This window comes from Stappia sp. TSB10P1A (genome assembly GCF_900185725.1).
Taxonomy (GTDB): domain Bacteria; phylum Pseudomonadota; class Alphaproteobacteria; order Rhizobiales; family Stappiaceae; genus Stappia.
Genome location: NZ_FYAU01000036.1, coordinates 507998 through 622097, shown reverse-complemented (window position 1 = coordinate 622097; position 114100 = coordinate 507998). Strand labels below are relative to the sequence as shown.

Genomic DNA, 114100 nt, shown 5'->3' with positions numbered 1-114100 from the left:
TTGTGGGGCCTCGGCACGAAGAAGTGCTTGATATGCGCGGGCGTCGTCCAGCATTCCCAAAGGATCGCGCGCGGCGCCTTGAGCGTGCGCGTCAGGATGAGATCGGTTTGCGGATCAAGTTTCATCGTTTCTCTCTTTCACAAGCTGGGTGACATAGGCGTCGAACTGGTCCAGCCGCGAGGTCCACAGGGCCTGCTGCTCCGCCAGCCAGTGCGTCACCGGTGCGATTCCGTCCGCCGATAGCCGGCAATGCCTCACGCGTCCCGTCTTCGTCGTCTCGATCAGGCCCGCTGCTTCCAGCTTGGCCAGATGTCCCATGAACGAAGGCAGGGCCATGGCGTGAGCCGAGGCCAGTTCACTCACCGAAGCCGGCCCCCGTGCGAGGCGCGTGACCACAGCCCTGCGGGTCTCGTCACTCAGGGCGGCAAATTTGAGGTTCAGCTTCGGATCATGCTTAGCCATGTGCCTAACTATCCAGCTATCACAAGGAGGTCAATAGAAACTTAGGTCACCGCCTAACTTTCTGGAAGGCGCAAGTGGGCGGCGTGGTGTCGCAGGCATGCAGGGGAGGACCGAGCAACGAAAAGGGGAGGGACGGGCAACGAAAAAGGCCCCGCAGGGGGCCTTTGCCGGAGACGCCGAAGGGAAGATGCGCTCGCCCCGCCCGTCACGCCGCCTTGCTGGCCGGGCGCATGTCGACCGGCAGGGTGACGGTCACCGTGGTGCCCTTGCCGACGGCGGAGCGGATCTCCATCGTGCCGTCATGCAACTTGACGAGCGACTGGGCGATGGCAAGGCCAAGCCCGGAGCCCTTGTGCGTCTTGGTGAACTGGTTCTCCACCTGCACGAAGGGCTTGGCGAGCCGGACGATGTCGCTCTCGCGAATGCCGATGCCGGTGTCCGAGATGGCGATGACCACCGCATCGGCGCCGTCCATCCGGCCGTGGGTCGCAGCCAGCGTCACCGAGCCGCCGTCGGGGGTGAACTTGACCGCGTTGGCGAGCAGGTTGAGCAGCACCTGCTTGACGGCGCGCCGGTCGGCGGAGAGCGACAGGCCCTCCTCGGTCTCGCAGGTGACGGAAATGGTCTTCTCCGCCGCGGCTGCCGAGATGATGCGCGACACGTCGGTGACGATGGCGCCGAGATTGACCGCCTCGCGCTTCAGCTCCATGCGGCCGGCCTCGATCTTCGACATGTCGAGAATGTCGTTGATCACGTTCAGCAGATAGCGGCCGCTGTCATGGATGTCGGCGCAGTATTCGCGGTACTTGTCGGAGCCGAGCGGGCCGAACATGCCCTGGTCCATGATCTCCGAGAAGCCGATGATGGCGTTGAGCGGCGTGCGCAGCTCATGCGAGATGTTGGCGAGGAATTCGGACTTCGCCTGGTTGGCCTCTTCGGCCTTGGTCTTCTCCTCGGAATATTTTTCGGCAAGCTCGACGAGCTGCTGCGCCTGCACTTCCAGCTTCTGGCGGGACTGGCGCAGGTCGGCGACGGTGGCCATCAGCCGCCGCTCGCTCTCCATCAGCTTTTCCTCGTGCCGCTTCAGCGCGGTGATGTCGGTGCCGACCGAGACGAAGCCGCCGTCCTTGGTGCGCCGCTCGGAGATCTGCAGCCAGCGGCCGTCGGCGAGCTGGGCCTCGTAGGACGAGGACGGATCGGAGGCGTCGCTGCCGATGGTGGGGCTCGCCGAAACCACGGTCTGGCGGGCCGAGGCCATCACCTGGGCATAGGGCGTGCCGGCCTTGATGGCGGAATTCGGCAGATTGTGCAGCGTCTGATAGTTGGAATTGCACATCACCAGACGGTTTTCCGTGTCCCACAGGACGAAGGCCTCGGAAATCGTCTCGATCGCATCGCGCAGGCGCAGGTCGGCAGTGCGGCTCTGCTCGGCAAGCTGCTTCTGCTCGGTGACGTCGATGCAGATGCCGATCAGGTGCGGCTCGGCGATGCCCGGCTCGGTCTGGACCTCGGCGCGGGCGCGCAGCCACACCCATTCGCCATTGGCATGGCGCATGCGGAACATGCGGTCGACGGTGGTCTCGCCGGTTTCCAGCAGCGATTCCGCCAGTTGGTAGAGGTCGATGTCGTCGGGATGGGTCAGCGCGGAGATTTCGGAAAAGCCGAGAATGTCGTCGCGCGGCTGCAGACCGAGCATTTCGTAAAGCGAGGCGGACCAGAAGATGCGCCCGCGCGACAGGTCCCAGTCGAACAGCCCGCAGCGGCCGCGATTGAGCGCAAGGTCGATGCGCGCGCGGGTCGCGGCATAGATCTGGTCGGCCTGCTCGGCCCGGGTCGCCTGCGCGAAGAAGGCGTAGATGAGCACGAGCAGCACCGACGCGGTTCCGACAAAGAGCGTAACATTGGCCGAGACGCTGGCCCGCCATCCGGCAAAGATCGTGTCCTTCGACTGGATCAGCGCGACCATGCCGAGCCGGCCTTCCAGATGATGCACGGTGGCATAGGCCTCGCCGGCCTCCGTCGTGGAGATGGTGAGGACGCCGGCACGGGCTCCGAAGATGGTCAGCGGCTGCCCGGCGCCCAGCAGGTCGGAGAGCATGCGCCCCTCCAGATCGGAGCGGATCGGCGCGGTGGCCATGATGACGCCGTCCGGATCGGCGACCAGGATGCGGCGCCCGTCGCCGGTGGCGCGCGGCGGCAGGCTGTCGGCCAGCGCCGCCTGCAGTGCCGTGCTGAACCCCTGCTCCGGCAGTGCCGCCTCGGCGGTCGACAGGCGCGCCGACAGGGTGGTCGCGATCATGGTGAGGTCGTCGCGCGCCCGCTGGTCGGTTTCCTCGTGATCGTAGGACAGGGTGAGGGCGCGGTAGGTGGCGAGCGTGGCGATGAAGACGATGCAGAGGATCGGGATGGCGCGGCGGAAGAACGGTTCCGCCGTCAACAGTCGCTGATAGGCGGGCTGCGCCAGCAGGCGGATGTGCCCGGTCAGCGACTGCGAGTCACGCTGCCGCTTCAACAAGTCCGCGAATCGACGCGCGGACGCCGCCCCTGCAAAGGCACGCGCCATCGTAATGGCTCCCGATGTGTCGATTTTGCCGCAAACAGAACGCAACCGGCGCTCGAATCATCTTCATTTGAATCGCATTCGCCTGCGTTGTCCAGAGTCCCCCAAGAAAAATATAGTTAATGGAAGCTTAACGTGATTTGCAGAACGCACAACTCTTGCGAGTCCCGTGGGGCGAATATGGAAAGGGCCGCCCGGGCCGCCACGGATGACTGCCCAGGCGGCCCGAAAGCCTGATTCGATGCACTTCACCGGCCGGCTATTGCAGGCAGCGCTCGACGATGTCCCGCATGTCGGCGGACAGGTCCCCCTCCGCCGCAAGGCGCCGCAGGGCGGCCTCGGCATGGGCGCGCCGGCCAGGCTCCAGCGCCCGCCACGAGCGGAAGGCGGACATCATGCGCGCCGCCGCCTGCGGATTGCGCCGGTCGAGATCGCGGGCGAAATCGGCGACGAAGGTGAAGCCGGCCCCGTCCGGACGGTTGAACTGGCTCTGGTTGCCGCTGGCGAAGGCGCCGACCAGCGCGCGGACCCGGTTCGGATTGGCCGGAGAGAAGGCCGGATGGCCGGTGAGGTCGCGGACGCGGTCGAGGGTCGCGCCGCTGGGGGCCGTTGCCTGCGCCATGAACCACTTGTCCATCGCCAGCGGCACCGCGTGGTAGCGCGCCTCATAGGCCGCGAGCGCCTCGGCCCGCCCCGGCAGATCCGCGTGAATGAGCACGGTCAGGGCGGCGAAACGGTCGGTCATGTTGTCCGCCGCCTCGAAATGCGCCTGCACGCGCGCCGCCCCGGCGGGGTCCGACCCGTGCCCGAGATAGTCGAGAAGCGTGTTGCGCAGGGCCCTTCGACCGGCGGAGCGGGCATCGGGCGAAAAGGTCGCGCCGTCGCGCATCGCCTCGTAGGTGGCCAGGATCTCCGGCGCGATGTCGTCGGCGACAATGCGGCGGATGGCGGCGCGCGCCGCATGAATCGCGTCCGGATCGACATTGTGGCCGATCTCGCGGGCGATGTCGGCCTCGCCCGGAAGTTGCAGACACAGGGCGCGGAACGCGGGTTCCAGGGTGTCGTCCGCGACATTGGCGGCGAAGGCTGCGATCAGCGCCGGGCTGATGGCGACCGGATCCTGGCGTGCGGTGCCGGCCGTGGCGGCGATGAGCGTCGTCATCACGACGCTCTGCAGCGCTTCCCAGCGGTTGAAGGGGTCCTTGTCGTTGGCCGCAAGGAACAGCAGGTCGGCCTCGCCGAGATCGGTCTTGAGCGAGATGGGCGCCGAGAAGCCGCGCAGCACCGACGGCACGGCCCGTTCCGTCAGCCCGGAAAAAACCACCGTTTGCTGTGGCGAGCGGATGTGCAGGACGTCACCGGTAACCTCCGCGCCGGCGACACCCGCCGGCACGAGTTCGCGCCCGTCCGCGCCCATCAGACCGACGCGCACGGGAATGTGCATCGGCTTCTTCTCGCTCTGCCCGGGAGAGGGCGGCAGGTGCTGGCGGAAGGTGAGGGTGAGACGGCCGGCTTCGTTCTCGTAGGAACTGTCGACCTTCAGCACCGGCGTGCCGGCCTGCTCGTACCAGAGCGAGAACTGGTCAAGATCGAGGCCGCTTGCCTCCTGGAAACATGCGAGAAACGCCTCGATCGTGGTCGCCTCGCCGTCGTGGCGACGGAAGTAGAGGTCCATGCCCGCCCGAAACGCCGCGTCGCCGATCAGGCTCTTCAGCATCCGCACGACCTCGGCCCCCTTCTCGTAGACCGTCGCCGTGTAGAAGTTGTTGATCTCGTGATAGAGCCGGGGCCGGACGGGATGGGCGAGGGGGCCGGCATCCTCCGGAAACTGGTGCGACTTGAGCAGCCGCACATCGGCGATGCGCTTGACGGCGCGCGAGCGCATGTCGGCGGAAAACTCCTGGTCGCGGAACACCGTCAGCCCTTCCTTCAGGCAGAGCTGGAACCAGTCGCGGCAGGTGATGCGATTTCCCGTCCAGTTGTGGAAGTACTCGTGGGCGATCACGGTCTCGATGCCGGCATAGTCCTGATCGGTCGCCGTCTCGGGCCTGGCCAGCACATATTTGTCGTTGAAGATGTTGAGGCCCTTGTTCTCCATCGCGCCCATGTTGAAGTCGGACACGGCGACGATGTTGAACACGTCGAGGTCATAGGCCCGCCCGAACACTTCCTCGTCCCAGACCATGGAACGCTTCAGACTGTCCATGGCCCAGCCGCAGGCGCCTTCGTTGCCATGCTCGACATAGATGTTGAGCGCCACGTCGCGCCCCTCGCAGGTCCGGAAACTGTCGCGGACGCAGGCGAGATCGCCCGCCACCATGGCGAAGAGATAGGCCGGCTTGGGATGCGGATCGTGCCAGACGGCATAGTGGCGGTCGGTGCCCGGCACCGGCCCGCTTTCCACGGGATTGCCATTGCCCAGCAGCACGGGCGCCTCGCTGACGCGCGCCTCGATGCGGGTGGTGTAGACCGCGAGGCAGTCGGGCCGATCCAGGAAATAGGTGATGCGCCGGAAGCCCTCCGCCTCGCACTGGGTGCAATAGGTGCCGTTCGACCGGTAGAGCCCCATCAGCTTGGTGTTCGCGTCGGGATCGAGCACCGTTTCGATTTCCAGCGTGAAGGGACCCGCCGGCGGCGAGGCGATCTCGAGCCTGTCTGGGGTGATGGTGCAGTCGGTGTCGGCAAGCGCCCGCCCGTCGAGCGACAGGGCGGTGAGCCGCAGTTCGTCGCCATCCAGCACCAGCGGCGTTCCCGGAACGGTCCCCGGCGCCCGCTCCAGGGCCAGCCGGGCACGGACCTTCGCCGCCCGTGGCGCAAGACGGATGTCGAGATCGACCGTCGAGATGCGGTAGGCGGCCGGTCTGTAGTCTTCCAGACGCACGGGGGCGGGAGAATCGGGGCGCATCGAGGCTCCTTCCTGCAGCGCTGCGGCATGTGGGTTCCCAACCTCAACGGAAACCAGTCCGCGCGCATTGAATAGGGTCATCGGGACCGCGCGCGCTGGCGCGGCGCGGTATCCGGCGATCAGCAGATCGACCGGGCCATCGTCACCAGACGGTGGGTCAGGTCGCTGTCGGGATCCGCTAGCGGTCCGATGACGGTGAAATGGTTGTCCTGGCCGCGAATGTCGAGTTCCGTCTCCACGCCGCCGCGTGCCCAGATGTCGGCGATCACTCGCGACTGGCGGATGAACTCGGAGGATTCGCCCCCTCCGACGGCGGCGATCAGATGCGTCCCGGCCGGTGCCGCGAAGGCGATCGGCGAGACGTCGATCGCCTCCTTGCGATCGAGGCGCAGCTTCTCGTTGATCGAGGTGCCGATCAGCGGCTGGAGGTCGAACACGCCGGAAATGGCGAGGCCGGCGGGCACCAGCCGCCGTGGCAGGCCGCGGCTGCCCCAGTCCGTCGCCAGCAGCGACGCGGCAAGGTGTCCGCCCGCCGAATGGCCGTAGGCAACCACCGGACGGCGGTAGCGCTCCCACAGATGACCAGCCAGCCGGCGCATTTCCTCGATGATGTCGCCGACGCGGACCTGCGGGCACAGGGTGTAGCTGGCAACGGCCACCGGCACCCCATGGGCGTTGGCGCCGCGCGCCATATGCGAAAAGAAGCTCCGGTCGAGCGCCTGCCAGTAGCCGCCATGAATGAAGAGGCCGAGAGGGCCGCGAGCCGGCATGCCGCTCTCCGGGAGGAAAAGGTCATAGACCGTGCGCTCGCCCAGTTCGTAAGCCGTTGCCAGCGCGCAGACGGCCTCTTCGCGGTACCGGGCCGCGTCGCGCGCCCAGCCCTCGATGATCGCCGGGTGTTCCGGCACAAGCGCCCGGTTGTTGTATTCGGCCTCGTAGTCGATCACGCGCTCGCTCCCGTTCATTGAGTTTCCTCTTAGCGGCTGCGCCGAGCCGAGTACAGAGAGCGCGCGGCATCGCCGACGGGCGCCGGGATGCCCGCTCCCTGACGGAAGCCAGGCGCCGCGCGATTTGCCGCCGTGGGGTCGCGTTTCGGACGCAATCCGGCTTATTGTTTCGGAAACGGTAACCGCTGATATGCGATGGGAAGACACGACGGATATCGGACGGGGCCGAAATTGCAGGGATGGCGCGGCGACGCATGACCGATGGGAAAATTGAGCGCGTGGACGAGGAACAGCGCGTCTATTCGATTACCTGGGTGGTGGGCCTGGCTTTCGGGCTGCTGATCGGCGTCTCGATGCTGCTGGTGCTGGGCCTGGCGGTGACCGCCAACATGCGCAACACCTATTCCCTGCTGAACGACAAGGCCGTGCTGACCACCAATGCGCTGGAACGGCGGCTGCGAGACCATCTGGATCTCGCCTCGCAGGCCGTCGTGCAGCTCAAGACCGTGTTCGACGAACGGGAGCTCGACGGCCATCTGGAGGACCTGCGCGCCGAACTGACCGCCGCCGTATATGCCAACCCGTCTCTCGATGCCCTCGTCGTCAACGACACGGCGGGCGACGGCTTCGGCATCTATCGTTCGCCGGACGGACAGCTCTGGCCGTTCCGCAGGCAACAGATCCCCGAGGAAGCGAAGCTCTACGCGCTGCCGAACATGACCGCGGCTTCGCCCGCGACCTGGGGCCCGCTGGTGACTTCGGGGGACGTGCTCTATGCCAACGTCACCGTCCCGCTGGTCCGGGGCGGCGCGCTGGTCGGCTTTCTGACGGCCGCCGTGTCGATCGAGGAACTGGGCCGAACCGCCCGACAGCTCGACGAGGGAGCGTATTCCACGGTTTTCATCATCGCCAACGGCAATGAGGTGATCGCCCATTCGGACCTGGAGGACTTCGCCGCTCCGGGAGGGGAGGTTCCGCGCTTGCCGGTGACCGTCGAGGCGCTCGGCGACAAGGCGCTGATGCGCCTGTCGACATCGCGGCCGCTGGAGAATTTCCAGCGGGCCAGCGCCGCCGGCGTCGAGGTGCGGGACCTGGAAAGCGATGACGGCGAGCCGGACTATCTCTCGATGACCAAAGTGATCGCCGGCTATGGTCCGGGCGTGTGGACGGTGGGGCAGTACTATGTGGCCTCGTCGATATCGCGGGAGGTCCGGCGGCTGTTCGGCTCCGCGGTGGTCGGCCTGGTTTCCATCTTCGTGGCGATCGGTCTGTCGGTTCTGCTGGTGCGCAGGGCGACCCGGCCGCTGGCGGAAATCTCCCGCCAGGCCCGCTTCATCGGGGAACTCGACTTCGACCGCGTCGAGCGCCTGCCGCGCAACCGCGTGCGCGAGATCGACCAGGTGTTCCAGGCGTTCAATGCCATGGTGAGCGGCCTGAGGGCGATGAACACCTATGTTCCGCGCTCGCTGTTTCGCAAGCTGATGCGCCTCGGCATGGATCGGGCCGCAGTGGCGAGCGAGCGCGACCTGACATTCATCTTCACCGATATCGTCGGCTTCACCTCCCTGTCGGAGAACCTCACCGCAGCGGAGACGGCGGACGTGCTCAACGAGCATTTCGCGCTTCTCGTTGCGGCCGTCGAACGGGAGGGGGGGACGGTCGACAAGTTCATCGGCGACGGCATGCTGGCCTTCTGGGGCGCGCCGGACGAGCGGGCGGATCATGCGCTGGCCGCCGCGCGCGCCTGTCTCGGCATCGCGGCGGCCCTGCGGCAGGAAAATGCAAGGGCGCGGGAGAACGGCGGAAAGGCCGTGCACGTGCGCATCGGCCTGCACACCGGCCGCGTGGTGGTGGGCAATGTCGGGGCGCTCGACCGCTGGAACTACACCGTGGTGGGCGATGCGGTGAACCTGTGCGAGAGGCTGCAGTCCTTCGGCCGCGAGGTGGCGCCACGGGACGAGGTGGTGATCCTGGCGAGCGACACGGCTGTCTGCCGCATCCAGGCCCAGTCCGGCGGGATGATCGCTCCCGGTGCCGCGCTCAAGGTCGGGACGCACCGTTTCCGCGGCCGCAGCGAGGCGATCGCGGTGTGGCGGCTGGACGACACGGTGGAGCCGGAGAACCTGTGTCCGGCCGGATCGGGCCTCACGCTGGCCGGTTGAGTCCGGTCGCATGGGCCTTTCACACCGGTTTTTCAAGCCTGTGTCATGATTTTGTGATGCCGGTCACACGCGCCTGCGCTAGCACTGGTAAGTAGCGACAGGGGGGAGGGGGTGCCGGGCACTTTCATGCGGGCGATCGCCTCCTATAATGGCGCGACAACGGCACAATGAGGGCGCCTGGAGGACAAGCCGCGTGGATGTTCTGACAATCGACGGTCTCACCGTGGATTTCCTGACGGGAGAGGGGCGTATGCGAGCCGTCGACGACGTCTCGTTCTCGGTTCCCCGCAACCGGACGGTGGCGCTGGTCGGAGAATCCGGCTCGGGCAAGACCGTGATCTCGCAGACGATCATGGGGCTGCTGCCGGAAAAGGCGCAGGTCACGGGCGGCCGCGTCCTGTTCCAGGAGAGCGAGACCGCCGCGCCGGTGGATATCGCCGCCCTCGACCGCAAGGGCGCAAAGATGCGTGCGATCCGCGGCAATCGCATCGCGATCATCTTTCAGGAACCGATGACCTCGCTGTCGCCGCTGCACACCATCGGCGATCAGATCGGCGAGGCGGCGGAACTGCATCGCGATGTCGGTCCCCAGGAGGCGCGCGAACTCACCCGCGAGATGCTGCGCCTGGTCCGCTTTCCCGACCCCGCGCGGGCGCTCGATTCCTATGCGTTCGAACTGTCCGGCGGCCTGCGCCAGCGCGCGATGATCGCCATGGCGATGATCTGCCATCCGGCCCTGCTCATCGCGGATGAACCGACGACGGCGCTCGACGTCACGATCCAGGCGGAAATCCTCAAGTTGATCAAGGATGTGCAGGCCGAGCTGCACATGTCGACCTTGCTCATCACCCATGATTTCGGGGTTGTCGCCAACATGGCGGACGACGTGGTGGTGATCTATCACGGCCGGATCATGGAGCGCGGCAGCGCGCAGGCGCTCTTCGCCGAGCCCCGGCACGACTATCTGAAGGCGCTGCTCAACGCCGTGCCGCGTTTCGGCATGGCGGAAGGCGAGCGGCTGGTGCCGATCCGGCCGATCGAGCCGCATGCGGAAGGGTTCCTGAAGAAGGGGCGCTCGGAACGCGCCTGCGCCGCCGGGGCGCCGCTGGTGAGCCTCACCAATGTCACCAAACGCTTCACCACGCGCAAGGGCGGGTTCTTCCTCGGCAAGGGTGGTCACAGTGTTCTGGCGCTCGACACTGTCAACCTGACGGTGCGGCGCGGGGAATGCGTCGGTCTCGTCGGCGAGAGCGGCTCGGGAAAGACGACCGCGGCCAAGGCGGTCCTGCGTGCCATCGAGGTGGACGAAGGCTCGATCCGATACGATTGCGGCGACGGCCCGGTCGAGGTGGGGAGCCTCAAGGGAGCGGAACTGCTGGACTATCGCCGGCGTGTCCAGTTGATCTTCCAGGATCCGTTCTCCTCGCTCAACCCGCGCATGACCGTGAACGAGTTGCTGATGGAGCCGCTGATCATCCACAATGTCGGGACGGCGGAGGAGCGGGCGGAGCGAGTGCGCGAGCTGATGCGCCTCGTCGGGCTGGACCCGAGGTTCCTGCGCCGCTATCCGCATTCCTTCTCCGGCGGCCAGCGCCAGCGGATCGGCATCGCCCGGGCGCTTGCCCTCAATCCCGAGTTCATCCTGTGCGACGAGCCGACCTCGGCGCTCGACGTGTCGGTCCAGGCGCAGATCCTCAACCTGCTGCGCGACCTGAAGACGGAACTCGGCCTCACCTATCTTTTCGTCAGCCACAATCTCGCGGTGGTCGACTACATCGCCGAGCGGCTCGCCGTCATGTGCCGCGGCCGGGTGGTGGAGATCGGCAGCACGCGGGACGTGGTGGAGAACCCGCTGCACCCCTATACCCGGGCGCTGCTTGCCTCGGTGCCCGAACCGGACCTCAACGCGCCGCTGGACTTCGCCGCGCTGGAGGCGGGACGGGCGTCCGAACCCGACCTGTGGCCGGAGCCCTACCGGCTGGTCGACGGCGTTCGTCCGGCTCTTGTGGAGGTGGAGAGCGGACATTTCGTCTGCGCTCCCGGACTTGCCGGCAACAGCGGGTCGCTGCCGATGGAGGCCGCCCAATGAGACACCGTGCTCGCCTGTCCGCGCTGGTCCTGTCCGCGCTCGTCCCGGTCTGGGCAACGGTCTTTGCCGGGCTTCCGGCGGCCGCGTTGACGCTCAAGGAAACGCCGTCGCTGGTCCCGCGGATCGGCGTCGACCTGCCGCCGGTGGCCGAGCGCCTGCCGGAGGAACCGCTTGTGGTGGATCTGGTGGCGCGCGGCCGCGAGATCGGCACGCCGGGCGGCCGGATCGACACGCTGATCGGCCGCTCCCGCGACGTGCGGCTGATCAACGTCTGGGGCTATGCCCGGCTCGTCGGCTACAACGAGGACCTCGAACTGGTCCCCGACATCCTCAAGGACTTCATCGAGGAGGACGGGCGCCGCTTCACGCTGGTCCTGCGCAAGGGCCACAAATGGTCCGACGGCCATCCCTTCACGTCGGAAGACATTCGCTTCTGGTACGAGGATGTTGCCTCGAACGCCGAGCTGCAGCCCTCCGGCCTGCCGCAATTCATGCTGGCCGGCGGCAAGCCGCCGGTTTTCGAGGTGATCGACGAGACGACGGTTCGCTTCACCTGGGACGCGCCGAACCCGCTGTTCAAGCCGGAATTGGCGAAGTCGCGGCCGCCCTTCATCTATCGCCCCGCGCACTATCTGAAGCAGTTCCATCTTCGCTACGGAGACCTGCAGGCGCTGGAAAAGCAGGCCGAGGCGCGCAAGCTGCGGAGTTGGGCGGCCCTGTTCAACCGGATGGACGACATGTACGACGCCCGCAATCCGGAGCTGCCGAGCCTGCAGCCCTGGGTGCGGCTGACAGACGACGGCGAGCGGCGCTTCGTCCTGCACCGCAATCCCTTCTATCACCGCGTCGACACGGCCGGTCAGCAGCTTCCCTATCTCGACAGCGTCGTCATGACCGTCGCCGACGGCAAGATCATCGCCGCCAAGACCCAGGCCGGCGAGACGGACCTGCAGGCGCGCAATATCGGCTTCTCCGACATCACCATCCTGAAGCAGGGCGAACGGTTCGGCCGTTTCGAGACCTATCTGTGGCCGATCAGCAAGGGATCGCAGATCTCGTTGCAGCCGAACCTGACCGTTGCCGATCCGGTCTGGCGGACACTGATGCTGGACACGCGCTTCCGCCGGGCCCTGTCGCTCGGGATCGACCGGGAGATGATCAACAAGGTCCTGTATCTGGGCCTCGCCACGCCCGGCAACGATACGGTGCTCGAGCAAAGCCCGCTCTACCGCCCGGAATATCGCGAGCTGCACGCGCAATTCGACCCCGATGAGGCCAACCGCCTGCTCGACGAGATCGGGCTGACCAAGCGGCGCGGCGACGGGGTGCGCCTGATGCCGGACGGCCGGCCGCTGGAGATCATCGTCGAGGCCACCGGCGAAAGCCAGGAGGAACTGGACGCGCTGGAACTGGTCGGCGAGACCTGGCGCGAGATCGGCGTGAAGCTGTTTGCCAAACCGAGCCAGCGCGACATCATCCGCGAACGCGCGCTCGCCGGCCTGCTGGTGATGTCCGTCTGGGCCGGGTTCGAAAACGGCATCCCGACCTCGGAAATGTCGCCGGAGGATTTCGCGCCGGTGCGTAGCGACTTCCTGTCCTGGTCGCGCTGGGGCAACTGGTACGAGACCGATGGCCAGACCGGCGAGCAGCCCGACTGGGAACCGGCCATCCGGTTGACGCGCCTTTATGACGACTGGCTGAGCTCCAGCACGCCGGAGGAGCGCACCGAGATCTGGCACGAGATCCTGCAGATCCACGCCGAGGAGACGATCCATATCGGCCTGGTGTCGGAAGTGCGTCAGCCGGTGGTGGTCAAGGGGCTCGGCAACGTTCCGAAGGTCGGGATCTACGGCTGGGATCCCGGGGCCCAGTTCGGCATTCATCGCATGGACGAATTCTACCGGAAGTGACGTGAGGAAGGCGCTGCGGGGCGCTGGGGGAACCGCTTGATGCTCTACTATATCCTGCGCCGGGTGCTGACGATGATCCCGACGCTTTTCGTGATCAGTCTGCTGACATTCGTCATCATCGAGCTTCCGGCTGGTGACTACATCTCCAATCAGATCGCGGCGCTGCGGGCGACCGGCGAGAGCGCGTCGATCGCCAAGCTCGAGTTTCTGCGGGCGGAGTTCGCGCTCGACCGGCCCTTCCTGGAACGCTACCTGATCTGGATCGGCCTGTGGCCCGGCGTGCACGGTTTCGACGGCCTGCTGCAGGGCAACTGGGGCTGGTCCTTCGAGTATGAGAAGCCGGTTGCCGAAGTGGTGGGGCCGACCCTGCCGCTGACCATCGTGCTCAACGCCGCGACCATTCTCTTCGTCTATGTCGTGTCGTTTCCGATCGGCATCTATTCCGCGACCCGGCAATATTCCTGGGGCGACTACGGGTTCACCTTCATCGGCTATATCGGTCTGGCGACCCCGAACTTCCTGCTCGGCCTGATCATGCTCTACTTCGCCAACCTCTGGTTCGGCCTGTCGGTGGGCGGGCTGATGGCGCCCGAATATATCGGGCAGCCCTGGAGCGTGGGGAAGGCGCTGTCGGTCCTGGCGCATCTGATCGTGCCGACGATCGTCATCGGCACGGCGGGAACGGCGGCGATGATCCGGCGGCTGCGGGCGAACCTGCTCGACGAGTTGCACAGGCAGTATGTGACGACGGCTCGGGCCAAGGGGATGAGCGAGCCGCGCCTGCTGGTGAAATACCCGCTGCGCATGGCGCTCAATCCCTTCATCGCCGACATCGGCAACCTGATCCCCTCGCTCGTGTCCGGTTCGGTGATCGTGTCGGTGGTGCTGAACCTTCCGACCGTTGGACCGGTGCTGCTCAACGCGCTGCAATCGCAGGATCAGTTCCTTGCGGGCTTCATCCTGCTCTTCGTCGCGGTGCTGACGCTGATCGGCATGCTCGTCTCCGATCTGCTGCTGGCGGTGCTCGATCCGCGCATCCGGTTCGGGAGGAAGGGGTGATGAGCATGCGCAGCGAGAGCGAACACTACGTCAACCCGGAGGCCTTCAACCCTTCGGAGATGGAGACGCTGTCACCGGCGCAGGAGCGCTATTACCAGGCCTCGCAATGGCAGATCATGTGGTGGAAGTTCCGACGACACCGCCTCGCGGTGTGGTCGGGCGTGATCCTGATCCTGTTCTATCTCTGTGTTCCCTTTGCGGAAATTATCGCCCCCTACGCGCCGAACCAGCGCTCCAACGACCATCTCTACGCGCCGCCGCAGACGCTGCGCCTGTTCCACGAAGGCTCCTTCGTCGGGCCTTTCGTCTATGGGCTGAAGGCGGAGGTCGACCTTGAGACCGTGCGCTGGGTCTACACGGAAGACCGCCAGGACGTGCAGCCGCTGCGCTTCCTCTGTTTCGGCTCGAAATACCGGTTCTGGGGCCTGTTCGATGCAAGCTTCCATCTGGTCTGTCCGGCCGAAGGGGGGACGTTCTATCTGCTCGGCACCGACCGGCTGGGCCGCGATGTGCTGTCGGGACTGATCTATGGGGCCAGGCTGTCGCTGACGGTCGGCCTTGTCGGCGTGACGATTTCCATCGTGCTCGGCCTGTTCTTTGGCGGGATCGCCGGCTTCTTCGGTGGCCTGATCGACAGCGCCATCCAGCGGCTGATCGAGATCCTGCGGTCCTTGCCCGAACTGCCGCTCTGGATGGCACTGTCGGCGGCCCTGCCGGTGACCTGGTCGCCGGTGTGGATCTATCTCGGCATCACGGTGATCCTCGGGCTGCTCGACTGGCCGGGTCTTGCCCGCGCTGTCCGCTCGAAGCTGCTGGCGCTGCGCGAGGAGGAATATGCCAAGGCGGCGCTGCTGATGGGGGCAACGCCCTCGCGGGTCATTCGCAAGCACCTGCTGCCGGGCTTCACCAGCCACATCATCGCCTCCGCATCCCTGTCGATCCCGGCGATGATCCTCGGCGAGACGGCACTCTCCTATCTCAACCTCGGGCTGCGCCGTCCGGCGGTCTCTTGGGGCGTGCTGCTCAACGAGGCTCAGGATATCTCCGTCGTCGTCATCTATCCCTGGCTGATGGCGCCGGTTGTCCCGATCATCATCGTGGTGCTCGCGTTCAATTTCCTTGGCGATGGTTTGCGTGACGCCGCCGACCCGTATAAGTGATGTCCGGCCGTAGGCAGGCCGGCGCTTCGGCGCCGGCTTCCGGGGGGCGTTGACAGACCGGTCGACAGGCCGGCAAACAGGAAGACAAGGCATGTCCAAGAACGCATCGACCGCCGATGGCTGGGACGAGGAGTATCGGCGCGGGCGCTGGTCTTTCCTGCGCGACCTGCCGGAGAGCGGCCGCTACGGCATCATCGGCATGTGGCTGGCGCTGAACGGATCACTCGACAAGGTGCTGGATATCGGTTGCGGCGAGGGGCTGCTGTACGAGCGGCTGCAGCCGATGGGCATCCGCCGCTATGTCGGCGTCGATCTGGCGCCGGCAGCGCTCGGCATCGCCAATGTGGATCCCGAGATCGCTTCGCTGCGCGCGGGCGACCTGCATACGTTCGCGCCGGAGAAGGACGAGGTGTTTTCCGCCATCGTCTTCAACGAGGTGCTGCACTTTTCCGACGATCCGGCCGCCGCCGTGGCGCGCTATGTGCCGTTCCTGGCGCCGGACGGGGTCATCGCCGTGTCGATGTACTCGCCCAAGCGACTGGAGTCGGGCGCCAACCGCCTGATCGCCCGCCTGTGGGAAGCGACCGATGGGCCGGACTGGGAAGTGCTCGACGACTACCGCCTGACCTCGGACAAGAAGAACGTCACCTGGCGGCTCAGGTTGCTCCGGCCGGCCGGCTGACGGCAGCAAGGCCGCGCGCCGCACGCTCTTCGTCGAGCAGGTCCGATATGCGGGTAAGGCGGGCGCCGGGATGCGCCCGCAGGAGGGCGAAGGTCCTCTCCAGAAACTCGAAGCAGGCGTCGGTCTGCGCGAGGTGATGGGAGAGGATGCCGAGCGGCTCCGACGCATTGGTGCGCCGCCGCGCCAGATGGTAGTCGAAGCGCAAGGACGCCGACCGCCAGCCGATGAAACGGCGCTCCTTCTTCCACTTGATCATGTCCACATGCGTCTGCACCTGGACGAGTGCGCGCGGGTGGAATTGGGTGAAGGTCGACAGACCGTGAAGCCCGGCCTCGCCGAGGCGGGCGGAGATGCGCGGCGCGATCCGGTTCCACGGCGGCACCATGATCGGAACGAAGCGCGCGCCGAACAGTTCGTCCAGCCGCTGCCTGCCGCGCCGGATCAGCGCGATCGCCTCATCCGGATCGCGGCGCCGGCCGAACTCCGCCGCCTTCTCGCCTCGCGACTTGTCCTGAAAATTGCGGTGCTCGTAGCCATGCTGCAGGACGGACGCGAAGCGCTCGCCGGCGAGCCGCCCGGCAAGGGCTTCGGTCGCATTCGCCGGAATGACGGCAAGCGCGACCTCGATCTCGCAGGTGTTGGCGATCCGGAGCAACCGCTCCAGCGCCGGCGTCGGCTCCACCGCATCATCGTCGCGCCACCAGACGGGCACCGCCAGGCCGCGCTCCGCGAACCAGTCGAGATGGCGATTGAGGCCGTCGCGATAGGCCAGAAAGTCGGGATCGTCGCCCATGGCAGCCTCGCTCATCCGCGTGCCTCGAGGGCCTGCGCGAGGATGTCGGCTGCCGCCTCGGCGCCCCCGAAGCGAACCGCGATGTCACGGCGGGGCAGGGTGATCGCCTCGTCGGCCGCTTGTGCCAGTGCGGCCGGCGTCAGCGTTTTTTCGGGAATGGCAACGGCGCGGCCATGCTGCACCAGGGCGTCGGCCCGCTGCTGCTGCTCGGTCTCCTTGATCTGCGCGAACGGCACGAGGACGCTGGGCACCCCGGCCCGGAGAATGTCGAGCACGGTGTTGTAGCCGGCCTGGCTGATCGAGAGGCGCGCCCGCGAAAGCAGCGAGGGGAAGTCCCTGCGCGCCCGTTCGACCACTATCCCGTCGCCGGCCTGGGCGGCGAGGGCGGCGAGGGTGGTCGTGTCGATGTCGTGGCCGGCGAGCAGCCGCCAGCGGCAGTCGCCCGCGCTTCGGGAAAGGGCGCGCGCCGCAAGCGCCGCCCTGAGAAGCTCGATCCCCACGGCGCCGCCGCCGCAGGAGACGATGACCTCGTCCAGGCCGTCGTCGCCGGGTGCTTGCGGGCTGTCGGAACCGGTCTCGGCGAAGCCGGTATAGCGCAACAGATGCGCAACGCGATCCGTGAAGGGAAAGCTGTCCTCCAGCCGGATGAAGGCCGGATCGGAATGGACGAGGACGAGATCGTAGGCAGCCAGCGCCCGCTCGGCCATCTCCTCCTCCTTCCAGATCTCCTGCTTGCGCACGAGAATATCGCGGATCGACGCGGCAATCAGCGGAGGGCGCGGCAGCGCCCTGGCGGCATCGACCAGATTTTGCATCTCGAATGCGAAGGGGCGTCGTCCGAAGGGCCAGGTTTCGGTCAGCAGCAGGTCGAACGGCCGGGCCCGAAAGGCGTCCAGCGTCGCCTTTGTGCGGGCCTCCTTCCACTCCTGGTCAATTTCCTGCCCATCCGGCGTCAGGAAGGTCTTGAAGCGGGCATCGAGCGCCCGGACAGGGGGCAGTTGGACGATCTTCAGACCGGACGTGTCCAGCAGCGGCGGCAGGTGATTGCCGGTGGCCAGCGTCACCGATATGTCGCGCGCGGCAAGGGCGCGGCCGATGGCTGCGGCACGCAGCGCATGGCCGGTGCCGAGCAGGTGCTGGACATGGATGAAGGCGGATCGTGTCATTGCGGCGAAGCGGTAGCGCGGCCGGCGAAGTTGCGCAAGGCTCGGCTCAGGAGGGCGTCGAGACGTCCGGCGCCGCTTGCCAGGTCGTGATCGGCGCGGATGTGGCCTCGCGCCGCCGCCCCCATTGCCGCCGCGCGTTCTGGGTGGGAGAGCAGAGCGGCGAGGTTGGCGGCAAAGGCGACAGCGTCTCCCTCGGCAGACAGCAGACCCGTGCGGCCATGGGTGACGATGTCGGGCACCCCGAACGTATCACCGCCGACGATGGCAAGGCCGGCCGCCTGCGCCTCCAGGAAGACGAGGCCGAAAGCCTCGCGGATCGCCGGCCAGACGAAGATGTCATGCGCGGCGCAAAGAGCGGGAATGTCCTCCGGTGCAAGGGTGCCCGTGAAGGTGACCGGATGGCGGGAGAGAAGCGCCTCGACCTCGGCACGGCCCGGGCCGTCGCCGGCAATGGTGAGGGTGAAGCGGAGGCTGGCCGGGAGCCGGTCCAGCGCTTCGGCGAGCACACGATAGGAGGCGAGCTTTGCCCCCTCGCGCATCATGCCGATGGCGAGCAGTCGCAGCGGCTCGCCGGTGTACCGGGGCTTGCGCTCGGCTCGCAGGAAGGGGGCGGCATCGATGAAGGGGGCAAGCACGGCAAGCCGGTGCGGAGGAACGACGTCGGCGAGGCACTGGCGATCCGCCCGGTGCAGCGCCGCCACCATGTCGGCGCGGGCGAGCGCCGCGTCGGCGGCGGCAAAGCCGTGGGCCCACTCGCCGGTCCTGCGCTTCGGCGCGCGGCTTGCCTCGATGACGACATAGGGAATGCCGGACTCTGCCGCGATGGCCGGCCCGATCCAGTCGGGGGCCTTGTGGTAAAGGTGATAGGTCAGGAACAGGTCGGGCCGGTAACCGCGCGATCGCCAGGCGCCCGCCACGTGCTCGGCTTCGGCAAGGGCGGCCCGCTCCACCTCCTTTTGTGCGCCGACGTCGCCTGTCGCCCGCCAGGCGCGGAATCGGGTGGCGGTCTCGACCTCGTGCCCGGCCGCCTCGAGTGCCTTCACGATCAACCGCCCCATAGTCCGGTCGCCGGAGGGCACCGGATCGTCGAGAGGCTTCATCGGGGCGGTGAAGGCGATGCGCATGGCGGTCTTCCTTCCACCTTACGAGGCGCGGGCCCGATCCTGGAGCAGGGGAGCAAAGCGAGCCGCCAGCCGGTCGATGCCCGGATCTGTGGAAAAACGCCGACGGACGTCGCTCGACGCCGCCCGTCCGAGACGCTCCCGTCTCGCGGGATCTCCGATCAGCTCCGCCAGCGCCGCGCTGAGGGCCGCGACATCTCCCGGCGGCACCAGGGCCCCCGTCTCGCCATCGCGGATGAGTTCGGGGATCGCCGAGACGTCGGTGGCGAGGCAGCACAGGCCCATCGCCTGTGCTTCCATCAGGACGTTGGGCAGGCCGTCCCGGTCGCCGGATTTCGCCACTTTCGAGGCGAGGACGAAAAGGTCCGCGCGCCCTGCCGCCGCGATCACATCCTCGCGTGGCCGCGCCCCGTGCCAGGTGACACGGTCCGACACGCCGAGGCTCTGCGCCAGTTCGGCCAGGCGCTTTGCCTGTTCGCCGCCGCCGATATGCTCGAAATGCCAATCGAGCCCCGCCGGCAACCGGGCGAGCGCCCTCAGCAGGTCGTCATACCCCTTCTTTTCCACCGCCCGGCCGACGGACAGGAGCCGCACGGGACCGTTCTCCCGGCCATCGCCCGCGCCATAGGCCTTTCTGCTGGGAAAGGGGGAGAAATCAAGCCCGTGATAGACCAGTTCCAGCTTGTCCGGCTGCGCGCACAAGGACCGCAGATGGTCGAGATTGACGCGGGTGCAGGTGACACCCCAGGCGGCATCGTCCAGCTTCACCCTGAGATCCCACTCCTCGCTGGTCCAGATGTCCTTGGCATGGGCGGAGAACGACCAGCCGCGTCCCGAAAGATGAGCCGCATAGCGCGAGACCGAACAGGGCGTATGCAGATAGTGGGTATGGATCCAGACGACGTCCTGGGGGAGTTCATGCGCAAAGACGCAGGCCTGGGCCCAACGGCGCTGGCGGTTGGCGTTCGGCTCGCGGGCGAAGTCCGCCATGAACAGGGCATGGGCCGCCTGGTAGGTCGGCTGCCGCGCCGCCCAGCGTTTCGCCCTGGCGACACGGGCGGGGTCGTCCTTCACATATTCGGGAAGATACAGGACTTCCGCGGAAATCTGCCGGTGCACCTCATGAATGAAGGGGTCGTAGGGCTGGCGCAGCGCCACGATCAACTGGCCGATGCCCCGGCGCTCGAGGCCGAGGATCTCCTGCGCGATGAAGGTCTCCGACAGACGTGGATAGCCTTTGACGACGACGGCGATACGAGACATGCGTGGCAAGAGTCCTGAAAGCAGGGCGCGACTGATAGGCGTGCCGTAGCGGGTTGCTGGCCGGGGCGTCAGGCGCGGACGGCCGCCAGTTCCCTGAGGGGGGCGGCGCGTTCCGCGAGGATCCGCTCGACCCGGTCGCCGATCACGTCGAGCCCGCCGAGCAGATTGTCTATTCCGGCGGTCGAGGGAGGCGCAAGCCAGGGCAGTTCGACCAGGGCATCGATCATCTTGTCGACATCCGGATAGTCGTCGATCGGCAGAACCCGCAGCAGGCCGATGGTTTCGGCTCGGGTGGCACGGATCGACTGCTCGCGGCGGGGGACCACGCGAGGTACGAGCAGCGTCGGCTTGTCGAAGGACAGGATCTCACAGAACGTGTTGTAGCCGCCCATCCCGACAATTGCCTTGGCTCCGGCCATATAGGGTTCGATCGTCGGCAGGAAGCGCAGGATGTGAACGTCGCGCAGGTTCTCGGCGCGGGCCTGGAATTCCGCTGCCGCCTGGGCGGGCATGAAGGGGCCGAGCACGATCAGCGCCGGGAACAGGGGTTGAGCACGCGACTCGTAGGCCCGCATGACCCAGTCGACCAGTTCGACACCGTCGCCGCCGCCACCTGGCGTGACCAGAATATAGGGCTCGTCGTCGAAGGGGAGGGGCTCGGTGATGCGGGCATCGGCAGGCACATCGCGCCGCAGGTAGCCGGTGTTCACTGCCTTGGCATGGACATTGGGAGACAGGCCCATGCCGGCCAGCGGATCGTGCAGGTCCGGCGGGCCATAGATCCAGATCTCGTCGTAAAGGCGCTCCAGCGCCGGATCGACATTCTTGCGCGTCCACTCCTCGCGCAGCACCGTCGGATCGTCCATCACGTCGCGCAGGCCGAGGATCAGGCGGGTGTTGCCGCGCTCCTTCAGCATTTCGAGCGTGCCGAGGATCTCGCCGCGCAGCCCCAAGGGCTCCTTGTCGACGATCAGGATGTCTGGATCGAAGACGTTCGCCGTATGCTCGATGATGGAGGTCCGGATCGCCAGGATATGCTCGATATTGAGCGACAGCGACAGCGGCGTGTATTCCCCGTTGCGCAACTTGATGACGCCGGGAATCCGGACGAAGTCGACGCGGGAGCGGAATTCGAAGCTGCCGATGATCGGAGAGCCGGACAGAATCAGCACCGACATGTCGGTAAACCGGCGGGTGAGGGCGTGTGCTATTGTCCGGCACCGTCGCAGGTGACCGAGCCCGAAGGAGTCATGGCTGTAGATCAGCACTTTCGGGGCGCTATTGGTCATGCCTACCCATTCGGTCAGCGCGTCGGTACTGCGGCACGACCACGCTCCCCCATCGTCCGTCCTTCTCTAGCTTCCGATTGGTGAGGATGCAAGGGCGGGGGCTCTTGTTACTTGTGGCGGTTTTGGCGCTCCACGTTATGATGCGCGGGAAACGCGCCGGATGTTGAAACAGGCCCGCGACACGATACCGCGATTGATCATGGAAAAAAGCCTTTTCAAATTCATCTGGCGATACAGTGCCCCTCAGCAGATGACGATCCTGCTGATCACGGTGATAGCTTATCCGGTCACCTATGTGCTGCTGGAACTGCCCAAGCTCATCGTCAACGACGCCATCCAGGGAGAGAATTTTCCCCGAGATCTGTGGGGCTTGGAATTCGACCAGTTGTCCTATCTGGTCATTCTCTGCCTCGCGTTTCTTGGACTGGTGGTGCTGTCGAACGGCATCAAGCTCGCCCTGAATGTCTACAAGGGGCGACTGGGCGAGCGCATGCTGCGCCGACTGCGCTTCGAACTGTTCCAGCGCGTCCTTCGGTTTCGTCTGCCGCACTTCAAGAAGGTCAGTTCCGGCGAGATCATTCCGATGATCACCTCGGAAGTGGAGGATGTCGGCGGTTTCATCGGCGAAGCCGTGGCCCTGCCCGCCTATCAGGGCGGCATGCTGGCGGTCCAGATCGGCTTCATCTTCATGCAGGACCCGCTGCTCGGATTGGCCGCAGTCTCCTCCTATCCCATGCAGGCCTATGTGATCCCGAAGCTGCAGCGCAAGGTCATCGTGCTGTCGCGCAAGCGCGTGCGCAATGTTCGGGTGATCGCCGACAAGATCGGTGAGAGCATTGGCGGTGTTTCCGAAATCCATGCCAATGATGCATCCGCCTGGCACTCGGCGGATCTGTCAGACAGGCTCTACGCAAACTACAAGATCAGATTCCAGATCTTCAATTGGAAGTATTTTATCAAGTTTTTGAACAACTTCATGAACCAGTTGACCCCGTTCCTATTTTACCTGATCGGCGGCTGGCTGGTGATCGAGGGAGATCTGTCCATCGGTGCGCTGCTGGCGGTGATCGCCGCATACAAGGATCTTGCCGGACCCTGGAAGGAACTGCTGGCCTATTACCAGATGGTCGCCGATGTGGACGTGAAGTACCAGACCGTCGTGGAGAATTTCGATCCCGCGGACATCTATCCGGTGACCCGGCTGACCGGCGAGGCGGAGGGGATGCGTCTGTCCGGCGATCTCGTGATGCGCGGCGTCAGTTTCTCCGGCGGGGCGGCGGGGCAGGAGGTCTTCGACGTGTCGCTGACGGTGCCGGAGGGCGCCCATGCCGCCGTGGTCGGCCCGGACGGATCCGGGCGCTCCGAGGTTCTGCAACTGGCCGCGGGGCTGCTCGGCGCCACGAGCGGGCGCGTGGAGATCGGCGGTCAGAACCTCGACAACTTGAGCGAGGCCGTGCTTGGGCGACAGATCGCCTTCGTCGGACCGTCGGTGCATGTATGGACCGGCACGGTGCGCGACAACATCGTCTACGGTCTGCGTCATCGCCCCTTGCGCCCGCCCGAGCGGACAGGAAGCGAGAAGGCACAACACGCCCGCAGGCTGGTGGAGGCGCAAGCCACCCAGAACCCGGACTATGACGTGGAGGCCGAGTGGGAGGACCTGGAGGCGGCGGGCGTCGAATCGGTCGATGCGCTCGACGCGCGCGCTCTCGAACTGATCGAAATGACGGGCCTTGCCGCGGATGTGTTCCGGATGGGCCTGCAGTCTCCGATCGATCCGGCACGGTATCCGGAGTTCGCCGAGCGGGTGCTGATGGTCCGCCGGGCGCTCGCCGATCGGGTGGCCGGCGACGGTCGGCTGGCTGCCATGGTCGAGCTTTGGGATGTCGGCAAGTTCAACAATTCGGCCACGGTGGCCGAGAACCTGCTTTTTGCGATGCCGGTCGATCCGGCTTTGGGGATCGACACCCTGGCTGCCGATCCCGACGTCGCCGCGGCGCTTCGGGAGACCGGATTGCGGGATCGGCTGGTCGAGATCGGTCTGAAGATCGCCGGCACCATGGTCGAACTCTTCGCCAATGTCAGCGACGATTCGGGCCTGCTCGGGGACTACTCGTTCATCACACCCGACGAGTTGCCGGAGTTCGATCGCATCGTGCGTGCCGCCCGCTCGGAAACGGGCAAGGGCCAGTTGCGCGATCCGGACAAGGAGCGACTGATCGGCCTGGCATTCAAGCTGATCCCGGCGCGGCATCGCCTCGGTGTGGTCGACGATGATATTCGAGCGGAGATCGTTGCCGCACGCGCCGCCTTCCACACGCGTCTCAATGGCGACCAGAGTCGCTTCGTGGTGTTCGACAGGGACAAGTTCATCGCTCCCATGTCGATCGAGGACAATCTGCTGTTCGGTCGCCCGCGTGTCGACCGGCGCGATGCCCGAGAGAAGATCGACGGCCTGATCCGCACCATTGTCGATGAGATGGATCTGCGCCGGCCGATCGTGCGCGCGGGCCTCGATTTCCATGTCGGCGTCGCCGGGTCGCGCCTCTCCACCGGGCAGCGGCGCCGCGTCGCGCTGGTGCGGGCGCTGATGAAGAACGCTGCCATCACCATTCTCGACGATACCGTGAGCAGCGGCAGCGAAGATGACCGGGCCCTGCGCGCATCCCTTCGCAAGGCGCTCGATGGGCGAATGCTGCTGTTCGGGGCGCCGAATTTGAACGTGGCGGCGGAATTCCCCCATAGTATCGTCATGCAACAGGGACGTATCGTCGACGAGGAAGGTGCGTCATGAAGCATCGATATCCTTGCGCGAAATTCCCGAACCTGAATGCGGAGGCGCCCGGCGCACAGCCGGTCGAACTCCCGAAGGAGGACACGTGACCCTTGACGCGGAAGTCGATGCGTTGCGGCGCGTGCCGCTGTTTCGCGGCATCGATGCAACCAAGCTGAGGCTCCTGGCCTTCATCTCCGATCGCTCCCGCTTCGCGCCCGGCGAGCATCTGTGCGACCAGGGGGATGACGGCGATTCTGCCTTCATCATCCTGGAAGGAGAGGTGGAAGTACGGGTAAACACGCCTGACGGCGAGCGCACGGTCGCCAGGCTCGGCGAGAATTCCATAGTTGGCGAGATCGCGATCCTGTGCGACGTTCCCCGCACGGCCACGGTCGTCGCCATCAGGGAGATGGACGTCCTGACCGTCTCGAAGGACGATTTCCTCCGTCTCCTCAAGGAGTTCCCGGATATGTCGCTTGAAGTGATGCGAACGCTTGCGAAACGCCTGGACCGCACCACGCAGGATCTTGTCGCATTGCAGTCCTCGGGTGCTGCGGCGTGAAGACGGGGATGGCCTTTCTGTGACCCTTTCGCTGAAGCTGTGGGGCGTGCGCGGTTCGACGCCGACGCCGGGCCCCTCGACGCTCCGCTACGGCGGCGAGACGACCTGTTTCGAGATCCATGCCGGCGATGACACCTTCCTGATCGACTGCGGCTCCGGTGCGCGCAATCTGGGTCTGGAAATGCATGCCCGTCCGCCTGCCGAGTATGATCTTTTCTTCACGCATACCCATCTCGATCATATCTGCGGACTGCCCTTCTTTACCCCTGCCTATGACGACCGGTTCTCCATCAATGCCTGGGCCGGGCACTTCGCCGACAGTTCCGGACTGATGGACATCATCTGCCGGATCATGTCGCCACCGATCTTTCCCGTTGCCGCCAATACGTTGCGCGCCGTGACGTTTCGCAATTTCCGGGCCGGCGGCGAGGTCGAGCGCAAGGGGGCGGCCCGCCTGACGACGATTGCCCTCAACCATCCGGGCGGAGCGACAGGTTATCGGATCGCCTACGGCGGCAAGACGATCTGCGTGATCACCGACCACGAGCATGGCGATGCGGAGATCGATCGCGCCGTGCGCCGTTTTGTCGAGGGCGCGGACGTCATGATCTACGACGCCATGTATACGGATGAGGAATATCCCCGTTACGTCGGCTGGGGACACTCCACCTGGCAGAAGGGAGTGGAACTGGCCCTGGAGGCCGGGGTCTCGCAGCTTGTTCTGCATCACCACGACCCGCGACGGTCGGACGATGCTCTGGATGCGATCGGCGAGCAGGCCGCGCACCGGCATCCGGGCGTCGTGGTCGGGCGGGAAGGCATGGTGATCACTCCCTGACGGGCAGACGATCCTCCGGGGTCGACGTGACGTTAGGTCATGGTTTTCAGGCGCTTGACCGCCCGTCTGCTTCCTGCCACCTGTTGCTCACCAAAACGGTCAGGGAGTGCGCGGCGCTCCGATGCAATCAGGGAGTGAACATGAAGCTTGGGCAGGGAATTGCCGCCGTCGTAACGGGTGGTGCGTCGGGGCTCGGGGCTGCAACCGCTCGCCGTCTGGCGGCTGCCGGTGTCAAGGTCACGCTGTTCGACATGAATGTGGAGCAGGGCGAGGCGATCGCCAAGGAGATCGGCGGCGCCTTCGTCGCGGTGGACGTGACCAGCAATGACAGCGTCAAGGCCGGCTTTGCCGCCGCTCGCGGGCATTTCGGTGTCGAGCGTATTCTCGTCAACTGCGCGGGCATCGCACCGGTGGCCAAGACCACGTCGCGCGGCGAACCGCACCCGCTCGACATGTTCGAGAAGGTGATCGCCGTCAATCTCGTCGGCACGTTCCGCTGCATCGCCCATTCGTCGACGGCAATGGTGGAACTCGATCCGATCACGGCCGATGGCGAGCGCGGCGTCATCGTCTCCACGGCCTCGGTGGCAGCGTTCGACGGCCAGATCGGCCAAGTCGCTTACGCCGCCTCCAAGGGCGGTGTCGCAGCCTCTACGCTGCCGATTGCCCGTGACCTGTCGAAGTCCGGTATTCGCGTCATGACCATCGCACCGGGCATCTTCGAGACGCCGATGCTGCTCGGCCTTTCTCAGGACGTGCAGGATTCGCTCGGCCAGCAGGTACCGTTCCCCTCGCGCCTCGGTCGCCCGTCGGAATATGCCGACCTCGTTGCGGCGATCTGCGAGAACCCGATGCTGAACGGCGAGACGATCCGTCTCGATGGTGCGATCCGCATGGCACCGCGCTGATGCGCAGGTGCCAGCAAGGAGCCGCACCGCGCTGATGCGCAAGTGCCAGCAAGATGCACCGCGCTGATGCGCAAGTGCCTTAGATGGTTGGCACCGTATTCATGCGCACAAAATGAAACCGGCCGCCCAATGGGCGGCCGGTTTTTTTGGTATTCAGCAACTGGCGGCTCAGTCGATCCGGCGCACAGCGCCCTCTGCGGCGGAGGTCGCAAGCAGTGCATAGGCCTTCAGCGCCGTCGAGATCTTGCGCGTACGCTTCTCTCTCGGCTTCCAGGCATCCGCTCCCCTGGCTTCCATCTCCGCCCGTCGACGCGCCATCTCCTCGTCCGAGATGGCGAGGTGGATCGTCCGGTTCGGGATGTCGATCTCGAGCGTGTCGCCTTCCTGCGCCAGGCCGATTTCGCCGCCCTCCGCCGCTTCCGGCGAAACGTGGCCGATCGACAGGCCGGACGTGCCGCCGGAGAAGCGTCCGTCGGTAACGAGGGCGCATTTCTTGCCGAGGCCTTTCGACTTCAGGTAGCTGGTCGGGTAGAGCATCTCCTGCATGCCGGGGCCGCCGCGCGGCCCTTCGTAGACGATCAACACCACGTCACCGGCCTCGATCTTGCCCGTCAGGATGGCATTCACGGCGCTGTCCTGGCTCTCGAAAATGCGGATGCGGCCGGTGAACTTGAGGATCGAGTCGTCGACGCCGGCGGTCTTCACGATGCAGCCGTCGCGAGCGATGTTGCCATAGAGAACGGCGAGGCCACCATCCTGGGAATAGGCGTGCTCCTTTGAGCGGATGACGCCCGTCTCCCGGTCGGTGTCGACGCTGTCATAGCGGCAATCCTGCGAGAAGGCGGTCTGGCTCGGGATACCCGCCGGACCGGCGCGGAAGAAGTCGTGGACGCTCTGGCTGCTGGTGCGCTTCACGTCCCAGCGTTCAAGGGCGTCGGTGACGCTCGCCGCATGGACCATCGGCAGCGAGGTATCGATCAGGCCGGCGCGGTCGAGTTCGCCGAGAATTCCCATGATGCCGCCGGCCCGGTGCACGTCCTCCATGTGGACATGCGATACGGACGGGGCGACCTTGCAGAGCACCGGAACCTTGCGCGACAGCTTGTCGATATCGGCCATGGTGAAGTCGATCTCGCCCTCGCGGGCGGCCGCCAGCAGATGCAGCACCGTGTTGGTCGAACCGCCCATGGCAATGTCCAGCGACATGGCGTTGTGGAAGGCCTGACGGTTGGCGATCGAGCGCGGCAACACGCTGGCATCGTCCTGCTCGTAGTGACGGCGGGTGATGTCGACGATCAGGTGGCCGGCTTCGACGAACAGGCGCTTGCGGTCCGCATGGGTGGCGAGCGTCGAGCCGTTGCCGGGCAGCGACAGGCCGAGCGCCTCGGTGAGGCAGTTCATCGAGTTGGCGGTGAACATGCCGGAGCAGGAGCCGCAGGTCGGACAGGCCGAGCGCTCGATGACCTGGACGTCCTCGTCCGAAACATTGTCGTCGGCGGCGGCCACCATGGCATCGATAAGGTCGAGACGGCGTTCCTTGCCGTCGGCAAGCCGCACCTTGCCGGCCTCCATCGGTCCGCCCGAGACGAACACCGCCGGGATGTTGAGCCGCATGGCGGCCATCAGCATGCCGGGGGTGATCTTGTCGCAGTTGGAGATGCAGACCATGGCATCGGCACAATGCGCATTGACCATATATTCGACGCTGTCGGCGATGATCTCGCGCGAGGGCAGCGAGTAGAGCATGCCGTCATGGCCCATGGCGATGCCGTCGTCGACGGCGATCGTATTGAACTCCTTGGCGACACCGCCGGCTGCCTCGATCTCGCGGGCAACGAGCTGGCCGAGGTCCTTCAGATGCACGTGACCGGGAACGAACTGGGTGAAGGAATTGACGACGGCAATGATCGGCTTGCCGAAATCTCCGTCCTTCATGCCGGTGGCGCGCCAAAGGCCGCGCGCGCCCGCCATGTTGCGTCCGTGGGTGGTGGTTCTGGACCGGTAAGTCGGCATGCTCGCCTCGATCAGTTCGTATGACTATTCGTTCGGAAGGATGGGGTACGGGATCGGGACCGCCGACGCAAGGAAATTGCGGGACGGGCTTGCGATGCGGCCATGCATTGCGCGCAAGGGTGCCGGATGGGACGCCCTGATCTCTCGCATTGGCTGAAGTCTGCGATTTTCACACGCTGAGATAGCGCTCCAGGATCGTCGGATCGGCCTTCAGCTCGGCGCTCGTGCCGCTCCAGGCAACCTGGCCCTTCTCGACCACCACATGCCGGTCGGCGAGTGACTCCAGCGCCTCGACATTCTTGTCGACGACGAGGATTGACTGTCCCTCGCTCTTGAGCCGCTCGAGGCAACTCCAGATCTCGGCGCGGATCAGCGGCGCCAGTCCCTCGGTCGCCTCGTCGAGAATGAGGAGCTTCGGGTTTGTCATCAGCGCGCGACCGATGGCCAGCATCTGCTGCTCGCCGCCGGAGAGCTGGTTGCCCATGTTGGCGCGCCGCTCCTTCAATCGGGGAAAGAACTCGTAGACCCGCGACAGGGACCAGCCCGGCGCCGCGCCGAAGCGGTTGGCGGCGGTGGCGACCAGATTCTCCTCGACCGACAGGGTCGGAAACACCTGCCGGCCTTCCGGCACCAGACCCAGCCCGCACTGCGCGATACGGTAGGAAGGGGCGCCGGTCATGTCCTTGCCCTCGAAGCGGATCTTTCCGCTGCTCGCCGCCATCATCCCCATCAGCGTGCGGATGGTGGTCGTCTTGCCCATGCCGTTGCGGCCCATGAGGGTGACGACCTCGCCGGTGCCGACGGTGAAGCTCATGCCGAACAGCACCTTTGCCGCGCCATAGGCGGCCTCGATGCCGTCCAGTTCCAGCAGATCGGTCATCAGGCGGCCTCCTCGCCGAGATAGGCTTCCCGCACCTTGGCGCTGGCGCGGATCTGCTCCGGGGTGCCCGTCTCGATGATCTGTCCATAGACGAGGACCGAGATCCGGTCGGCCAGCGCGAAGACGGCGCTCATGTCATGTTCGACCAGGAGCATGGCGTATCGGCCCTTGAGCTGGCCGAGCACCTCGACCAGGCGGTCGGTTTCCTCGCGTCCCGTGCCGGCCATCGGCTCGTCGAGAAGCAGCAGCTTCGGTTCGCAGGCCATGGCGATGGCGAGCTCCAGCGCTCGCTTCTCGCCATGCGACAGGATGCCGGCGGGCAGGTCCGCGCGTTGGGAAAGGCCGAGCTCGGCAAGGCAGGCGAGGGCACGTTCGTTGAGGTCGCGGTCGCGCGAGACATTGCGCAGGAAGCGGAAGGAGTGACCCTGTTTCGCCTGCAGCGCCAGCGCGACGTTCTCGCGGGCCGTGAAGGCGGGCAGAATTTCGGTGATCTGGAACGAGCGGGCGAGACCAGCGCGCGCCCTCGCATGCATCGGCAGATGGGTGACATCCTCGCCGGCGAAGCGGATGCTGCCGCCGTCGGGGCGCAGCGAACCGGAGATCTGGCCGATCAATGTCGTCTTGCCGGCACCGTTCGGACCGATCACCGCGTGGATCTCGCCGGGCAGCACGTCGAGCGAGACGTGATCGGTGACCTTGAGCGCGCCATAGGCCTTGGTCAGGTCCTGAAGCTGCAGGATCGGGTCAGCCATTCTTGCGTCCTCCCCCGAGCATTGCCGTCAGACCGCCCTTGCCGAACAGCACGACCAGCACGAGCAGCGGCCCGAAGATCAGCCGCCAGTGTTCGGTGAAATGCGCCAGCACCTCCTCCAGCACTAGGAAGGTCGCCGCGCCGACGATGGAGCCTGCAAGTGAGCCGAGGCCGCCCAGCACAACCATGACGATGAGTTCGCCGGAGCGATGCCAGGACATGTAGGCCGGTGACACGAACTCCGCCGCGTTGGCAAGCAGCGCGCCGGCGAGGCCGGCCATCATCCCGGCGATCACATAGGCAACGAGCCGGTACCAGTAGGGATCGATGCCGATGGCGCGCAGGCGCATCTCGCTCTGCTTGGCGCCCTGCAGCACGCGGCCGAAGCGCGATGCGACGATCATCCGGGCAACCACGTAGCTGAGCAAAAGGACGCCGAGCACGACATAATAGAAAGTCGTCCTGTCACCGAGGACGGAGGATCCGAAGATCTCCGTGCGTCCCCACATGGTCAGCCCGTCGTCGCCGCCATAGGCGGAGAGCGATGTCGCCGTGTAATAGGCCATCTGCCCGAAGGCAAGGGTGATCATGATGAAGTAGACGCCGCGGGTCTTCAGGCTGATCGCGCCGGTGACGGCAGCGAAGAGGCCGCAGACAAGCAGCGTCACCGGCAGGGATATCGTCACGTCCCAATAGCCGTGCTCGGCCAGGATCGCCACCGAATAGGCGCCGAGGCCGAGATAGGCCGCATGACCGAAGCTGACCAGGGCGCCGAAGCCGAGGATCAGCGAGAGGCTGACGGCGGCGATCGCGAACACCATCACCCGGATCGCGAAGAAGACGAGGAAGGTGTCGTTCATCGCGCTCGCCACCGGCGGCAGCGCCGCGAAGAGCAGGAAGGCGATGGCGGCGATCAGCGTCTCGCGGGAGCGCCGCGGCGCTGGGGACAGAGCAGCCGTTGCGGCCTCGGCGGAGGAGCTTGCGGTCATCGGGTCAGCCTCCACGCGCCGGGAACAGGCCGGTCGGCCGGAAGAACAGGACGGCGGCCATCAGGACATAGATCAGCATCGATGCAATGGCCGGTCCGACGCCATTGGCGGCCGAGGGAGACATCACCAGTCTGGCGATATCGGTCGCGAACCCGCGCCCCAGCGTGTCGACGAGGCCGACGATCAGAGCGGCGATAAAGGCGCCACGGATCGAGCCGATGCCGCCGATGACGATGACGACAAAGGCAAGGATCAGCAGATTGTCGCCCATGCCCGGTTCGACGACGAGGATCGGCGCGGCGAGAATGCCGGCGAAACCGGCGAGCATCGTGCCGAAGCCGAAGACCAGCATGAACAGGCGGCGGATGTCGACGCCGAGCGCGGCGACCATCGGCGCGTTGGTGGCACCTGCGCGCACCAGCATTCCGGCGCGGGTATGGGTCACGAGCACGTAGAGCACGGCGGCCACCAGCAGGCCGGCGGCGATGAGCGCGATGCGGTAGACAGGATAGCGCAGCCCGTCCATCAGCTCGAAGGACCCGCTGAGGATATCCGGCATCGGCAGGGTCAGCGGTGTCGAGCCCCAGATGGCGCGAACCGCCTCGTTGAGAAACAGGATGATGCCGAAGGTTGCCAGCACCTGGTCGAGGTGATCCCGGTCGTAGAGATGCCGAAAAACCAGCAGTTCAAGGACCAGCCCGACAATGAGTGCGCCCAGCAGGCCCAGCAGCAGCGCCCCCCAGAACGTTCCGGTGATGCCATAGCCGGCAACCGCCAGATAGGCGCCGAGCATGTATTGCACGCCATGCGCCAGATTGATGAAATCCATGACACCGAAGACCAGTGTCAGGCCCGCGGCGATCAGGAACAACAGGATACCGAGTTGCAGGCCGTTCAGCGTCTGGACGGCAAGAAGGGTGGCGCTCAACGGACCGGCCTCGTCGGTTGCGCAAGCATTGCGATGGGAGGTTATGGGGCGAAGGTCCCGCCGGGGCGTGCACGGGCCCCGGCGGGAAGGGCGTCAGTTCATTGCGCACTCGCCGACATAGGCATCGACCTTGTCGTCGAAGACCTTTTCGACGGTTTCGGTCGCATACTTGCCGTCCTCGCGCTTGACGGCCTTCACCACATACACATCCTGGATCGGGAAGTTGTTGGTGTTGAAGCTGAAGTCACCGCGCACGCTTTCGAACGGAGCATCCTTCATGGCGGCCATCAGCTTGGCCTTGTCGGCCTTGCCGCCGGCCTGCTTGAGAGCGCCGTCGATGAGGCGCGCTGCGTCATAGCCCTGCGAGGCATAGATGGACGGCACATAGCCGAATTCCTGCTCGAAGGCCGCGACGAAGGCCTTATTGGCCTCGTTGTCGAGGTTCGGTGCCCACTGAGCGCCAGACAAGAGGCCGAGCGCGGTGTCCTGGGTCGCCGGCAGCGTCGTCTCGTCGACGGTGAAGGCGGAGAGGAACGGCACCTGACCGGCCAGACCCGCCTGGGCATATTGCTTGACGAGGTTGACGCCCATGCCGCCCGGCATGAACACGAAAACGGCGTCCGGCTTGGCGGCGGCGATCTTGGTCAGCTCCGACGAGAAGTCGAGCTGGCCGAGCTGGGTGTAGATCTCATCGACGACCTCGCCCTTGAAGTAGCGCTTGAAGCCCGCCAGCGAGTCCTTGCCGGCCTGATAGTTCGGCGCCATGATGATCATGCGCTTGTAGCCGGCATCCTCGGCATACTTGCCCATCGCCTCATGGTTCTGGTCGTTCTGATAGGACGTGGTGAAGAAGTAGGGCGAGCAGGCCTTGCCGGCGATCGGAGACGGGCCAGCGTTGCTGCCGACGAAGATCGTCTCGGAATCGATGATCGGCTTGTAGACGGCCATCATCACGTTGGAGAACACGATGCCGGCGAGGATGTCGACCTGGTCGCGTTCGATCAGGCCCCGTACCTTGGTCAGCGCCGCGTCGGGCTTCAACTCATCGTCGACGACGAGGACCTCGGTGTCGAGGCCGCCAAGCTTGCCACCGGCCTGCTTCACGCCAAGCAGGAAGCCGTCGCGCATGTGCTCGCCGAGGGCAGCCGGCGGTCCGGACAAGGTGGCGAGGAATCCGATTTTCAGGCTTTCGGCCTGGGCGGCCAGACCGGTCAGGCCAAGAGCCGCAGCGGCGACTGCCGCCGTCAACATACGCTTCATCATAGTCTCCCCTCAGGACCGCCCGCAGCCAGACCGTCTGGTCCGTGCGTGCATCTGGATGGCATATCGTCGTTATCGCGGCGGGTTTGCCGCTTCCGCTCTCCCGGCGGCTGGAAATATTTTAAGCCTAAAATATTTCCTCTGTGAAGCCCCGTCTTGCACGGACGGTGAAGTTAAGCATGTGGAAAGCGGAAACCGAATAGGTTGAGGGGAGTTTTCCGGCGGCGATGGGCGCGCTGCGCGCGATCGGCCTGCTCGGAAGGGGAGGGCGCGATGACGCGAACGGGATCGGTCTGGCTGGAAACACCTGGACGGTGTGCCGTCGCCCTGTGCGTCTGCGGGCTGCTGGTAGCGTTCGAGACGCGGGCCGATTCCGGTCCCGAGCCTGTCGACACATCGCGGTCGCAGGCCTGTGTCGAGATTGCTTCGGATTTTGCCGACCGAGACACGCCGAGAGGCCCCCATGCAGGCGACGTGGCGGCTGCCGGCATCGAGGGCGCCATCGTCGGCGGGCTTGCCGGGCGGGACCGGCGCGGCACCGGCTGGAGCCCGGACGGCGCCGCGCGCGGTGCGCGCACCGCTGCGGGCATTGCCGCGCTCGAAGGGGTGGGGCATGTCGATGCCGCAGCCTGGCAGGCCGCGTTCGACAGGGCCTACGCGGCCTGCATGGCCGGCGAAGCCCGGCCGCTGACCCGCCGGGAGCGATGCCGCTCCACTGGCGTCGTCACCGGAAGCGGGCAGTCGGGCGGCCCTGCCGTCTCATCGCGCCGCGACTGCGACTGACCGCCCCCGTCTGTCAGCCCCGTCTGTCAGCCCCTGTGCTCGGGTCCCGCGTCGGTGGGAGGAACCGGCCCCTTCTGGGTCAGCCAGCGCAGCAGCCATTCCATCGGTCCCTGCCGGCCGCTGCGCTGCCAGGCAAGGGCGAAGACGATCTGCGCCGCGTTGATGGCAAGAGCGACCAGAAGCAGTTGGTGATGCTCCATCGACCCGAACAGGCCGAAGCCGAAACCATAGAAGAGCAGCACGCAGATGACCGTCTGGCCGATATAGGTGGTGAGCGGAATGCGCCCGACGGCGACGAAGGGAGACAGCAGCGACTGTCCGGCGGCTCGCCGCACGAGCAGGTTGACGAGCCCGATCAGGCCCAGCCCGATCAGCAACCTTCGGAGATTGTAGAGATAGGCGTCCCAGGAGCCGATGGACCAGTTCTCGAAGCCGGGAACAGCGCTGGTGCCATGGACAAGGAAGCCGACGAGCGCCCCGCCACACAGGCCCGCGACGGTCATCATCGCATAGTGTGATGATTTCCAGCGGCCCGAAAAGGCTCCGAGACGGTAGAGCGCCATTCCGAAGAACATCATCGCGCCGACATCGAGGATGTGATCGCTGAAGAACAGCGTGGTCTGTTCCTGGAAGGTTTCGGGAGCAAGGTTGCGCACGACTTCGGTATAGCTGGCGAGGCGCTCGTCCATCTCTGCCAGAGCCATACGCTCAAGCTCGTCGAACATGGCCGCTTCTTCCTCGGCCTCCTGGCGAGCGGCGTCGTCCTGGTCTTCGCCATCCTGGCTTTCGGCAGCCTGGCTTTCGAGCCGGCTGTCTTCCTGCGGTTGCGAGCTCCCGGAGGAATCCGCCGGGGTCTCGGACGTCTCGGTCTCGCTGCGGGAGGCCGCCTGCTCGCTCTGCGCCGCCTCGAAGGCATCGCTTGAGATGCGGTCCAGCGACAGGCCGGTCCCGTCCTTGAGGGAGGAAGCAACGAAGATCACCAGCGCGATGGCGAGGAGCGTCCGGCCCGAGACGTTCCGGAAGACGAACAGGAACATCCCCAGAATGCCGTACACGTAGAGAACGTCGTGTGGCCACAGCAGCAGATAGCCGTGAACGATGCCGAAGACGATCAGCCACATCAGCCGGCGGAAATAGAGATCTGCCGCCAGCAGCCCGCCAGGCGCGCTGGCATGACGCTCCATCAGCAGGATCGCGGTCGCCCCGAAGATCAGCGAGAACAGGCCGCGCATGGTTCCGTCGACGAAGATGACGACGAACAACCACGACGCGACATTGGCGACGACCGTCGCCCCCCACTCTTCCGGCAGGGCGAAGGCGACGGTGGGCATGCCGAAAACGAAGATGTTGCGCCACAGGATGCCGAGGGCCGCAAGGCCGCGCAGGGCGTCCAGCACAACCAGCCTGTTCGACGCGGACGCGCTTGCGACCGTGTCGGCGCTGGTCCGACGGATGCGTTGATCCACGTGTGAATGTCCGGAAAGAAGACGTATTGGCGGAATGCTTACTCCCGGACGCAGAGTCGCACAAGCGCGATTGCACGGGGCGCGCCCTGCCGCAGCAGCACGCGCCCCGGAGAGAGTTGCCGATTTTGCGCCCTATTCCGCGGCTTCGCGATAGGCCGGGTTGTGGGTCTTCGGCTTCGCCTTGAGCTTCAGTTCCTTCAATTCCTCGCGAGCCCGCTCCGCGTTGCGCAGGAGCTGGAACTTGCCCGGCTGGTACTGTTTCGGAGCGAAGATGTCGCCCACGCCGTAGTCGCCCGCCGCGCGCAAGGTGAAGGCGGGGTCGGCGAGATGCGGCCGCCCCAGCGCGATCAGATCGGCGCGGCCGGCGGCCAGGATCGTGTTGGCCTGGTCCGCCGAGGTGATGGCGCCGACCGCCATGGTGGCGATGCCCGCCTCGTTGCGGATCTGGTCGGAGAAGGACGTCTGGTACATGCGGCCGTAGACCGGCGAGCTTTCCGGGCTGGTCTGGCCGGTGGAGACATCGATGAGATCGGCGCCAGCCTGGGCGAAGGCGCGGGCGATCACCACACTGTCGTCGCCGGTGATGCCACCCTCGATCCAGTCGGTCGCCGAGACGCGCACGGACATCGGCTTGTGCTTCGGCCAGGCCGCACGCATCGCCTCGAACACCTCGAGCGGGTAACGCAACCGGTTCTCGATGGAGCCGCCATAGGCGTCGTCACGCTGGTTGGTGACCGGCGACAGGAAGCTTGCCAGCAGATAGCCATGGGCGCAGTGCAGCTCGATCATGTCGAAGCCGCAGGCAATCGCCCGCTCGACGGCGGCAACGAAATCCGCCTTCACCGCATCCATGTCGGCCCGGTCCATCGCCTTCGGCGTCTGGCTCTCGGGATAATAGGGCAGGGCGGACGCCGACAGGATCGGCCAGGCCTCGGTCGCGGGCAGCGGCCGGTCCATGCCCTCCCACATCAGCTTCGAGGCACCCTTGCGCCCGGCATGGCCGAGCTGCAGGCAGATCTTCGCATCCGACTGCGCATGGACGAAGTCGACGATGCGCGTCCATGCGACCTGCTGCTCGTCGGTCCAAAGGCCGGCGCAGCCCGGAGTGATCCGCGCGGTCGGCGACACGCAGGTCATCTCGGTGAAGACGAGGCCGGCACCGCCCATGGCGCGCGAGCCGTAGTGGACGAGGTGGAAGTCCTGGGGCATGCCGTCGATGGCGGAATACATGCACATCGGCGAGACGACGAAGCGGTTCGAGACCTGCATCTCGCGCAGGCGCAGCGGCTGGAAGGCGGGAACCGTCGGGCGCTGCGTGTCGACGTCGAGCCCGGACGCCTTGACCTTCTCCGCAAAGGCACGAGCCGCGGCGTCGACGAAGTCAGGCGCGCGCAGTTCCAGATTGTCATAGGTGATCGCCTTGGAGCGGGTCATCACGCCGAAGGCGAAGGTGACCGGATCCATGTGCCAGTAGCGCTTCACATGCTCGAACCAGACGAGCGACACGTCCGCCGCATGCTGGGTCTTCTCCACCTCCTCGCGGCGCGTGTCCTCGAAATCGGCAAGCGCGTCGGCAATGGTCGGCTTGCGCATCACGCTCTCGTAGAGCGCGATGGCGTCTTCCATGGCAAGCTTGGTGCCGGACCCGATGGAAAAATGCGCCGTCGACTTGGCATCGCCCAGCAGAACCACATTGTCCATCGTCGTGCGGGCGTTGCGGATCATCGGAAAGTTGCGCCACATCGACCGGTTGATCAGCAGCTTGTGGCCGTCGAGCTCTTGCGCGAACACGCCTTCGAGAAAGTCGGCCGACTCCTGCTCCGACATCGCTCCGATGCCGGCCCTCCCGAACGTCTCCGGATCGGTCTCCAGGACCCAGGTCGAGCGGCCCGGCTCGTACTGATAGGTGTGGGCGATGAAGATGCCGTGCTCGGTCTCCTTGAAATAGAAGGTGAAGGCGTCGAGCGGCTTGGTGGAGCCCATCCAGGTGAACTTGTTCGGGCGCAGGTCGACCGAGGGGCGGAAGTGGTCGCGATGGGCTTCGCGCACTGCCGAGTTGATGCCGTCCGCGGCGACGATCAGGTCTGCGTCGGGGAATTGCTCGATGCCCGGAACCTCGGCCTGGAAGTGCATCTCGACGCCGAGTTCGCGGGCGCGCTCCTGCAGCAGCAGCAGCAGCGTGCGCCGGGAGCAGCCGCAGAACCCGTTGCCGCCGATCCGGAAGCTCGCATCCTTGTAGTGGATCGCGATGTCATCCCAATAGGCGAAGTTCTCGGTGATGGCGCGATAGCTCTCGCGATCGTATTTCTCGAAGGTCTCAAGGGTCTGATCGGAAAACACGACGCCGAAGCCGAACGTGTCGTCTGGCCTGTTGCGTTCATGCACGGTGATGCGGGCCGACGGGCGCGCCTTCTTCATGAGGATGGCGAAATAGAGCCCCGCCGGGCCGCCGCCGATGACCTCGATACGCATGACCAGATCCTTCCCTGTCGTGTTCGGTTTGCGGGACATCGCCGCCGGCCAAGCCTCGCAGGCCTCCCGACAGGCCGGCGTGCCGCCGATCTCGGGTCGCCGCATCGATGCGCTTGCGTCCCCCTCGCAGATATTTTAAGCTTAAAATAATTCGCGACGCAACGCCGTTCTGGTGGCGCGGCGCCGACCGGAGAAAGGTTCGGGGAGAGGCATGGCGAAAGAGGCTCCATTGCACGGCCGTCACGCCCTGGTGACCGGGGGAACGCGCGGGATCGGGCTTGCGATCGCCCGCCGGCTGATCGCCGACGGCGCAACCGTCACCATCCTCGGGCGAAATGCCGTGCGGGCGGAGCAGACGGCGCGCGAGATCGGAGCGGCCGGTTTTGCTGTCGCCGACGTCACCGACCGGGACGCGCTGATCGCGGCGCTGCGCGCGTGCGAGGAGATGCACGGCAGCGTTGCGATCCTCGTCAACAATGCCGGCCAGGCTGAAAGCTCTCCCTTCCTGAAGACGCCGCCCGAGCGTTTCGAGCGGATGTTCTCGGTCAATCTGATGAGCATTGTGAACGCCTGCCACGCCGTGCTGCCCGGCATGATCGCGGTCGGCGACGGGCGCATCGTCAATGTCGCCTCGACGGCGGGGCTCAAGGGCTATCGCTACGTCTCGGCCTATGTGGCCGCCAAGCATGCGGTGATCGGTCTGACGCGGTCGCTGGCGCTGGAAACGGCGGAAACCGGGGTGACCGTCAACGCGGTCTGTCCGGGTTTTGCCGACACCGATCTGGTGCGCGAGAGCGTTGCGCGGATCCGTGAGAAGACTGGCCGCGAGGAGGTGGACATTATCGCCGACATGGTGCGCGACAATCCGCAGAAACGGCTGATCGATCCGAACGAGGTGGCCGACGCGGTTGCCTGGCTGGCGGGCGATGCGGCTCGTTCCGTGACCGGCCAGGCGATCGCGGTCGCCGGCGGCGAGGTGATGTGAGGGAAGAGGGATGGACGAGGGCGCTAGCAAGGACATTGGCGACAGCGAGGGGGAGGCTCCTGCCGTCCTGCTTGATGCGGAGACTCGCCTGCATGGCGACGACCACCGCGCGGAGCTGCGCCTCTGGCTGCGGCTTCTGACCCTGACAAACCTGATCGAGAGCGAGATCCGCTCCCGGTTGCGCGGCGCGTTCGATGTCACCCTGCCGCGCTTCGATCTGATGGCGCAATTGGAAAAGGCGCCGGAAGGACTGACCCTCGGCGATCTTTCGCGGCGCATGATGGTCTCGGCCGGCAATGTCACCGGCCTTGTCGAGCGCCTGGTCCAGGACGGGCTCGTCGAGCGGCGCCCGGCTCCCGGCGACCGGCGCTCCGCCCTGGTCACCCTGACACCCGAGGGACGGGCCGGTTTCGAGGCCATGGCACATGCCCATGGCGACTGGGTCGGCGATCTCTTCGCCGGGCTTTCGGACGCCGACATCGAGCAGCTCATGGCGCTGCTTGCACGGGCCAAGGCTTCGGCGCGAGCGGCCTCGGAGGCCGCTCGCAACGCGCCATCTATCCACAAGGAGCCGTCCAATGGCTGATGCCACCGTTTCCGCCCCGATCGTCGGCGCACAGGAGACCTATCCGATCGCGCTGCCCGTGCGGGACTATCGGCCGACCCATTTCCGTCTCGAGGTGGACGGCAAGACGGCGGTGATCACGCTGAACCGGCCGGAGCGCAAGAACCCGCTGACCTTCCATTCCTACGCCGAATTGCGCGACCTGTTCCGCGCCCTGCAGTTCGACGAAGAGGTGAAGACGGTGGTCGTCACCGGCGCTGGCGGCAATTTCTGCTCCGGCGGCGACGTCTTCGAGATCATCGAGCCATTGTTGTCGCGCGACATGCCGGGCCTGCTCCAGTTCACCCGGATGACCGGAGAACTGGTCAAGGCGATGCGCGCCTGCCCGCAGCCGATCGTCGCCGCCATCGACGGCATCTGCGTCGGTGCGGGGGCAATCGTCGCCATGGCGTCGGACCTGCGCGTGGGAACGGCCGGCGCCAAGGTCGCCTTCCTGTTCAACCGCGTCGGTCTTGCCGGCTGCGACATGGGCGCCTGCGCCATCCTGCCGAGGATCATTGGACAGGGGCGTGCCTCGGAACTTCTTTATACCGGCCGCGTCATGAGCGGCGAGGAGGCCGAGCGCTGGGGCTTCTTCAACCGTCTGGCGTCGCCCGAGGCGGTTCTCAAAGAAGCGAAGACGCTGGCCGACAGCCTCTCCGCCGGTCCGACCTTCGCCAATGCCATGACCAAGCGCATGCTCCACATGGAGTGGGACATGTCGGTCGACCAGGCCATCGAAGCCGAGGCGCTGGCGCAGGCGGTCTGCATGAAGACCGAAGATTACCGCCGGGCCTTCGAGGCCTTTGCGGCGAAGCAGAAGCCCGTCTTCGAGGGCAATTGACGCGCTGTCGTCGAGGAGGATGCGATGACCGACCTGAGCTTTCTCGACTGGCCGTTCTTCGACGACGGACACCGCGCCTTTGCCGCGCGGGTGGAGGCCTTCGCCGCCGCCGAGGTCGAGCGGCTTGCCGACCATCATGACGTCGACGGTTCCTGTCGCAGGCTGGTCGCCGCGCTCGGCAAGGCCGGTCTGCTGCGTGCCGCCGTTCCGGCGTCCCATGGCGGCCTGCATGAGCGGCTGGACGTTCGCAGCCTGTGCATCGCCCGCGAAACGCTCGCCCGCTACAACGGTCTCGCCGACTTCGCCTTCGCCATGCAGGGGCTGGGCACCGGCTCCATCACGCTTGCCGGCTCGAACGAGCTGAAGGATCGTTACCTGCCTCCGGTCATGCGCGGCGAGAAGATCGCGGCCTTCGCCTTGTCAGAGCCGGACGCCGGCTCCGACGTTGCTGCACTTGCCACCGTCGCGGACGCCGACGGGCCGGACCATGTCCGCATCTCCGGCGAGAAGACCTGGATCTCCAACGGCGGCATTGCCGATCACTACGTGGTTTTCGCCCGCACCGGCGAGGCGCCGGGCGCGAGGGGGCTCTCGGCCTTCGTGGTCGACGCCGACACGGCCGGGTTCTCGGTCAAGGAGCGCATCGACACGGTCGCTCCGCATCCGCTGGCGACCCTGTCCTTCGACGGTGTCCGGGTGCCCGTCTCCGCTCGTCTTGGCCGGCCAGGGGAGGGGTTCAAGGTCGCCATGGCGACGCTCGACATCTTCCGTTCCACGGTCGGGGCGGCGGCGCTCGGCTTCGCGCGCCGGGCCCTTGCCGATACGCTTGAGCACACCACCAGTCGCCAGCTTTTCGGGGCACCGCTTGCCGATCTGCAAATGACGCAAGGCGCGCTGGCCGACATGGTCGCGGATGTCGATGCGGCGGCACTGCTGGTCTATCGCGCCGCCTGGACCAAGGACATGGGTGCCCCGCGCGTCACGCGAGAAGCGGCGCTCGCCAAGATGGTTGCAACGGAGAATGCCCAGAAAGTGGTGGACCGTGCGGTCCAGCTTCATGGCGGCCACGGCGTGCGCGTCGGCTGCAAGATGGAAGAGCTCTACCGCGATGTCCGCGCGCTGCGCATCTACGAGGGCGCAACAGAAATCCAGAAGATCGTGATCGCGCGTCAGGCGATCGCCGACCATGCCGCCCGCCGCTCCTCCGCGGCGGCCGAATGACGACCATAGAACGCGCCGGAAACCGGCCGCCCCAACCTTCCACAGGAGTGCCGAATGGCCCGCTCAGCCCATACCGACACTTTCGCGGCGGACAATCTGCCACCGCGTGAGCTCTGGCCCGACTTCATCAACCTGGAAAAGCTCGGCTTTCCCGAGCGCATGAACTGTGCCGTCGAACTGATCGACCGCAACGTCGCGCAAGGGCGCGGCGACAAGCTGGCGCTGGTTTCCCCGACCGAGCGCTGGACCTATGCGGAGCTCGCCGAAAAGGTGAACCGCATCGCCAATGTTCTTGTCGCCGATTTCAGCTTGCAGCCGGGCCACCGGGTGCTGCTGCGCTTTCCCAATACGCCGATGATGACGGCGGTCTATTTCGCGATTCTGAAAGCCGGCGGCATTGTCGTTGCCACCATGCCCCTGCTGCGTGCCAAGGAGCTTGCCGTCATCGTCGACAAGTCGGAGCTCTCGCTCGCCGTCTGCGACCACCGCCTTGCCGAGGAGATGGAACTGACGCGCGGCCGTACCGGCCGGCTGGCGACGATCCTCTATGCCGGCAGTGGCGACGACGCTTCGCTGGAGCGCCGCATGGAGGCCGCTTTGCCGGACTTCGCGGTCTGCGATACCGCTGCCGACGACGTCTGTCTGCTCGGCTTCACCTCCGGCACAACCGGCGTGCCCAAGGCAACGATGCACTTTCACCGCGACATGCTGGCGATCTGCGATTGCTACGCGCGCGAAGTCCTGCGGCCGCAGGAAAGCGACGTGTTCATCGGCTCGCCGCCGCTTGCCTTCACCTTCGGCCTCGGCGGGCTGGTGCTGTTCCCCTTCCGCGTCGGTGCGACCGCCATCCTGCTGGAGCGGGCCGGTCCCGACGATCTGTTGAAGGCGATCCCGCAGATGCGCCCCACCGTGCTCTTCACCGCGCCGACCGCCTATCGCGCGATCCTCGCCAAGAAGGGCGAGGCGGATCTCTCGTCCTTGCGCAAATGCGTTTCGGCTGGTGAGGCCCTGCCCAAGGCGACCTGGGACGAATGGCTGGCGGCGACCGGCATCCGCATTCTCGATGGCATCGGCGCGACCGAAATGCTGCATATCTTCATCGCCGCGCGCGAGGAGGACGTGCGTCCCGGAGCCACCGGCAAGCCCGTTCCGGGCTACGAGGCGAAGGTGATCGGCCCCGACGGTGAGGAAGTGCCGGACGGCACGCCCGGCCGGCTCGCCGTGCGCGGTCCCACCGGTTGCAGGTATCTCGCCGACGACCGCCAGGCCAGCTATGTGATCAACGGCTGGAACGTCACGGGCGACACCTATATCCGCGACGCTGACGGCTATTTCTGGTATCAGGCGCGCTCCGACGACATGATCGTGTCGTCCGGCTACAACATTGCCGGTCCGGAGGTCGAAGGAACGCTGCTGGCCCATCCGGCCGTGGCGGAGTGCGGAGTGGTCGGTGCCCCGGATCCGGATCGTGGCCGCATCGTCAAGGCCTATGTGGTGCTGAAACCCGGCGTCACGGGGGATGCGGCGCTGGTGAAGGAACTGCAGGACTACATCAAGGCTGAACTCGCTCCCTACAAGTATCCACGCGCCATCGAATTCGTCTCCGCGCTGCCGCGCACCGAGACGGGCAAGCTGCAGCGTTTTGCGCTGCGTGAACTGGCGACGGGAGAGAGCGAGCCGCCGGCCGCAAGATCCGCCGCGTCGTAAACGCGAACCGTTGAAGATCGGGACTTGGAAGACCCTATGAGCAAGACTGCCGACACCGCCACCGCGATGCCTGCGCGTGCCGCCGTTCCCTCGCCGCTTGCGGCCCTGCAGCCCGACGGCTGGCCGATCCCGAAAGGCTATGCCAACGGCATGGCCGGGGAGGGACGGATGGTGCTGACCGGTGGTCAGATCGGCTGGACCCCGGACGGGGTCTTCGCGTCCGATTTCCTCGGCCAGATCCGCCAGACGCTGGAGAACGTTGTCGCCGTCGTCGCTGCTGCCGGCGGCGGTCCCGAGCACATTGCCCGCCTGACCTGGTATGTCACCGACATCGACGCCTATCGCGAGTGCCTGAAGGAGCTCGGGCCCGTCTACCGCTCGGTGATGGGACGCAACTATCCGGCGATGGCCGTCGTCCAGGTGGTGGCGCTGGTCGAGCCGGAGGCGATGGTGGAGATTGAGGGAACTGCGATCCTGCCAGTGTAACCGCTCGGGCAACGACAAGCCCTGCGGGCTGCGCATGCTCAGCCCGCTTGTGCAGCCCGGCGCCTTGTGGAATAGACAGCCGCACCACCGAACAGGGCCTGTCGACCACGTGACCTCTCCTGCCTACCGACCGGATATCGACGGCCTGCGCGCCGTGGCCGTCCTGTCCGTGGTGGTGTTCCATCTCGATGCGAACTGGCTGCCGGGCGGCTTTGCCGGTGTCGACATCTTCTTCGTCATCTCCGGTTACCTCATCACCGGCATCGTCTGGTCGGAGCTTGCAGCCGGACGCTTCACGCTGAAGGGCTTCTACCAGCGGCGCATCCTGCGCATCGTGCCCGCCTATTACCTGGTGCTCGCGGCAAGCTTCCTGGTGGCAGCGCTGGTGCTGATGCCGATGGAGTTCGAGGCGTTCTCCATGTCGGCGCGGGCCTCCGTGCTGTTCGCCGCCAATTTCTGGTTCGCCCAGCGGATCGACTATTTCGACCAGGCGTCGGAACAGGATCATCTGCTGCACCTGTGGTCGCTCGCGGTCGAGGAGCAGTTCTATGTCGTCTTCCCGCTGCTTCTGATGCTGCTGGTGCGCCTTGCCGGCGCGTCGACCCGCAAGGCGCTGTTGCTCGTGCTCGTCCTCGGGGCGGTGTCGCTTGCGGCGAGCATTGCCATGGCGGCGTTTGCACCGCGCGCCGGGTTTTTCATGCCGCACACGCGGGCCTTCGAACTGATGATCGGTGCGCTGCTCGCCCTGTCGGGCGCCGGGAGAGCGCTCTCGCCCATCCGGCGCGAACTCGCCGGAGCGCTGGGGCTTGTCCTGATCGCCGCGTCCTTCGTCCTGCTGTCGGATCGTCTGGCCTATCCTGGGGGCTGGGCACTGCTGCCGTGCCTTGGCGCCGGGCTCGTCATCATCTCCGGTGCAAATGGGCAACCCCACGCCACGTCCGTGCTGCGCTGGCGGGTCAGCATCGCCGTCGGCCTCGTTTCCTACTCCTTGTATCTCTGGCACTGGCCGGTGATCGCCTTTGCCCGCACGCTTGGATTCGATCCTGCCTCGCCGGCAACCACCGCCTCGCTCCTGCTGCTGATGGCGGCGCTCTCTGCGGCGACATGGCGCTTCGTCGAGCAGCCGGCGCGCGGCTGGCGCTCCGCGGGGGCCGCGCGCGCCTTCGGTCTTTTCGCCGGTCTGTCGCTGGCAACGCTCGCGGTCACCGCCGTGGTGGAGGCGACCGACGGCCTGCCGCTGCGCATCCCGCCACGGGTTGCCGGTCTGATGGCCGCGAATGAGGAATGGCGGGCAAGCGACAGGCTCGCCTGCATGAGCCGCTGGCGCGACGAGGGTTTCTCGTTTGCGGAGAGAGGCGTGCCGGAGAGTCCCTGCCGGTTGGGCGCTCGCGAGGGTGCTGCCCGGGTGGTTCTGTGGGGCGATTCTCACGCGGCTGCCCTGGCGCCGGGTGTCGACGCTGCCCTGGCCGAGCTCGGGGTTGGCGGGCTTCTCGTCGCCAAGGCCGGCTGCCCGCCGCTGGTCGATCCCCGCATTTCGGGCTCCGAACACGATGGCACTTGCCAGCAGTTCACGGAGCAGGTGCTGGACGAGATCCTCGCTGCCCGCCCGGATGCGGTGATCCTGGCCGCCCGCTGGACACTCATTGCGGAGGGCGGCACGGGCGTCGACCTGCGCTTCGCGCCGCCCCCTTCCGCATCGGTGCGCCGCGCGCGCCTGATGGAACTGACGCAGGCTTCCATGGCTCTCGCTGCGCGGCTTGCAGACACCGGCATTCCGGTGATGCTGGTTCACACGGTTCCCGAACCCGGCATCAACGTGCCCTCGGCAATCGCCGTGTCGGATCGCTTCGGCCTGGCCGAGCCGGCGGGGCCGGGACGCCAGGCCGCGCTGACACGCCAGAAAGCTACCCGTGCGGCGCTCGATCAGGCGGCAACCGGCCACGGCTGGCGTGTGATCGACCCGCTGGATGCGCTATGCGGCGCGGGGACCGCCTGCCGGATCGTGGCTGCGGGCGAGCCGCTGTATTTCGATTCCAACCACCTGACGGTGCGCGGCGCCGAACTGCTCTCGCCCGGCCTTGTCGAGGCCCTGTCTCCACTGCTTGGCAGGAATTAGCAGGCGTCCGCTGTCACTCCTGTGCGGCAGCCTTCTTCCGGGCGCGAAAGACATCGGTCTGCACACCGGCAATGCCCCAGTTTTCCAGTTCGACTTCATCGATCACGACAAACGTCGTCTCCGGGTCCTTGTTCAGCACCTCGACCAGGAGATCGGTGACGCCGGCGATCAGCCGGGCCTTCTGCTCACGCGTGACGCCTTCGCGTGTCACCTTGATGTTCACATACGGCATGGGTGTCCTTGTCCTTGTTCGTGTCAGGCGGCCGCGTCGCGTGGCCGGGTGGTGTAGTCGAAAACCTTGGCGGCGATCAGCCAGCGTCCGTCGATCTTCACGAGCGACAGGAAGTCTGTGAAGAACCGTTCGCCGATGGAGCTGCGGACCTGCGCCAGGGCTGCGTTGGGGCCGGCGAAGGTGATGGCGACAACTTCGCCGTCCGCCGGTTCGCCGCGCGAGGCGGGGGAGGGGCGGGCAGCGACGATCGGCAGATAATGGTCCATCGACCAGAAGCGGATGTCGCCGTCGGTCGTCGCCGCGTAAAGCGCGCGGTCGTGGAACAGGCTGCCGAGCAGTACGGCGTCGCTTCGGTGCAGGGCCTCGTGATAGCGCCCGCAAAGATCGAGAATGGCGGAAAAGTCCGCCGTTTCACTGGAGGTCATTGCGCGTGTGCCCTGTGCCGGGCGGCGGAGGTGACACCGGCCGCCGTCCTGTTGATGACGTTCCTGGGGGTTCAGGTCAGGCCGCCTTGCGCAGCCCCTCGGCCTCCAGCGCCCGCCGGGTGGCCTGCCGCTCCGCGATTCGAGCGACGAAGGCCGTTGCCTGCGGGAACTCGTCGAGCGAAAGACCGATGAAGCCGGCCCAGTTCAGCACCGTGAAGAGATAGGCGTCGGCCACCGAGAACGTGTCGCCCATCAGGTAGGGACGACCGTCGGCAAAGATCGGTTCGAAATGCGCGATCCGCTTGCGAACCTTGTCGATCGCCGCCTCGCGGGCAACGCCTTCCGCGCCCTGGAACAGCGGCGAGAAGGATTTGTGCAGCTCGGCGGAGATGAAGTTCAGGTGCCGGTGAAGCTGCGTCCGCTCCCAGGAGCCCGGTGTGGGCGCCAGGCCGGAGGCCGGATGCTGGTCGGCGAGATACTGCAGGATCGCGGCGCCCTCCGTCAGGACGTCGCCGTTGTCCAGTGCCAGCGCGGGGACGTAGCCGTCCGGATTGATCTCCAGGAAGTCTCGTCCGCCGGCTGTCGTCTTCGCGCTCGTGTCGACGCTTTCGATGTCGAAGGACAGACCCAACTCGTTGAGGACGATATGGGTGGCGAGCGAGCAGGCGCCCGGCTTGTAGTAGAGCTTCATCGTGTCTGCGTCCCTATGGCTGCAGGGCCGGTTGCATCCGGCCCCGGAGTGGTGCTGCGGTTGTTTGACCGCGTCCACCGCATCTAGGAAGCTTTGGTTACCTTTGTAAACTTGAAAACCTTGTGTTACGGGATAATCAGATTTCCGATCGGTAACCGCTCCCGGTCGCGCCATGGCGTGCGCGGCGGTTTGGCCGACGCGGTCGAGGAAGACAAGCATGGCCTTGAAAATACGCAAGAATCACAGTCCGCCCCCGCCGGAAGGCTGCCCCTTGAGCCATTGCATGGAGATCCTGAAAGGTGCCTGGACGCCGAACGTGATCTGGTGCCTAGCCGCCGGTCCGCGTCGCTTCTCCGAACTGCGGCTCGACATTCCGGCGGTCTCGGCCAAGGTGCTGACGGCCCGCCTCAGGGATCTGGAGAGGAAGGGGGTGGTGGCGCGCACCGTTCGCCCGACATCGCCGCCCTCGGTCGAATATTGCCTTACCGATCTCGGCGCGGAACTGCTGCCGGCGATCCGCGCCATCGTCGACGTGTCGCACAAGCTGAAGACGCGCAACACGCCGGCCGACCTCAGTGGCGACACGGAGGTCGAGGTCGGCGAATAGGATGGGGCGCGGCATCGCCGCGCCCGCTGCTGGGTGTGTTACCGAGGATCAGACGGCGGCGGCCATCGCCTGGCGCGTCTGGCGGGCAAGGCGGGTCACCACGTTCTGGATGATGCGGTGCCCGGCATCCTGGTCGAGCGACATGATCGATTCGGGATGGAACTGCACCGCGGCGACCGGTTCGCTCTCGTGTTCGACCGCCATGATCACACCGTCCTCGGTCTCGGATGTCACTCGGAACCCGGCCGGCAGCTTGTCCCGCCGCGCGTGCAGCGAGTGATAGCGCCCGACCGTCACCGGCGAAGCGAGCCCCTCGAAGAGCATCGACCCTTCGATGAACGAAACGGGCGAGGGCTTGCCGTGCATCGGGATGGCGAGCTGCGCCAGTTCGCCGCCATAGGCTTCCGCCAAGGCCTGCAGTCCGAGGCAGACGCCAAAGATCGGCAATCCGCGCGCTCGCGCCCGGCCGATGGTCGCCGCGCAGTCGAAGTCCTTCGGACTGCCGGGGCCGGGCGACAGCACCACAAGATCCGGCGCAACATCGTGGAACACGCTGTCCGCCACCGGTGAGCGATAGGTGACGACCTCGGCGCCCGTCTGCCGGAAATAGTTGGCGAGCGTGTGGACGAAACTGTCCTCGTGGTCGACGAGCAGGATCTTCAGTCCCTTGCCCGGCTGCGCGGCCAAAGGATCGATCTTGCGTTCGCGGGCAAGCCCGGCCTCGCGCACGGCGGCGCGCATCGCCTCCGCCTTCAGCTCCGTCTCGGCCTCTTCCTCCTCCGGCACGCTGTCATAGAGCAGCGTCGCGCCGGCGCGGATCTGGGCGACGCCGTCCTTGATCCGCACGGTGCGCAGGGTCAGACCCGTGTTCATGTCGCCGTTGAACAGGATCGCGCCGATGGCGCCGCCATACCAGGCGCGGGGGCTCTTCTCGTGGCGCTCGATGAACTCCATCGCCCACCGCTTCGGCGCCCCGGTCACCGTCACCGCCCAAGTGTGCGACAGGAAGGCATCGAGCGCGTCGAGATCGTCGCGCAGGATGCCCTCGATATGGTCGACCGTATGGATCAGGCGGGAATACATCTCGATCTGGCGCCGGCCGATCACCCGCACCGAGCCCGGCACGCAGATGCGGCTCTTGTCGTTGCGGTCGACGTCGGAGCACATGGTGAGCTCGGCCTCGTCCTTGGCCGAATTCAACAGCTTGCGGATCTGCGCCTCGTCTTCGATCGCGTTCCGGCCGCGCCGGATGGTGCCCGAGATCGGGCAGGTCTCGACCCGCCTCCCGCCGGAGACGCGGACATACATCTCCGGGCTCGCACCGACCAGATATTCGGCGTTGCCCAGGTTGATGAAGAAGCCATAGGGGGAGGGGTTGATTTCCGTCAGCCGCCGGCTGACGGCGGAGGGCGCTGCCGGGCAGGCCTCGTAGAACACCTGGCCGGGAACGGTCTCGAACAGGTCGCCGCGCCGGAAGTAGTCCTTCGCGGCCTCCACCAGCCTTGCATATTCGCCCGGCTCGTGGTCGCCGCGCCCCGGGTCCTGGTTGGCTGGCCGATAGGCTTCCTTCGTGCCGGTGCGCGGAAGGGTTTCGGTGCTGCGCCCGTCCACCTGGAACTCATAGGAACGCACATGCGCCTTGCGGCCGTAGTGGTCGACCAGCAGGATCTCGTCCGGCAGGTAGAGCACCACGTCGCGCTGGTCGTCGGGGCGCGCGAGCACCAATTCGATCGGCTCGAACTGGAAGGCGAGATCGTAGCCGAAGGCGCCGTAGAGGCCGAGATGGCCGTCGTCGCAGGCAAACAGCGCGCTGATCGCCCGGATCACCGAGAAGACGGAGGGCTGGCGCGAGCGCTCCTCCTCGGCAAAAGCGCGGGTGGCCGGCTTGATCCGCAGGGTCAGGAGGTTGCCGTCGCGGGCAAGGCCTTCGACGTCCTCCTGCGCGGCAAGGCAGCACTCGACCGCCGGCAGCAGCAGAAGCCCGCGCTCGTTCAGTGCCTCGACGCGCACGTCGGAACCCCGGGACTCGAGCACCAGTGGCGGGTTGACCAGCGCCATGTCCCAGCGGGTGTAGCGGCCGGGATATTCGTAAGAAGAAGAGAAGACCGCACCCCGCTCAGCGTCCAGCCGGTCGATCCAGGGCGAGGTGCCCAGTTCGTAGTCGGCGGCCCGCGTCGCGACGCTGATGCCGATCCCCCCCTTCGTCACGAAGCTCTCTTCGCGTCCTGTCTGCATGTCCGTCTTCCCTGCCTCCGCTGGCCGCGATCCTCCCGGCCGGACATGGCAAAGCCGCCGGCGGGACCCCGCGGCGGCTTTTTGAAACTCCCCGAATGACGTTAAGTCACGCGCTGTCGTTCGCCGCCTGTTACCAGGAGCGCCACCACCAGCCGTTGATCGTCGTCGTCATCGTCATGTCAAAGTCAGTAGCGCATGCCGGCCCCGTCCGCAACGGCGAAAGTCGCGGAGAGGCGCAGGGTCACGATCCGGCAATGAGGCGGCCGAGCCGCACGGCGGTCTGGCCTTTCGCCGGCCGCCGGTTCGGCATGATCAGCACCGTGCGATCCTCCGGCACCGTCACCGCTACCTCGCCGTCATAGGCGATCACTGTTCCGGCCTTCTCGATTACTTCCTGCCCGACATAGTCCGCCGTGAAGCGGAAGGCGTCGGTCATGATCGTGATCGGCTCGATGATCTCGATGAAGCTCTGCGGTCCCGGCGCGGGGAAGCGTGCAAGCTCGTCGGCAAAGGTGTCCGGCGCCACAGCGCCCGTCACTTGCAGGAAGCGCAGGGTGGTTTCAAGGGCCACATCGGCGCTGGCGGCCTCCCAATGCTGGCCGCATTCCACCAGCAGCGCGTTCTTTTCACTCGCAGGATCGCCGAAACCGCCATAGTCGCGCATCCGCTTGCCGGCCGCATGGCCCTCGTCGCTGACAACCAGCGCCGGCGTTCCGACGGCACGCGCCAGCGCCCGTCCCTTGGCCAGGGGACCGGCGATGTAGAGCGGCGCCGTCGCGTTCTGCATCGAATGCAGGTCGAGCAGGAGATCGACGCTGTCGATGAAGGGGCGCAGCTCCTTCGCGCGTTTGCGCTCCAAGGTCTCGCCGCCGCCGAGCGTTTCCGGCTGCCACAGCCGGTTCATGTCCTCGTCCGCCCAGCGCGAGGCAAACGGGTCCGCCGGGTCGAACCGGTCATAGGCATCGAGGTTGACAAAGGCGAGGGACAGCTTGCCGCGCACAGGGCGGACATCGTGGCGGAACAGCCAGTCAAGCGCGATCGGACCGCAGAGCTCGTTGCCATGCACCACGGCTGTGACAGCCACATGCGGGCCGGCAATGCCGCTGTCGAAGGTGGTGACGCCCTCGATACCGACATTGCCGGCGCGATAGGAGGAGATGTCCGTCTTGAGCAGTTCGACAGGAGGCTGTCCGGTGGTCATGGCGTTTTTCTCGGCGAAGTTGAGCGGGAAACTGTGGTTTAGCGGGTGGCTTCCTCGATCAGCCGGTCGAGGAAGGTCTCGCACTTGACGAGTTCGGAAACGGCGATGAACTCGTCCGCCTTGTGCGCCTGCTCGATGGAGCCGGGGCCGATCACCACGGTGGGGATGGCGGCGATCTCGACGAAGCGGCCGCCTTCCGTGCCGTAGGCGACCTTGGCGTGGTCGTTGCGCCCGGCAAGCCGTTTGGCGAGCCGGGTGACGTCTGCATCCGCCGCCGTGTCGAGGCCTGGGAAGCTGGAGATCTGCTCGAAGGCGATGCCCGTCTCGGGCGCGCGTGACTTCATCTCCGGCTCGATCTCCTCACGGGCGAAGCGCATCACCTCGTCGACGAGCGCGTCCGCATCCTCGCCGGGCAGAACCCGGAACTCGAAGGCGAAGTCGCAGCGGTCGGGGACGATGTTGAGAGCCGTTCCTCCGGCAACGGTGCCTGTGTGCGACGTCGTCACCGGCACATCGTAGAGCGGGTCGCTGGGGCCATCGGCAAGCTCAACTCCCATCTCGCGCACCTTGAGGATCAGCCGCGCGGCATGGTCGATGGCATTGACGCCCTGCGGAGCCAGCGAGGAGTGGCAGGTTCGGCCCGTGACGATCGCTCGGTAGGAGCGCTTGGCCTTGTGGCCGATCACCACCTGCATCTCCGTCGGCTCGCCGACAAAGCAGGCTTCCGGCAGGGCCACCGTCTTCACCAGCCGCTCGATCAGGCTTGGGACGCCCTTGCAGCCGACTTCCTCGTCATAGGAAAAGGCGAAATGGATCGGCTTGACGAGATCGCGCGCCAGCATCTCGTCGACCTTGGCAAGGCAGCAGGCGAGAAATCCCTTCATGTCGCAGGCGCCGCGCCCGTAGAGCAGGCCGCTACGCTCGGTCAAGGTGAAGGGATCGCTGGTCCATGTCTGGCCATCCACCGGCACCACGTCCGTGTGGCCGGACAGCACGTAGCCCGGGATGTCTTTCGGTCCGATGGTGGCGATCAGGTTGGCTTTCTCGCCGGTCTCGTCCGGCACCCGCGTCGTGGCGACGCCGCGCGCGGCGAAGAAGGCCTCCACATGCGAGATCAGCGCCAGGTTGGAGTTCCGGCTCGTGGTGTCGAAGCCGACGAGGTCCTTCAGGATGCCGACCGAGCGCGGAGCAGCAAGCTGGAGCATGCGGTGTCCTTTCCTTGCGGCCGAATCAGGCCGGATGCGAGTAGGCGTCGGCCGGCACGGCCCGGCGCGCATATTCGATGAAGCGCTGGGCGATCGGCGAGACGCGCCCGGCGGGAACGAAGAACTGGGTGAGATAGTCGACACGCGGCGAGAAGCGCCGGAAGACAACACCCTCAAGCGGCCGCAGACTCACGGGGAAGGGGTTGACCAGGCCGACGCCCATGCCCTCGCGCACCAGCTCGCAGATGGCGATGCTGGTCGCCGTTTCCGCCCGGATCTTCCGCTCGATGCCGCGTTCGGCGAAGATCCGGTCATAGACATTGCGCTGGTGGAAGCGGCGGGTCAGCGCGATGAAGGATTCTCCCGCCAGATCTTCCGGCAGGATCTCTTCACGGCTCGCCAGCCGGTGATCCGCCGGGATCGCCGCATGGGCGATCGCGTGGCGGAAGGGATAGATCCGCAGACCATCGTGGCGCAACCGCCCGTCGCTGATGCCGAGGTCGGCGTTCTCGTCGGCGACCGCCGCAGTCACGGTGGTCGACATGCCGATTTCCAGATGCACAGACGCTTCCGGATTGTCGGCCAGAAACCCCGGAACGAGCTTGGTCATCAGGCGGTGGGCCAGCGTCGGCGGGGCGGCGATCCGCAACCGTTTCGGGTTGAGGTCCTCCGCCTCGGCCGCATCGAGCCGCGCCAGCGTGGCGAAGATCGGCTCGATCTGCTCGTTGAAGGCAAGCCCCTCGGATGTCGGCAGGATCTTGTTGCCGTTGCGGTGGAACAGTTGCCGGTTGAGCCGGGCTTCCAACTGGGCGATGGCACGGCTCACCGCCGGCTGCGAGATGCCGAGCCGGTGGGCGGCGGCCGTCGTCTTGCCTTCCGAGATAACCGCCCGCAGCACCTCCAGCTCGCGAAGCGTCAGGCCGCTGCGGTTGACGGTGCTCGTGGCTTGCCGAGCCGGCGGCTCGTCCGTAACCTCTGTATTTGTCATGGGAATACAATTATGCGTTCGAGTTATCGTTTTTCGTTTGTCGATCATATAAACGCATAATAGCCTTCCCCACAAGCCGGCGAGGCGTCAACCTCGACACGGGACAGCAGACGGGGACCAGTCGATCCCGCCCCGTCTGGACAAGACCAGAGGGGATCCAGAGGGGAGCTACCTGATGAAGTCTGCAAGGACGCCGCTCGCGCGCGCGCTCATGGGGGCGGCGTGCGCCATTGTCGCTTTCGCCACACCGGCCGCGGCCGAGGATCTCGTGATCGGCCTCGATTCGGAGTCGACCTCGATCGATCCGCATTTCCACAATCTGGGGCCGAACAACCAGCTCGGCTTCATGATGTTCGACCGCCTCGCCAATCCGGACGAGCGCCAGAACTTCCAGCCCGGTCTTGCCGTATCCTGGAAGCCGGTCGACAGCACCACCTGGGAGTTCAAGCTGCGCGAGGGCGTGAAGTTCCACGACGGCACGGACTTCAACGCCGACGACGTTATCTGCACGTTCGAACGCGCCCCCAGCGTGCCGAATTCGCCAGCGAGCTTCGACACCTATATCAAGGGCAAAACCTTCATCAAGATCGATGACTATACGATCCATGTGAAGACCGCCGAGCCCTATCCGGTCATGGTCAATGACCTCGGCAACGTCGCGATCATCTCCAACGAGGGTGGCTGCCAGGGCACGACCGAGGAGTTCAACTCCGGCAAGGCGGCGGCCGGCACGGGGCCCTTCAAGTTCGTCGAATACGTGCCCGGCGACCGCATCGTGCTTGCCGCGAACGAAGACTACTGGGGCGGCAAGCCGATCTGGGACAAGGTGACGCTGAAGCCGATCAAGTCGGCTCCCTCGCGCGTTGCCGCGCTTCTGGCCGGCGATGTCGACGTCATCAACGGTGTTCCGACCACCGACATCGAGACGCTGAAGAGCCGGGACAATGTCGTGCTTTCGCAGGGCGTGTCCAACCGCGTCATCTACCTGCATCTCGACCATTTCCGCGAGGCCTCGCCTTTCGTGAAGGCCAATGGCGGCGGCGACATCAAGAACCCGTTGATGGACGTCAAGGTTCGCAAGGCCCTCTCCAAGGCGATCTCGCGCGAGCTGATCCGCGACCGCGTCATGGAAGGGCAGGCGATCCCGGCCGGCCAGCTCCTGCCGGAGGGCTTCTTCGGCGTGTCGGAGAACCTGAAGGCGGAACCCTATGATCTGGAGGGCGCCAAGGCGCTGCTTGCCGAGGCCGGACTGCCGGACGGGTTCGAGCTGACCATCCACGCGCCCAACAACCGCTATCTCAACGACGCCAAGATCGCCGAGGCGATCGCGCAGATGCTGACGCGCGCCGGCATCAAGACGCAGGTGGAGACCATGCCGAGCTCGGTCTACTTCACCCGCGCCTCCACCGGTGCCGACGGCCTGCCGGAATTCTCGCTGATCCTGGTCGGCTGGGGAGCGGGCTCGGGCGAGGCGTCCTCGCCGCTGCGCGCCCTTATCGCCACCGCCGACAAGGACAAGGGCATGGGCTCGGCCAATCGCGGCCGCTACTCAAACCCGGAGGTCGACCGGCTGATCGAGGCGGCGCTCTCGGAAGTTGACGACGAGAAGCGCGCCGGCCTGCTTGCGGAAGCAACGGAGATCGCAATCGGCGAACTCGCGATCGTCCCGATCCACTATCAGGTGAACACCTGGGCGACCCGCAAGGGGCTGAACTACATCCCGCGCACCGACGAATACACCGTCGCCTATGGTGTGCTCAAAGACTGAGGCTCGCCTCGTTCCGCCTCCGGCTCCGTGCCGGAGGCGGAGTGTCCGGGACGCTCCGTCGCGATGACAGGCAGTGCCGGCGGAGACGCCCGCAAGGACTCTCCGCCTCACCTTGCGGCGGCTCCGCCGGACTGTCCCGTCCCCTCCATGCCGCTTTGCCGGGAAACCGCTTCATGAGCGTCTTTATTCTCCGCCGCCTCCTGCAGAGCGTGCTGGTCATCGTCGCCATGGCCATGATCGTCTTCTTCGGCGTTCATCTGGTCGGCGACCCGGTCTACATGTTCATTACGCCTGACATGGACCAGCAGGACATCGAGAACGTCACCCGCGCGCTCGGCCTCGACCGACCGATCTGGGAGCAGTTCTGGCTGTTCATCGTCAATGCCCTGAGCGGCAATCTCGGCCAGTCCTTCATCTTCGGCGAGCCGGCGTTGGGGCTGATCATCCAGCGCATGCCGGCGACGCTTGAACTGGCCTTCGCCGCCCTGCTGATGGCCATTGTCATCGGCATTCCTTTAGGCCTCTATGCCGGGCTCTATCCGGACAGTGTCGGCGCCAAGACCATCATGGCCGGCTCGATCCTCGGCTTCTCCCTGCCCACCTTCTGGGTCGGCATCATGATGATCATGGTCTTTGCCGTGATGCTTGGCTGGCTGCCCTCGACCGGGCGCGGCAGCACGGTCGATGTCTTCGGCATCCGCGTGTCCTTCCTGACACTCGATGGGCTGCGCCATCTCGCCCTGCCGGCCCTCAACCTTGCGCTTCTCAAGATTTCGCTGGTCATCCGTCTGACCCGCGCCGGCGCCCGCGAGGCGATGCTGCAGGATTACATCAAGTTCGCCCGCGCCAAGGGCCTGTCGCGCTCGCGCATCGTCGGCGTTCATCTGATGAAGAACATCCTCATTCCGGTCGTCACGGTTCTTGGACTGGAGTTCGGCTCGCTCATCGCTTTCTCGGTGGTCACTGAGACGATCTTCGCCTGGCCGGGGATGGGCAAGCTGCTCATCGAGTCGATCCAGCAGCTCGACCGGCCGATCATCGTCGCCTACCTCATGATGATCGTCTTCCTCTTCGTGGTCATCAACCTGGTGGTCGACATTCTCTATTCGATCCTTGATCCGCGCGTGCGGCTCGGCGACCGCGGCCAGTGAGGACGAACATCATGGCATCAACCGAGACCCCCATCGCAGGCATCGCCGCCCCCCGCCGCGCGGACACGCCCTTTCGCCGTTTCCTCTCGGACTTCACCGATAGCCGGCTGGCCGTTCTTGCCGCCATCGGGCTTGCCATCGTTATCCTGGCGGCGTTGCTGGCGCCCTGGATCTCGCCGCAGAACCCTTACGATCTGGCCGTGGTGTCGGTCTTCGACGCCCGCCTGCCGCCGGGCTCGCAGAGCATGGACGGCGTCACCTTCTGGCTTGGTACGGATGGTTCGGGGCGGGACCTGCTCTCCGCGATTCTTTACGGGCTGCGTATCTCGCTGTCGGTGGGCGTTGCCTCCGCAGCGATTGCACTGACGATCGGCATGATCGTCGGACTGGTCGCCGCTTATGCCGGCGGGCGGACGGAAGGGGTGATCATGCGCATCGTCGACATCCAGTTGTCGTTGCCGGCCGTGCTCATCGCCCTGATCCTGCTGGCCATTCTCGGCAAGGGCATCGACAAGATCATCATCGCCCTGGTCATCGCCCAATGGGCCTATTATGCCCGCACCGTGCGGGCCTCGGCGCTGGTCGAGCGCCGCCGCGAATATGTCGAGGCCGCCGCCTGCCTCGGCCTGTCGCATGCCCGCATCGTTTTCCGCCATATCCTGCCGAACTGCATCGCCCCGCTGATCGTTGTCGGCACCGTGCAGACGGCTCATGCCATCGCGCTGGAGGCAACGCTGTCCTTCCTGGGCGTCGGCCTGCCGCAGACGGAGCCGTCCCTCGGCCTGCTGATCGCCAACGGCTTCGACTACATGCTCTCCGGCAAGTACTGGATCTCCGTCTTTCCCGGAGTGGCGCTGCTGATCACCATCGTCACCATCAACATTGTCGGCGACCAGCTCCGTGACGCGCTGAACCCGCGGCTGCAGAAGTGAGGGCCGCATGAGCCGCGAAACCATTCTCGAGGTCCGGGACCTGCGGACCCATTTCTTCACCAAGGCCGGCGTTGCGCGCGCTGTCGACGGCGTTTCCTTCTCGCTCGCGCGCGGCGAGGTTCTCGGCCTCGTCGGCGAGAGCGGATCGGGCAAGACCGTCACCGGCTTCTCGCTGATGGGGCTGGTCGACCCGCCCGGCCGCCTCGTTTCCGGCTCGATCCGTCTCGGCAACGAGGAACTCGCCGGACTGTTGGAGGAGGGCTGGCGCCGGTTGCGCGGCCGGCGCATTGCCATGATCTTCCAGGACCCGATGATGACGCTCAATCCGGTCCTGCGCATCGACACGCAGATGATCGAGGCGATCCGTGCCCATGTCGACATTTCCCGCTCGGCAGCGCGGGAGCGGGCGCGCGAGGCGCTTGCCCGTGTCGGCATTCCCTCGCCGGACGAACGGCTCTCCGCCTATCCTCATCAGTTCTCCGGCGGTATGCGTCAGAGGGTGGCGATCGCGATAGCCTTGCTCAACGAGCCGGACGTGATCGTCGCCGACGAGCCGACCACCGCGCTCGATGTCACTATCCAGGCGCAGATTCTCTACGAGGTGCAGAAACTATGCGCCGAAACGGGCCTTGCGATGATCTGGATCACCCATGACCTTGCCGTCGTCGGCGGGCTCGCCGACCGCGTGGCGGTGATGTATGCCGGCCGCATCGTCGAGCAGGGACCGGTCGATGCCGTTCTCGATGCGCCCTATCATCCCTATACCCACGGCCTCATCGGCTCGGTACCGAGCCAGAACCGCCGCGGTACGCGCCTCACCCAGATCCCCGGCATGGCGCCGTCGCTGCTGGCCCTGCCGGAAGGGTGCAGCTTCGCCGCCCGCTGCCCGCGCGCCGACGCAGCCTGCAAGGTCTTGCCCGATCTGTTGGAACTCTCGGCGGGCCGCACCGCGCGCTGCCATCATCCGCACGGGCTCGTCGAAACCACTGTTGGAGAGGACGCATGAGCGCCGCACCGCTGCTTGCCCTCGACGCCGTCTCCAAGCGCTTCGTGCGTCGTCTCGATGCGGCCGAGAAGATCGTCAATCTCTTCGGCGGCAAACGCCGTGAGGAGGTCGTCCACGCAGTCGACAGCGTGTCCTTGCAGATCGCGGAAGGCGAGGTGGTCGGCCTTGTCGGGGAATCCGGTTGCGGCAAGTCGACCCTCGGGCGTGTCGTCGCCGGCGTCCATGCGCCGAGCGAGGGGCGGGTGCTGTGGCGTGGGCGCGATGTGGAGAGCCTGTCGGGCGCCGAGCGGCGCGAGGCGACGCTGAAGATCCAGATGATCTTCCAGGACCCCATGTCCTCGCTCAACCCGCGTATGCGGGTGCGCGATATCGTCGGCGAGGCGCCGCGCGTTCACGGGCTCGTCTCGGGCGACGAGATCGCCGACTATGTCGACCGGATGCTGCTGCGCGTCGGCCTCGATCCCAGCTACAAGAGCCGCTATCCGCACCAGTTTTCCGGCGGCCAGCGCCAGCGGATCGGCATTGCCCGGGCCCTTGCCGTACAGCCGGATTTCCTGGTCTGCGACGAGAGCATCGCCGCTCTCGACGTGTCGATCCAGGCGCAGGTCCTCAATCTCTTCATGGATCTGCGCGAGGATCTCGGCCTCACCTATCTGTTCATCTCCCACGATCTCGGCGTTGTCGAGCATCTCGCCGACCGGGTGGTGATCATGTATCTCGGCCGGGTCGTGGAAAGCGCGCCGGCGGTCGAGCTTTTCGCCGATCCGAACCACCCCTACGCGCGCGCGCTCCTGGCCGAGGTGCCGCGCATCGACACGCGCAAGCGGGTGTTCCAGCCGGTGAAGGGCGAGATCCCGTCGCCGCTCGCCCCACCGTCCGGCTGTCATTTTCACCCACGCTGCCCGCATGCGAAGCCCCGTTGTCGCGAGCAGGCGCCTGCCCTTCGCGAGATCGCGCCGGGCCGCATGTCGGCCTGTCACTTGAACGATGGCTGAGGCCATGCCGGGGGCAGGGGAGGCGACCCTTTTCGAGGTGTTGCGGCCGGACCGGCTTGCCGCGCCGCTCGTCCTCGACAGCCCGCATTCCGGAACGATCTATCCGTCGGACTTTGCCCCTGCCCAGCCTCCGGAGCGCTATCGCCGGGCGGAGGATATGTATGTCGACGAGCTTTTTTCCGCCGCGCCCGCCCTCGGCCTGCCGCTGCTGAAGGCACTCTTCGGTCGCATCTATTGCGATGTGAACCGCGCCTTCGACGATCTCGATCCGGCCGTTCTCGATGACGCGCAGGGGCTGGATCTTGCTCCCTCCGGCAAGGCGCGGCTGGGCAAGGGGGTCGTCTGGACCGCGACCCCGCCCGATGGCGCGCCGCTTCTGGCCGGTCCCTTGCTTCGAACCGGCTACCTGGCGCGGCTGGAGCGGTGCTGGCACCCCTATCATGCGACGCTGGCAGAGCTGCTCGGCGAGATCCGCGCAGCGCATGGCCGGGTCTTCCACCTCGATCTCCATTCGATGCAACCTGTCGCCAATGCCATGCACGAAGATGCGACCGGCTCGCTGCGTCCCGATATCGTGCTGTCGGACCTGGAGGGAACCAGCGCCGCCGCCGGTTATCTGGAGATGGCCCGCGACCTGCTGCTCGGCCTCGGCTTTTCCGTGCAGGTCAACGATCCCTTCAAGGGCGCGGAGATCCTGCGCCGTCATGGCGACCCGGCGCGCGGCGTGCATTCGCTGCAGATCGAGATCAACCGCGCGCTCTACATGAACGTTGAGCACTACGGCAAAACCGCGCGGTTCGACGACACGAGGCAACGGCTTTCGGCCTTTCTCACTTCCTTGCGGGACTGGGCTGCAAAAAGCAGCGGTTGAATTTTTCCGGCAGACAGGGCACCAGAGCGCAGCGGTGGCTCCGCCGCACTCCCTCACGTCCCGCACACGGAACGCCGTTTCATGAAGACCGGCCTGTCGCGCCCGAAGCATCAAATTCGCTGGCTCCTGCTGGAAGGCATCAGCCCGACCGCCCCCGCCCTGCTCGATCAGGCCGGCTACACCAATGTCACCCAGCTCAAGACGGCGCTCGATCGCGAGGCGTTGATCGAGGCGCTGCAGGGCGTTCATATCGTCGGCATCCGCTCGCGGACCCAGATCGACGAAGCGATTCTCAAGGAAGCCGGCACGCTGGTCGCGGTCGGTTGTTTCTCCGTGGGAACCAACCAGGTCGATCTCGTCGGCAGCAACCGTCGCGGCATCCCGGTCTTCAACGCGCCGTTTTCCAACACCCGCAGCGTGGCCGAACTGACCATCGCCGAGATCGTCATGCTGATGCGCGGCGCCTTCGCCAAGTCGATGGCCGCGCATAACGGGCGGTGGCTGAAGACGGCCGCTGGCAGCAACGAAGTGCGCGGCAAGACCCTCGGTATCGTCGGATACGGCAATATCGGCTCGCAACTGGCGGTGCTCGCCGAGGCGATGGGGATGCGCGTCGTCTATTACGATCACGCCGACAAGCTGCGCCACGGCAATGTCGAGCCGACCGCCTCGCTCGGGGAACTGCTCGCCGTCGCCGATGTCGTGTCCCTGCACCTGCCGCAGACACCCGAGACCCGTGGCATGATCGGCGCAGCCGAGATCGCCGCGATGAAGAAGGGCGCCTATCTCATCAACAACGCCCGTGGCACGGTGCTGGACATCGACGCGCTGGCGCAGGCCCTGCGCTCCGGTCATCTGGCCGGCGCCGCCGTCGACGTGTTCCCGAGCGAGCCCAAGTCGAACGACGAGGAGTTCGTGTCTCCCTTGCGCGGGCTCGACAACGTCATCCTGACGCCGCATGTCGGCGGCTCGACGGAGGAGGCGCAGGAACGCATCGGCGAGGAGGTCGCCCGTCGTCTCATCGAATATTCGGACGTCGGCTCGACGATCGGTGCGGTGAACTTTCCGCAGGTGCAATTGCCGAAGGGCACCCGCAACACCCGTTTCATTCAGGTGCAGCGCAATCTTCCGGGCGAACTCGGCAAGCTCAATGACCTCTTCGCCCGCTACGAGATCAACATCGCGGCCCAGCATTATCAGACCGACGGCGAGATCGGTTATGTGGTGCTCGACGCCGATGGGCCGGTGGAAAACGCCGTGGAGATCCTCGAAGAGATCCGCCGCCTGTCCGGCACCATCCGCGCACGGCTGCTGAACCGGGTGTGAACGCGCAAGGCGGCCGGAACCGACCGGCCGCTGTTGTTCTTCAATGAAAAATTGCTAGGCTTGCGACAACAGGGCGGCGGCTTCGCGCTGCCGGCCTTTCGCCGCCGCCTGCCTCAATTCCGACGCAGGCCCGCAGGATAGGTTGGGAGTTGGGCTCGTTCCCGCCCCCTGTGACTGCAGGCACTCCCGTTCCGCCAGCCAGCCGACCCGCATGACCCACATTCTTCCCATCGCTGCGTTGCTCGTCGGTTCTGCGCTTCTGCTGCTTGCGGGCGGCCTTCAGGGGCTGCTTCTGCCTCTGCGTGGCTCCTTCGAGGGCTTTTCCGACAATTCGCTCGGTCTGCTCGGCACCGGCTGGGCGGTGGGCTATATTGCCGGGTGCCTGCTGACCCCGATCATCGTCAGCCGGGTCGGCCACATCCGGGCGTTTGGCGTGTTCTGCTCGCTCGCCTCCATCGTCGTGCTGCTGAATCTCGTCTTCATGACACCCTGGGCCTGGATCCCGCTCAGGGCGCTCTCCGGCTTTTGTTTCGCTGGCGCCGCGATGGTGGTGGAAAGCTGGCTGAACGAGCGGGCCAACCCGGCCACGCGCGGCCGCATCTTCGGCATCTACACGATGATCAATCTGGGCGCGACCACCGCCGGCCAGATGCTGCTGACCCTGGGCGATCCGGCCGGCTACCTGTTCTTCGTGATCGGAGCCATGGTCTATTCCTGCGCGCTGCTGCCGACCGCGCTGTCGACCGCCGCTGCCCCGCAGCCGCTCTCCCAGGTCCGCCTCGACATCCGTTCGCTGTGGCGCAACTCGCCGGTGGCGGTGATCGGCGTCTTTCTCGTCGGCATCTCCAACAGCGCGTTCGGGACGCTCGGCGCCGTCTATGGTCGTCAGGTCGAATTGTCCGTGTCCTCGATCGCCACCATGATGTCGGTGGCGCTGCTCGCCGGTGCGCTCATTCAGGTCCCCGTCGGCATGCTGTCCGACCGTATCGACCGGCGCATCGTGCTGATCGGCATCGCCATTGCCGGGTTTCTCGTGGGCATGGCGCTGACATTCGGCGAGGCGCTGTCGCCTCTCGCCATCATTTCCCTCGTCGCGGCGTTCGGCGGCATGATCTATTCGATGTACCCGGTCATCGTCGCTCATGCCAACGACCACTCGCCGCCGGGGGAGTTCCTCAAGACCAGCGGCGGCCTGCTGCTCCTGTTCGGCGTCGGTTCGATCGTCGGCCCGCTGCTGGCGTCGGTGATGATGACCATGACGCGGCCGCAGGGCCTGTTTGCCGTCACCTCCGCGGCCCATGCGCTGATCATCGGCTTTTCGATCTGGCGCATGACCCAGCGCGCGCCGCTGGCGCCGGAGGAGAAGGAGGAGTTCGTCGCCATGGCGTCGGGCGTGCGCTTCTCCACCCCCGAGACGCTGGCTCTCGATCCCCGCGCCGAGGACGACGAGGGCACCTCCCGCGACGCCGCTTAAGGTCGCGAGGATGCTTGCCTCTTGCGCGAGAGCCCGCCGCGTGGCATAGAACGCCCGTCATCAAGAGAAGGGCTGGCGCCCTCGCCAACCTGCCCGACCGGGCAAGGTGGTCTCCCTGACACTGAAGACCGGGTCAACCGGTCCGCGTTTTGGGGATGTGGCCGCATCATGCGGCAACCAAACGGTCGTTTGATCCGCGCCAGTCCTCCTCGGGAAACCGATGGAGGATTTTTTATGTCCAGAGCAACGTCCGGTGCCTCGCTGATTGGGCGCCCGCCCGCCGATCCGGCTGCCTCGTGCCGTGCCGCCAAGCGGCACGCCCCGTTCGCGGCAACCCTGAAACTGGCGGAGATCCGCGTTCTGGCGGCCGGATTGAAGATGCGCGCCACGTGCCTGGGGCTCGACCGGGATTGCAGACAGCCCGGCCTTGATGATGCGGAGCGGGCTCGCCGGCTCGCGGATCTCGAACGCTTGTGGGCGGGCGGATGCCGCAAGGCGGTCGACGAAGTGCTGTTCCGCGACATCGCCGCCCGCCATCCGGATCTCGCCATGGCGCTACGGGCGCGGCTGCGCCGCCGTCAGTCCTCGTCTTCCGCCGGCACCGGGATCGGACGTCCCTGATCGTCCACGGCGACGAAGGTGAAGGTCGCATCCGTCACCTTCTCGCGTCGTCCGTGGCGATGGCGCAGCGCCCATGCCTCGATGCCGATCTTCATCGAGGTGCGGCCGACGCCGGTCACCCGGCAATAGACGCAGAGGACGTCGCCGACATGCACCGGTCGGATGAAGGTCATCCGCTCGACGGAGATTGTCACCACGCGCCGGCGCGCCCGCTGTCCGGCGGCGATGCCGCCGGCAAGGTCCATCTGCGACAGCACCCAGCCGCCGAAAATGTCGCCGGCCGCGTTGGTGTCGGCGGGCATGGCCATCGTCCGCAGCGTCAACTCGCCTGTCGGGGTTTCGATGGTCTCCTGGTCGTTCACGGGCGAGATCTCCTGTCTGGTCGCGGAATCGCGGGATGGACCCTCGACAGCCTATCGCTGCTTTGCCTGCTTGCGAAAGAAAAAGCCCCCGGTCCGCGAGGCGGGCCGGGGGCTGGGACGCTGTCTGGCAGGGGCGGTGGCGGTTCCGTCTCAGGCGGCTGCGACCTCATGCAGGAACCTGTCGATTTCATGCCTGAGGGCGTCGGTGTTGCGGCTCATGGCGCCTGAGGCGTCGAGGACGTTATCGGCGGCTGAGGAGGTGCTGTCGACGGTGCTCGCGAGCAGTTCCATGTTGCGGGTGACGGCGCCGGTGCCCTCGGCCGCCTGCTGGACCGAGCGGGAGATGTCGCTGGTGGCGGCGCCCTGCTGCTCGACGGCGGAGGCGATCGATGCGGTGTAGCCGTTGACGTCCTGCATGATCTGGGCGATCTCGCCGATGGCGGCGACGGCCTCGCCGGTCGAGCCCTGGATGGCGGCGATCTGGGCGCCGATCTCCTCGGTCGCCTTGGAGGTCTGGGTGGCGAGCTCCTTGACCTCGGCGGCGACGACGGCGAAGCCCTTGCCGGCCTCGCCCGCCCGCGCCGCCTCGATGGTGGCATTGAGGGCGAGAAGGTTGGTCTGTTCGGCGATCGCCTGGATCAAGGAGACGACCTCGCCGATCTTGTTGGCGGCGGCGGCAAGGCCGGCGACCTTCTCGTTGGTCTGGCGGGTGCCCTGGGTGGCCTGATCGACGACCTGGGTGGTCTGGCCGACCTGCCGGGAGATCTCGGCGATGGAGGCGGAGAGTTCCTCAGCGGCGCTGGCGACGGTCTGGACGCTGTCGGTGGCGATCGAGCTTGCCTGGGTGGTCTCGCTGGCGCGCTCGGCGCTTTCCTGGGCCGAGGAGGAGAGCGCCCGCGCGGTCTCGTCCAGCCCGTTCGCCGTCGCGCTCACCGTCCCGATCAGCGCCTGCACCTTGTCCCGGAAATCCGCGATCAGGGCTTCCGTGCGGGCCTGGCGGGCGGCGCGGGCCTGTGCCTCCTCCGATTGCGCACCTTCCAGCCGCTGGCGTTCGATGGCGTTGTCGCGGAAGGTCTCGACGGCACGCGCCATGTCGCCGATCTCATCGCGCCGCTCGTCCATGCCGGCATCGACCGAGGTGTCGCCGGCGGCAAGACGGGCCATGACGTCGGTCAGGCGGGCCACTGGACGGGCGAGAGCTCCGGCGCCGAGCCAGACCACCGCCAGCACCGCCAGCAACAGGCCGAAGCCGATGGCCAGCATAGTGTTGCGTGCCGCCACGGCGCCGGCAATCATTGCCGAATAGGGCACGTCGAGGGTGACGTACCAGCGTTCCGCGACGCCGGGGAACGTCACCGGCACGGCAGTGAGGAAGCGGTCTCCGACAAGGCTCTCCGACTGGCCGGCATCCGCGGCGCGCAGCAGCTTCAGTACCTCGCCATCCTCGACCTTCTTGCCGAGCAGGTTTGCATCCGACGTCGAGACCCAGAGATCGTCACCGCCGATGAGCTTGACTTCACCCTGGCCGAAAGGCCGGTTGGCGGACATCTTTTCCACGATGTCGGCCAGCGACAGATCGGAGGTGGCGATGCCGACGGCCTTGTCGCCCTTGCGCACCACCCAACTGATGGTGGTCATCAGCACGTCCTTGCCGTCGATCGGATAGGTATAGGGCGGGGTGATCAGGGAGCGGTTCTCGCGGACCGGCATGTCGTACCAGCCTTCGGTTCCGGCCTCCTTGGTCATGATCAACTGCTCGACCGCCACCTTCTTGTCCGCGCCGAAGTAGAAATACGGAACGAACCGCCCGTTGGCGTCGGAATACTTGTGGTCCTTGAACTCGGCATCACGGCCGTCGAGGCCGTTCGGCTCGAAGGCGAGCGTCATGCCCACCAGGTTGGGATTGCTCTCGACCGTGCGGATCATCAGATCGCCGAGCCGGTCCCGGTCGGTCATGCCATTGGCGATGAGTCCCTCGACCGCGGCGGCGGCGGTCTTGGCGACGGTCAGCGAGCGCGACACATCGCCTGACACATCTGCCGCATAGCCCGACAGCAGCGCCTGGGCTTCCCGTCTCGCATCTCCCTCGGCCGTTGACGACATCACCATGGAGCCGGCAAGGCTGACGCCGATGATCGAGACGGAAAACAGAATACCGGCGCTCACCAGCAGCTTGTTGCGGATCGACAGGTCGGAAAAGCGCATTACGAAACCCCCAGCAGGCCCCTCGGGAATAGTTCTGGCCTTATGCCTAGCTGAGGCTGCGTTACTATCGGCTTAATTCCTGAGTAGTGATCGATTAATGTGACAATTGCGGTCAAGTTGATGCGGTGCTGACCCTAAGTGCGCGAAGCAGGTCTTCGCTATCCATTCAGAGCGCCGGCTCACATCAAAGTCGTTGGGACAAGTGGAGAATTCCACGGCACACCTGGCCGGCCGCGGCTCTATTGCCGGACAGCTTCAAGGTCGATGCGGATGTCTACCTCGTCGCCGACGAGGCCGTTCTCGACCGCATAAATCATGCCGAAGTCGGAGCGGCGCAAAACCGTTCTGGCGCTGATGCCGACAACATGGGTGTCGCCGAACGGGTAGGGGCCGATCTTGTTGAGCGTGACATTGAGCGTCACCGGCCGGGTCACGCCCCGCAGGGTGAGGTCGCCGATGACGGTCCCGGTCGCCTCGGTCTCGGCGCGCGCGTCCGTCATCCGGAAGGTGATGCGCGGATGCGCGTCCGCGCTCAGGAAGTCGTCGGAGCGCAGGTGTCCGTCGCGCCGCTCGTCGTTGGAAAAGACGCTTGCCGTCTCGATGGCGACCGACAGGTCGGAGAGTTCCCGCGTGTTCTCGTCATAGGTGAAGCTGCCCTCGCCCTTGAGGAACAGGCCCCAGGTCGGCGCGTAACCGATATGCATGGCGTTAAAGACGATGGAGAAGTGGCTCGGATCGATGACATAGGTTCGCGGTTCGGCCCGGGCGGGCAGGGCTGCGGTCAGGGCTGCAAATGCGACAGCGCAAGCGGCGATGCGGGCAGGCTTGAACAGGGACACGTGCGGCCTCCTCCCTTGTGGTCCTGCCGGATCATATAGGCGCGCGGCCGACAACAGCGAGGGCAAGGGCGAACGGATCTTGCCGGCTCAGGCGTTCCACAGCCAGGCGGCACCGCGAACGCCGGAACTGTCGCCATGCACCGCCTTGCGGATCGGTACGTCATACTGGTCGGAGAAGACGTGCCGGCCGATTTCCCGCGGCAGCAGGTCGTAAAGTTCCTCGATATTCGACATGCCGCCACCGAGCACGAAGACATCCGGGTCAAGGATATTGGCGACCATCGCCATCGCACGCGCCAGTCGCGACGCGTAGCGGTCGAGAGTGGCGGCCGCGGCGGCCTCGCCGGCGCGTGCCCGTTCGATGATCTCGTGACCCGTCAGCTTCACTCCGCTTACCTGCTGATAGTCCCACTGGAAGCCCGTGCCTGAGCACCACCGGTCGATGGTGCCGCGCTTGCCGGTCCAGCAGTCGGGACCGGGAAACTCCTCGTCGGTCATCCAGGGCACCGGGATGTTGCCCCATTCGCCGCCGATGCCGTTGCGGCCGCGATGCGCCCGTCCGTCGATGGCGATCCCTGAGCCGCAGCCGGTGCCGATGATGATCGCATGCACCACATGCGCGCCCTTGCCGGCGCCGTCGGTGGCCTCCGAGACTGCCAGGCAGTTGGCGTCGTTCTCGATGCGAACGGGCCGTGCCAGCGCCGCTTCCAGGTCGCGGTCGAGCGGCATGCCGTTCATCCAGGTGGAATTGGCGTTCTTGACGAGGCCGGTCGCCGGCGACAGCGAACCGGGAATGCCGAGCCCGATGGTGCCGCTCCGGCTCGTTGCCGCCTCGGCGGCTCCGACCAGCCCGACGACGGCACGGATGCAGCCGTCATAGTCCTCGCGCGGCGTCGGCACGCGCAGGCGAAAACGCTCCGAGCCGTCCGCCTCCAGCGCGATGATCTCCATCTTGGTCCCGCCCCAGTCGATGCCGAGGCGAAGTGGCGCGGTGTGCGGATCTGTCATGAAGGCTGTCCGGTCGCGGGTGTGTGGGTCACGGCGGGACTTTCGCCCCGCCCGAGTCGCGCCGCGATCATAGCAAGGCGGGAGCCGTGCGCCCAAGGTGGGCGTTTGGCGGTGGCGCCGCCCTCAACCTCAGGAAAATAACCGAGGTCATAGCGATCAGCGTTCCGGTAAGTCCGGTAGAGCATTTGGCGGCGCGGCCAGCCTTGCTCCTCTCTGTCGTTAAGAGCATTGGCAGGAGCCTGACATCAGCGACCACGGCTCGCCAACTCCTGTCATTTTCCGCGATTTCAGGGATGCATGGCGCGCGCGGGCGGACTAATCTCTGCCTCCCGATCCGCTTCGGCCCGTCCGCGCTCGATCTTGCGCGGGCCCGCATCACAATATTTCAACGACGTTCCCCTGGGAGGACATATGACGATCTGGAGCAAACTCGCCATTGCCGGCCTTGCCGCGCTCGTGCCGCTGTCCGCGTCCGCCGAGACGCGGGTGACCTACAAGTCGGCCTCCGCCGGCACGTCCTACTACCAGATGGGCGTGCAGATCGCCGAGGCGATCAAGGCCGGTACCGATGGCGGCATCATCGTCACGCTGGAGGAGAGCCAGGGTTCGGTGCAGAACGTGATGGAAGCGGCGGTGCGCCCCGGCAACTACGTCTTCACCACGCCTCCGGGCCTCGTCGGCCAGGCGCAGGGCGCCAAGGGACCGTTCGACGGCAAGGGCAACCCGAAGTTCGACGAGATCCGCGCGCTCTTTCCGATCCCCTCGCTGACCATGCATTTCGTCATGTCGGCGGACAGCGGCGTCACCGACTTCGCCGGCATGAAAGGCAAGAGCATCCTGATCGGCAAGGGTACGTTCGGCGCCACCGAGGGCGCCAAGTATCTCGAACTCTTCGGCCTCAAGGACAAGGTCAAACTGGCCGACGTGGAACTGTCCAACGCTGGTGCTGCGCTCAAGAACGGCCAGATCGACGGCTTCGTCACGGCCAGTTCCTGGCCGGCGCCGAATGTCATCGAGGCGGCGGCCGGCACCGGCGTCACGCTGCTGTCCCTGTCCGACGAGCAGGTCGCCGAGACCAAGCGGACGAAAACGGTGATCCCGGCCCGCACCTATGCGGGCCAGGACCAGGACGTCGTCACCACCTCGCTGGACGTAGTCGCCTACACGACCACCGCGATGGACGACGACACCGCCTATCAGTTGACCAAGACCTTCTGGGAGCAGAAGGAGAAGATGAGCGCCGACGCGCCGTGGTGGGCGGGTGTGACGACGGATATGCTGGCCAGCATTTCCGGCAAGATCCATCCGGGCGCGCAGCGCTATTACGCAGAACAGGGCGTGGCCCTGACCGACGCGCAGAAATAAGGCGCAGGCGGCCGCCATACGCTCGGCTGGCCTTTGGCACGGTTGCGGCCCGGACACCCGTCCGGGCCGATGGTTTTTGATCCTGCCGCACCGTTTTCGGCGCGGTCGGGCAGTTCACCAGGACGGCGTTCATGTCTCTTTCGGCCCGGCTGTTCTGGGCAGCGCTCGGTGCGCTGTCCATCGGCTTTCACCTGTGGCTGGTCTTCACCGGCCTGGTGCCCAATCTCGTCAGCCGGCCGCTGCACATGGCGCTTGCCGTCCCCTTCGTCTTCGTGCTGATGGCGCGCACCCCGTTCCAGCGCTGGACAGGCCTGCCGCTGGCGGTCATCGGCGTTGCCGCCTGCCTGTGGGTTGCGTGGAACCATCGCGCGCTTGGCGATCAGTACGGCTTCCTCGTCGACAACGGCCAGTTCGCGATTGCCCTGGTCCTGCTTGGCGTCACGCTGGAGATGGCCCGCCGGGCCATCGGCTGGCCGCTGCCGCTGGTGGCGGCCCTCGCGCTCGCCTATGCGGTCTGGGGCGAGGCCATCCCCGGCGAGTTCGGCCATCCGGGCCTGCCGCTGGCGAGCCTGTTCGGCACGCTGACGATCGCGGAAGGCGCCCTGTGGGGCAAGCTCACAGGGGTCTCCGTCTCGGTCGTCGCCATCTTCGTCATCTTCGGAGCGGTGCTGAATGCCGGCGAGGCGGGGCAGGGCTTCATGAATGTCGCGGCCGCCGCTGCAGGCCGCCTGCGCGGCGGCGCGGCCAAGGTCTCGGTGATTTCCTCCGCGCTGTTCGGCTCGATTTCGGGCTCGGCCTCGGCCAACGTCGCCTCCACCGGCGCCATCACCCTGCCGGCGATGACCCGGCTCGGCTATCCGCGTTCGCTCGCCGGCGCGGTCGAGGCGGTTGCCTCCTCCGGCGGCCAGATCATGCCGCCCTTGATGGGCGCGGGCGCCTTCGTGATGGTCGAACTGACCGGCACGCTCTATTCGGACATCATGATGGCCGCGCTGTTGCCGGCCGGCCTTTATTTTCTCGCGGTGTGGGTCGGTATCGACGCCTTCTCCTTCCGCCATGTGCTGAAGGGGATCGCGCCGGAGGACCGGCCGGCTCTGCGCGCGGTCGTCATTACCTCGGCCTTCTTCCTCGTGCCGTTCTCGGTCCTGCTGTGGGGCATGTTTGGCCTCAAGGTGACGCCGCAATATGCGGCCTCGCTGGCGATCCTCACCGGTGCGCTGCTCTTGGCGTTTGATGCCCGCCTCAGCTTCGACGCACACCGCACCTTGCTGCGGTTGGAAGAGGCGGCGGTGAATTCCGGCCGGCAGATCGCCACCATCGCGGCGATCATCCTGTGCGCCTCGATCATCATCGGCGTCCTCGGCCTCACCGGCCTCGGGGTCAAGATCACCTCGCTGATCCTGTCCGGCTCCGGCGGCTTGTTGTGGCCGGCGCTGCTGCTCACCGCGCTTGCCTGCCTCATCCTCGGCATGGAGGTGCCGACCACGGCGGCCTATGTCATCTGCGTCTCGGTCGCCGGACCCGCGCTCACCGCGCTCGGCGTGCCGGTGCTGCAGGCGCATCTCTTCGTGTTCTGGTACGCGCTGCTGTCGACCATCACGCCGCCGGTCTGCGGTGCGGTCTTCATCGCCGCCGGCATGGTCGGGGAGAACTGGCTGAAGGTCGCGGCCTCGGCGATGGCGCTCGGCCTCGGGCTCTATCTCGTGCCGCTCGGCATGATCGCCAATCCGGACCTGATCGCGCTGGCGGCGGAGCCGACCATGGCGCTGCTTGCGGCGCTCAAGGTCGGCGCGGCCCTCTCCGCCATCTCCTTCGGCGTCATCGCCCCGCTCAATCCGCTGTTGCGGGCCGGTCTCGTCGCCGGCGGCGGCGTGCTGCTCTTCGTCTGACCCTGCAGGGCAGGGCGGATCGCCCTCAGCGCGCCATTCCCAGCAACGCCATCGTCGCCTGCGCCATCACCTTGGCGCTGTCGACCATATCGTCGATGCCGACGAACTCGTCCGGCCGATGGGCCATGTCGAGAATGCCGGGGCCATAGGCGATGCAGTCGTGCAGGTGGCCGATGCGGGCGATGTGCTTCTGGTCGTAGGAACCGGGCGAGATGACATAGTCCGGGCTCTTCGCCAGCACCTCGCGAATGCCATCGGCCACCGCCCGCACCACCGGCGCGTCGCGGTCGGTCATGGTCGGGATCACTTCCATCAGGTCGCGGATGCGGTAGTCGAAGTTCCGGCGGGTGCGGGCGAGATCGTCGAGGATCGACATGACCTCGTCCTTCACCTCGTCGAGGCTCTCCTCGATCAGGTAACGCCGGTCGATCACCATGCGGCAACTGTCGGGCACGCAAGGCGAAGGCAATCCATCGAAGCCTTCCGGCTGGCCGCCATGGACGGAGTTGATGTTCAGCGTCGAGGAGCGCGCGCCCTCCGGCACCACCGGCATGTCCGTGTGCTTGGCCGCGAGCTTGGGAAACAGCTCGCTCTCGAACCGGTCGAGCACCGCCCCCATGTGGCGCACGGCGCAGTCGCCCAGGAACGGCATCGACCCGTGCGCGATGGAGCCCTTGGTCTCGATCTCCGCCCACCACACGCCGCGATGGCCGAGGCAGATGCGATCCTTGTTCAATGGCTCGGGGATGATCACGTGGTCGACGCGCGGCTTGGAGAACATGCCGAGCCGGGCGAGATAGGCAACGCCGCCGAAGCCGCCGGACTCCTCGTCCACCGTGCCGGAAATCTCGATGGCGCCGGGAAAGTCCGGCATCGCCTCCAGCAAGGCCTCCACGGCGATGATCGAGGCGGCGAGCCCGCCCTTCATGTCGCAGGCGCCCCGTCCATAGACCTTGCCGTCCTTCACCTCGCCGCCGAAGGGATCGAAGGTCCAGCCGTGGCCGGCCTCCACCACGTCGATATGCGAGTTGAAATGCACGCAAGGACCCGGCCGGCGTCCCTCGATACGGGCCACCACATTGGTGCGCGGATAGCGGGCGCTGTCGCCGAGCGTGTCCTCTCCCCGGATGTAGCGCACCTGGAAGCCGCGCCGCGCCAGCCGGTTGCCGATCAACTCGGCACAGGGCGTATAGGCCTCGCCCGGCGGGTTGATCGTCGGAATGCGGATGAGATCCCGGGTCAGTGCGACGACATCGTCCCGCTTGTCCTCGACACGTCTAAAAAGCGCCTCCAGCATGTGGTCTCCCGTGTTAGGACATGAAATGCGCGACCGGTGACGTCAGACGGGCATGGTGCCCCAGGCAGAACCCGGTTTCCAGCGCATCCGCAGTGCATATCCTGCGGGTTTTCCGGGCAGTTTGCCCGGCGGGAGCGGCAATGGCGAAAGACGCGGCGTCACGCGGTGGGGCCCAGCCGGGAAAATCGATCCTGCCCGCGCTCGTGCGCGAGGCACAGGGGCCGGGCGCGCCCGTGCTTGCCGCCATGAACCGTCGCCGGCTCACCGTCAGGGTGCTGATTCTGTTGGCAATCGCCAGCGGCATCCTGGCTTCGGCGCTGGTCTTCCTGCGACCGCCGGTGGAGCAGGCATCGCCCCCGGCCGAGGTCGTCCTGTCCGACCCTTTCGCGAACCTTGCCCCGACGGCGCGCGCCCACCTTCTCAATGAGGCGCCGGATGCAGGGCTGGAGCGCGCCGCCGCGTTCAAGCGGGTCTTCGGCGGCGATCCGGCCGACCTGTGCGAGGCGATCTCCGCCCTCGGCGTGCCGATGTCGGAGTGGCGGCTCGACCCCTTCGTGGCCGGCTTCTGGTATTGCGTCAGCGATCTGGCGATCATCGGGCGCGCGGGGCCGGACGGCGCCCGCTCCTCGCTCTTCGTCAATCTGCGCGGCCAGTCGGAAGGCACGCTCAATACCGTGCGGATCAAGCTCAACGGCGACAACCCGCAGACCGCTCCGGCCGCCCGTGCCGCCCTGCTGCGGGTGCTGGAGGCGGTGGGCGCGCGCTACGGCTGGCCCTGGCCGCCGGCTTTCCGGGCCGCCATAGACCGGGGGCAGCCGGTGGATCTGGAGCAGTTCGGCATGCGGCTCAGGGTGTTGCCGGAGGACCCCGGACTGACCGACGACGATGCCGCGGTCATTCGCTTCAACGTCATTCTCGACTTTCCGGTCGTCGATCTTGTCGCCCCGGCGGAGCTGTTTGCGCCTTTCTCCTGGGAGGCTGCGCCGGCGCGTCGCCGCAACCGGCCGGTCGGCGGGGCAACCCTGCGCGCCCCGCCATCGGGCGACATCATCTTCAGCAGCCCGGATGATGACGATGAGGTCAGCGGCCGGGAAGGGGAATGAACTCCTCCGCGTCGCCCGGCACCGTGTCGAAGCGCATCTGCCTCCAGTCTTCCTTGGCCTGGTCGATGCGCTCCTTCGAGGAGGAGACGAAGTTCCACCAGATGTGGCGCGGCCCGTCCATCGGCTCGCCGCCCAGCACCAGGAAGCGCGCCGGCACGCCCCCCGTCGCCCGCACGGTGATGGCGTCTCCGGGCCTGAAGACCAGCAACTGGCCGTCCTCGAAGCTCTCGCCGGCGATCTCGATGGTGCCGCCGACCGTGTAGAGCGCCCGCTCCTCGTGGCCGGCATCGATCGGCATCGAATTCCCCGGCTCCAGCGTCACGTCGGCATAGATCGTTTCGGAGGCCGTCTTCACCGGCGAGCGGGCGCCGAACATCTCGCCGGCGATTACCCGCACGTTGATGCCGTGGTCCTCCAGGAAGGGCAGCGCCTCGCGGCCGACATGCTCGAAGGCCGGGTCGGCCTCCTCGGCGTGTTTCGGCAGTGCCACCCAGCTCTGGATGCCGAACAGCGTGCGCTTGTGGCCCTTCATCTGTGGGTCCTCGCGCTCGGAATGGACGATGCCGCGCCCGGCGGTCATCCAGTTGAGTTCGCCCGGACGGATGGCAAGGTCCGAGCCCAGACTGTCGCGATGGTGGATCTCGCCCTCGAACAGATAGGTCACCGTGGCGAGGCCGATATGCGGATGCGGCCGCACATCGATCCCGCCGGTCTCGAGGAACTCCGCCGGCCCCATCTGATCGAAGAAGATGAAGGGGCCGACCATCTGCCGCTTCGGCGAGGGCAGGGCGCGCCGCACCTCGAAGCCGCCAATGTCGCGGGCACGCGGGACGATCACGGTGTCGATGAGGTCGCATGCCCCGGCATCGCCGGGTGCGGGGTCAAGATCGGGCATCCAGGTCATTGGCGGGTCTCCCTCTGGCGGACTTGCCCGTTGCAGGACAAGCGGCTGGTCACGGACAGGCGGCGCGCTGCATCGGGCTTGCGTCGTTCCTCTGTCATCCGCTACCAACATAATGCGCCGTCGCCGGCGTTGGGGCAAATGCCGGGCGACGCGCCGTTTCCCCTGCTTGGGTTCCCTTGCCAGACCGGTTTCCGGTCTTTGCGGGGGATCGTCTCGCTTAAAACCTCTCCCATCAGGTCGTCAGACCGCTGCCGCCTTTCAGGTTCCCGCCGCCATGCTCAACGTTCTCCTCATCACCGCCGACCAGTGGCGCGGCGATTGCCTCGGCCTCGCCGGGCATCCCGTCGTGCGCACGCCCAATATCGACGCCCTGGCGCGGGAGGCAGTGTATTTCTCCCGCCACTATTGCCAGGCGGCGCCCTGCGCGCCGGCCCGCGCCAGCCTCTACACCGGCCTCTACCAGATGACCAACCGGGTGGTGCGCAACGGCACGCCGCTCGACGCACGGCATGACACCATCGCGCTTGCCGCCCGCCGCGCCGGCTACGATCCGACCCTGTTCGGCTATACCGACCAGTCCGTCGATCCGCGCACGGTCACCGGCGACGATCCCTGGCTGCGCACCTATGAGGGCATCCTGCCGGGCATGAGCGTGCGGGTGCGCGTGCCGGAGGATCACGGCCCCTGGCTGTCCTGGCTGGCGTCTCGCGGGCACGAGCTGCCCGATCCGCGGCAGGACATGTGGCTGCCGGCGGATGGTCCGGCTGATCCGCCCACCGGCCGCCCGGCGCGCTATTCGGCCGAGGAGACCGAGACCGCGTTCCTGGTCGAGGAGTTCCTGCGCTGGCTCGGCGAGGTGGAGAGCGCGCCGCCGGCTCGCGCCAAGGCCGGCGGCCGGCCCTGGTTCGCGCATCTCAGCTTCATCCGCCCGCATCCACCCTTCATCGTGCCGGAGCCCTATGCTTCCATGTACGATCCCGCCGAGGGACCGGCCTTTCGCGGCGCCGCAACGCCGGGCGAGGCCGCTCGCCTCCATCCCTTCCTCGCCTACGCGATCGGCCAGCAGGAAAAGTCGGATTTCGTCTGGGGCGCGCGGGGCAAGGTGCGCGACTGGGACGAAGCCGTGCGCCGTCAGTTGCGCGCCACCTATTGGGGCATGGTCTCGGAGGTCGATGCCCAGATCGGCCGCCTCGTCGCCGAACTGAAGGCGCGGGGTGAGTGGGACAACACGCTGGTCGTGCTCACTGCCGACCATGGCGAGATGATGGGCGACCACCAGCTCTTCTCCAAGCTCGGCTTCTACGATCAGGCCTATCACATCCCGCTGATCGTCCGCGATCCGCGCAAGACCGCCGGCCATGGCCGCAGGGTCGAGGCCTTCACCGAGTCCGTCGACATCATGCCGACGGTGCTGGAGGCGATCGGCGCGGATTGCCCGCCCTGGCTCGACGGGGCGCCGCTGACCGCCTTCCTGGAGGGCGGTACGCCGGCTGGATGGCGCGATGCGGCGCATTGGGAGTATGATTTCCGCGAGGTTGCGACCGGCGAGGCGCAGGCCGCGCTCGGCCTGCCGCTCGATGCCTGCTCCATGAGCGTCATTCGCGATGCGGATGTGAAATACGTCCACTTCGCCGGCCTGCCGCCGCTGCTCTTCGACCTTGCCGCCGATCCGCACGAGACCCGCAATGTCGCCGAGGACCCGGCCTACGCCTCGCTGCGACTGCGCTATGCGGAGAAGATGCTGTCCTGGCGCGCCCGCCATCTCGACCGGCGGCTGACCGGTATCGAGCTGACCGAGGACGGACCGGTCGACGCACGCAAGCCCTGATGCGGGCGGATCAGGCGGAGGCGGGCACTCGCTCGTCCTCTGCTGGCTGCTCCTGTACCGCCGCCGTGTCCGCTGCCGGGATGTTCGCCCGGCAGGGGCCGAGCAGCGTCTGGCAGATCGGCCAGCGGTCGGTGTTGCCGAGTGCCGTCACCTCGCGCACCACATCGGCGACCGTCTCGCGCAGCCAGCGATGCGCCGGCTCGGCGTCGTCGCGCCCATGCCAGATCAGCGACACGGTGAAATCGTCCAGCTCCACCGGCGGCTCGAAGATCTCCAGGTCCAGCATCTCCGCCTTGGCCAGCGCGATGCGCGCCGGCAGGCAGGCGACGAGATCGGCCTTGGCGACCGCATAGGGCGCCATGATGAACTGCGGCAGCGTCAGGAACACCCGCCGCGACAGTCCGCGATTGGCCAGTTCCCGGTCCAGCGTGCCGCCGGTTCCGCTGCGCGGCGTCACCAGCACGTGTTCCGCCGCCACGAATTGCTCCAGGGTCGGCCCCTGCGGCCCGAAGCGCCCGCGCCGGGCGACCCCCACCAGCCGGTCCGAATAGAGCGGCATCGCCCGGTGGCGCGCCTCCAACTCGCCGGCAACGCCGATGGCCATGTCGATCTCGCCGTCGTCCAGCATCGGCGTCATGCCGGCGGCGCGGGAGTTCTTGATATGCAGGTCGAGCTTGGGCGCAGCGTTGCGGAACCGCAGGATCAACGCCTCCAGCAGCACCGCCATCGAATTGTCGGTCATCGCGAGCCGCACCGACCGATCAAGATTGCACGGGTCGAAGGCCAGCGCCGGGGCAATTGCCTCCTCGATCCGCCGCAGCGCCTCCGACAGGGGCATCGCCAGCGATTGCGCCCGCGCGGTCGGCTCCATGCCTCTCCCCGAGCGCACGAACAGCTCGTCGTCGAACAGTGCGCGCAGTCGCGACAACGCGTTCGACATGGCCGGTTGCGACAGGCCGATGCGGCGCGCGGCGCGTGTGACGTTGCGCTCGCTCATGAGCGCGTCGAACGCCACCAGCAGGTTGAGGTCGACCGAGGATATATTCATCTCGTCAATGTTCCCGGATATCCAAAATCAATTGGACGATAGGTGGATCGTGACCCACTTAAGGTCGCGTAGCAATCGCGCAAGTCCCGTCTCCCGGCTTTTGCGTTCTTCGGGCGGAAGAAGGCAGGGCGAGGGGACTGGTGCGATCCAGCCAATCCCGTTCATCAGGAGGGACGGATGATCCGTTTGAACATCAATGGCCAGGATCGCGAGATCGATGTCGATCCCGAGACGCCGCTGCTCTGGGTCCTGCGCGACGAGCTCGGCATGACCGGCACCAAATACGGCTGCGGCATTGCCGCCTGCGGCGCCTGCACCATCCATCTCGACGGCATGGCCGTCCGCTCCTGCCAGACCATGGCGAGCGATGCGGAGGGCATGGCGATCGTCACCATCGAGGGTGTCGACGGCAAGGCGGCCAAGGCCGTCCAGGCCGCCTGGCGCGAGCTGGAGGTGCCGCAATGCGGCTACTGTCAGTCCGGCCAGATCCTTGCCGCCACCGCGCTTCTGGCCGAGACGCCGAAGCCGTCCGACGAGGACATCGACATGGCGATGAGCGGCAATGTCTGTCGCTGTGCCACCTACACCCGTATCCGCGCGGCGATCCATCGCGCTGCCGAGACGATGGAGGGCTGAGCTCATGTTCCATGTGATGAAGCGCATGCAGGACGCCGCCGCGCGTCCCACCCGCCGCAACTTCCTGAAGATGTCGGCGGTCGCCGCCGGCGGTCTCGTCGTCGGGTCGCGGCTTGCGGTTCCGGGTATCGCCCAGGCGAACGGCGCCTCGACCGAGGACGCCTTCACCCCCTTCATCCGCATCTCGCCGGAGGGCATCGTCACGGTGCTCAACAAGCATCTCGACATGGGCCAGGGCAATGCCACGGGCCTTGCGACACTCGTCGCAGAGGAGCTTGATGCGGCTCCCGAGCAGATGCGGGCCGAATTCGCTCCGGCCGATACCGGGCGCTACAAGAACCTTGCCTTCGGTATGCAGGGCACCGGCGGCTCCACCGCCATCGCCAATTCGTTCGAGCAGTACCGCAAGGCCGGCGCCACGGCCCGCGCCATGCTGGTCGCCGCCGCCGCGAAGGCCTGGGGCGTTCCGGCTGCCGAGATCACCGTCTCCGGCGGCACGATTTCGCACGGCTCCGGCAAGTCCGGCACGTTCGGCGAGTTTGCCGAGGCGGCGGCGAAGCTCGAGGCCCCGGCCGAGGTGACGCTGAAGTCGCCCGACCAATGGGTCTATATCGGCAAGTCCTTCCCGCGGCTCGATGTGCCGAACAAGACGGTCGGCGCGCCGAACACCTACGGCATGGACGTCCAGCGCGACGACATGCTGGTCGCCGTGCTGACCCGCCCGCTGGCTTTCGGAGCGAAGGTGGCCTCCTTCGACGCTTCGGCCGCCAGGGCGGTGAAGGGCGTCGTCGACGTCATCGAGGTCCCGGGCCACGGCGTCGCGGTGCTTGCGACCTCGACCTGGCCGGCGATCAAGGCCAGCGAGGCGCTGGAGATCGAGTGGGACGAGACCGGCGCCGAAACCCGCTCCTCCGATGCCCTGTTCGCCGAATTCCGCGAGTTGGCCGAGACGGCCGGTCCCGTGTTCCGCGACGACGGCGATGCAGAGGCCGCGATTGCGGGCGCCGCAACCGTGGTCGAGCAGGTCTTCGAGTTCCCGTATCTCGCCCATGGCATGATGGAGCCGATGGTGCTGACCATCCATGTCGAGGGCGAGCGGGCGAGCCTCTGGTACCCTTCTCAGTTCCAGACGGTGGACCAGCAGACGGCCGCCGCCGTGCTCGGTATCGCGCCGGAGAATGTCACCATCCACACGCTCTATGGCGGCGGCTCCTTCGGCCGGCGCACCACGCCGGACGCCCGTCACATCGTCGAGGCGGCGACCATCGCCAAGCTCTGGGGCAAGTCGCAGCCGATCAAGCTGGTCTACACCCGCGAGGACGACACGCGCGCCGGCTACTACCGGCCGATGGGCGTCCACAAGGTGCGCGCCGGGCTCGACGCGGACGGCAACCTCGTCGGCTGGCATCACCGCATCGTCCAGCAGTCGCTGATGTCCGGCACCTTCTTCGAGCAGTACATGGTCCATGACGGCATCGACGAGACCTCGGTCGAGGGCGTCAAGGATGCCAGCTACGCGATCCCGGCCTTCCATGCCGAGCTGCACTCGCCAAAGGTCGGCGTGCCGGTGCTGTGGTGGCGCTCGGTCGGCCACACCCAGACGGGCTATGTGGTCGAGGCGATGATGGACAAGGCGGCGCGCGCTGCCGGCGTCGATCCGCTGGAGTTCCGCCGCCGGCACCTGTCGCAGCCGTCGGGCATTGCCGAGCGCGACAAGGACAATGCCCGCAAGCTCGGCGTTCTGGAAAAGGTTGCGGAAATGTCCGGCTGGGCGGGACCTGAGAATGGCGACCGCTTCCGCGGCATCGCCGTGCACAAGTCGTTCAACACCTATGTGGCCGAGGTCGCGGAGGTCAGCCGCCGCGACGACGGAACCTTCAGGATCGAGAACGTCTGGTGCGCGGTCGACTGCGGCGTTGCCGTCAACCCGGACAACGTCAAGGCGCAGATGGAAGGCGGCATCGGCTACGGCCTTGCCGCGGTCCTGTTCAGCGAGATCACCCTGACCGACGGTCATGTCGACCAGGTGAACTTCGACAGCTACCGCCCGATGCGTATCGAGGACATGCCGCATGTCGAGGTCGAGGTCCTCGCCTCGGCGGAGGCGCCGTCCGGTGCCGGCGAGCCCGGCACGCCGCCGATCGGTCCGGCCGTGGCGAATGCGATCCTCGCCGCCACCGGCGAACTGCCGGCGGTGCTGCCGCTGACCAAGACGGGCCTCGCCTGAGGGCCATGCCGAGATGAACGAACGGGCCGGCGCGTGTGCCTCACGCGCCGGCCCGTCTTGCTGCACCTTGCTGCGCTGAGGCTTTCGCCCGGTCTCAAGGACAGGGAGCGCCGAGTTCGAGCTCGTAGGTGGTCCTGCCGACGCCCTGCGGCGGCACCGGCGTCAGATAGACCGTCAGATCGCACTCCTGGGTTCTCACTTGCCATTCGCGCGCGCCGTCCGCGCGCGTGCCGGTGTTGGCGACATGGCCTATCGGCGCCTGGCGGAGGGCATCGGCCACCGCCGCGCTGGACAGGATGGTGCCGATCTGCTCGGCGCTGTCGTAAAAACCCGACACTGCTGCCTGTGCGGGCGCGGCGGCGAGTGTCAGGGCGAAGGCGGTGGCGAGGAATTTCATGGCTCGGCATCCTGAAATGGCATGTCCGACGATGCGACCGGCATCGCCAACTTCCCAGTCCTATCTCGTCAGCCATATGCGGTCCATCGTTCCGACACGGCTCCAGGTCGCGCCGACATGCCGCGCCCGACATAATCTCATTGGCCGATGGCTTTTTTGCATTTCCGCCGAAGGCCCTCTCGGCCCTAGCATTTTTCCGGTCCAGTCCGCTCGCGCGTTGGGTGCGGGGCCCGAACCGGGGAGGGGAGATTGCAGCCTTTCACCACCAACCAGGTGCCGCGCATCGTTGCCGGGCCGGGGCGCAGCGCCGAGATCGGCGCCATCGTCGCCGAGCTTGCCGGCCCGGGCGCCTGCGTTCTGCTGGTCGCCGACAACGGCCTGACCGGTATCGGTCTCACCTCCCGCATCGCCGGCTTTCTCAAGGATGGCGGCCACCGGGTCGTCACCCATGACGCGATCCTCAGCGACCCGAAGGAGCCGGCCGTGGCCGAGGCGGTGCGCATCGCCCGCCAGGAGGGGGCCGGTGCCGTCGTCTGTCTCGGCGGCGGCTCGGCGCTCGATGCCGGCAAGCTCGTCGCCGCGATGATCGGCGCCCACGGCAACCTCGAGGACTACCGGCTTGCCGCCGCCGCGCTGCCGGTGGCGCGCGTGCCGCTGGTCTGTGTGCCGACCACCGCCGGCACCGGCTCGGAGGCAACCGCCGTTTCCGTCATCTCCGATGCCGGCGGCACCAAATACTGGTATTGGGCGCCGGCGCTGAAGCCCGATGTCGCCCTGCTCGACGCGCGCCTGACCATCGGCCTGCCGCCGCAGCTCACCGCGGCCTGCGGCGTCGACGCCATCGTCCATGCCATGGAGGCGGCGACGGGCCGGGCCGCCTTCGCCGAGAATTCCCGCATCTGCCACGAGGCGATCCGTCTCGCCACGGCCAATATCGACCGCGCCGTCGCCGAGCCGAACGACCTGGAGGCGCGCGGCGCCATGCTGCTGGCCGCCACCTGGGCCGGCATCGGCATCGACAATGCCGGCACCGGCCTGGCCCACAACATCGCCCATGCGCTGGCAAGCCTGGTGCCGATCCATCACGGCCGCGCCGTCGCCATCGGCATGGCCGCCTCGCTCGGCTGGTCGATGGAGGGGGAGGAGGAGGCTTATACGGAGGTCGCCCGCGCCTTCGGCTGCGCCCATTACGGTGAGCTGCCGATGGCATTTTCCGGCCTTGTTCGCCGCCTCGGCATTCGCCTGTCGCTGGCCGCCGACATCAATCGTCTGCCGCCGGAGCGTCTTGCTGCCCGCATGGCCGCGCCCGAGAACGCCCCGATGCGCAATGCCAGCCGCCGCCTCGTTACCGATGACGACCTGCTGCTGCTGGCGGAGCGCGCGCTCGGCTTCGGCTGACCATCCGGGGAGGAATGCGGATGAACCCTTTGCAGGCGCCCGCCGCCGTCGTAGCCTTTGCCGAGCGGCGGGAGGATGCACGCCGCCCGGGATCCGCAAGCATGACCACAAGCCCGATCGACCGCCGCCGGCTGCCGCTCAATTCGCTGCGCGCCTTCGAGGCCGCCGCACGCCAGATGAGCTTCACCCGTGCGGCCGAAAGCCTCGGCGTCACCCAGAGCGCCATCAGCCGCCATATCCTGAACCTGGAGGAGGTGATCGGCGCCCAACTGTTCGAGCGGCGCGGCTCCTCGCTGGCGCTCACCGCCGCCGGCCAGGACCTGATCGCCAATGTCACCCCGGCGCTCGACCGGCTGCAGGCCGGGCTCAACGCTATCTGCGAGATCGACCGGGGCGGCACGCTGCGCCTTGCCCTGCCGCCGTCCTTCGCCATCCGCATGGCCGCGCCGATCATCGAGACCTGCCGCGCGCAGGGCGGCGTCTCCATCGAGATCGATACGCCCTACGTGCTGGAAAGCCTCGACAGCACCGTGCATGACGCGGCCGTCGTCTTCTCCCGCCCGCGCGTCACCGACCAGGTGATGGACCTGTTGTGGATGGAGGAGCTGACCCTCCTGTGCCGGCCGGACATGGCGCCGCGCCTGCGCGAGGAGGGGATCGCCGCGGCGCTTGCCCGCGAGACCGTCATCCACATCCGCAACGAGGCCGGCCGCCACACAGCCTGGGTGGAGCTGCTGCGCGCCGCCGGCGTCGCCGCCACCCTGCCGCAGGGCGTCGTCTTCGACACCGCCTATATGGCGCTGGATTTCGCCGCCCGCGAGGGCGGGCTCGTCGTCGCCGACCGCCGGCTTGCCGCGCGTGACATCGCCGAAGGGCGGCTCGCGGCCCCGCTCGCCGTCACCGCCGCCTCCGGCTTCGGCTATTTCATGCTGTTCCGTCCCGACGACCTGCAGCGCGAGGCGGTGCAGATCTTCCGCCGCCGCATGCTGACCGAGTTCGCACCCTCGCTCGAACGTCTCCCGACCGAAAGCGAGCGGGCGCAAGGGGCGGCCTGACCGCCGGGTCCCGGCGCGGGTCGCAAATGCGACAGCGGCGGGACGGATTTCGGCCATTGGGCCTTTGCCGCCGCCGGGCTAGGCTGGCATCCGCCCTCCGTTTTTGACCGGGCCCGCCATCAGGAAGGACCTCTCGCCCTTGCAGAAATATTCGGCCTTCTCGCTGCTGCGCAACGCCCTGTCCGGACACCGCGACTGGCAGCCCGCCTGGCGCAAGCCCGATCCGAAACCGGCCTACGATGCCATCATCGTCGGCGGCGGCGGTCATGGTCTTTCGACCGCCTATTATCTCGCCAAGGAGCACGGTCTCACCAATATCGCCGTGCTGGAAAAGGGCTGGCTCGGTTCCGGCAATATCGGCCGCAACACCACCATCGTGCGCTCCAACTACATGCTGCCCGGCAACAACCGCTTCTACGAGTGGTCGATGAAGCTGTGGGAGGGCCTGTCGCTCGACCTCAACTACAATGTGATGTTCTCCCAGCGCGGCATCCTCAACCTGGCGCACACCCCGTCCCAGCTCGACGACTACGCCCGGCGCGGCAACTCCATGCGGCTGGAAGGCATCGATGCCGAACTTCTCGGCCGCGAGGAGGTCGCGCGCAGGGTGCCCGGCCTCGACATGTCGCCGGACGCCCGCTTTCCGGTGCTTGGCGGGCTGTTGCAGCCGCGCGCCGGCACCGCCCGCCACGACGCGGTCGCCTGGGGCTACGCGCGCGCGGCCGATGCGCGCGGCGTCGACATCATCGAGAATTGCGAGGTCACGGGCTTCCTGCGCGAGGGCGGGCGGATCGTCGGCGTCGAGACGACGCGCGGCGAGATCCGCGCGCCCAAGGTCGGCGTTGCCGTGGCCGGCAGCACCTCGCAGGTGCTGCGCCTTGCCGGCATCGAGCGCCTTCCCATTGAAAGCCACGTGCTGCAGGCCTTCGTCTCCGAGCCGGTCAAGCCGATCCTCGACTGCGTCGTCACCTTCGGCGCCGGCCACCTCTACATTTCCCAGTCCGACAAGGGCGGTCTGGTCTTCGGTGGCGACATCGACAAGTACAATTCCTACGCCCAGCGGGGCAACCTGCCGGTGGTCGAGCATGTCATGTCGGAGGTGAGCGTGATGCTGCCCTTCGTCTCGCGGCTGCGGCTGCTGCGCAACTGGGGCGGCATCATGGACATGAGCATGGACGGCAGCCCGATCATCGCCACCGGGCCGCTGCCCGGGCTCTATCTCAATGCCGGCTGGTGCTACGGCGGCTTCAAGGCAACGCCCGCCTCCGGCTGGTGCTTCGCCTGGACCATGGCCAAGGACGAGCCGCACCCGCTCAACGCCCCCTTCACGCTCGACCGGTTCCAGCGCGGCTACGTCCTCGACGAGCGCGGCGCCGGCCCCTATCCGAAGATGCACTGAGAGGACGCCCGCCCATGCGCATCCATTGTCCCTGCTGCGGGCCGCGCGGCGTCGCCGAGTTCTCCTATGGCGGCGACGGCACCGTCCGCCGGCCGGATCTCTCCGTCACCGACACCGACGCCCATGTCGCCTATGTCTTCGAGCGGGAAAACCCGCGCGGGCGCCATGTCGAGCTCTGGCACCATATCGGCGGCTGCCGCCACTGGCTGCTGGTGACGCGCGACACGCTGACCCACGAGATCACCCGCGTCGAGATGGCCGGCCGCTTTGCCGGCGAGGCCGCGCGCATGCCGGGAGCGGGCGCATGAGCGGCTACCGGCTTCCCCAGGGCGGCAGCCATCTCGACCGCTCGCGGCCGCTCGCCTTCCGCTTCGACGGCGAGCCGATGCAGGGCTTTGCCGGCGACACGCTGGCCTCCGCGCTGCTCGCCTCCGGCCGGGTGCTGGTCGGCCGCAGCTTCAAGTACCACCGCCCGCGCGGCGTCATGGGCGCAGGCCCCGAAGAGGCCAACGCGCTGGTCGAACTGCGCGACGGCGCCCGGCAGGAGCCCAACACCCGTGCCACGATGACGGAGCTTTACGGCGGGCTGGAAGCGGCCAGCCAGAACCGCTGGCCGTCGCTCTCCTTCGACATGATGGCGGTCAACGACCTGCTTTCGCCGCTGTTTTCCGCCGGTTTCTACTACAAGACCTTCATGGGAACCGGTCAGGCGACTTGGCATTTCTGCGAGCGCTTCATCCGCAAGGCGGCGGGCCTCGGCCGCGCCACCCACCTTGCCGATCCCGACCGCTACGAGAAGACCAACGCGTTCTGCGACGTGCTGGTGGTCGGTGCCGGACCCGCCGGCCTGATGGCCGCGCGCGCAGCGACCGCCGCCGGCCTGCGCGTCATCCTGGCCGACGAGAATGCGCGAGCCGGCGGCCGTCTTTTCGAGGACGGCGTGCATCTCGACGGACTGGCGCCGGCCGAGTGGATCGACGGCGCCTTGCGCGAGATCGAGGCGGGCGGCGGCCGCATCCTGCCGCGCACCAGCGTCTACGGCTATTTCGACGGCAACGTGCTCGGCGCGGTCGAGCGGGTCGCCGACCACAAGCGCAAGCCGGCGCCCTTCGAGCCGCGCCAGCGCCACTGGACCATCCACGCCCGTCATGTGGTGCTGGCGACCGGCGCCATCGAGCGGCCGCTGGTCTTTTCCGGCAACGATGCGCCGGGCGTCATGCTGGCCTCGGCCGGCCTTGCCCATGCGACGCGCTACGGCGTTGCCGTCGGCGCGTCCGTGGTGGTCTTCGCCAACAATGACGGTGGCGCCCGCACCGCGATCCAGCTTGCCGACCTCGGCGTGTCGATCAAGGCGGTGGTCGACCCGCGCCGCGAGATCGATCCGGCCCTTGCCGCAGCGCTCGGCGCGCGGGGCATTCGCCTCGAAACCGGCGCGGTCGTTGCCGCGACACGGGGGCGCAAGGCCTTGGCCGGCATCGACATTCGCGGCTTCGATCCCATCTCCGGCGCGCTCGGCGCCAATGTCATGCAGCCCGGCTGCGACGCGCTTCTCGTCTCCGGCGGCTGGACGCCGAGCGTGCATCTGGCGAGCCAGGCGGGCAGCGCGCCGGTTTTCGACGCGGCGCTGCAGTCCTTCGTGCCGGGAGCCGCCCGCGAGGCCTGGACGGCGGCAGGGGCCTGCGCCGGCACGCTCGACCTTGCCGGCTGCCTTGCCGCGGGCCTCGAAGCCGGCCGGACGGCGGCGAACGCCTGCGGAAAAACGGCAGAAAACCGCGATATTTCGCTGCCCGCGCTGTCGGGACAACTGGCCGGCGCCGAACTGCCGTTCCCGCTCTTCGACGTGCCGGCGACCGGTGGGGCCAAGCGCTTCGTCGACTTCCAGCACGACGTCACCGCGGACGATGTGGACCTCGCCAATCGCGAGGGCTTCCGCTCGGTCGAGCACCTGAAGCGCTACACGACGCTCGGCATGGCCGCCGACCAGGGCAAGACCTCCAACGTCAACGCCATCGCCCTGATGGCGCGGGCGCGGGGCTTGACCGCGCCTCAGGTCGGCACGACCCGCTTCCGCATGCCCTGGACGGCGGTGACCATCGGCGCGCTGGCCGGCCGCGAGACCGGCCATCACTTCGCGCCGGTGCGCCGCACGCCCTTGCACGACTGGCATGTGGCGAAGGGCGCCGAGATGATGACGGCGGGCCTGTGGATGCGCCCGCGCGCCTATATCGGGCCGGGCGAAACTTTGCGCGATGCCTATATCCGCGAGGCGACGGCCGTGCGCCAGCGCGTTGGCATCGTTGACGTTTCGACGCTGGGCAAGATCGACGTGCAGGGCCCGGACGCGGGCGAATTCCTCAACCGGCTCTACACCGGGGGCTTTGCCAAGCTGCCGGTCGGCAAGGCGCGTTACGGCGTCATGCTGCGCGAGGACGGCATCATGTTCGACGACGGAACCGCCTGGCGGCTGGCGCCGAACCGCTTTCTCGTGACGACCACGACGGCCAATGCCGGCGCGGTGCTGGCCCATATGGAGCACTATCTGGAGGTGGTCTGGCCGGAGCTGCGCGTCCATGTCACCTCGGTGACCGACCGCTTCGCCGGCATGGCGGTGGCCGGGCCGCAGGCGCGCAAGGTGCTGCAGGCCGCGCTCGGCGAGGGCGACGTCTCGACCGAGGCCTGCCCGCATATGGGGATCGTGCGCGGGCGCATCGCCGGGGCGCCGGTGATGATCGCGCGGCTGTCGTTTTCGGGCGAGCTGGCCTACGAGGTCTATTGCGACTGGCCGGCCGGCCTTGCCGTCTGGGAGACCTTGATCGAGGCCGGAAAACCCAATGGAATCATGCCCTACGGCATGGAGGCGCTCGGCACGCTGCGCATCGAGAAGGGGCATATAACCGGCGCTGAAATGGACGGGCGGACGACGCTCGCCGATGTCGGGCTCGGCGGCATGGCGTCGCGGAAGAAGCCGTATGTCGGCTCGACGATGACCCAGCGGCCGGCCTTCGTCGACCCGGAACGGCCGGTTCTGGTCGGGCTGGTGTCGCGGGACGGGCAGGCGATCCGCGCAGGCAGCCACTTGACCCTGCCCGGCGGAGGGGCGAGTCTGGGCCATGTCACCGCCGTGACCTGGTCGCCGGCGCTTGGCGCCAACATCGCGCTCGCCTTCCTGTCCCGTGGCCGCGACCGCCACGGCGAGGTGCTGGAGGCGGCCTTCCCGCTGAAGGACGAGCGGGTGGCGGTGACCGTCGCCGATCCCTGCTTCTATGACCCCGACGGGAGCCGAATGCATGTCTGACGTCAGCAACGAGCAACCCCGAACCGAGCCCCAAACGACGGTCGCAAGACCGGTGGTCGGCCGGCTGGTGCCGGGCGAGGCGGCGGGCGCGGAGCCCCCGGCGCTGACCCTCAGGGAGCTTTCCACTGGGGCGCTTCTGGAGGTCGGCGCATGGCCTAACCATCTGGAAAAAGTAACGAAAACCCTCTCGGACCTGGCCGGAACGACCCTGCCGGGACGGCCCGGCCGCTTCACCGAAAGCCCGTCGGCGCTGGTCTGCTGGATCGCCTTCGGCCGGTTCATCTATCTCGGCGCGGCGGCCGAGGACACGGCCCGCGTCGACGGCGCGCTCGAGGCGGAAGACGCCGCCGTGGTCGATCTCGCCGGCGCCCGCCGGATCGTCCGGATCGAGGGCGAGGCGGCGTCCGAGGTGCTCAACAAGGCGGTCGCCATCGACTTCGACCCGGCCGCGTTTCCGGCCGGAGCGCTGGCGCAATCGGTGATCCACCAGATCCCGGCGGTGATTCTGCGGCGCAGCGAAACGGTGTTCGACGTGCTGGCGCCGTCGAGCCTTGCCGACGCGCTGATCGACTGGATGACCGACGCGGCGCTGGAATTCGGCTACCGGGTCGGCGAGCCGGGCGCGGTGCTGTAACGCCCCCAGAATCACGGAAAATCACGGAAAATCGCGCGAAAAACCCTGCAACCCGTTGAGATTGCAGGGCTCTCAATTTTCGAGACGAATTTTGCGAAATTCCGTCTCAATTCGCCCGATTTTTGAGAATGCCGTCTCGAAATCGGCGTTCGGCGGCAAACGGCGCGCGTGAGCGTGGCGCGCGCCCAAAAAAAACGGTCAGAGCCCCCCAAAGACCCCCCGCCGGAGGCCCCCAGAGGCTCCTGCCGGACCCTAGACGTTGCTGTCGGGGAACTCGGCCTTGCGGCGGGCCATGAAGCCGATCAGGGCGTCGTCGATCGCCGGGTCGAGCGCCGGCGCCTCGTAGTCGGCGAGCATCTGCTTCCACTTCCGGTTCGCCCGCCAGGCGGCATCCAGCCCGCCATCGGCGCTCCACTGCTCGAAGGAGTTGTTGTCGGCGATCTCCGAGCGATAGAAGGCGGTCTCGAAATTGCGCTGGGTGTGCAGGGCGCCGAGGAAATGCCCGCCCGGCCCGACCTCGGCGAGGGCGTCCATCGCCTGCGCTTCCTCCGAGAGGTCGATGCCCTTGGCAAGGACATGCATCATGCCGAGCTGGTCGGCGTCCATGACGAATTTCTCGTAGGACGAGCACAGCCCGCCCTCCAGCCAGCCGGCGGCGTGCAGGCAGAAGTTCACCCCCGACAGCAGCGTCGCCAGGATGGTCTGGGCGGACTCCTGCGCCGACTGGGCGTCCGGGGTCTTTGACGAGGTGAAGGAGCCGCCGGAGCGGAAGGGCAGGCCCGCGCGCCGCGCAAGCTTGGCCGCGCCGTTGAGCAGCAGGCTGCCCTCCGGCGAGCCGAAGGTGGGCGCGCCGGACTGCATCGAGATCGAGGAGACGAAGGCGCCGAAGACGACCGGCGCGCCGGGACGCACGAGCTGGGTCAGCGCGCAGCCGGCCAGCGCCTCGGCCAGCACCTGCGACAGGGTGCCGGCGACCGTCACCGGGCTCATCGCGCCGGCGAGGATGAAGGGCGAGACGATGCAGGCCTGGTTGGCCGCCGCATAGACCTTGAGCGCGCCGAGCATGGTCGCGTCATAGACCAGCGGCGAATTGGCGTTGATGAGCTGGATCATCACGCAGTTCTGGTCGACGAACTCCTTGCCGAAGACCAGCTCGGCCATGGCGACGGAATCGCGCGCCCGCTCCGGCGCGGTGACCGAGCCCATGAACGGCTTGTCGGAATATTTCAGATGGGCATAGACCATGTCGAAATGCCGCTTGTTGACCGGCAGGTCGACGGGCTCGCACACCGTGCCGCCCGAATGGTGCAGCCAGGGCGAGGCGTAGGACAGTTTCACGAAATTGCGGAAGTCCTCGATGGTGCCGTAGCGGCGGCCCTTGTCGAGGTCGGTGACGAAGGGCGGGCCGTAGACCGGCGCGAAGACGGTGTTGTTGCCGCCGATGACGACGTTGCGCTCCGGGTTGCGGGCGTGCTGGACGAATTGCGAGGGCGCGGTCTTGACGAGCTCGCGCAGCATGCCTTTCGGAAAGCGCACGCGCTCGCCCGAAACCTCGGCGCCGGCCGCCTTCCAGATCGCGATGGTCTCGGGATCGTCGCGGAATTCCAGGCCGATCTCGGCCAGCAGCCGGTCGGCATTGGCCTCGATCAGCTCGGCGCCCTCGTCGCTGAGAATGTCGTAGACCGGCAGGTTGCGGGAAATATAGGGCAGGGCGCCGGCCGCCTGCGATCCGCGTCGCTTTTCCGTCCTTGCCGCCCGGCCGCGCCGTCCGGCGCGCGCTTCCTGGTCACTCATCCGCTGCAAGTCCTCTGCGTAGCTGCCGACTGCCGATTCTGCCCGTCACTGTGCGCCGGGCGCGCGCCCGCCTGCGGCGCGAAAGCGTCGTCGGTTTCTCTAAAAGCGTCATGGGTGCGCGCTGCATTGCGGGGACGGGAGCCGGCCGCGGCCGGGCATCTTTGGCCCGCGTGTCGTCGCGGGGATGGTGGCATGACGCAATCAGGCCATTGGGGGACGCAAATCGTGGCAATACTGCCGGCGAAGGGGCAGGCCGGCGCGCCGACCCGCCCAGGCCCGCAGGCAAGAAGGGTGGACAATGTCGGCGTTTCCGGACAAGGCACAAATCGTCATCATCGGCCTCGGCGGCATCGTCGGCGCCTCGGTGGCGCATCATCTGCTGGAGCGCGGCTGGACCGATGTCGTCGGCATCGACAAGTCCGGCATCCCGACCGATATCGGCTCCACCGCCCATGCCTCCGACTTCTGCTACACCACCAGCCACGACTACCTGTCGGTCTGGACGACGCAGTATTCCATCGATTTCTTCGAGAAGATGGGCCACTACGCGCGCATCGGCGGGCTGGAAGTGGCGCGCACCGGCGACGACACCTGGATGGAGGAAATCCGGCGCAAGGCGAGCTCCGCCAAGGCCTTCGGCACCCGCGCCCATCTGGTGACGCCCGCCGAGATCAAGCAGAAGTTCCCCCTGATCGAGGAGGACATGGTCCAGGGCGGGCTGTTCGACCCGGATGCCGGCCTCGTGGTGCCGCGCTCGCAGACGGTCGCCGGCAAGCTGGTCGACGAGGGCGAGAAGACCGGCCGGCTGCGGGCCTTCGCCAACACGCCGGCGCAATCGCTGGTCATTGAGGACGGGCGGATCGTCGGCGTCGTCACCCATCGCGGCACGATCCGCGCCGACCACGTCATCGTCTGCGCGGGTCTCTGGGGCCGGCTGATCGCCGAGATGGTCGGCGAGGACCTGCCCGTGATGCCGGTCGACCATCCGCTGACCTTCTTCGGGCCCTATACCGAGTTCGAAGGCACCGGCAAGGAGATCGGCTATCCGTTGCTGCGCGACCAGGGCAACTCCGCCTATATGCGCGACACCGGCGACCCGAAGACCACCGAGGGCGGCCAGATCGAGTGGGGCTATTACGAGACCGACGAGCCGCGCCTGTGCCACCCGCGCGAGCTGCTGGAAAAGCACGAGGCGCGCCTGTCGCCCTCGCAGCGCGACCTGGAGATGGAGCAGGTGATCGGCCCGCTGGAACGGGCGATGGAGCTGACGCCGATCCTCGGCGAGCTCGGCTACAACGAGAGCCACTCGTTCAACGGGCTGCTGCAGGTCTCCGCCGCCGGCGGGCCGTCCTGCGGCGAGAGCCAGAAGGTGCGCGGCCTGTGGTACTGCGTCGCGATCTGGGTGAAGGACGGGCCGGGCTACGGCAAGCTGATCGCCGACTGGATCACCGACGGGCGCACCGGCATCGACCACGCCTCCATCGACTATTCCCGCTTCTACGCGCACCAGCTGACCGAGGATTTCATCGAGGGGCGCTGCCGCGAGGCGGCGCAGAAGATCTACTTCCCCGCGATCCATCCGCGCGAGCCCTACGCGACCGGACGAAACGTCAAGCGCTCGCCCTTCCATGAGCGCGAGGTGGAACTCGGCGGCCACTTCATGGAGCTCGGCGGCTGGGAGCGCGCCCATGGCTACGCGGCCAACGAGCACCTGCTGGACAAGTACGGCGACCGCGTGCCCGAGCGGCGGAACGAGTGGGACAACAGGCACTTCTGGCGCGTGTCGAATGCCGAGCACCTGGCGATGAGCGAGGATTGCGCGCTCATCAACCTCTCGCATTTCTACATGTTCGAGGTCGAGGGCCCGGACCATGTGGAGCTGCTGGAATGGCTGTGCGCGGCGAAGATCGGCGGCGACGGCACTATCGGCAAGGGCATCTACACCCATTTCCTAGACGATGAGGGCATGGTGCGGGCGGACCTCACCGTGATCCGCATGGCCGACCGCTGCCGCATCATCGATGGCGCCGATGCCGGCCCGCGCGACCTCCACTATGTCCGAAGGACGGCGCAGGACCGCGGGCTCGACGTCACCGTCACCGATGTCAGCGAGCGCTACACCACCATCGGCATCTGGGGGCCGAATGCGCGCGACAGGCTGAAGCAGGCGGTGGCCGATCCGGCGGGCCTGGAGCCGGAGGCCTTCCCCTTCGCGGCGATCCGCGAGATCGAGATCGCCGGGCGCAAGGTGACGGCGCTGCGCCTGTCCTATGTCGGCGAGCAGGGCTGGGAGCTGCATATGGCCTACGAGGACGGGCTCGCCGTCTGGGACGCGCTGCGGGCGCTCGGCATCATGGCGGCGGGCGTCGAGACCTATGCCAATTCGCGGCGGATGGAGAAGTCGCTGCGCCTGCAGAACGCCGACCTGCTGACCCAGTACAACCTTTATGAGGCCGATCTTGCCCGCCCCAAGGTCAAGGAGGCCGACTTCCGCGGCAAGGCGAAGCACCTGGACTACCGGGCGCGCGCGCACCAGCCGGCGATGCTGTGCACGCTGGTGATGACCGACAATGTCGATGCCGGCGGCACGCCGCGCTACCCGGTCGGCACGCTGCCGGTGATCGACCCGGCAACCGGCAAGACCCTGGTCGATGCGCTGGGCCGGCTCTCCTACACGACCTCGATCGCCTATGGCCCGACGGTGGGAAAGAACATCGCGCTCGCCTATCTGCCGCATGAGTTCGCCAGGGTGGGTCAGAAGCTCAGTGTGGAGTATTTCTCGCAAGAGTTTCCGGTGGAGGTCGCCGGCGTCGGCTACGCGCCGCTCTACGACCCGCAGAACCTGAAGCCGCGGAGCTGAGGCGGCCGCCGGGGGGGACAGGGGGGAGACCGGAGTGCCTGCCATTGTGTGTGCTCGCAAGCCCCTCCGTCGTCATCCCGGCCGCAGAGCCGGGATCGGCGAGCCACGGCGGTTGCGGTTTCGTTTCGGAGCGTGCCCCATAGGCTCTCGGCTCGCCGATCCCGCATCTCCGCTTCGCTGCGTGCGGGATGACGCGGGGAGAGGGCGATGCGCGCCAACCCCGGCTCTGGCAGCCAATGGGCACCGGGTCGCGCTTACGCTTGCCCGGTGTGACGGCTGAGGGGATGCGAGGCCGTACCTCCTCCTCGGAGGTCATCCCGGCCAAGCGCAGCGCAGAGCCGGGACCCATTGGCGACCTCGGCAGGCGTGAGGCGGGCGGCTTTGCGGGCCGTGCCGGAGGTGCGCCCGGCGTGTCCTCGCCGCCGCTCTGGCAGCCAATAGGCCCCGGCTCTCCGGCTTCGCCTGCGGCCGGGGTGACCTCGGAGGGTGGGGTGACGGCAGCGGGGCGGCGGCGGTAGGGCGGCGGCGCTTGGGCGACGGCCGGGGGGAGAGAAGATTTCGCAAACGAAAGGGCCGCGGGAGTGTCCCGCGGCCCTGATAGTGTGGCGAGTGCCGAAACGCGAGGCGAGCAGTCCGATCAGGCCTCGCCGTCCGGAGCGTCGTCGCCCGGAGCCTCGTCCTCGCCAGCGCCGTCATCCGGTCCGCTGTCGCCGCCGGCATCGCCCGGCGCGGCGGAGCCGGAGGCCGGGGTCCCGCCGCCCGAACCAGCGCCAGCCTGGTCGAGTGCCGCCTCTTCCGCGTCCTCCTCGTCGGAGACGCGGCCGACCGAGACGACTTCCTCGCCCTCGGCGGTGTTGAAGACGATGACGCCCTGGGTGGCGCGGCCGGCGATGCGGATGCCGTCGACCGGGCAGCGGATCAACTGGCCGCCATTGGTGACGAGCATGATCTGGTCGCTGTCTTCCACCGGGAAGGAGGCGACCAGCGGGCCGTTGCGCTTGGTGACCGCCATGGCGGTGATGCCCTTGCCGCCGCGGCCCGTGACCCGGTACTCGAAGGACGAGGACCGCTTGCCATAGCCGTTTTCCGAGATGGTGAGGATCACCTGTTCGGTGGCGCTCATCGCCGCGTAGCGCTCCTGCGTCAGCTCGCCCGCCGGCACGCCCTCGTCCTCGCCCGTGGCCTCGCCGTTGGTCTCGTCGGCCTCGCCGCGCATCAGCCGGCGCAGGCGCAGATAGGCGCTGCGCTCGTCCGCCGTGCAGTCGAAATGACGCAGCACCGACATGGAGATGACGCTGTCGCTGTCGGCGAGATTGATGCCGCGCACGCCGACCGAATTGCGGCCCGCGAAGACGCGCACATCGGTGACGGGGAAGCGGATGCACTGGCCGAGCGCCGTGGTCAGCATGATGTCGTCATGCTCGGTGCAGGTGAAGACGCCGACGATGCCGTCGCCCTCGTCCAGCTTCATCGCGATCTTGCCGTTCTTGTTGATCTGCGTGAAGTCGGAGAGCTTGTTGCGGCGGACGGTGCCGCGCGTGGTGGCGAACATCACGTCGAGATTGCCCCAGGTCTCCTCGTCCTCCGGCAGCGGCATGATCGAGGTGATCTGTTCGCCCTGCTCGAGCGGCAGCATGTTGACCAATGCCTTGCCGCGCGAGGTCGGGCCGCCGAGCGGCAGGCGCCAGACCTTCAGCTTGTAGGCGATGCCGCGCGAGGAGAAGAACAGCACCGGCGTGTGCGTGTTGGCGACGAACAGGCGGGTGACGAAATCCTCGTCCTTGGTCGACATGCCAGAGCGGCCCTTGCCGCCGCGCCGCTGCGCCCGGTAGGTGTCGAGCGGAACGCGCTTGATATAGCCGGCATGGCTGACGGTGACGACCATCTCCTCGCGCTGGATCAGGTCCTCGTCCTCGAGATCGGCGCCGCCGTCCATGATCTCGGTGCGGCGGGGTGTTGCGAACTCCTCGCGGATCGCCGTCAGTTCCTCGCGGATGATGTCGAGGATGCGCGAGCGCGAGCGCAGGATGTCGAGGTAGTCGCGGATCTCCTCGCCGATCTTGTTGAGCTCGTCGGCGATCTCGTCGCGGCCAAGGGCGGTGAGGCGCTGCAGGCGCAGGTCGAGGATGGCGCGGGCCTGCTCCTCGGAGAGCTTGTAGGTGCCGTCCTCATTGACCATGTGGCGCGGATCGTCGATCAGGCGGATCAAGGGCTCCACGTCGCGGGCCGGCCAGTTGCGCTCCATCAACTGGGCGCGGGCGGTGGCCGGGTCCGGCGCGGTGCGGATCAGCGCGATGACCTCGTCGATATTGGCGACCGCGATGGCGAGACCGACGAGGACATGGGCGCGGTCGCGCGCCTTCTTCAACAGGAAGCGGGTGCGCCGGCCGATCACCTCCTCGCGGAAGGCGATGAAGGCGGTGAGCATGTCCTTGAGGCCGAGCTGCTCCGGCCGGCCGCCGTTCAGCGCCACCATGTTGGCGCCGAAGGTCGATTGCAGCGCCGAGTAGCGGTAGAGCTGGTTCAGCACCACGTCGCCGACCGCATCGCGCTTGAGCTCGACGACGACGCGCATGCCGGAGCGGTCCGACTCGTCGCGGATGTCGGAAATGCCCTCGATGCGCTTTTCGCGCACATGCTCGGCGATCTTCTCGATCATCGCCGCCTTGTTCACCTGATAGGGGATCTCGGTGATGACGATGGCGTAGCGGTCCTTGCGGATCTCCTCGATCTCGGCGCGGCCGCGCATGACGATGGAGCCGCGCGCGCTCTCATAGGCCGAGCGGATGCCCGAGCGGCCGAGGATGATGCCGCCGGTCGGGAAGTCGGGCCCCGGCACGATCTCCATCAGCTCGGCGGTGGTCATCGCCGGGTTTTCCATCAGGGCGATGGCGGCGTCGATGACCTCGCCGAGATTGTGCGGCGGGATGTTGGTCGCCATGCCGACGGCGATGCCGCCGGCGCCGTTGACCAGCAGGTTCGGGAACTTTGCCGGCAAAACGACCGGCTCGCTCTCCGAATTGTCGTAGTTTTCCTGGAAGTTGACGGTCTCCTTGTCGATGTCGTCAAGGAGGCGCGCGGAGACCTTCTGCAGCCGGCATTCGGTGTAGCGCATGGCGGCGGCCGGATCGCCGTCGACCGAGCCGAAATTGCCCTGGCCGTCGATCAGCGGCAGGCGCAGCGAGAAGGTCTGCGCCATGCGCACCAGCGCGTCGTAGATCGCGCTGTCGCCATGCGGGTGATATTTACCCATCACGTCGCCGACCACGCGGGCCGACTTGCGGTAGGGCTTGTTCCACTCGTAGCCGTTCTCGTGCATCGAGTAGAGGATGCGCCGATGCACCGGCTTCAGCCCGTCGCGCACATCCGGCAGGGCGCGGCTGACGATGACGCTCATGGCGTAATCGAGGTAGCTGCGCTTCATCTCGTCGGTGATGGAAACGGGCCGGATGTCGGACGGCAGGCCGCCCGACGGTGCGTTCGTGTCCCGATCGGTCAAGAGATCTCTCTCACTTGTTGAATCTGTCCCGGTCTTATAGCCGATTCCGCGCTGCCAGCCAAATCCGCCAGGGCATTTCGCGCTGCGAAAAGGCAAGCGAAAACAGCGGCTTGTCAGTTGCCCAAGGGAAAGTTCGGACACGGGCCGGCGCGCCCGCGTCCACAGGGCGTCTTTTGGCTGATATAAGGGGGGTGGACGAGTCGCGCGGGGGGCTTGCGCAATGCTGGCGGACTATCTCATCAATGCCTTCGCGACGCTGTTCGTGACCATCGATCCGGTGGGGCTGGCGCCGATGTTCCTGGCGGTAACGGCGGGCGCCACGGCGGCGACGCGCCGGCGCATCGCCCTGCGCGCGACGCTGATCGGCGGCGCCATCCTGTTCCTGTTCCTGGTGGCCGGACGCGGCGTTCTCGGCGTACTCGGCATCTCCGTGCCGGCCTTCCAGATCGCCGGCGGGCTGCTGCTGCTGATCATCGCCATCGAGATGGTGTTCGACAAGCGCAACCGGCGCAAATCCGAGACGGCGGAAAAGGCGGTGTCGCAGCACGCCGCACACCAGGAAGAGCTGCATGACGTCGCCGTGTTTCCGCTCGGCATCCCGCTGATCGCCGGGCCGGCGGCGATCTCCGCCGTCATCCTGCTGTCGTCGCAGGCGGTCGACACGGTGTCCTATCTCGGCCTGGCGCTGGTGATCCTGGTGATCATCGGCAGTTGCTTCGTCGCCTTCCTGCTGGCCGACCGCATCGAGCGGATGATGGGCGACACCGCCGCCATGGTGGTGACGCGGCTGCTCGGCGTGCTGCTGGCGGCGCTGTCGATCCAGTTCATCGCCGACGGCATCCGCGCGATGATCGCCGCCGGCTAGAGCCCGTCCCAGGGTTATTGCAGCAGGCGGTAGACGGTCGGATTGTCCGGGCAGGCCGCAAAGCCGCACTCAAGGAGCGTGCTGACGCCATTTGCCGCCGCCATCGCCAGCACCAGCAGCACCGCAATGAGCGGCAGGCCGGCAAGGCGGACGGGCGCGCTGCCGGCGGCACGCGGCTCCTCGCCGGGCGCGCGCAGCACCAGCATCAGGGCGCAGGCCGCAATCGCGACGACGAAGACGACAAACGCCCAGGTGTAGAAATGCAGGCCGAGAAAGGGCGCGCCATAGCCGGCATCGCCCGGCTGGATATGCAGCAGCACCTGGCGCATGGCAAAGCCGGCGCCAATGAGCCCTGCCAGGATCGTCACGCCGTAATGGGCGGGCCGGGGGCCGCGCGCGACATTCAGCACCGGGCCGATGGCGAGCAGCAGGAAGCCGGCGCGCTGCAGCAGGCAGAGCGGGCAGGGCAACTCGCCCTTGGCGAACTGGTCGAGAAAGGCGACGCCGAGCACCGCCGAGATGGCGAGAAGGGCGAGGGCGTTGAGGGTCGTCTCGAGAGAGCGGGAGATCATGGCGTGCCCCTTCAGAACGACAGCGGCAGCGAGTCGGTGGCGTGGTGCAGGTAGACCAGCACGGCGGCGACGAAGCTCGCCGCGGTCAACAGGCCGGCAAGGCGCATGGGGCCGAAGGCGGCGGCGGCAAGGGCCGCGAAGAGCAGGGCGAAGAGGGCGGCGAGATACATCGGGCAGAGCCTTTGGGATCCGGGACCTTGGATGTCCGGGTGGGGAACCGGGTGCGAACTCCGGGGAGATTAGACGATTCTCGCCCGCGCGCCGACCGGCGCCGGGCCGGGCACCGAAACGGGCTCTGAAACGGTCTCCAGAACGGCAAAGGCGACGCCTGCGGGATGCAGCGCGTCGCCTTTTGCGGTGTCGGGTCGTCGGCGCCCGGTCAGGAACTGGAGGGAATGCGCTCCAGGACCGAGGTGTTGGCGGCCGGCTGGCGGGTCTCGACGGTGGTGAACTGCACCTGGCGCATCGACCGGTTGCCGCTGAGCGCGGTGGCGCAGTCGGCCGACCAGTTGCCCCAGCTCTGGCCGCGGCACTCGGCGGGCAGCGCGGAGGCGGCGCGGTCGGTCTTGGGCGCCGCCATCTCGCTGCGCACGGCGCCGGCCGAGGCGGTCTGGATGGTGTGGGCGATGCTCACCAGGCCGCCGAAGACGGCCAGCGCGGCAACGGTGGCGATCGCCAGGTCCCGCAGGCGGTGAGCATAGGGCTCGCCATGGTCATGAAGGAAGGTCATTGTCGTCACGTCCCTGCTTTCGTTTCTCGATGACCCCACACTGAGGCAGAAACGGCAAGGAAACCGTGACGCGGATCACGAACCGGAGGGTTGCGCCGGCAGGGCGGGGGTGCCCGTCGCCGGCTCGGCCATGACCGGGTTCTTCTCCGGCACGGTGCCGGCGAAGCAGTCGGGATCCTCCTCGCGGAAGATGATGCCGCCGCAGACCGCCTCAACGGTGCGCGCGATGGCTCGCTCCTCCTTGCCTGACAGGATAACGTGCTCCTGGGCAAAAGGTTGCAGGGTGGCGGCGGACTTCGCCGCGGCGTCGACATCCGAGGCGGCCAGTCCGGCCCCGAGCGTCGCAACCAGCAGCACGACGCCGGCGCCCCACAGGGCGATCGGAGTCGATAGCTGATGAATTTTGTGAATCGTCATCATGCACTGCCATATGGTCTGTCCGGGCGGACTTGGCAAGGCTTTGCCGGATCATCTCCGCGTGAACGGTCTGCACTGTTTTTGTGAACGATTGCAGAAGCTTGCCCTTGAGCCGGCCATGCTTTCGCATGCCAGCCATGCGCCAGGCGCATGCCGGTGCCGTCGGGGTCATGCCTGTACGGAGGCGGACTGGCGAGGGTTGCGCCCTGCTTTTCCTGCACTCCCTGATCTGCAGATGGGACGGGGACGGGCCGACGGCAAGGGGGCGGCGCTTTTTCGGGGCTGCGCGCGCGAAGGGGATAAGGCGGGGCCGCGCGCGAAGGGGATGAGGCGGGCGGCTCCGGCGACGGGGCTTGGCCGGGTCAGCCCCGCTCCGACAGGGCGCGGGCGACCGCCCGCCCCGACAGCACCGCGCCATGCACCGTGCCGAAATGGGCGGCCGAGGCCGCTTCTCCCGCAAACCAGAGCTGCCCGTCCCAATCCGCGCCGGCAAGCGCCCGCCGCGTCGCGGGGCTGGTTCCGACCGCATTGAAACTGTAGCTGCCGAGCGCGTATCGATCCTGCCCCCAGCGGGTGACCTGCGCGGCGCGCGGCGCGGGAAAGCGCGCGCCGAACATCGCCCGCAGGCTGTCGCGCGCGGCGGCGACGGTGTCGCGGTCGCTCATCCGCTCGATCTCGGCCGCCGGATCGGCGGCATTGAAGCCCAGCAGAACGGGGGCGCGGAGCGCGCGCGCCAGCGACAGCCACTCGCCCCAATAGCCCGCGCGCGGGCCGAGCCAGCCGATCCAGTCCACCTCGCCGGGCCAGCGGACCCGGTCGAAGCGCAGCCAGCACTTGTTCAACAGCCCCAGTCCCAGCCCGTCGATTGCCGCCTGCCGGTCCCGCGCCAGCGGTTCGGCAAAGCGCACGCGGCCCGAGCGCAGCACGCCCAGCGGCAGGGTGCAGACGATCCGCTCCGCCGCGATCCGGCTGCCGTCGGCGAGGCGCACGGAGCCCGGCGCGATCTCGCTCGCCTCGGCGGAGAGGCGAATGTCCAGCCCGCGCGCCAGATGCGCGGCGATCCGGTCGAACCCGTCGGGAAACAGCATGTCGGCCCCGTCGAACGCCTCGCCGTCCCGCCCGTGCCAGGCCGACAGGAGCCGCGCCGGACCGCCATATTCCTGTTCCAGCGTGCTGTTCACCAGATAGGATACCAGCCGCCGCAGCGGCGCCTCGGCGCCCTGCCAGTCGGCGGAGGCTTCGAGCGCCCGCGCCACCGAGACATCGTCCGGCAGCCGCTCGGCCGCCGCCAGCGCGCGGCGCAGGATGCGCTCGGCCGGCCGCAGGTCCGGGGCGATCTCCGCCCCGTCCGGGCCGAGCAGCAGCGAGGCGTCGTAACGGGTCGCCACCAGCCGCGCCCCGGCCTCGCGCGCCAGAGCGGTCAGCGGGTTGCCGCGCTGGCCGTGGATCCAGCTCGCCCCCAGATCCATCGGCAGATCCGGCCAGAGGCGCGAGGTGACGACACGCCCGCCGATCCGCGCGCGCGCCTCCACAACCGTGACCGCATGTCCGGCCTCCTGCAGGGCCCGCGCCGCCGAGAGCCCGGCCATGCCCGCGCCGAGGACGAGGACGCGCTGCGGCGCCTGCGCGCGCGGGCCACCGCCGGCCCCCCATGTCGCCACGGCGGCGAGCCCGGCAAGGACCTGTCGTCTGTTCGGCGAACTGCTCATGACCGCACCTCCCGCCTGCCGCCGCCGGATCGCGCGCGTCTCCCCAGGGGACCGGCCCAGGGGAGCGGCCCAGGGGACCGCCCCAGGGGAGCGGCCCAGGGGAGCAGCCCAGGGGAGCAGCCCAGGGGACCGGGTGTCTCCGGCGCGGCCCGCCGGGAGCTTGCACCGGGATGGGCGGGCGCGAAAGCGCAAAGCGCGCGGCGACTGCCGGGCGCGCCAGGACGGGGAAGGGGAAGGGGGAGAGGGAGAGGGAGAGGGAGAGGGAGAGGGAGAGGGAGAGGGGAGAGGCGGACGGGCCGGGAACGCCGGCCGGGAACGACATGCCGCGAACGACATGGCGGCGGGCCGGGGGACCCGCCGCCACGCTCTTCGAGAGTGTCCGAGGTCAGGAGGGCCGGATCACTCTGAAACGCGGGTTCGCGTGAGAATGGTCGTGGTGCCGTCGCGCGCGGCGAGCGTCCGCCAGGGCGGGGCGGAGGCCGGATCGACGCTGCGGGCAAGATCGGCACAGCCCTGCGCCGCGTCCTGCATCGTGCTGCCGGCGCAGGCGACCTGCACCGTGCGCGCCATGCGGTCGCCCTTCTTCGCGGTGTTGACCAGATGCCCGGGGCTGAATGTCAGCCCGCCGACGGCGAGGGAGACGGCAATGGCGGCGAGGCCGCCAAGGCCCAAAGCTGCGATGCCACGCATGATGCGCCTCCTATTGCTTGTGGGCAACAGTCTAGCAGAAAAGCGCGGCGAGATACAGAAATTCACAGGAAGTTGCACGGCGGCAACGGGGGGGGAGTAATGTGCCGGGATTGGATTTGCGTCCTGGAGTAGGCGGAGTAAGCTGGAAATAGCCTACGCGCGGGCAACGGCGACCGATAAGAGCCGTTGTTCAGACGGGAACGTTTGCACACCGCATTTTCATGCCGCCCGCGGAACATGGGCGGGCAGGCTGACGCGGAAGAGTTCATTCATGCCAAGGAAAAAACCGCCGCCCCGGATTGTCGCAAGGCGTTCACGGGACAATCCGAACCGACGGTTGAGCGCTGGGGTTCCCGCCATAGCCGCGCGAACCGAACTGGCGGAACGCGTCAGGTATGGCGCCTATTCAAAGCACAAATACAACCCGACAGCCTATAAGCTGGCGCCTTATGCCGGTCGGGATTCCGAGCGAACCTATTGCGATGAACATGCCAAATTCGGCAAGAACGACAGTGATCGGATTCCCCTGCTTCTCAAGCGCGGTGTTATGCTCGGGCTTTGGTCGGACTGCCAAGATGAGGACCTTCCGCCTCTGCTGTGGACCATCGACGAGAGCGGTTGGATCTTTGAGCTACGAGTGACCAATGCTGGCCAGTCTCAATATCACGGCTATCCGGTCCTTCCAGGAGACGCGTTTGCGAGGCATGTCTTGATCAGAGCCAGAGAGGTGGCTTTCGCAACGGACGAGTTTCCATTAGATCAAGATCCAAATGTGCAGGCTGCCATCGCGGCGGCGGAGGCCTTCTACAGATGAGAGCTGTGAAATATTTCACACTTGCCGCCTCTTGGCCCGCAGCCCGCGACGAGGTGGCGGACATCTCGCTGCGCGTAGGTGACCAAGTCATCTCGAGAATTGCAGATATCGAAAAGCGGACGGTCCGGGATTATTTTCGGGCGTCGTCCATCGGGTTGGCGCTTTGGCTTGCAGACAATTGGTGGCGCTTGCGATGGGAGACCATCAGGGATGCCAGATTTCCCTCGGTGGACTGGCGCCTGCGCCATGAGTTGAACTCGGCAAGCGGCGGCGCGCTATGGCCTCCGGTGATGATATACAGTGTAGGTGGCCGTATCGCGTTTGCTCCCAGCGTTGGAAAAAATGTGGTCGGAGGCCCCCAATCCTATTTCGATTTCAAGATTGGAATGGTGTCTGCCGAAGAATATGAACGGGAGCTGGATGCTTTTTTTGAAAGCGTTCTTGGGCATTGCGCAAGAATGGCGGATGGAGAGACGCTGCAGAATTTAATCGAGCAGATCGCCACCGAGCGACGGGACCCGGAACTGGCCGCCTGGCGGCGCTTGGAAGCGTGCCTGGGCTTCGATCCCGATGACGCGCCTGATGAGGTGATCGATGCCTTTGTCAAACTGGATGCTGTCGCAGGTGAGGACGGCGTTGAAGAGGCCGCGCACGCACAACCTGGAGCAGGTTCGGCTCAATCCTTGGGCATGGCAATAGAAGCCGCGCGCGAGTCGAGGGTCGAGATCGATTTGAGTTTGGCAGATGACTTGGAGCGCAATTGGAATCTGCCGAGATATGCCAATCCGTGGCAGATGGCCGAGGCCGCTGCGGAAGAGCTCCGGGCTCTTATCGGCGTGCCGAGAGGTCTTTTAAATCACACCGTTTTCGGAGACCTTTTCAAGGCTCGATGGAATGACCTGAAGTCGGCCACTGCAACCGCGAGGACGCTGCCTTACGGCGCCAGGATCGGAGATGGTCGCAAATATCACGCGGCGCTGCAAACGATTGCATCGCATGATCGGCGGTTTGAGCTCGCTCGGCAGTTCGGGGATGCCGTGTGGCGAAGGGACGCCAGCTTCGGCATTGTCAGCCGCTCGAAAACGGATCGTCAGAAATTTCAAAGAGCGTTCGCTCACTCCTTGTTGTGCCCTTTCAGCGACCTCCAGCGCGTTGTCGATGTCAACGATCCCACGGCCGAAGCCATGAAAATGGCGGCCAAGAGGTTTGGCGTTCACCCGTCCGTGGTGCGCAACCAACTAGTTTACAAAGGCTATCTGCCGTTTGAGAACAAAAACGACGAGACGGAAGCCGCTTAGCCTATTCTGATTTGTACACCGACGATAGCCACCTGACAGTGCCGCGTTTTAAAACGGTTTCGGCGGCACGGGTTCAGGCGGGCATTGGAGCCTGTTCGGTGCGGAGTGTCAGCACCTCGCCTTTCGGTTGTGTGAGCGCGCCGGTGTTTTTAAGGTCTTGGATGAGCTTCTGTCCGGCGCAGGGGTCAGCCAGCCCCACTCCAGCATCCTGCCCAGCAGCGCGGCGTCAGCAAGCGTGTGGTATCATTGGTAATCCATGGAATTATCGCGTGGCAATTGTGAGATGACGAAGGATTTTTCAAATAAAGCCGAATGAAACTTGGCAGTTCCGGCAGGAACGCCGAGAGGGAGACGGAAGACGTCTCGCCGAAGCGTCACATCAGGCGAAAGGGAATGCCGCTGAGCAGCGCCCGCACATAGCGGCGCTTCTGGTAAAGCCCGTTCAGGGAGACGCGGGGCAGGAGCATCCAGTCCTGGGTTTCCGCAGGATCGACAACCCCGGGCTGGGTGGTGACGCCGACCGTCAAGCCGGCCCGGCGCGCCGCGGCGGCCTCGCGGGCGGCGCAGGCCCGCTTCCACCCGTAGGGATAGGCGATCGTTCGCGGCTGCACGCCCGTCCAGTTCGTGATCGCCTCGATGGGCTCGACGATCTCCCGCTCGAGACGGTCGGCATCGACACGGGCGAGGTTGCAATGCGAGACGGTGTGAACGCCGAAGCGGGCGAGCGGATCGGTCTTGGCGAGCCGGCGCAAGGCATCCGCATCCATCACCTGCTCTTCAACGATCGCGGCAGGGTCGACGCCCTGCGCGGCCGCCACGTCATTCAGCCGCGCCACCGCTGCGTCTTCATCGATCGCTTCGATAAAATCCGCGAGCCGGAGAAAGGCCGCGTGCTTCTGCGCGGTGGTGGCGCAGACAACGGTCTCGATGCCGGCGCCGAAATCGAACGCGAACCGGTCGCAGGTCCGCGTCAGATCCTCGGCGGTTTCCCACCACATGGTGTGGGTGCGCTCGACCAGACCCTTGGTGATGAACAGCGTATACGGGACGCCGTGCCTGCGAAACACCGGCGCGGCGTGCTCGGCGTTGTCCCGGCAGCCGTCGTCGAGGGTGAAGGCGACGTAGCGCTCGCCATTCTTCGCCGCGGCAACCGCATCGGGTAGCTCGTCGAGCGCGAGCGGAACGTATCCCCTTTCCCCGGCCTCACGAATGGCCGCGTCGAGGAACTCCGGCGTGATCGAGAGCAGCGCGTTCGGCTCATAGGGCCGGTTGGTGGCCGGGCGCACATGATGCAGCGTGAAGACCATGCCACGCCCGGCCGCGCCGGGAAGCAGCCTGTCGGCACCTGTCAGCGCGATCGCTTCAAGGCCGGCGGTGATCATCGCCCGCTTGAGTTTCGGGGTCATCGTGGTCCAGGCTCTGGCTCAGGCAAAATCGAAATCGATCAGTTGGAACCGGTAGAAGTCGAGCGGTCCGCGCTCGGGCGCAAAATCGCGCATCTGCAGGAGCATGGGCGAGGGCCGCACGCGGTCGGGCAGGCGAAGGCCGGGAGCGGCGGGAAGCGCCCGGTTGAGGCCGGCATAGACGAACAGCGGTCGGCGCCAGAAGGCGCAGGCAGCGCGCGTCACCGCCCTCACATCGGCTCTTGCGGGCGCCGCGCCCGTGGCGCGCAGAAAGGCCGCGGCGAGCGTGTAGGGCAGCTTGCGGCTTTCCCGCGGCGAGGAGATCAGCAACAGGTCGTCGGTGCCATGGACGGCGTAGGTGTATTTGTGACCGCACAGCCGCTCAAAAAGCGAGGGCCCGTCCCATGGCACGCCGGTTTCGCCCGGATCGGTCGCATAGCGGTCGAAGATGCTGACGAAGTGGTCCCGGCGTTGCCTGTCGAAGGGCTCGTGGATGGTCACGCGCTTTGAACGCGCCGGGATGGCAAGGCCCATCCTGAGTTCGAGACGCAGGAAGGCTTTCAGGTTGAAGAACCTTTCGTTGACCGGCAATGCCTTGGCATTCGGCATTCCGAAAGCGAACCTGAAGCCGTGCGCAGCGAATTGCCGCCCGACCTCATCATAGAGCATCTGGATACGTTCGCGCCCGCGCCACTCCTTGAGGATGAACAGATCGACCAGGGCTGCGGCCTTTTCCGGTCTGCCGTTCACCAGCACCGTCTGATGCACCAGGGCGATCTGGCCGATCTTTTTCCCGGTCTCGACCTCGGTCAGGCGGACAACGGTGGTGCCATCGGAGAAACAGTCCTCGTACAGCCACCGCACGTGGTTTGGATCAAAGACGATATCAGGCGACGCGAATGCTTCCGTCGCAAGCCGCGCCGTCTCCGTATAGTCGGGAGATTCTTCAACAGATACACTGATCACTCAAGTTTATCCTTGCATCATCACAACCAAGGATAGGCAGATTGTCTTACCATCGACTTAACTGCGCCATGCCTTTTGTGCCATCAGCAGGCCGCTGCGACGTGAGGTCTATACCACCCGGAATGCGACAGTCTGTGCACAGACGATAGTCACCCGACAGTGCCGCGTTGTAAAACGGTTTCGGCGGCACGGGTTCAGGCGCGCATTGGAGCCTGTCCGGTGCGGCCGGCGCTGCAGCCGACCCGGTCGGGTCACGTCGTGCCCCGCCAGTCCGGCGGCAGCCGGAAGGCGGCGACGAGGCTGCTTTCTCCCGCGCGGGTCAGGTGCAGGGCACGGCTTTCCGGCGCACGGGTCAGCCAGCCCCGCTCCAGCACCCTGTCCAGAAGCGCGGCGCCGAGCTGCCCGGCGATATGCGGGCGGCGTTCGCTCCAGTCGAGACAGGTCCGGCACAGCGGGCGGCGGGCGCGAAGGGAGGCGACGTCGATGCCGAGCGTGCCGAAGAAGCCGCGCCCGCTCTCGGTGACGAATCCGGCCTCGTCCGACAGGACCAGGTGGCCGTCACGCACCAGAGCGTCGGCGACAGCCAGCGCCAGACGGCCGGCCATGTGGTCGTAGCAGGTTCGCGCCAGGCGCAGGGCCTCGTCCTTCGGCCCGACCGGGCGATGCCGCTTCGGCCCGCCGGACGCCACCGCCATCAAGGCATGGATCGCCTGGGCGACCTCGGCCGAGGCCAGCCGGTAATAGCGATGCCGGCCCTGCTTCTCGACGGCAAGCAGCCGCGCCTCCGTCATCCTGGCGAGATGGCCGCTGGTCGTCTGGGGGGTCACCCCGGCATGGCGGGCAAGCTCCCCCGCCGTCAGCGCCTGACCGCCCATCAGCGCGGCCAGCATGTTGGCCCGCGCCGCGTCGCCGATCAGGCTCGCCACCTCCGCGATCGTATTGCCGGATGCGATGTTCACCATGCCGGCAGGCATAGCATCCCGGCCGGCCGGTGTCAGTCGCCGACAGTTCGGCGCCGGCCGAAACATCCGCCGCGAGAACCCCGCTAGAACTCCGCTAGAACCGGGCATCGGACCTGTGGCGGAAAGGCGGATCATGCCAAGACAAACGAACATGACAAGACAAACGAACATGCCAAGACAAACGAACATGACGGTGGAACTGGCGCTGCTGCTGGTGCTGTCGACCGTGTGGGGCGCGTCCTACAGCTTCATCAAGGTGGGGGTCGAAACCATCCCGCCGGTGACGCTGATCGCGGCGCGCACCCTGATCGCCGGCGCCGTCCTGCTGGCGGTGATCCGCTGGCGCGGCCTGCGCCTGCCGCGCGACCGGCGGACATGGGGCCGCTTCCTGGTTCAGGCCTGCCTCAACAGCGTGGTGCCCTTCACGCTGATCGCATGGGCGCAGCAGACCACCGATGCCGGGCTCGCCACCATCCTCAACGCGACGACGCCGATCTTCGCCTTCCTGCTGACCGTGCTGGTCGTTCGGCACGAGGCGGTGACCGGCCGCAAGCTGTTCGGCGTCGCCGCCGGGCTGGTCGGCATCTGCCTGATCATCGGGGTCGAGGCGCTCGGCGGGCTCGGCCGCGAGCTGCTGGCGCAATTGGCGATCGTCGCGGCCTCCGTCTGCTATGCCGGGGCGGCGATCTTCGGCAAGGGTTTCAAGGACCTCGATCCGATGATGCCCGCCGCCGGATCGCTGATCTGCGGCGCCTTCGTGCTTGTCCCGGCGAGCCTGCTTGTCGACCAGCCGTGGCGGCTGGAGCCCAGCTCCGCCTCCGTCCTCGCGCTGATCGCCGTTGCGGTGGTCTCCACCGCCCTGGCCTTCGTGATCTATTTCCGGCTGGTCCAGACGCTCGGTTCGGTCGGCACCACGGCGCAGTCCTATCTGCGCGTCCCGATCGGGGTGGCGATCGGCATGGTGTTTCTCGGCGAGACGCTGAGCCCGACGGCCTGGATCGGGCTGGGCTGCGTCGTCGCCGGTGTCATCGCCATGACGCTGCCCGCCCGCCGCCGCGCCGCCGCTACCGCATGACGAAGGAGCGCCAGGCCGTGCCGTCCTTGTCGATCACGCCCTCCTCGGTCATGCCGAGCTTCAGCGCGACCTGGACCGAGCCGCCATTGTCCGGGTGGATTTCGGCGACGACCCGGTCGAGCGCCAGTGTGCCCAGTGCATGGGCAAGGACCGGCCGCGCCGCCTCGGTCGCAAGGCCCTTGCCCCAGGCGCCGCGGATGAAGCGCCAGCCGATCTCGATTTCCGGGCCGATGCCGTCGCAGGGGATCAGCAGGATCCAGCCGAGGAAATGGTCCGGCCGCTCGCGCGGGACCACCGACCAGTAGCCGAGGCCCCGCCCGTAATCGGCCGCCATCCGCCCGCGCACGAAGGCCTCGTGGCTGGCGGGATCGGTCCAGGGGCGCGGCACGAACCGCGTCACCTCGGGATCGCGGTCCATGGCAAGGCAGGCGGGCAGGTCGGCGAGGGTCCGCGGCCGCACGGTGAGGCGGGCGGTGTGGAAGGTCGGCAGGGTCGGCATGGGGGGATATCTCGCTGTCCGGTTGGGCTCCCACCGTTTTACCGGCGGAGGCGCCGCGTGCAAGGAGGGCGCCGCAAGCCCTTCGTCCCGCTTGCCTGAAAGCGGCGCGCCCTGTACATCGGCGGCATGACACGCACTGCGCTCTATCCCGGCTCGTTCGACCCCGTCACCAACGGCCATGTCGACATTCTGCGCCACGCGCTCGACCTTGCCGACAAGGTGGTCGTCGCCATCGGCGTGCATCCCGGCAAGTCGCCGATGTTCGCCTTCGAGGAGCGGGTGGAGATGATCGCCCGCATCGCGCGCGAGGCCTTCGGCGCGGCGGATGCGGCGCGCATCGAGGTGATCGCCTTCGACGACCTGGTCATCGAGACGGCGCGGCGCAATGGCGCAGCCTTCCTGGTGCGGGGCCTGCGCGACGGCACCGATCTCGACTACGAGATGCAGATGGCCGGCATGAACCGCTCGCTGGCGCCGGAGGTGCAGACGGTGTTCCTGCCGGCCTCGCCGGAGGTCCGCCACATCACCGCCACGCTGGTCAGGCAGATCGCCAAGATGGGCGGCGACGTCCGTCATTTCGTTCCGGCTCACGTCGCGGAGCGCCTGGCCGAACGGCTGGCCGCCCCGCGCTGACACCCCGTTTCAACCCCCTCTGCGGGAGACTTCCTCCATGGCACGCCTGCTTTCATTCCTTTCCGCGCTTGTCCTTGCCGCAACGCTCGCGGTGTCGCCCGCAGCGGCGCAGACCACCGATCCCGAAAACACGCTGCTGCTCGACCTGAAGGACGGGCAGGTGGTGATCCGCCTGCGGCCGGACCTGGCGCCGAAGCATGTCGAGCGCATCAAGACGCTGGCGAGCCAGGGCTTTTACGACGGCATCGTCTTTCACCGGGTGATCGACGGCTTCATGGCGCAGACCGGCGATCCGACCGGCACCGGCATGGGCAAGTCCGACCTGCCGGACCTCAAGGGCGAATTCACCAGCGAGCCGTTCCGCCGCGGCACGCTCGGCATGGCGCGGGGCCAGGACCCGGACAGCGCCAACTCGCAGTTCTTCATCATGTTCGCCGATGGCGACTGGCTGAACCGCCAGTACACCGTCTGGGGCGAGGTGATCGAGGGCATGGAGCACGTCGACAGGATCAAGCGCGGCGAGCCGGTGCAGAACCCGGACAAGATCGTGCGCATGCGCCTCGCCACCGACGCCAACTGACCCGACCAAACCGCAACACCACACCAAAACCAAGGAGACCGAGGGTGGCCGACTACAAGGATGCAGAAAACACGCTGGTGATGGAGACCACCCAGGGCCAGGTCGTCATCAACTTGCGCCCGGACCTGGCGCCGAACCATGTCGCGCGCATCAAGGAACTGGCGCGCGAGGGCTTTTACGACGGCATCGTCTTCCACCGGGTGATCGAGGGCTTCATGGCCCAGACCGGCTGCCCGCGCGGCACCGGCACCGGCGGCTCGGGCAAGAAGCTGCGCGCCGAGTTCAACGCCGAGCCGCATGTGCGCGGCACCTGCTCGATGGCCCGCGCCCAGGACCCGAATTCCGGCGACAGCCAGTTCTTCATCTGCTTCACCGATGCCCGCTTCCTCGACCGCCAGTACACGGTCTGGGGCGAGGTCACGGAAGGCATGGAGAATGTCGACAAGATCAAGCGCGGCGAGCCGGTGGTCAATCCGGACAAGATCGTCTCGATGAAGGTCGCGGCCGACATCGAGTAACGCGGCAGCGCGGCACGGCGACGCAGATCGGGGCAGGGGCCGGACGGCGCCTGCCCCTTTTCGTGAGGCCGCCGCTTCCCCCCAATGGTGTCCTTGTCCCGGATTGTGGAAACGGGGCGCAGGCGACATAGTCGGCGGATAAATCAGGGAAGATCGGGCCCAAAAAGGCCCGGAAGATCGGGCCAGAAACCGGCCGGAAGATCGCGCCAAAACAGGACAGGACCATGAGCAAGCTTGACGATCTCCTGGCGCAGAAGGGCACGCTGCTGGCCGACGGCGCGACCGGCACCAATCTCTTCGATATGGGGCTGACCTCCGGCGATCCGCCGGAAGAGTGGAACGTCACAGAGCCGGAGAAGATCCGCACCCTGCACCGCAAGTTCGTCGAGGCCGGCGCCGACATCATCCTGACCAACACGTTCGGCGCCAACCGCCACCGGCTGAAGCTGCACAAGCTGGAAGGGCGCGTGCACGAGCTGAACAAGGCGGCGGCGGAGCTGGCCCGGCAAGTGGCGGCGGAGGCCGGCCGCGAGGTGATCGTCGGCGGCTCCATCGGCCCGACCGGCGAATTGTTCGTGCCGCTGGGCGCGCTCACTTACGAGGAGGCCGTCGAGGCCTTCACTGAGCAGGCGGAAGGGCTGAAGGCGGGCGGCGCCGATGTCGCCTGGATCGAGACCATGTCGGCACCGGAGGAAATGCGCGCGGCCGCGGAAGCCGCAGCCAAGGTCGGCATGCCCTTCGTGGTGACGGCGAGCTTCGACACCGCCGGGCGCACGATGATGGGCCTGCCGCCGAGCGGTCTGGCCGATCTTGCCGGCGAATTCGCCTGCGCCCCCGTCGCCTATGGCTCGAATTGCGGCGTCGGCGCCTCGGACCTGCTGGCCGCCGTGCTGGAAATCACCCGCGACCACCCGGACGCCATCGTCGTCGCCAAGGCGAATTGTGGCATCCCGGTCATTCGCGGCGACGAGGTGGTCTATACCGGCACGCCGGAGCTGATGGCGGACTATGCGCGGCTCGCGGTGGATGCCGGCGCGCGGATCATCGGCGGCTGCTGCGGCACCTCCTATGCCCACCTTGCGGCGATGCGCCAGGCGCTCGATGCGCATGAGAAGGGCGCGCGCCCGAGCGTTGCCGATGTCGTCGCCCGCCTCGGCCCGCTGGTCTCCCCGCCGGCGGCCGCTCCTGTCGATGGCGGCGACGGCGAGGGCGGAAGACGGCGGAGAAGGCGGGGGTGAGGGCCGACGCGCAGAGGGGGCGCCGAGATGCGTCCGTTCTGTCCGGACCCGGTCGGGAGCTCGAAGGCGCGCTCGGACGTTATGTCCCGCGCCTTTCCTGCCGGCTCTTTCTCCAGGCTGTCCAATCGATCGGCTCGGCCTCCAGAACGGTCAGGTCTCCCGGCTCGACGCGGTCCATAAACAGGATCAGGTTTTGACACTCCCATCTGGCGCTGGGAGCCAGTAGTCCATCGAAGCCCAGGAAGAAGGCGGCATCCGCGATTTCCTGGCTGCGTTCATAGCTCAAGTCTCCGTAACGCTCGGGGACGATTCCCAACGCGGACAACGCTGCGAAATCGGCGAGTTTGAGCGTTCGGCGGGTTTTTACCGATATCCGGTGCAGGACGGACTGCAGCTTTGACGGGAAGACCGGTTGCCGGCTCAAATGAAAGTGAATTTCTTCCAGCGCGCCGTCCCGTTCGAGGGATGTGTAAAGGACATCGAACGTGCCCGGGTCCCATCTGGCTTGGGGCGCAGATCCTTCCAGCACGTCACGCCCGGCGCGTACGATGCGCCAGACATCGCCCTCGAACGAGACACGAGCCTGGGCGTCCAGAGCGTCAAGCAGTTCGATATCCCGTGCGCGTCGCTCTACCATCGACTGCTCAGATGTAAGCGCCAGCGTCGAGGCGCTCGATCACGGCGAGCACTTCCTCGGTCCGGTCGGCATTTATCAAGTCGATGGCTCTCTCGCCGTTCAACAGCGGGTGCCGGGAATGCAGCCAAAGACGGGTCTCGTCGGCGGTGTAGAAGTCCGAAAGCCTGTCCACGACATACCGCAAATCGGCAATAACCGTCTGGGTTCTTAAGTTGGGCGATCCGGTTCCCCGCGTCCAGCGGGACACAGTCGCTGTCGAGACATCGACGATATTCGCGATATCCTTCCCCTGAAGGCCGCCGCGCGACCGGAGATCGTCGAGGATACGTGCAACTGCGGTACTCATCGTGAGTTCCTTCTGGACGTGGCGGTGGAGGAGCTTTGCGGTCGACGTCGCGGCGTGCGGAGGCGAGGAGCCTCGCTTATCGTGCCGTGAAAGTCGTCGAGCACAGACTGCATCTTCTCCAGTCGCTCGCGAGAGCGCTACGCCTGCCTCTGTTCAAACCTAGATTACAAAATAATTTCATCAGAGGAAAGAAGTGAAATCGATATGGAATTCACTTGGCCGGCGCCGCTCGTGCACTGGCACGCGTGCCCGGTCACGGTGACCGCCAGAGCCGCGGCCTATCGCTTCGCTGGCGTTCAGCCTCAGAGGACCAATTTCCTTTGGAAGCTATAGGGGCGGTATCCCCACCACCCCCTCCACCAGCTCCTCGACGCTCCGGCTGCCGTCGAGGCGCAGGACGGGGGCGGTATGGGCGACGAGCCACTCCTCGTGGCGGGCGCGGTTGCGGCCCGAAAAGCCGGGCGTGTCGTAGCTGGCGGCCCATGCGGCGAAGGCCGTGTGGATCTCGTGCATGTCGCCGCCCGGATCGATGCGGGTGCCGTAGCGCTGGCGCTCGCGCGCCCTGAGGCGCTCCATCCGCAGCGGCGTCGGCGTCGCCACGAAGACGATCAGGTCGACCTCCTCGATCAGGGCATCGCCCCAGCCGTCGAACGAGCCGGTCAGCACCCAGCCGCGGCCCCGTGCCTGCTCCACTTCGGCCATGTCGGCGGCGATCAGGCGCACGCGCTCCTGCGGCGGGCGCTTGTCGGTGAAGGGCGGGTCGGTCGGCAGCCAGTAATAGTCGTCGACATCGAACTGCGGAATGCCGAGGTGGGCGGCGAGCGCCGCGCCGAGCGTGGTGACGCCGGCGCAGGAGGCGCCGGTGATGTAGATGCGGCTCGCACGGGTCATGGGCGGCTCAAAGGCTCTTCAGCCAGGGCAGGAAGCCGTCGAGGAAGCGCGTCGTCGCCGGCATGAAATGGCTGCCGTGATGATACATCGGATCGAGCGCGGTGACGATCATCCGCCCCGGTGTGGTGACCTCGTCGTCGTAGAGCACCGAACCCTTGCCGTCCACGTCGATCAGGCTGACGGCGCCTTCCGGCACATCGAAATGGCCGTGATGGTGCCAGGTGGCGTCGTCCAGGGTGATATGGCCGAACAAGGGATGGTCGGGGGCGACGACCTTGAGGCCGAGGCTGCCGCCTTCCTTCCACCACCAGAAATTCGTCGGCGTGTCGT

98 protein-coding genes and 1 riboswitch (2 of these 99 cut by a window edge) are annotated in these 114100 nt (G+C 66.8%); of the genes, 49 read left to right on the top strand and 49 right to left on the bottom strand.

Annotation, left to right across the window (positions count from 1 at the left end):
- The 5 genes from TSB10P1A_RS21375 to TSB10P1A_RS21355 form a co-directional block, all read right to left on the bottom strand.
- Positions 1-125, bottom strand: partial view of an SRPBCC family protein gene (locus TSB10P1A_RS21375; RefSeq protein ID WP_186389955.1) — the 5' portion only. 352 nt of this gene lie to the left of the window's left edge; only the first 125 of its 477 coding nucleotides appear in the window; its start codon is at positions 123-125; its stop codon lies off the left edge, out of view.
- Positions 115-462 carry a helix-turn-helix transcriptional regulator gene (locus TSB10P1A_RS21370; RefSeq protein WP_186389954.1) on the bottom strand — a complete coding sequence of 116 codons (348 nt, stop codon included), beginning with the start codon at positions 460-462 and terminating at the stop codon, positions 115-117. Before TSB10P1A_RS21370 ends, TSB10P1A_RS21375 begins: the two co-directional genes overlap by 11 nt.
- Before the next feature lie 205 nt (positions 463-667).
- Positions 668-3025: a PAS domain-containing sensor histidine kinase gene (locus TSB10P1A_RS21365; protein ID WP_186389953.1), complete on the bottom strand. Its 2358-nt coding sequence runs from the start codon at positions 3023-3025 to the stop codon at positions 668-670.
- Positions 3026-3281: 256 nt separating this feature from the next.
- Positions 3282-5927, bottom strand: a complete 2646-nt coding sequence (gene pepN, locus TSB10P1A_RS21360; RefSeq protein WP_186389952.1) for an aminopeptidase N — start codon at positions 5925-5927, stop codon at positions 3282-3284.
- A gap of 119 nt (positions 5928-6046) precedes the next feature.
- Positions 6047-6892: an alpha/beta hydrolase gene (locus tag TSB10P1A_RS21355; RefSeq protein ID WP_186389951.1), complete on the bottom strand. Its 846-nt coding sequence runs from the start codon at positions 6890-6892 to the stop codon at positions 6047-6049.
- Between the two features lie 260 nt (positions 6893-7152).
- Between TSB10P1A_RS21355 and TSB10P1A_RS21350 the strand changes: the two genes are divergently transcribed.
- The 6 genes from TSB10P1A_RS21350 to TSB10P1A_RS21325 all read left to right on the top strand — a co-directional run bounded on the left by TSB10P1A_RS21350 (position 7153) and on the right by TSB10P1A_RS21325 (position 15936).
- A complete protein-coding gene (locus tag TSB10P1A_RS21350; protein WP_208985414.1) occupies positions 7153-9036 on the top strand; it encodes an adenylate/guanylate cyclase domain-containing protein in 1884 nt (627 codons plus the stop codon).
- Positions 9037-9229: 193 nt separating this feature from the next.
- A complete protein-coding gene (locus TSB10P1A_RS21345; protein ID WP_186389949.1) occupies positions 9230-11125 on the top strand; it encodes an ABC transporter ATP-binding protein in 1896 nt (631 codons plus the stop codon).
- Positions 11122-13035, top strand: coding sequence for an ABC transporter substrate-binding protein (locus tag TSB10P1A_RS21340; RefSeq protein WP_186389948.1), 1914 nt, complete (start codon positions 11122-11124; stop codon positions 13033-13035). Before TSB10P1A_RS21345 ends, TSB10P1A_RS21340 begins: the two co-directional genes overlap by 4 nt.
- 39 nt (positions 13036-13074) lie before the next feature.
- Positions 13075-14094 (top strand): ABC transporter permease, encoded by a 1020-nt coding sequence (locus tag TSB10P1A_RS21335; RefSeq protein ID WP_186389947.1) that lies wholly within the window; start codon positions 13075-13077, stop codon positions 14092-14094.
- Positions 14094-15254, top strand: a complete 1161-nt coding sequence (locus TSB10P1A_RS21330) for an ABC transporter permease (RefSeq protein ID WP_186389946.1) — start codon at positions 14094-14096, stop codon at positions 15252-15254. Before TSB10P1A_RS21335 ends, TSB10P1A_RS21330 begins: the two co-directional genes overlap by 1 nt.
- Before the next feature lie 91 nt (positions 15255-15345).
- Positions 15346-15936 (top strand): trans-aconitate 2-methyltransferase, encoded by a 591-nt coding sequence (locus TSB10P1A_RS21325; protein ID WP_186389945.1) that lies wholly within the window; start codon positions 15346-15348, stop codon positions 15934-15936.
- Here TSB10P1A_RS21325 and TSB10P1A_RS21320 read toward each other — a convergent pair.
- From TSB10P1A_RS21320 to TSB10P1A_RS21300, 5 genes are all read right to left on the bottom strand, one after another.
- A complete protein-coding gene (locus TSB10P1A_RS21320) occupies positions 15911-16744 on the bottom strand; it encodes a polysaccharide deacetylase family protein (protein WP_208987167.1) in 834 nt (277 codons plus the stop codon). The genes TSB10P1A_RS21325 and TSB10P1A_RS21320 overlap by 26 nt on opposite strands.
- A complete protein-coding gene (locus TSB10P1A_RS21315; RefSeq protein WP_186389944.1) occupies positions 16741-17895 on the bottom strand; it encodes a glycosyltransferase family protein in 1155 nt (384 codons plus the stop codon). Before TSB10P1A_RS21315 ends, TSB10P1A_RS21320 begins: the two co-directional genes overlap by 4 nt.
- Complete coding sequence (locus tag TSB10P1A_RS21310) at positions 17892-19019, bottom strand: glycosyltransferase family 4 protein (RefSeq protein ID WP_186389943.1); 1128 nt, start codon at positions 19017-19019, stop codon at positions 17892-17894. The genes TSB10P1A_RS21315 and TSB10P1A_RS21310 overlap by 4 nt, the downstream gene beginning before the upstream one ends.
- 18 nt (positions 19020-19037) lie before the next feature.
- Entirely contained in the window at positions 19038-20279 is a 1242-nt protein-coding gene (locus TSB10P1A_RS21305) for a glycosyltransferase family 4 protein (protein ID WP_186389942.1), read from the bottom strand.
- 68 nt (positions 20280-20347) lie between these two features.
- Complete coding sequence (locus TSB10P1A_RS21300) at positions 20348-21568, bottom strand: glycosyltransferase family protein (protein ID WP_186389941.1); 1221 nt, start codon at positions 21566-21568, stop codon at positions 20348-20350.
- A gap of 250 nt (positions 21569-21818) precedes the next feature.
- Between TSB10P1A_RS21300 and TSB10P1A_RS21295 the strand changes: the two genes are divergently transcribed.
- The 4 genes from TSB10P1A_RS21295 (at position 21819) to TSB10P1A_RS21280 (ending at position 26652) form a co-directional block, all read left to right on the top strand.
- Positions 21819-24362: an ATP-binding cassette domain-containing protein gene (locus TSB10P1A_RS21295; protein WP_208984527.1), complete on the top strand. Its 2544-nt coding sequence runs from the start codon at positions 21819-21821 to the stop codon at positions 24360-24362.
- An 85-nt stretch (positions 24363-24447) separates the two neighbouring features.
- Entirely contained in the window at positions 24448-24906 is a 459-nt protein-coding gene (locus TSB10P1A_RS21290; protein WP_186389940.1) for a cyclic nucleotide-binding domain-containing protein, read from the top strand.
- Between the two features lie 19 nt (positions 24907-24925).
- Positions 24926-25744 carry an MBL fold metallo-hydrolase gene (locus TSB10P1A_RS21285; protein ID WP_208984525.1) on the top strand — a complete coding sequence of 273 codons (819 nt, stop codon included), beginning with the start codon at positions 24926-24928 and terminating at the stop codon, positions 25742-25744.
- Between the two features lie 140 nt (positions 25745-25884).
- Positions 25885-26652, top strand: a complete 768-nt coding sequence (locus TSB10P1A_RS21280; RefSeq protein WP_186389939.1) for an SDR family NAD(P)-dependent oxidoreductase — start codon at positions 25885-25887, stop codon at positions 26650-26652.
- Positions 26653-26820: 168 nt separating this feature from the next.
- Here TSB10P1A_RS21280 and ilvD read toward each other — a convergent pair whose 3' ends face one another.
- From ilvD to TSB10P1A_RS21250, 6 genes are all read right to left on the bottom strand, one after another.
- On the bottom strand, positions 26821-28665 hold the full coding sequence (gene ilvD / locus TSB10P1A_RS21275; protein ID WP_186389938.1) for a dihydroxy-acid dehydratase: 1845 nt from the start codon (positions 28663-28665) through the stop codon (positions 26821-26823).
- A 169-nt stretch (positions 28666-28834) separates the two neighbouring features.
- Positions 28835-29545, bottom strand: a complete 711-nt coding sequence (locus TSB10P1A_RS21270) for an ABC transporter ATP-binding protein (RefSeq protein ID WP_186389937.1) — start codon at positions 29543-29545, stop codon at positions 28835-28837.
- Entirely contained in the window at positions 29545-30297 is a 753-nt protein-coding gene (locus tag TSB10P1A_RS21265; protein ID WP_186389936.1) for an ABC transporter ATP-binding protein, read from the bottom strand. The genes TSB10P1A_RS21270 and TSB10P1A_RS21265 overlap by 1 nt, the downstream gene beginning before the upstream one ends.
- Entirely contained in the window at positions 30290-31285 is a 996-nt protein-coding gene (locus TSB10P1A_RS21260; RefSeq protein WP_186389935.1) for a branched-chain amino acid ABC transporter permease, read from the bottom strand. Before TSB10P1A_RS21260 ends, TSB10P1A_RS21265 begins: the two co-directional genes overlap by 8 nt.
- 4 nt (positions 31286-31289) lie before the next feature.
- The gene (locus tag TSB10P1A_RS21255; protein WP_186389934.1) at positions 31290-32213 is read right to left on the bottom strand and encodes a branched-chain amino acid ABC transporter permease; all 924 of its coding nucleotides are present in this window, start codon (positions 32211-32213) and stop codon (positions 31290-31292) included.
- Between the two features lie 93 nt (positions 32214-32306).
- A complete protein-coding gene (locus TSB10P1A_RS21250) occupies positions 32307-33473 on the bottom strand; it encodes an ABC transporter substrate-binding protein (protein ID WP_186389933.1) in 1167 nt (388 codons plus the stop codon).
- A 273-nt stretch (positions 33474-33746) separates the two neighbouring features.
- Between TSB10P1A_RS21250 and TSB10P1A_RS21245 the strand changes: the two genes are divergently transcribed.
- Positions 33747-34256, top strand: coding sequence for a hypothetical protein (locus tag TSB10P1A_RS21245; RefSeq protein ID WP_186389932.1), 510 nt, complete (start codon positions 33747-33749; stop codon positions 34254-34256).
- 26 nt (positions 34257-34282) lie between these two features.
- Here the strand turns inward: TSB10P1A_RS21245 and TSB10P1A_RS21240 are convergent, their stop codons facing one another.
- Both TSB10P1A_RS21240 and TSB10P1A_RS21235 read right to left on the bottom strand, forming a co-directional pair.
- Positions 34283-35722 carry a DUF418 domain-containing protein gene (locus tag TSB10P1A_RS21240; protein WP_186389931.1) on the bottom strand — a complete coding sequence of 480 codons (1440 nt, stop codon included), beginning with the start codon at positions 35720-35722 and terminating at the stop codon, positions 34283-34285.
- Between the two features lie 132 nt (positions 35723-35854).
- The gene (locus TSB10P1A_RS21235) at positions 35855-38194 is read right to left on the bottom strand and encodes a bifunctional salicylyl-CoA 5-hydroxylase/oxidoreductase (RefSeq protein WP_186389930.1); all 2340 of its coding nucleotides are present in this window, start codon (positions 38192-38194) and stop codon (positions 35855-35857) included.
- A 211-nt stretch (positions 38195-38405) separates the two neighbouring features.
- Between TSB10P1A_RS21235 and TSB10P1A_RS21230 the strand changes: the two genes are divergently transcribed.
- From TSB10P1A_RS21230 to TSB10P1A_RS21200, 7 genes are all read left to right on the top strand, one after another.
- On the top strand, positions 38406-39179 hold the full coding sequence (locus tag TSB10P1A_RS21230; RefSeq protein ID WP_186389929.1) for an SDR family NAD(P)-dependent oxidoreductase: 774 nt from the start codon (positions 38406-38408) through the stop codon (positions 39177-39179).
- Between the two features lie 10 nt (positions 39180-39189).
- Positions 39190-39765, top strand: a complete 576-nt coding sequence (locus TSB10P1A_RS21225) for a MarR family winged helix-turn-helix transcriptional regulator (protein WP_186389928.1) — start codon at positions 39190-39192, stop codon at positions 39763-39765.
- Entirely contained in the window at positions 39758-40627 is an 870-nt protein-coding gene (locus TSB10P1A_RS21220; RefSeq protein WP_186389927.1) for an enoyl-CoA hydratase family protein, read from the top strand. Before TSB10P1A_RS21225 ends, TSB10P1A_RS21220 begins: the two co-directional genes overlap by 8 nt.
- Before the next feature lie 24 nt (positions 40628-40651).
- Entirely contained in the window at positions 40652-41848 is a 1197-nt protein-coding gene (locus tag TSB10P1A_RS21215) for an acyl-CoA dehydrogenase family protein (protein WP_186389926.1), read from the top strand.
- Between the two features lie 54 nt (positions 41849-41902).
- Positions 41903-43555 carry a benzoate-CoA ligase family protein gene (locus tag TSB10P1A_RS21210; protein WP_186389925.1) on the top strand — a complete coding sequence of 551 codons (1653 nt, stop codon included), beginning with the start codon at positions 41903-41905 and terminating at the stop codon, positions 43553-43555.
- Between the two features lie 66 nt (positions 43556-43621).
- A complete protein-coding gene (locus TSB10P1A_RS21205; RefSeq protein ID WP_244293206.1) occupies positions 43622-44041 on the top strand; it encodes a RidA family protein in 420 nt (139 codons plus the stop codon).
- Positions 44042-44150: 109 nt separating this feature from the next.
- Entirely contained in the window at positions 44151-46157 is a 2007-nt protein-coding gene (locus TSB10P1A_RS21200; protein WP_186389923.1) for an acyltransferase family protein, read from the top strand.
- Positions 46158-46170: 13 nt separating this feature from the next.
- Here the strand turns inward: TSB10P1A_RS21200 and TSB10P1A_RS21195 are convergent, their stop codons facing one another.
- From TSB10P1A_RS21195 to gstA, 3 genes are all read right to left on the bottom strand, one after another.
- Positions 46171-46389 carry a 4-oxalocrotonate tautomerase family protein gene (locus TSB10P1A_RS21195; protein WP_186389922.1) on the bottom strand — a complete coding sequence of 73 codons (219 nt, stop codon included), beginning with the start codon at positions 46387-46389 and terminating at the stop codon, positions 46171-46173.
- Positions 46390-46412: 23 nt separating this feature from the next.
- Positions 46413-46814, bottom strand: a complete 402-nt coding sequence (locus tag TSB10P1A_RS21190; protein WP_186389921.1) for a nuclear transport factor 2 family protein — start codon at positions 46812-46814, stop codon at positions 46413-46415.
- A gap of 76 nt (positions 46815-46890) precedes the next feature.
- Positions 46891-47505 (bottom strand): glutathione transferase GstA, encoded by a 615-nt coding sequence (gene gstA, locus TSB10P1A_RS21185; RefSeq protein ID WP_186389920.1) that lies wholly within the window; start codon positions 47503-47505, stop codon positions 46891-46893.
- 283 nt (positions 47506-47788) lie between these two features.
- Here gstA and TSB10P1A_RS21180 point away from each other — a divergent pair, with 283 nt between their 5' ends.
- Positions 47789-48112 (top strand): helix-turn-helix domain-containing protein, encoded by a 324-nt coding sequence (locus TSB10P1A_RS21180; RefSeq protein WP_244293200.1) that lies wholly within the window; start codon positions 47789-47791, stop codon positions 48110-48112.
- Positions 48113-48160: 48 nt separating this feature from the next.
- On the opposite strand, the gene TSB10P1A_RS21175 is transcribed toward TSB10P1A_RS21180, so the two are convergent.
- The 4 genes from TSB10P1A_RS21175 to TSB10P1A_RS21160 form a co-directional block, all read right to left on the bottom strand.
- Positions 48161-50347 (bottom strand): anthranilate synthase, encoded by a 2187-nt coding sequence (locus TSB10P1A_RS21175; RefSeq protein ID WP_186389918.1) that lies wholly within the window; start codon positions 50345-50347, stop codon positions 48161-48163.
- Positions 50348-50588: 241 nt separating this feature from the next.
- A complete protein-coding gene (locus TSB10P1A_RS21170; RefSeq protein ID WP_186389917.1) occupies positions 50589-51548 on the bottom strand; it encodes a succinylglutamate desuccinylase/aspartoacylase family protein in 960 nt (319 codons plus the stop codon).
- A 38-nt stretch (positions 51549-51586) separates the two neighbouring features.
- On the bottom strand, positions 51587-52753 hold the full coding sequence (gene argE, locus TSB10P1A_RS21165) for an acetylornithine deacetylase (protein ID WP_186389916.1): 1167 nt from the start codon (positions 52751-52753) through the stop codon (positions 51587-51589).
- Between the two features lie 25 nt (positions 52754-52778).
- Positions 52779-53741 carry a LysR family transcriptional regulator gene (locus TSB10P1A_RS21160; RefSeq protein ID WP_186389915.1) on the bottom strand — a complete coding sequence of 321 codons (963 nt, stop codon included), beginning with the start codon at positions 53739-53741 and terminating at the stop codon, positions 52779-52781.
- 175 nt (positions 53742-53916) lie between these two features.
- Between TSB10P1A_RS21160 and TSB10P1A_RS21155 the strand changes: the two genes are divergently transcribed.
- The 9 genes from TSB10P1A_RS21155 (at position 53917) to TSB10P1A_RS21115 (ending at position 63885) form a co-directional block, all read left to right on the top strand.
- The gene (locus TSB10P1A_RS21155) at positions 53917-55509 is read left to right on the top strand and encodes an ABC transporter substrate-binding protein (RefSeq protein WP_208984523.1); all 1593 of its coding nucleotides are present in this window, start codon (positions 53917-53919) and stop codon (positions 55507-55509) included.
- A 173-nt stretch (positions 55510-55682) separates the two neighbouring features.
- Entirely contained in the window at positions 55683-56660 is a 978-nt protein-coding gene (locus TSB10P1A_RS21150) for an ABC transporter permease (protein ID WP_186389914.1), read from the top strand.
- A gap of 11 nt (positions 56661-56671) precedes the next feature.
- Positions 56672-57592 carry an ABC transporter permease gene (locus TSB10P1A_RS21145; RefSeq protein ID WP_186389913.1) on the top strand — a complete coding sequence of 307 codons (921 nt, stop codon included), beginning with the start codon at positions 56672-56674 and terminating at the stop codon, positions 57590-57592.
- A gap of 7 nt (positions 57593-57599) precedes the next feature.
- The gene (locus TSB10P1A_RS21140) at positions 57600-58598 is read left to right on the top strand and encodes an ABC transporter ATP-binding protein (RefSeq protein WP_186389912.1); all 999 of its coding nucleotides are present in this window, start codon (positions 57600-57602) and stop codon (positions 58596-58598) included.
- The gene (locus tag TSB10P1A_RS21135) at positions 58595-59593 is read left to right on the top strand and encodes an ABC transporter ATP-binding protein (RefSeq protein ID WP_186389911.1); all 999 of its coding nucleotides are present in this window, start codon (positions 58595-58597) and stop codon (positions 59591-59593) included. The genes TSB10P1A_RS21140 and TSB10P1A_RS21135 overlap by 4 nt, the downstream gene beginning before the upstream one ends.
- Positions 59594-59597: 4 nt before the next feature.
- The gene (locus TSB10P1A_RS21130) at positions 59598-60464 is read left to right on the top strand and encodes an N-formylglutamate amidohydrolase (RefSeq protein WP_186389910.1); all 867 of its coding nucleotides are present in this window, start codon (positions 59598-59600) and stop codon (positions 60462-60464) included.
- A gap of 81 nt (positions 60465-60545) precedes the next feature.
- A complete protein-coding gene (serA, locus tag TSB10P1A_RS21125) occupies positions 60546-61790 on the top strand; it encodes a phosphoglycerate dehydrogenase (RefSeq protein ID WP_186389909.1) in 1245 nt (414 codons plus the stop codon).
- Between the two features lie 211 nt (positions 61791-62001).
- Positions 62002-63264 (top strand): MFS transporter, encoded by a 1263-nt coding sequence (locus TSB10P1A_RS21120; protein WP_186389908.1) that lies wholly within the window; start codon positions 62002-62004, stop codon positions 63262-63264.
- A 52-nt stretch (positions 63265-63316) separates the two neighbouring features.
- Positions 63317-63455, top strand: a riboswitch (SAM-I-IV-variant riboswitch).
- A complete protein-coding gene (locus TSB10P1A_RS21115) occupies positions 63433-63885 on the top strand; it encodes a hypothetical protein (RefSeq protein ID WP_186389907.1) in 453 nt (150 codons plus the stop codon). It overlaps the preceding riboswitch by 23 nt.
- Here TSB10P1A_RS21115 and TSB10P1A_RS21110 read toward each other — a convergent pair.
- The 4 genes from TSB10P1A_RS21110 to TSB10P1A_RS21095 all read right to left on the bottom strand — a co-directional run bounded on the left by TSB10P1A_RS21110 (position 63843) and on the right by TSB10P1A_RS21095 (position 68299).
- Positions 63843-64193, bottom strand: a complete 351-nt coding sequence (locus TSB10P1A_RS21110; protein ID WP_186390102.1) for an acyl-CoA thioesterase — start codon at positions 64191-64193, stop codon at positions 63843-63845. The two genes, TSB10P1A_RS21115 and TSB10P1A_RS21110, sit on opposite strands and share 43 nt — an antisense overlap.
- A 204-nt stretch (positions 64194-64397) precedes the next feature.
- Complete coding sequence (locus tag TSB10P1A_RS21105; protein WP_208987166.1) at positions 64398-66452, bottom strand: methyl-accepting chemotaxis protein; 2055 nt, start codon at positions 66450-66452, stop codon at positions 64398-64400.
- A 239-nt stretch (positions 66453-66691) separates the two neighbouring features.
- Entirely contained in the window at positions 66692-67291 is a 600-nt protein-coding gene (locus TSB10P1A_RS21100) for a YceI family protein (RefSeq protein ID WP_208985377.1), read from the bottom strand.
- Between the two features lie 87 nt (positions 67292-67378).
- Positions 67379-68299, bottom strand: coding sequence for an ROK family protein (locus TSB10P1A_RS21095; protein WP_186389906.1), 921 nt, complete (start codon positions 68297-68299; stop codon positions 67379-67381).
- Between the two features lie 411 nt (positions 68300-68710).
- Between TSB10P1A_RS21095 and TSB10P1A_RS21090 the strand changes: the two genes are divergently transcribed.
- Both TSB10P1A_RS21090 and TSB10P1A_RS21085 read left to right on the top strand, forming a co-directional pair.
- A complete protein-coding gene (locus TSB10P1A_RS21090; protein ID WP_186389905.1) occupies positions 68711-69664 on the top strand; it encodes a TAXI family TRAP transporter solute-binding subunit in 954 nt (317 codons plus the stop codon).
- A 131-nt stretch (positions 69665-69795) separates the two neighbouring features.
- Positions 69796-71553, top strand: a complete 1758-nt coding sequence (locus TSB10P1A_RS21085) for a TRAP transporter fused permease subunit (RefSeq protein WP_186389904.1) — start codon at positions 69796-69798, stop codon at positions 71551-71553.
- A gap of 25 nt (positions 71554-71578) precedes the next feature.
- On the opposite strand, the gene TSB10P1A_RS21080 is transcribed toward TSB10P1A_RS21085, so the two are convergent.
- Entirely contained in the window at positions 71579-72850 is a 1272-nt protein-coding gene (locus tag TSB10P1A_RS21080) for an acetylornithine deacetylase/succinyl-diaminopimelate desuccinylase family protein (protein ID WP_186389903.1), read from the bottom strand.
- A 140-nt stretch (positions 72851-72990) separates the two neighbouring features.
- Between TSB10P1A_RS21080 and TSB10P1A_RS21075 the strand changes: the two genes are divergently transcribed.
- A complete protein-coding gene (locus tag TSB10P1A_RS21075; RefSeq protein ID WP_186389902.1) occupies positions 72991-73953 on the top strand; it encodes a DUF6030 family protein in 963 nt (320 codons plus the stop codon).
- Here TSB10P1A_RS21075 and TSB10P1A_RS21070 read toward each other — a convergent pair.
- Positions 73931-74857: a pirin family protein gene (locus TSB10P1A_RS21070; protein WP_186389901.1), complete on the bottom strand. Its 927-nt coding sequence runs from the start codon at positions 74855-74857 to the stop codon at positions 73931-73933. The two genes, TSB10P1A_RS21075 and TSB10P1A_RS21070, sit on opposite strands and share 23 nt — an antisense overlap.
- A gap of 274 nt (positions 74858-75131) precedes the next feature.
- On the opposite strand from TSB10P1A_RS21070, the gene TSB10P1A_RS21065 reads away from it, so the two are divergent.
- Entirely contained in the window at positions 75132-76685 is a 1554-nt protein-coding gene (locus TSB10P1A_RS21065) for an alkaline phosphatase family protein (protein ID WP_186389900.1), read from the top strand.
- Positions 76686-76695: 10 nt separating this feature from the next.
- Here the strand turns inward: TSB10P1A_RS21065 and TSB10P1A_RS21060 are convergent, their stop codons facing one another.
- Positions 76696-77733: a LysR family transcriptional regulator gene (locus TSB10P1A_RS21060; protein ID WP_186389899.1), complete on the bottom strand. Its 1038-nt coding sequence runs from the start codon at positions 77731-77733 to the stop codon at positions 76696-76698.
- Positions 77734-77910: 177 nt separating this feature from the next.
- Here TSB10P1A_RS21060 and TSB10P1A_RS21055 point away from each other — a divergent pair, with 177 nt between their 5' ends.
- Together TSB10P1A_RS21055 and TSB10P1A_RS21050 are read left to right on the top strand one after the other, a co-directional pair.
- Positions 77911-78369 (top strand): (2Fe-2S)-binding protein, encoded by a 459-nt coding sequence (locus tag TSB10P1A_RS21055; RefSeq protein ID WP_186389898.1) that lies wholly within the window; start codon positions 77911-77913, stop codon positions 78367-78369.
- Between the two features lie 4 nt (positions 78370-78373).
- Positions 78374-80596: a xanthine dehydrogenase family protein molybdopterin-binding subunit gene (locus TSB10P1A_RS21050; RefSeq protein ID WP_186389897.1), complete on the top strand. Its 2223-nt coding sequence runs from the start codon at positions 78374-78376 to the stop codon at positions 80594-80596.
- Between the two features lie 94 nt (positions 80597-80690).
- Here the strand turns inward: TSB10P1A_RS21050 and TSB10P1A_RS21045 are convergent, their stop codons facing one another.
- Complete coding sequence (locus tag TSB10P1A_RS21045) at positions 80691-80993, bottom strand: hypothetical protein (protein ID WP_186389896.1); 303 nt, start codon at positions 80991-80993, stop codon at positions 80691-80693.
- A 249-nt stretch (positions 80994-81242) separates the two neighbouring features.
- Between TSB10P1A_RS21045 and TSB10P1A_RS21040 the strand changes: the two genes are divergently transcribed.
- The 6 genes from TSB10P1A_RS21040 to TSB10P1A_RS21015 all read left to right on the top strand — a co-directional run bounded on the left by TSB10P1A_RS21040 (position 81243) and on the right by TSB10P1A_RS21015 (position 88774).
- Positions 81243-82391 carry an iron-containing alcohol dehydrogenase gene (locus TSB10P1A_RS21040; RefSeq protein WP_186389895.1) on the top strand — a complete coding sequence of 383 codons (1149 nt, stop codon included), beginning with the start codon at positions 81243-81245 and terminating at the stop codon, positions 82389-82391.
- A 101-nt stretch (positions 82392-82492) separates the two neighbouring features.
- Positions 82493-83446, top strand: a complete 954-nt coding sequence (locus TSB10P1A_RS21035) for a LysR family transcriptional regulator (protein ID WP_186389894.1) — start codon at positions 82493-82495, stop codon at positions 83444-83446.
- Positions 83447-83585: 139 nt separating this feature from the next.
- Complete coding sequence (locus TSB10P1A_RS21030) at positions 83586-84845, top strand: sarcosine oxidase subunit beta family protein (protein WP_186389893.1); 1260 nt, start codon at positions 83586-83588, stop codon at positions 84843-84845.
- A gap of 14 nt (positions 84846-84859) precedes the next feature.
- Positions 84860-85153 (top strand): sarcosine oxidase subunit delta, encoded by a 294-nt coding sequence (locus TSB10P1A_RS21025; protein ID WP_186389892.1) that lies wholly within the window; start codon positions 84860-84862, stop codon positions 85151-85153.
- Entirely contained in the window at positions 85150-88140 is a 2991-nt protein-coding gene (locus tag TSB10P1A_RS21020; protein ID WP_186389891.1) for a sarcosine oxidase subunit alpha family protein, read from the top strand. The genes TSB10P1A_RS21025 and TSB10P1A_RS21020 overlap by 4 nt, the downstream gene beginning before the upstream one ends.
- Positions 88133-88774, top strand: coding sequence for a sarcosine oxidase subunit gamma (locus TSB10P1A_RS21015; protein ID WP_186389890.1), 642 nt, complete (start codon positions 88133-88135; stop codon positions 88772-88774). Before TSB10P1A_RS21020 ends, TSB10P1A_RS21015 begins: the two co-directional genes overlap by 8 nt.
- A 252-nt stretch (positions 88775-89026) precedes the next feature.
- Here TSB10P1A_RS21015 and TSB10P1A_RS21010 read toward each other — a convergent pair whose 3' ends face one another.
- The gene (locus TSB10P1A_RS21010; protein ID WP_186389889.1) at positions 89027-90568 is read right to left on the bottom strand and encodes a trimethylamine methyltransferase family protein; all 1542 of its coding nucleotides are present in this window, start codon (positions 90566-90568) and stop codon (positions 89027-89029) included.
- Positions 90569-90866: 298 nt separating this feature from the next.
- Between TSB10P1A_RS21010 and TSB10P1A_RS21005 the strand changes: the two genes are divergently transcribed.
- Positions 90867-93428, top strand: coding sequence for an FAD-dependent oxidoreductase (locus TSB10P1A_RS21005; protein WP_186389888.1), 2562 nt, complete (start codon positions 90867-90869; stop codon positions 93426-93428).
- A 637-nt stretch (positions 93429-94065) separates the two neighbouring features.
- Here TSB10P1A_RS21005 and gyrA read toward each other — a convergent pair.
- Positions 94066-96852 (bottom strand): DNA gyrase subunit A, encoded by a 2787-nt coding sequence (gene gyrA, locus TSB10P1A_RS21000; protein ID WP_208987185.1) that lies wholly within the window; start codon positions 96850-96852, stop codon positions 94066-94068.
- Positions 96853-97147: 295 nt separating this feature from the next.
- Between gyrA and TSB10P1A_RS20995 the strand changes: the two genes are divergently transcribed.
- Positions 97148-97792, top strand: coding sequence for a MarC family protein (locus TSB10P1A_RS20995; RefSeq protein WP_208985376.1), 645 nt, complete (start codon positions 97148-97150; stop codon positions 97790-97792).
- Positions 97793-97806: 14 nt separating this feature from the next.
- Here TSB10P1A_RS20995 and TSB10P1A_RS20990 read toward each other — a convergent pair whose 3' ends face one another.
- The 6 genes from TSB10P1A_RS20990 to TSB10P1A_RS20965 all read right to left on the bottom strand — a co-directional run bounded on the left by TSB10P1A_RS20990 (position 97807) and on the right by TSB10P1A_RS20965 (position 101910).
- Positions 97807-98364, bottom strand: a complete 558-nt coding sequence (locus TSB10P1A_RS20990; RefSeq protein WP_186389886.1) for a disulfide bond formation protein B — start codon at positions 98362-98364, stop codon at positions 97807-97809.
- An 11-nt stretch (positions 98365-98375) separates the two neighbouring features.
- Positions 98376-98534 (bottom strand): DUF5993 family protein, encoded by a 159-nt coding sequence (locus TSB10P1A_RS20985; protein WP_186389885.1) that lies wholly within the window; start codon positions 98532-98534, stop codon positions 98376-98378.
- A 209-nt stretch (positions 98535-98743) separates the two neighbouring features.
- Complete coding sequence (locus TSB10P1A_RS20980) at positions 98744-99094, bottom strand: hypothetical protein (protein WP_186389884.1); 351 nt, start codon at positions 99092-99094, stop codon at positions 98744-98746.
- 75 nt (positions 99095-99169) lie between these two features.
- Positions 99170-99514 (bottom strand): hypothetical protein, encoded by a 345-nt coding sequence (locus TSB10P1A_RS20975; protein ID WP_186389883.1) that lies wholly within the window; start codon positions 99512-99514, stop codon positions 99170-99172.
- 359 nt (positions 99515-99873) lie between these two features.
- The gene (locus tag TSB10P1A_RS20970; RefSeq protein WP_186389882.1) at positions 99874-101220 is read right to left on the bottom strand and encodes an FAD-dependent oxidoreductase; all 1347 of its coding nucleotides are present in this window, start codon (positions 101218-101220) and stop codon (positions 99874-99876) included.
- Between the two features lie 399 nt (positions 101221-101619).
- The gene (locus TSB10P1A_RS20965; protein ID WP_186389881.1) at positions 101620-101910 is read right to left on the bottom strand and encodes a hypothetical protein; all 291 of its coding nucleotides are present in this window, start codon (positions 101908-101910) and stop codon (positions 101620-101622) included.
- A gap of 271 nt (positions 101911-102181) precedes the next feature.
- Here TSB10P1A_RS20965 and TSB10P1A_RS20960 point away from each other — a divergent pair, with 271 nt between their 5' ends.
- Positions 102182-102724 (top strand): hypothetical protein, encoded by a 543-nt coding sequence (locus TSB10P1A_RS20960; RefSeq protein WP_186389880.1) that lies wholly within the window; start codon positions 102182-102184, stop codon positions 102722-102724.
- Complete coding sequence (locus TSB10P1A_RS20955) at positions 102721-104022, top strand: hypothetical protein (protein ID WP_186389879.1); 1302 nt, start codon at positions 102721-102723, stop codon at positions 104020-104022. The genes TSB10P1A_RS20960 and TSB10P1A_RS20955 overlap by 4 nt, the downstream gene beginning before the upstream one ends.
- A 374-nt stretch (positions 104023-104396) precedes the next feature.
- Here the strand turns inward: TSB10P1A_RS20955 and TSB10P1A_RS20950 are convergent, their stop codons facing one another.
- From TSB10P1A_RS20950 to TSB10P1A_RS20940, 3 genes are all read right to left on the bottom strand, one after another.
- Positions 104397-105404 carry a polysaccharide deacetylase family protein gene (locus TSB10P1A_RS20950; RefSeq protein ID WP_244293199.1) on the bottom strand — a complete coding sequence of 336 codons (1008 nt, stop codon included), beginning with the start codon at positions 105402-105404 and terminating at the stop codon, positions 104397-104399.
- A 42-nt stretch (positions 105405-105446) separates the two neighbouring features.
- Positions 105447-106391 carry a GNAT family N-acetyltransferase gene (locus TSB10P1A_RS20945; protein ID WP_186389877.1) on the bottom strand — a complete coding sequence of 315 codons (945 nt, stop codon included), beginning with the start codon at positions 106389-106391 and terminating at the stop codon, positions 105447-105449.
- A 251-nt stretch (positions 106392-106642) separates the two neighbouring features.
- Positions 106643-107353: a helix-turn-helix transcriptional regulator gene (locus tag TSB10P1A_RS20940; protein ID WP_186389876.1), complete on the bottom strand. Its 711-nt coding sequence runs from the start codon at positions 107351-107353 to the stop codon at positions 106643-106645.
- Between the two features lie 169 nt (positions 107354-107522).
- Between TSB10P1A_RS20940 and TSB10P1A_RS20935 the strand changes: the two genes are divergently transcribed.
- A complete protein-coding gene (locus tag TSB10P1A_RS20935) occupies positions 107523-108428 on the top strand; it encodes a DMT family transporter (protein ID WP_186389875.1) in 906 nt (301 codons plus the stop codon).
- Here TSB10P1A_RS20935 and TSB10P1A_RS20930 read toward each other — a convergent pair.
- On the bottom strand, positions 108418-108927 hold the full coding sequence (locus TSB10P1A_RS20930; RefSeq protein WP_186389874.1) for a GNAT family N-acetyltransferase: 510 nt from the start codon (positions 108925-108927) through the stop codon (positions 108418-108420). The genes TSB10P1A_RS20935 and TSB10P1A_RS20930 overlap by 11 nt on opposite strands.
- Positions 108928-109053: 126 nt before the next feature.
- On the opposite strand from TSB10P1A_RS20930, the gene coaD reads away from it, so the two are divergent.
- The 4 genes from coaD to bmt all read left to right on the top strand — a co-directional run bounded on the left by coaD (position 109054) and on the right by bmt (position 111896).
- Positions 109054-109560 (top strand): pantetheine-phosphate adenylyltransferase, encoded by a 507-nt coding sequence (gene coaD, locus TSB10P1A_RS20925; protein ID WP_186389873.1) that lies wholly within the window; start codon positions 109054-109056, stop codon positions 109558-109560.
- A 37-nt stretch (positions 109561-109597) separates the two neighbouring features.
- A complete protein-coding gene (locus TSB10P1A_RS20920; protein ID WP_186389872.1) occupies positions 109598-110140 on the top strand; it encodes a peptidylprolyl isomerase in 543 nt (180 codons plus the stop codon).
- Between the two features lie 80 nt (positions 110141-110220).
- Positions 110221-110658 (top strand): peptidylprolyl isomerase, encoded by a 438-nt coding sequence (locus TSB10P1A_RS20915; protein ID WP_186390098.1) that lies wholly within the window; start codon positions 110221-110223, stop codon positions 110656-110658.
- A gap of 224 nt (positions 110659-110882) precedes the next feature.
- Positions 110883-111896 carry a betaine--homocysteine S-methyltransferase gene (gene bmt, locus TSB10P1A_RS20910; RefSeq protein WP_186389871.1) on the top strand — a complete coding sequence of 338 codons (1014 nt, stop codon included), beginning with the start codon at positions 110883-110885 and terminating at the stop codon, positions 111894-111896.
- A gap of 79 nt (positions 111897-111975) precedes the next feature.
- Here bmt and TSB10P1A_RS20905 read toward each other — a convergent pair whose 3' ends face one another.
- From TSB10P1A_RS20905 to TSB10P1A_RS20890, 4 genes are all read right to left on the bottom strand, one after another.
- Positions 111976-112533 carry an RES family NAD+ phosphorylase gene (locus TSB10P1A_RS20905; RefSeq protein ID WP_186389870.1) on the bottom strand — a complete coding sequence of 186 codons (558 nt, stop codon included), beginning with the start codon at positions 112531-112533 and terminating at the stop codon, positions 111976-111978.
- 7 nt (positions 112534-112540) lie between these two features.
- Positions 112541-112879, bottom strand: coding sequence for an antitoxin Xre/MbcA/ParS toxin-binding domain-containing protein (locus tag TSB10P1A_RS20900; protein ID WP_186389869.1), 339 nt, complete (start codon positions 112877-112879; stop codon positions 112541-112543).
- Positions 112880-113206: 327 nt separating this feature from the next.
- On the bottom strand, positions 113207-113770 hold the full coding sequence (locus TSB10P1A_RS20895; protein WP_186389868.1) for an adenylate kinase: 564 nt from the start codon (positions 113768-113770) through the stop codon (positions 113207-113209).
- 7 nt (positions 113771-113777) lie between these two features.
- Positions 113778-114100, bottom strand: the 3' portion of a protein-coding gene (locus TSB10P1A_RS20890; protein WP_186389867.1) for a hypothetical protein. The gene runs 277 nt beyond the window's last position; 323 of the gene's 600 nt are visible here — the last part of the coding sequence; its start codon lies beyond the right edge, outside the window; the stop codon is at positions 113778-113780.

Coding starts and splice junctions, on each gene's coding strand:
- TSB10P1A_RS21370 (WP_186389954.1), bottom strand. CDS start 462: ATGGCTAAGCATGATCCGAAGCTGAACCTCAAATTTGCCGCCCTGAGT.
- TSB10P1A_RS21365 (WP_186389953.1), bottom strand. CDS start 3,025: ATGGCGCGTGCCTTTGCAGGGGCGGCGTCCGCGCGTCGATTCGCGGAC.
- pepN (WP_186389952.1), bottom strand. CDS start 5,927: ATGCGCCCCGATTCTCCCGCCCCCGTGCGTCTGGAAGACTACAGACCG.
- TSB10P1A_RS21355 (WP_186389951.1), bottom strand. CDS start 6,892: ATGAACGGGAGCGAGCGCGTGATCGACTACGAGGCCGAATACAACAAC.
- TSB10P1A_RS21340 (WP_186389948.1), top strand. CDS start 11,122: ATGAGACACCGTGCTCGCCTGTCCGCGCTGGTCCTGTCCGCGCTCGTC.
- TSB10P1A_RS21335 (WP_186389947.1), top strand. CDS start 13,075: ATGCTCTACTATATCCTGCGCCGGGTGCTGACGATGATCCCGACGCTT.
- TSB10P1A_RS21330 (WP_186389946.1), top strand. CDS start 14,094: ATGAGCATGCGCAGCGAGAGCGAACACTACGTCAACCCGGAGGCCTTC.
- TSB10P1A_RS21325 (WP_186389945.1), top strand. CDS start 15,346: ATGTCCAAGAACGCATCGACCGCCGATGGCTGGGACGAGGAGTATCGG.
- TSB10P1A_RS21320 (WP_208987167.1), bottom strand. CDS start 16,744: ATGAGCGAGGCTGCCATGGGCGACGATCCCGACTTTCTGGCCTATCGC.
- TSB10P1A_RS21315 (WP_186389944.1), bottom strand. CDS start 17,895: ATGACACGATCCGCCTTCATCCATGTCCAGCACCTGCTCGGCACCGGC.
- TSB10P1A_RS21310 (WP_186389943.1), bottom strand. CDS start 19,019: ATGCGCATCGCCTTCACCGCCCCGATGAAGCCTCTCGACGATCCGGTG.
- TSB10P1A_RS21305 (WP_186389942.1), bottom strand. CDS start 20,279: ATGTCTCGTATCGCCGTCGTCGTCAAAGGCTATCCACGTCTGTCGGAG.
- TSB10P1A_RS21300 (WP_186389941.1), bottom strand. CDS start 21,568: ATGACCAATAGCGCCCCGAAAGTGCTGATCTACAGCCATGACTCCTTC.
- TSB10P1A_RS21295 (WP_208984527.1), top strand. CDS start 21,819: ATGACGATCCTGCTGATCACGGTGATAGCTTATCCGGTCACCTATGTG.
- TSB10P1A_RS21280 (WP_186389939.1), top strand. CDS start 25,885: ATGAAGCTTGGGCAGGGAATTGCCGCCGTCGTAACGGGTGGTGCGTCG.
- ilvD (WP_186389938.1), bottom strand. CDS start 28,665: ATGCCGACTTACCGGTCCAGAACCACCACCCACGGACGCAACATGGCG.
- TSB10P1A_RS21270 (WP_186389937.1), bottom strand. CDS start 29,545: ATGACCGATCTGCTGGAACTGGACGGCATCGAGGCCGCCTATGGCGCG.
- TSB10P1A_RS21265 (WP_186389936.1), bottom strand. CDS start 30,297: ATGGCTGACCCGATCCTGCAGCTTCAGGACCTGACCAAGGCCTATGGC.
- TSB10P1A_RS21260 (WP_186389935.1), bottom strand. CDS start 31,285: ATGACCGCAAGCTCCTCCGCCGAGGCCGCAACGGCTGCTCTGTCCCCA.
- TSB10P1A_RS21250 (WP_186389933.1), bottom strand. CDS start 33,473: ATGAAGCGTATGTTGACGGCGGCAGTCGCCGCTGCGGCTCTTGGCCTG.
- TSB10P1A_RS21245 (WP_186389932.1), top strand. CDS start 33,747: ATGACGCGAACGGGATCGGTCTGGCTGGAAACACCTGGACGGTGTGCC.
- TSB10P1A_RS21235 (WP_186389930.1), bottom strand. CDS start 38,194: ATGCGTATCGAGGTCATCGGCGGCGGCCCGGCGGGGCTCTATTTCGCC.
- TSB10P1A_RS21230 (WP_186389929.1), top strand. CDS start 38,406: ATGGCGAAAGAGGCTCCATTGCACGGCCGTCACGCCCTGGTGACCGGG.
- TSB10P1A_RS21225 (WP_186389928.1), top strand. CDS start 39,190: ATGGACGAGGGCGCTAGCAAGGACATTGGCGACAGCGAGGGGGAGGCT.
- TSB10P1A_RS21220 (WP_186389927.1), top strand. CDS start 39,758: ATGGCTGATGCCACCGTTTCCGCCCCGATCGTCGGCGCACAGGAGACC.
- TSB10P1A_RS21215 (WP_186389926.1), top strand. CDS start 40,652: ATGACCGACCTGAGCTTTCTCGACTGGCCGTTCTTCGACGACGGACAC.
- TSB10P1A_RS21210 (WP_186389925.1), top strand. CDS start 41,903: ATGGCCCGCTCAGCCCATACCGACACTTTCGCGGCGGACAATCTGCCA.
- TSB10P1A_RS21205 (WP_244293206.1), top strand. CDS start 43,622: ATGCCTGCGCGTGCCGCCGTTCCCTCGCCGCTTGCGGCCCTGCAGCCC.
- TSB10P1A_RS21195 (WP_186389922.1), bottom strand. CDS start 46,389: ATGCCGTATGTGAACATCAAGGTGACACGCGAAGGCGTCACGCGTGAG.
- TSB10P1A_RS21190 (WP_186389921.1), bottom strand. CDS start 46,814: ATGACCTCCAGTGAAACGGCGGACTTTTCCGCCATTCTCGATCTTTGC.
- gstA (WP_186389920.1), bottom strand. CDS start 47,505: ATGAAGCTCTACTACAAGCCGGGCGCCTGCTCGCTCGCCACCCATATC.
- TSB10P1A_RS21180 (WP_244293200.1), top strand. CDS start 47,789: ATGGAGATCCTGAAAGGTGCCTGGACGCCGAACGTGATCTGGTGCCTA.
- TSB10P1A_RS21175 (WP_186389918.1), bottom strand. CDS start 50,347: ATGCAGACAGGACGCGAAGAGAGCTTCGTGACGAAGGGGGGGATCGGC.
- TSB10P1A_RS21170 (WP_186389917.1), bottom strand. CDS start 51,548: ATGACCACCGGACAGCCTCCTGTCGAACTGCTCAAGACGGACATCTCC.
- argE (WP_186389916.1), bottom strand. CDS start 52,753: ATGCTCCAGCTTGCTGCTCCGCGCTCGGTCGGCATCCTGAAGGACCTC.
- TSB10P1A_RS21160 (WP_186389915.1), bottom strand. CDS start 53,741: ATGACAAATACAGAGGTTACGGACGAGCCGCCGGCTCGGCAAGCCACG.
- TSB10P1A_RS21155 (WP_208984523.1), top strand. CDS start 53,917: ATGAAGTCTGCAAGGACGCCGCTCGCGCGCGCGCTCATGGGGGCGGCG.
- TSB10P1A_RS21150 (WP_186389914.1), top strand. CDS start 55,683: ATGAGCGTCTTTATTCTCCGCCGCCTCCTGCAGAGCGTGCTGGTCATC.
- TSB10P1A_RS21145 (WP_186389913.1), top strand. CDS start 56,672: ATGGCATCAACCGAGACCCCCATCGCAGGCATCGCCGCCCCCCGCCGC.
- TSB10P1A_RS21140 (WP_186389912.1), top strand. CDS start 57,600: ATGAGCCGCGAAACCATTCTCGAGGTCCGGGACCTGCGGACCCATTTC.
- TSB10P1A_RS21135 (WP_186389911.1), top strand. CDS start 58,595: ATGAGCGCCGCACCGCTGCTTGCCCTCGACGCCGTCTCCAAGCGCTTC.
- TSB10P1A_RS21130 (WP_186389910.1), top strand. CDS start 59,598: ATGCCGGGGGCAGGGGAGGCGACCCTTTTCGAGGTGTTGCGGCCGGAC.
- serA (WP_186389909.1), top strand. CDS start 60,546: ATGAAGACCGGCCTGTCGCGCCCGAAGCATCAAATTCGCTGGCTCCTG.
- TSB10P1A_RS21120 (WP_186389908.1), top strand. CDS start 62,002: ATGACCCACATTCTTCCCATCGCTGCGTTGCTCGTCGGTTCTGCGCTT.
- TSB10P1A_RS21115 (WP_186389907.1), top strand. CDS start 63,433: ATGCGGCAACCAAACGGTCGTTTGATCCGCGCCAGTCCTCCTCGGGAA.
- TSB10P1A_RS21110 (WP_186390102.1), bottom strand. CDS start 64,193: ATGGCCATGCCCGCCGACACCAACGCGGCCGGCGACATTTTCGGCGGC.
- TSB10P1A_RS21105 (WP_208987166.1), bottom strand. CDS start 66,452: ATGCGCTTTTCCGACCTGTCGATCCGCAACAAGCTGCTGGTGAGCGCC.
- TSB10P1A_RS21095 (WP_186389906.1), bottom strand. CDS start 68,299: ATGACAGATCCGCACACCGCGCCACTTCGCCTCGGCATCGACTGGGGC.
- TSB10P1A_RS21090 (WP_186389905.1), top strand. CDS start 68,711: ATGACGATCTGGAGCAAACTCGCCATTGCCGGCCTTGCCGCGCTCGTG.
- TSB10P1A_RS21085 (WP_186389904.1), top strand. CDS start 69,796: ATGTCTCTTTCGGCCCGGCTGTTCTGGGCAGCGCTCGGTGCGCTGTCC.
- TSB10P1A_RS21080 (WP_186389903.1), bottom strand. CDS start 72,850: ATGCTGGAGGCGCTTTTTAGACGTGTCGAGGACAAGCGGGACGATGTC.
- TSB10P1A_RS21075 (WP_186389902.1), top strand. CDS start 72,991: ATGGCGAAAGACGCGGCGTCACGCGGTGGGGCCCAGCCGGGAAAATCG.
- TSB10P1A_RS21070 (WP_186389901.1), bottom strand. CDS start 74,857: ATGACCTGGATGCCCGATCTTGACCCCGCACCCGGCGATGCCGGGGCA.
- TSB10P1A_RS21065 (WP_186389900.1), top strand. CDS start 75,132: ATGCTCAACGTTCTCCTCATCACCGCCGACCAGTGGCGCGGCGATTGC.
- TSB10P1A_RS21060 (WP_186389899.1), bottom strand. CDS start 77,733: ATGAATATATCCTCGGTCGACCTCAACCTGCTGGTGGCGTTCGACGCG.
- TSB10P1A_RS21055 (WP_186389898.1), top strand. CDS start 77,911: ATGATCCGTTTGAACATCAATGGCCAGGATCGCGAGATCGATGTCGAT.
- TSB10P1A_RS21050 (WP_186389897.1), top strand. CDS start 78,374: ATGTTCCATGTGATGAAGCGCATGCAGGACGCCGCCGCGCGTCCCACC.
- TSB10P1A_RS21045 (WP_186389896.1), bottom strand. CDS start 80,993: ATGAAATTCCTCGCCACCGCCTTCGCCCTGACACTCGCCGCCGCGCCC.
- TSB10P1A_RS21035 (WP_186389894.1), top strand. CDS start 82,493: ATGACCACAAGCCCGATCGACCGCCGCCGGCTGCCGCTCAATTCGCTG.
- TSB10P1A_RS21025 (WP_186389892.1), top strand. CDS start 84,860: ATGCGCATCCATTGTCCCTGCTGCGGGCCGCGCGGCGTCGCCGAGTTC.
- TSB10P1A_RS21020 (WP_186389891.1), top strand. CDS start 85,150: ATGAGCGGCTACCGGCTTCCCCAGGGCGGCAGCCATCTCGACCGCTCG.
- TSB10P1A_RS21015 (WP_186389890.1), top strand. CDS start 88,133: ATGTCTGACGTCAGCAACGAGCAACCCCGAACCGAGCCCCAAACGACG.
- TSB10P1A_RS21010 (WP_186389889.1), bottom strand. CDS start 90,568: ATGAGTGACCAGGAAGCGCGCGCCGGACGGCGCGGCCGGGCGGCAAGG.
- TSB10P1A_RS21005 (WP_186389888.1), top strand. CDS start 90,867: ATGTCGGCGTTTCCGGACAAGGCACAAATCGTCATCATCGGCCTCGGC.
- gyrA (WP_208987185.1), bottom strand. CDS start 96,852: ATGAAGCGCAGCTACCTCGATTACGCCATGAGCGTCATCGTCAGCCGC.
- TSB10P1A_RS20995 (WP_208985376.1), top strand. CDS start 97,148: ATGCTGGCGGACTATCTCATCAATGCCTTCGCGACGCTGTTCGTGACC.
- TSB10P1A_RS20990 (WP_186389886.1), bottom strand. CDS start 98,364: ATGATCTCCCGCTCTCTCGAGACGACCCTCAACGCCCTCGCCCTTCTC.
- TSB10P1A_RS20985 (WP_186389885.1), bottom strand. CDS start 98,534: ATGTATCTCGCCGCCCTCTTCGCCCTGCTCTTCGCGGCCCTTGCCGCC.
- TSB10P1A_RS20980 (WP_186389884.1), bottom strand. CDS start 99,094: ATGACCTTCCTTCATGACCATGGCGAGCCCTATGCTCACCGCCTGCGG.
- TSB10P1A_RS20975 (WP_186389883.1), bottom strand. CDS start 99,514: ATGATGACGATTCACAAAATTCATCAGCTATCGACTCCGATCGCCCTG.
- TSB10P1A_RS20970 (WP_186389882.1), bottom strand. CDS start 101,220: ATGAGCAGTTCGCCGAACAGACGACAGGTCCTTGCCGGGCTCGCCGCC.
- TSB10P1A_RS20965 (WP_186389881.1), bottom strand. CDS start 101,910: ATGCGTGGCATCGCAGCTTTGGGCCTTGGCGGCCTCGCCGCCATTGCC.
- TSB10P1A_RS20960 (WP_186389880.1), top strand. CDS start 102,182: ATGCCAAGGAAAAAACCGCCGCCCCGGATTGTCGCAAGGCGTTCACGG.
- TSB10P1A_RS20955 (WP_186389879.1), top strand. CDS start 102,721: ATGAGAGCTGTGAAATATTTCACACTTGCCGCCTCTTGGCCCGCAGCC.
- TSB10P1A_RS20950 (WP_244293199.1), bottom strand. CDS start 105,404: ATGATCACCGCCGGCCTTGAAGCGATCGCGCTGACAGGTGCCGACAGG.
- TSB10P1A_RS20940 (WP_186389876.1), bottom strand. CDS start 107,353: ATGGTGAACATCGCATCCGGCAATACGATCGCGGAGGTGGCGAGCCTG.
- TSB10P1A_RS20935 (WP_186389875.1), top strand. CDS start 107,523: ATGCCAAGACAAACGAACATGACGGTGGAACTGGCGCTGCTGCTGGTG.
- TSB10P1A_RS20930 (WP_186389874.1), bottom strand. CDS start 108,927: ATGCCGACCCTGCCGACCTTCCACACCGCCCGCCTCACCGTGCGGCCG.
- coaD (WP_186389873.1), top strand. CDS start 109,054: ATGACACGCACTGCGCTCTATCCCGGCTCGTTCGACCCCGTCACCAAC.
- TSB10P1A_RS20920 (WP_186389872.1), top strand. CDS start 109,598: ATGGCACGCCTGCTTTCATTCCTTTCCGCGCTTGTCCTTGCCGCAACG.
- TSB10P1A_RS20915 (WP_186390098.1), top strand. CDS start 110,221: ATGGAGACCACCCAGGGCCAGGTCGTCATCAACTTGCGCCCGGACCTG.
- bmt (WP_186389871.1), top strand. CDS start 110,883: ATGAGCAAGCTTGACGATCTCCTGGCGCAGAAGGGCACGCTGCTGGCC.
- TSB10P1A_RS20905 (WP_186389870.1), bottom strand. CDS start 112,533: ATGGTAGAGCGACGCGCACGGGATATCGAACTGCTTGACGCTCTGGAC.
- TSB10P1A_RS20900 (WP_186389869.1), bottom strand. CDS start 112,879: ATGAGTACCGCAGTTGCACGTATCCTCGACGATCTCCGGTCGCGCGGC.
- TSB10P1A_RS20895 (WP_186389868.1), bottom strand. CDS start 113,770: ATGACCCGTGCGAGCCGCATCTACATCACCGGCGCCTCCTGCGCCGGC.